This is a genomic window from Proteus sp. fly-1013 (genome assembly GCF_040140245.1).
Lineage (GTDB): Bacteria > Pseudomonadota > Gammaproteobacteria > Enterobacterales > Enterobacteriaceae > Proteus > Proteus mirabilis_B.
Genome location: NZ_JBEEWD010000001.1, coordinates 141,834 through 257,176, shown reverse-complemented (window position 1 = coordinate 257,176; position 115,343 = coordinate 141,834). Strand labels below are relative to the sequence as shown.

Sequence of the window (115,343 nt, the reverse complement as noted above, 5' to 3'; positions counted from 1 at the left end):
CTGACTTTACTGGCGAGTATTGGTCTTTTAACACTATCAGGCTGGTTTTTAGCGGGTACATCTCTTGCAGGTTTTGCTGGTATTTATAGCTTTAACTATATGCTACCCGCAGCCGGTGTTCGAGGTGCAGCAATTTTTCGTACCGCAGGTCGTTATTTTGAAAGGCTTGTCAGTCATGACGCTACGTTTCGCGTGTTGTCGCACTTACGTGTATTCACCTTTAAAAAGATCCTCCCTCTTTCACCGGGTGGAATTGCACGTTTTCGTCAAGGTGAGTTGCTTAACCGCTTAGTTGCTGATGTTGAAACGCTAGATCACCTCTATATTCGCGTTATCTCTCCTATCATTGCCGCTTTTGTTGTCATTATGGCAATTATGTTTGGCCTTGGTTTAATTGATGCTCGTTTAGCCAATACGCTAGGTGGCATTATGCTTACCTTGCTGATTGTTTTACCTTTCGTATTCTATTATGCAGGTAAACCTATTGGCCGTGATCTTACTGATTTACGAGGTCAATATCGCACCGTGTTAACTAGCATGTTACAAGGACAAGCTGAGCTAACTGTTTTTGGCGCATTACCTCGCTTTAGACAAAATTTAGCGCAACTTGAAGCTAAATGGCTACACAGACAAGCACAACAGGCAAATTTAACTGGTTTATCGCAATCATTGATGATCCTTGCATCTGGGCTAACAGCAACATTAATTTTGTGGTTAGCTGCTGGCGGTATCGACAATAGCTTTATGCCTGAAGCGTTAATTGCCTTATTTACATTTTGTGCATTGGCAGCCTTTGAGGCTTTAGCCCCTGTTACTGTCGCTTTCCAGCATTTAGGACAAGTAATGACATCAGCAACACGTATTTCTCATTTAATTGAGCAAAAACCTGATGTCACTTTTCCTGAAAAAGGGGGCGAAACAAACAATAGTGCCACGCTTACAATGCACAATATTTGCTTTACTTATCCAACCCAACCAATGCAAGTCATCAATCACGTAGATTTAACGATTGAAGCAGGACAACACATTGCCTTACTAGGAAAAACGGGTTGTGGTAAATCGACACTATTGCAGTTGATTAATCGCGCTTTTGATCCGACTCACGGCACTATCCGCTTAAATAATTTACCTATTGCTGATTATGATGAAGCAACATTACGTTCAATGATGTCCGTTGTCCCTCAACGTGTTCATGTCTTTAGCCACACATTAAGAGAAAATCTATTGATGGCAAAAGAACAGGCAACAGATGAAGAATTAAAACATGTTCTTCAGCAGGTTGGCCTTGGGCAACTACTTGAAAATGATGAAGGCTTAAATGCATGGATGGGCGATGGTGGTAGACAGCTCTCTGGTGGCGAGCAGCGACGTTTAGGACTTGCAAGAGCCCTACTCCACAATGCACCTCTTGTATTGCTTGATGAGCCAACAGAAGGCCTTGACGCCGATACAGAACAGCAGATCCTTGCACTCTTGCATCAGCATTGCCAAGGTAAAGCTGTATTAATGATAACTCACAGACTTCACGGTTTAGATAAAATGGATAAAATCTGCGTTATGGATGGCGGAAAAATCGTTGAAACAGGCACTCATGCTTCGTTGTTACAACAACAGGGGCATTATGCTAAATTTCATCAAAGACAGGCTCTATTAACACCAACTCACGAGGCATAATATGCCGTTGTTTCAATTAGATGATTGTGATTTGGATTTTCCTGAGACTCATTTAGCTTTAAAAGAGCCCAACGGCTTATTAGCGATAGGGGGAGAAATCTCCCTTTCGCGATTACGTGTTGCGTATCAATCGGGTATTTTTCCTTGGTACTTCCCTAATGAAAAACCACTATGGTGGTCACCCGATCCAAGAGCCGTTTTACCCGCTGGTGATTTGCATATTGGGCGTAGTTTGCGTAAATTTATTCGCCACCAGCCTTATAAAATCACACTCAATCATGCCTTTGCTTCAGTAATTGAAGCGTGTTCTGTACGTGAAGAAGGAACATGGATAGGTCCTGATATAAAAGCAGGTTATGAAGCTCTCCATCAACAAGGTGAAGCTCATTCTGTTGAGGTCTGGGAAGGCGATGAACTCGTAGGTGGCTTATACGGAGTCAATATCGGTGCAGTTTTTTGTGGTGAATCGATGTTTAGTCGCAGAGATAACGCTTCTAAATGTGCCTTTATTGCTTTTTATAACCATTTTCTTCGTTATGGGGGTCAACTATTTGATTGTCAGGTGCTAAACTCTCATACTGCCTCGTTAGGTGCCTCTGAGATCTCACGTGAACATTATTTAGTTGCGTTATCTCGTTGGAAAAAAGTGATTATTGATAAAAAGTGTTGGTATCAGCAATCGTTGGAATTATAATCACTGCTTGTTTTTGTAAAGCCCTTCTTATTTAAGACAGAATTAAGAATGATATTCTGTTATTTATGCAAAAAGGTTTATACAAAAATTTTATCTTACACACCCATTATGTGGTTGGGGTGCTGTTATTTTATTGCTATAAATACCACAAAATAAAGAATTACGACTTCTGTTATTACTTTTACTTTAGCAAAGTAAAACGCAAGTTGCGGTAAGGATGTTAAGTGCAATAGCAAGGTGAACACCATTGCTATCCAATAACATTCCTTTACATAGGACAATATTTTCGGCATTATCTTGCCGTTTAAAAAATATGGTTATTAAAACTTAGAGGATTAGATGGCCAAAGAAGACAACATTGAAATGCAAGGCACTGTACTGGATACTCTGCCAAACACGATGTTCCGCGTAGAATTAGAAAACGGACACGTCGTTACCGCTCATATCTCAGGAAAAATGCGTAAAAACTATATTCGTATCCTGACAGGCGACAAGGTTACCGTTGAGCTGACCCCATATGACCTGAGCAAAGGCCGTATCATCTTCCGTAGCCGTTGATCCCAATCTGTTCTCTCCCGTTATTGTCATATAACGGGTGAAAAAAAACACCACAGGCAAGGCATTTATTGATGCTCACCTGTGGTGTACGCTTTTATAGCTTAGTGAAATTAACCGCTATCTTTAGATAACGGTATCTTCATTCTTCGCCAGTTTTTCTTGGCTAACAAACTCATAATTCAATTTGCCTGCCAGTTTATCTAGTGTCACAGAAACCGAGCCACCATTGACAAGAGAACCAAATAAAATTTCGTTAGCTAATGGTTTTTTCAAGTTTTCTTGAATGACACGCGCCATTGGTCTTGCGCCCATCGCTCTGTCATAGCCTTTATCACACAACCATTGGCGTGCTTCTTGGCTAACTTCTAGCGATACCCCTTTATCATCTAACTGCACTTGTAGTTCGACAATAAATTTATCCACGACCATAGAGATAATTTCTGGTGATAATGCATTAAACCAAATAATACTATCTAAACGGTTACGGAATTCAGGTGAGAAGGCCTTTTTGATTTCAACCATCGCATCAGTGCTGTTATCTTGCTCTGTAAACCCAATTGATTTACGTTGCGTTTCACGTACACCCGCATTGGTTGTCATCACTAAAATAACATTACGGAAATCTGCTTTACGACCGTTGTTATCCGTCAATGTACCGTTATCCATTACCTGTAACAGAATATTGAACACATCAGGATGTGCTTTCTCAATTTCATCAAGTAACACTACGGAATATGGATTTTTAATAACAGCGTCTGTTAATAATCCACCTTGATCAAAACCAACATAACCAGGAGGAGCACCAATTAAACGGCTGACCGTATGTCTTTCCATATATTCAGACATATCAAAGCGTAGCAACTTCACATTCAACGCTTTCGCTAGCTGTACAGTGACTTCTGTTTTACCTACCCCAGTAGGGCCCGCAAATAAGAATGAACCTACCGGTTTATTATCTTGGCTTAATCCTGCACGACTCATCTTTATCGATTCAGACAAGGCGTGGATCGCTTGATCCTGACCGAATACCAACATTTTTAATTGGTTATCGAGGTTTTTCAGCATTGATTTATCGCTGCTAGAAACTGTTTTTTCAGGAATACGTGCAATTTTAGCCACAACAGATTCAATATCTGAGACATTAATGGTTTTTTTACGTTTGCTTGGTGCAACTAAACGTGTTTTTGCACCCGCTTCGTCAATAACATCAATAGCTTTATCAGGTAGATGCCTATCTGTGATGTACTTAACTGATAAGTCCACCGCTGCCTGAATGGCTTTATTGGTATAACGTACATCGTGGTGCGCTTCGTATTTTTGGCGCAATCCTTTGATGATCAAGACTGTTTCATCTGGGGATGGTTCAGTCACATCAATTTTTTGGAAACGACGCGCAAGTGCTCTGTCCTTTTCAAAGATATTGCTAAATTCTTGATAGGTCGTAGAGCCTATAACGCGAATTCGACCACCAGATAATAATGGCTTAATTAAGTTTGCCGCATCAACTTGTCCACCTGATGCAGCTCCCGCACCGATAATGGTGTGGATCTCATCAATAAATAAGATGCTTTTTTCATCTTTTTCCAGGGTTTTCAGTAATGCTTTAAAACGTTTTTCGAAATCACCACGGTATTTAGTTCCCGCTAAGAGCGAACCAATATCAAGTGAGTAAATGGTATAGCCTTTCATCACATCAGGCACATCATCTTGCTCAATACGCCATGCAAGCCCTTCTGCGATAGCTGTTTTACCGACTCCAGATTCACCCACTAATAATGGGTTATTTTTGCGACGACGGCATAACACTTGGATTGTTCTTTCTAATTCAGCTTGACGCCCAATTAGGGGATCAATTTTACCTTGGCGTGCTAACTGATTAAGGTTAGTGGTAAAATTATCCATATGATCGTCGCCTTGCGGCATCTCTTGTTGAGATTGCGCATTCATATCATTCATATCAGAAAGATCTTCGTTTTGTTGATCTTCTTTCGAAATGCCATGAGAAATAAAATTAACGACATCAAGGCGACTAACGTCGTGTTTACGTAATAAGTAAGCTGCGTGAGATTCTTGTTCACTAAAAATAGCCACCAGCACATTAGCGCCAGAGACTTCATTTTTGCCTGATGATTGAACGTGAAAAACAGCGCGCTGTAATACACGCTGAAAACTCAGCGTTGGCTGTGTTTCTCTGTCCACATTTTCAGGCAAAATTGGGGTTGTTTTACGAATAAAGACTTCAAGTTCTTCGCGTAAGACTGCCAGATCGACTTTACAAGCTTCCAATGCTTCGCGTGCCGATTTATTACTTAATAGCGCCAACAACAGGTGCTCTACAGTCATAAATTCGTGTCTGTTATCACGGGCTTTCGCGAATGCAACATTAAGACTCAGCTCTAATTCGTGATTAAGCATAAGCACCTCCTCCTTAAAAGACTAACCGGATCATGCCTGTTCAAGAGTACACAAAAGTGGGTATTCGTTTTCTCTCGCATACAGATTAACTTGAGCCACTTTTGTTTCGGCAATATCCGCACTATAAACCCCACAAACTCCTTTTCCTTTATGATGAACGTCCAACATAATTTGTGTTGCTTTTTCCTCGCTAAGGAAAAAATACATCGTAAGCACTTCTACAACAAAATCCATGGGGGTGTAATCATCATTATTCAAGATCACCTTATACATTGCTGGTGGCTCATTTTTCTGATGAACATCTTCCCTTAACGTGGTTTCTGTTAAAAAATCAAACTGACCCATTGTTTTGTATTACTCATAGTTTTGTTAAACGCCACTTTCAATTATGACATTTAGTTTACCATCTCACAGGAAAGTCTGCCTATCAACGCTTTTTTATTCCTACTTTTTACATTCAAAAAATTACAAAGCGTTAGCTACATCAAAATTTCACCTACTCGAAACACTTTCTATCCCCCTCACCTCTTGACGATTGAAACAATAAAATAGAGTATGTTTTATGAACAGCTCAGTAAATATACTGAAAGTGATGTTAAACAAATAAATACAAGTATATGAGAGAAGCTAAGTATGGAGACAGGTACAGTAAAGTGGTTCAATAATGCTAAGGGCTTTGGTTTTATTACCCCTGCAAAAGGTGGCGATGATATTTTTGCCCACTATTCAACAATCAGAATGGAAGGTTACCGCACACTTAAAGCGGGGCAGAAAGTTAATTATAGCACGATAAAAGGGCCTAAAGGTGATCATGCTGACCTTATCATTCCTATCATTGAATAGAAGATAATTTACAGTATAGATAAACCCGATAAAAATACCTTTTACTCTCAATAGTTGGGTATTTTTAGTTAAATAGAATGCCTAATTCATTCAAATAAAAGCCCTTTATATTCCAAGGGCTTTTATCTTATAGTTTGGATTATTCTCTCGCTAGGGCATCTATTGGATTCATTTTTGCCGCACTTCTTGCTGGTAAAAATCCAAAAATAACCCCAATGGCAGTCGAACAAATAAAAGCACTCACTAATGCGATAGGCTGGAATACAAAATGCCAATCAGGCAACATAATACTTGCTACCATAGCAATACCAAATGAAAGGCCAATTCCCAGTAATCCGCCGACTAAGCAAACTAATACAGATTCTATAAGGAATTGCTGCATCACATCACTCGCTCTGGCACCTACCGCCATTCTAATACCAATTTCTCTCGTTCTTTCTGTTACTGAAACCAGCATAATATTCATTACACCAATCCCACCTACTACTAATGAAATAACGGCCACTAAAGTGAGAAACAGTTGCATGGTTTGAGTGGTACTTTCGGCTGCCTTAATAAAGCTATCAAGGTTATAAGTAAAAATATCTTTTTTACCATGCCTAATCGTTAATAAACGGATAATTTGTTGTTCTGCAACACTGGCGTCATAACCTTCAGTTGCTCTTACTGTAATACTATCAAGATAGCTTCGATTTAAAATGCGGCTATTTAGTGTACTGTAAGGCACCCATACTTTGAGGGATTGACCATTACCAAAAGCCGATTTTTTCTCAGCAATGACACCAACAATCGTAGAGGGAATATTGCGAATAATGATTTGTTCACCAATAACCTCTTTTTTAGTAGGAAAGAACCGCTGACGCGTATTTTCATCAATAACAACAACTTGAGCTTGGCGTTGGATCATATCAGATGTAAACGAGCGACCTTGCGAAAACTTCATGGCATACACTGTGAAATAATCGTCACTAACTCCCGCAACAGATGCTGGTGAATCTTGGTTTCCACGACGTAATCGAGTACTAAATTGAACTTGTGGTGTAACAGCTTGTACATATGACTGCTGCTTTAAAGCGAAGACATCTTGCAGCGTCAATGCTTGTCTATCTTCTGGTGAATCACTCCCAAAATCTTTCCCGGGATAGATATCAATAGTATTAGAGCCAATCGCTTTTATATCCGCCAACACCATGCTTTTAGCTGCATCACCAATCACAATAATCGTAACGACAGAGGCAATACCAATAATAATGCCAAGCATCGTTAGCAAAGTGCGTACTTTGTTCACCACCATTGCACGCCAAGCCATATCTAATGCTTGTGTAAAACGCCCAAATATTTGCCCCAAATAAGAAGAAGCTAAAACGGTTGTTGTCTCTTTTTTAACTTTATTTGCCGTTGTTTGATGGCAATTATCATTAATAATTTTACCGTCTTTTATCTCTATAATTCGTTCAGCCTGTGCCGCAATTAAAGGATCATGGGTTACGATAATCACCGTATGCCCTTGCTCATTGAGTTGCTTAAGAATAGACATAACTTCTTTGCCAGAATGGCTATCCAATGCACCTGTTGGCTCATCCGCAAGAATGACTTCACCGCCATTCATTAATGCTCTAGCGATACTTACACGCTGTTGCTGACCACCAGAGAGCTGATTAGGACGATAATCAACGCGATCACCTAATCCTAAGCGTGCTAATAATTCGCGAGCCCTCTCTTTTCTTTGGGTAGCATTTTTATCTGCGTAAATCGCAGGAATTTCAACATTCTGCTCTGCAGTTAAATGCGACATTAAATGGTAGCGCTGGAAGATAAAACCAAAATGCTCACGGCGTAATGCAGCAAGTTGGTCGCTTTCCATTTTCGCAACACTTTGACCAGCAACTTTATATTCACCACTACTTGGTTTATCTAAGCAGCCTAAAATATTCATTAAAGTCGATTTACCGGAGCCTGAAGCCCCTATAATCGCCACCATTTCGCCAGCATTAATTGTTAATGAGACTTTATTGAGAACAACAGTTTCTTCTTCACCATTGGTATATAAACGGCTAACCTCATTGAGCTCTAATAATGCAGGCATCATGCGTCTCCTGAAGTTTCACCCAGAATAACCTCATCGTTTTCTTTTAATCCGCTGAGCACTTCTGCATAAACATCAGTACGCATACCTATTTTTACTGTGCGTTTTTCTGGCTGACCATTAACTAATACATCAACATAATATTCATTAATTCCTGCATCATCGCCTAATACAGAAAGCGGAACGAGAAGCACATCTTTCTTATTTTCGATAAGAATTTTAACTTGTGCTGTCATTTGTAAACGTAGTAAATGCTGTTCATTAGGTACTTCAAAACGGGCATAGTAAAAAATAGCGTCATTAATTTTTTCGGGGGTAGGTAGGATATCTTTCAACTTACCGCTGAACGCTTTATCTGGTGCACCTAAAACCGTAAAAGAGGCACTAAGCTCAGGCTTTAAATAAATAACATCAGCTTCTGATACTTCTGCTTTTACCAGCATCGTATCTAAATCAGCTAACGTTAAAATAGTCGGTGCTTCTTGCGCGGCAATTACCGTTTGGCCTTCAAGGGTTTTAATAAAAGTGACAACCCCATCCATAGGTGCGGTTATCCGCGTATATTGCAGGTTGGTTCTCGCAGTATCTAGCGTAGCTTGGTTCTTTTTAATTTGTGCTTGATAAGTGATGATGCGTGCTTTTTTTACTTCAACATCAGTTTTAGTACGATCAAGTTCATCTTGTGCAATCGCATGAGTACCAATAAGCTTTAATTGGCGTTGATAAGTTAATTGAGCTAAGCGCAATTCCGCCTGTGCTTGTTGAAGATTGGCTTTAAGCTCATTATTGGTTTCTTGCGATTCGGTGACGTCATTTTGCGCTTTTTTAGGATCGATAATGGCGAGTAAATCCCCCTTTTTAACCACATCGCCCTCTTTCACAAACAAAGTTTGTAACTGACCACTGACCTGCGCACCCACATCAACTTTACGCACAGCATCAAGCTTACCCGTTGCAGTGACTTCTTTTGACAGATCACCTCTTGTGATCTGCTGAGTTTGATATATTGGTGCTTTCTCTTTTGGCAAAAAAAAGTATGTAGCAATTGCTACAATAATTAAAATAAGGGTGAGAACTTTCCCTCGCTTTTTTAAAGATAAAAAAGCCATAAAATTTCCTTCTTAAACATAAAGATGCAATAAATCATACAAAGCATTAGCTATGAGGTTCTATTCTCATAGCTAAATAAAATAAGTGTAGGTCTCGTGGAGTTATCTTGCTTATACAAGTGTTGCGAATTAATTCGCTTTACCTCTTGCAAGCCATGCCACACGAGAAAACATACTTTTCAGTATGGAAGGGATGGAGTCTACTCCTCGTTGAGCCGCATTGTTAGCCACCGTTAGTGCTAGATCAGGCTTGGATGAACGTTGAATAGCTTTAATGATCACGCGTCGAGTTGGCCATTTTTCATTATCTGGCACACCTGCAACATCATGATATACATTGCGAAAGCCTTCTTTGTATAAAAAATGTTCCATATCTAAGGCTGGAAGTTTTGTTAATCTATCACGCTCTGCATCATTACTTTTTGATGCAAAATCTTTAACGGTTGCGGCATATTTTTTACCCGCTTCATCACCATCCACTAAGGTATGCCATTCTATGCCCATATAGGTTGCGTACTTTAATAATGGCTTAAGTCCACATTGAGCAAACTCAATGACTTTTATTCCTTCAGCTTCAAAGAAATAATTACATTGCCTTGCCAACTCGTTCATTAGCCAAATTTCCGTTTCACCTTCAACCAATAACCAGCAACGAGCAAAAAGTGCAGAGGGTCGGTTATAACGAATATGAAAAGAGATACGTCGCTCTTCATCAGAATGCAGTTGCTGATCCCCAACGCGGTAAGCAGCAACTTTATCGGTATCACGCACTAAACGGCAAACACTCTCTAATGGAGCAAGTGACAGTAACTCTCCCGAGTTTGTGGTTGTGATCCGTTGTAATGAGAAAAGATTGAGTAATCCCCAAGCCACCGAAAGCATAATAGGATGCAAACGTGTTTCTGGGTTTTCAACAATCACGATAGGTCTTGCATAAGGATCAAGCGCGACACTACCACGAGACTGCAAGATAGAAGAAAACATCCCCAAGATAATTAATCGAATACTTCTCTGATTAGGTTTTGCCAACACTTTATTAATATTTTCTAAGGCATGCCAGCCACGTACATGAGGCTCATTGACTTTTCGATGACGAGAGCGAGATTTAAACAGCAACGAACCGTGATCGGCAAAATAGTGCCCTAGCAGTTGTTGCATTGCATCAAGACCTTCACGTAAATCATCATCTGACAACTCGTCAGGATTTTTGACTAACGCTTTGGTTAGCTCGCTCATTTTATTATTAAACGCTTCTCGATGAGGATTATTATGAGAATCGATAACATCAGAGGCAAGATCACGAACAAAACGCGCATCTTGTAAGCGAAGAACCGGATAAAGCCTAACAATCTCTGCAATAATTTCTTGAGTTTGTCCATTAGGTAAGCGAATTTGCTTTCCTTCTTTATCAAGAAAATAGCGGAATGTTTTTACATTTTTCTGCTCATCTAATTCAGCGCTAATTCGGTAATAAATATGTTTAAGATCATCACCATTTTCAACCCACACAGGCGCTATTTTATGGAAACGGTAAGATCGATGACGTCCGGGACGAGATTCGGTAAACGTTAAAATAATTTGTAGGCTTTTTTTGCCATTTTCTTCCGGCTCATTCGGCAAACGATGGAAATCATCAGGTGTAAATGCATATTGGTAGGTTTCAATACCCAAACTGAGTGTTAACGCATCAAGTAATGAGCTTTTACCCCACGCATTTTCACCCACTAAGACTGTATTCATATCAAGAGGTAATGAGAGACGATTAAGTCCACGGAATCCAACTATTTCCACTCTTTCTAAATACATAAATTCCCTCGTTAGTTACGACTAAGCTATGGTTTTATTTTATTCTTCTATCTTCATTTTATGCTTAATCAGCTAATAATTTCACTTAATGGATATTTTCATTAAATCATAGTTCAAGATAGCCGTAATAAAATTTACTCAACTATTCGATATATACCCATTTTGTTCGCTTTTCAATCAATTAAAGCCTCTTACACCTAAACGTGGTAGGCTCGTTACCTTCAATAAATATTTTAGATTTATCTTAATTTCTGTATCCACAACATCATAAGTAAATGTTATAATCCGATTCACGTTATTAGTTTATTTTATAATTTGAGCACACTCAGTAAGGAATAGAAATGCTATCAGGGTTATTGATTATCCTACTTCCGCTTTTTGTAGGGTATTTGATTAAGTTAAACAATCGCCCATTACTTCATCTGGCAAACCGCCTACTTAGCGCGATGGTTTACGTTATCCTATTTCTAATGGGCGTAAGTTTAGCCATGCTAGATAATATTGGTGAAAACTTAGTCTCAATTCTTTCTTATGCCAGTGTTTTCTTTTTATGTACCTTTGGCGCTAATTTACTGTTTTTATGGCTACTGGATAAAAAAGATCCTTGGCATGTCCCTGCCCATAAACAGTCCAAGCCCCCTTCACGCATAAAAATGGTACTTGAATCACTGCAATTATGTGGTGTCGTTGTTGTAGGTTTCTTTGTCGGTTTAACAGGCTGGTCAATTTTCCACTATGCCTCTCATGCCAGCCAAGGCGCACTTATCTTCTTACTTTGGTTAGTCGGTTTACAATTACGCAATAGCGGAATGAGCCCAAAGCAAATTCTTATCAACCGTCGTGGAACAACTGTTGCCGTCGTTATGGGTGTTAGCGCACTTGCTGGAGGAGCATTAGCGGCTTACTTACTAGGATTACCGATGAAAATGGGATTAGCCATTGCATCCGGTTATGGTTGGTATTCATTATCGGGTATTGTGCTTACCGATGCATTTGGCCCCGTTATTGGTAGTACTGCATTTTTCAATGATTTAATGCGTGAATTAGCAGCAATCATGCTTATTCCTATCATTGTTAATCGTTATAGAAATACGGCATTAGGGATTTGTGGTTCAACATCCATGGACTTTACCTTACCTGTATTACAAAGAAGTGGCGGTGTATCCATCGTTCCCGCAGCTATTGTGCATGGATTCGTTTTAAGTTTAATCACACCAATCTTGATGGCGTTCTTTACTTCATAGAAAAATCAGTAACAATAGAACGATAACGTTCTCTTTTTACAATGGATTAACAATGAATCAACAGCGTGTATTAGTACTTGGTGCAAGTGGACATATTGGTCAAAATCTTATTCCAGCTCTGATAAAACAAGGTCATCAGGTCACCGCAGGTGCCCGTAGAGTTGACTGGATGATGTCTCAAGGTTGGGAAAATACACGCTGTATCTTTGTTGATTTACATGATCCAGAAACCTTAAACAAAGTAATGCATGATACGGATATCGTTTATTACCTTGTTCATAGCATGGGTGATGCACATAATTTAGTTGAACAAGAGCGTAAAGCGGCAATTAACGTTGTAGAAGCGTTAGAAGGCACCGATGTTAAACAAATTATCTTTTTAAGTGCCTTACAGCATGAAGATCAACAATATTCGCCTCATCTTATTGCCCGAAAACTTACGGGTGAAGTGTTAAGAACCAGCTCTGTTCCTGTGACTGAAATCCGCACCTCAATGATTGTAGGACCCGGCTCTGCTGCCTTTGAGATCATGCGTGATATGGTTTATAACCTTCCTATTCTTACGCCACCACGTTGGGTTCGTTCTAAATCCTCCCCTATTGCTCTCACAAATTTAATTCACTATTTAACTGAAATTATTCATCACCCCACTCATCAACATCGTATTTTTGATGCTGGTGGTCCTGAATACATTAGCTATCAAACTCTTTTTGAGCGCTTTATTAAAATCTCAGGTAAAAAGCGAGTGCTGATCCCGCTACCTATGCCGGGTAGTCTTATTTCTGCGGGCTTTATCAGTATGATAACCTCAGTACCAACCTCAATTGCTAAAGAGCTTATTCAAGGGCTTAAATACGATCTCCCTGCCAACGATGAGCCGTTACGCAAACTTATTCCTCAGACTCTCATTAAATTTGATGATGCGGTAAAAGAAACACTCGCAGATGAAGAAGCCGCTTTAGATAACCAAGACTGGGGTTACTCTCCGGCTGTTCGTAATCGCTGGAAACCCGGTTATGGCTATTACCCTAAAAATGCAGGTTGTACAGTATCTACACCGGCAAGCGCAGCATCCCTTTGGCATACAGTGCAACAAATCGGCGGAGAGCAAGGCTATTTTTATGGCAATGCGTTATGGAAAACTCGCGCCATTATGGATGATATTGCTGGAAATAAGGTCACTTACGGACGCCCTTCTAGAGAAACGTTAGAACTTGGCGATATGATTGATGGCTGGCGAGTAATCAAACTAGAGCCTGAAAAACAGCTTACTCTATTATTTGGAATGAAAGCTCCCGGTTTAGGCAGACTCTCTTTCACGATCCACGACAGTGGCAATCTTCGCTCAATAGATGTTCGCGCTTGGTGGCACCCAGCAGGTTTTAGTGGATTACTTTATTGGTTCGCCATGATGCCTGCGCACTTATTTATTTTCAAAGGTATGGCTAAAACCATAAGTACTAACGCTTACAAACTGGATAAAAATTCACCTGACGGTGAAAAAAAATAGCCAAATTACCCATTTTTACGTAAAAAAACCACTTTATTATGCAGTTTTAGTTGCATAATTATTCTTACCGTTTTATTATTTGAACCAGTTAATGACTATTCAGAAAAAACGCATGAGTATTCAATTAAAAAATATAAATTGTTTCTACGGTTCGCACCAAGCACTCTATGATATTAATCTAGAATGCTCTGCCGGTGAAACAATGGTTCTATTAGGACCAAGTGGTGCAGGTAAGAGCTCACTAATGAGAGTTCTTAATTTATTAGAAATGCCACGTTCAGGCGAATTAGAAATTGCGGGTCTACATTTTGACTTTAGCCAACAGCCTAATGCAAAGGCAATTCGTTCATTACGCCAAAATGTGGGCATGGTATTTCAACAATACAATTTATGGCCACATTTAACGGTTCTTGATAATTTAATTGAAGCGCCTTGTCGTGTATTAGGTTTATCAAAACCGCAAGCCAAAGAAAAAGCGATGAAATTGCTTGAGCGTTTACGTTTAAGTGATTACGCAGGACGTTTTCCTCTGCATTTATCTGGAGGACAACAACAACGTGTTGCTATTGCAAGAGCATTAATGATGGAGCCTCAAGTTCTCTTATTTGATGAACCTACAGCAGCATTAGATCCTGAAATTACAGCTCAAGTTGTTGATATTATTAAAGAGCTATCTGAAACGGGTATTACACAAGTCATTGTGACCCATGAAGTTGAAATTGCACGCAAAGCCGCGAGCAAAGTTGTATATATGGAAAACGGCCGTATTATAGAGCAAGGTGATAACTATCATTTCACTGCTCCACAAACGGAAGCTTTTGCTAATTACTTGTCACACTAAATCAGGATCAGACAATGAAAAAAATATTATTTGCAGCACTTCTGACCAGTATTACACTTTCTGCAACTGCGGCTGAGAAAGAGACAATTCGTTTTGCAACTGAAGCAACGTATCCTCCATTTGAAATGATCGATGCGAATAATCAAATTGTGGGATTTGATGTTGATTTAGCCAATGCAATGTGTGCAAAAATTAATGCTGATTGTACCTTTACCAATCAGTCATTTGATAGTTTAATTCCTAGTCTGAAATTCCGTCGTTTTGAAGCGTTAATGGCGGGTATTGATATTACGCCAGAACGTCAAAAACAAGTTGATTTCACCGATTCTTACTATGATAACTCAGCAGTATTTATCACAGTAACGGGTAAAATCTCTGATGTAGCAAGCCTAAAAGGCAAACAAATTGGTGTACAAAATGGGACAACCCATCAGAAATTCATCAATGAACAACACAAAGAGATGAAAACTGTTCCTTATGACAGTTACCAAAATGCGGTATTAGATCTTAAAAATGGTCGTATCGAAGCTATCTTTGGTGATACTGCTGTTGTTAATGAATGGCTGAAAAAGAATCCTGAATTAGGTATTGTAGGCGACAAAGTTGCAGATCCTAACTACTTTGGTACAGGTCTTGCGATCGCGGTAAGAAAAGGTAATGCTGATTTACAAGATAAATTAAACAAAGCATTAGCTGAAGTAAAAGCTGATGGCACCTATGATGTCATTTATAAAAAATGGTTTGAATAACAATAATAGCTTAATAAATGAATGAAATAACAACTCTAGCAGGTGCGGCCGTTACAACGGTCTCACTTGCTATTTCTGCTCTTATCATCGGATTAGTTCTAGCTATGCTGTTTACAGCTTGGGAATCCGCGAGATGGAAAGCCTTTGCTTTCTTAGGAACATGCTGGGTAACACTAATTAGAGGACTACCAGAAATGCTGGTGGTTCTTTTTGTCTATTATGGCACCCTACAAGGTGTCATGATGCTAATGGATGGAATTGATCTCGGTGCTTTCACCTTACAAGTTGATTTTGGTGATACTGAATCATTACCTTTCTATTGCGGTGTTATCGCCCTTTCACTTCTTTATGCATCTTATGCTTCACAAACTTTACGTGGTGCATTAAAAGCAGTACCAACAGGACAATGGGAAGCCGGCCAAGCATTAGGTATGGGTCGTATTACTATTTTCTTCCGCTTTATCATGCCTCAAATGTGGCGTCATGCTTTACCGGGGTTAGGTAATCAATGGTTAGTTCTATTAAAAGATACCGCTTTAGTCTCATTAATCAGTGTTAATGATTTAATGTTACAAACACAAAGTATCGCTAACCGAACTCAAGAGCCTTTTACTTGGTATAGTATTGTTGCATTGATTTATTTGGCAATTACTTTGGTCAGTCAATATATCCTGAAATGGTTAGAAATGAGAACGACTCGATTTGAACGGAGTGCCTCATAATGTGGGATTATATTGTTGATATTTTACCGGGATTACCAACAAGCCTGTCTTTAACAGTCGTGGCTCTATTGGTTGCATTTACACTTTCGGTTTTAATGACTTTTGTTTTGGCACTCAAAACACCTGTCATTAGCCAAATAGTCAAAGCCTATATTACCTTATTTACGGGTACGCCTTTATTGGTGCAGTTCTTCTTAATCTATTATGGTCCAGGGCAATTTCCTGTGTTGAAAAATTTCCCAACAATGTGGGAGTTATTATCAACGCCGTGGTTCTGTGCAATGGTCACATTAGCATTAAATAGTGCAGCTTATTCAACCTTACTTTTCTATGGTGCTGTAAGGGCGATCCCATCTGGACAATGGCAATCTTGCCAAGCATTAGGAATGTCACCAGTACAAACAGCAAGAGTGATATTACCTTACGCATTTAAGCGTGCACTTTCATCATATTCCAACGAAGTAGTTTTGATATTCAAAAGTACCTCACTTGCCAGTACTATCACCTTACTTGAATTAACAGGTTATAGCCGACAAGTCTTTGGTCAAAGCTATGATGTGATGGTTTTTGTTGCAGCAGGTATTATTTATCTGTGTATCAACGGAATACTGACACTCTTAATGCGATTAATTGAGAAGAAAGCCTTAGAGTTTGAGCATCGTAATTAAAAACAAGCAAGCAAAACGAGCAAGCCAAGCTATCAATAAAAAAACACCCCAGTAGTTTTCGCTCTGGGGTGTTTTTTTTATATTTGAATAAACAACAAATACATGTTCTATTCTTGCGTAGCCTGTTTTTCTATTAACGACTCTTTATGGCTTACTCGGTAAGCGTTCAGTGCTAATAAACTACCCAGTAACATCACAATAGCTAACGCTAATTTAGGTTGTACTGGTGAAGCCAGTGCCGTTAAACCAAAGGCTGCACCACCCGCCATTTGAATAAAACCCACTAATGCAGAGGCAATACCTGCTGTTTGTGAATAAGGCTCAAGAGCATAACTTGTCGCTGGTCCCATAATAAAAGCAAGACCCGCGCAAGCACTTGCTACGGGCAGCATATAAATCAGCCAATGATTTTGTATTTCAGCAGGGATAAATATCAAGCTACCTAACAAACTCACACAGCCCAATCCCATTAATCCGCTTCCTAAGATCAAACAAATAGGTCTACCAACACGGTGAATAACACGGTTTGCATAAAAACTGACAAACATTATCCAAAAACCATTTACACCGAAAACAATAGAAAAAATTAGCGCTGATAATTTTGCATCATTCATTAATACAATTGGGGCAAATGACACATAGGTTAATGCCATTCCCATAGTGCCCGCATTCACTAATGCAAAAGTTAAAAAACGTTTACTACATAAAATCTCAAGGTATGTTTTACCTAATTTTTGTTTTGATTGAGCTGTATTTTCAGGCTTTGTCTCTGGTAAAAAACGAGTGATCAAAATTAATACAAGCACTGAATAGAAAATCAAGAACCCAAAAGGTGCACGCCATCCCCAATATTCAGCCAATAATCCACCTAATAGTGGCGCCAATGCAGGAATAATATTTAACGTGCCATTTAAAAAACCGAAAACGCGGGCGGCTTCATTACCATTAAAACAGTCACGAACGCAGGTAAAAGCCACAACAGAAGTACAGCACACCGCTGAAGCTTGTAATAATCGTGAAATAATAAAAAGCGTTGAATCTGTCGAAATGGTTGCAATGACAGAACCCACAATATAGATAAGTATCCCAGCGATAGCGATTGGTTTACGACCGAACTTATCCACCAAAGGCCCCGATATAAGTTGCCCTACACCTAGGACTAGAATAAATAAAGCGATAGTAGATTGAATAAGGGATACGCTACTTCCTAAATCTTGAGCAATTGTAGGTATCGTCGGTAAATAGAGATCGATTCCCAAAGGCCCCAATAACACCATCACTAATAACAACGCTTTTAAATTCTGCATAAAATAGAATGCCCATCTAATAAAAAAGAAAACGCCCGATGTTATCCATCGAGCGTTAAATGCTGATTTATACTAACACTCAATCACTATTTTGTAATAAATATCTTAGCTGTCTTGTAATACCAATAACGTAAGGACTTCATAGTGAGAAGTATGAGGAAACATATCAAACAACTGCACTCTATCTATTCGATAATGAGAAAGTTGCTGAATATCTTTTGCCATCGTTTGAGCATTACAGCTTGAGTAAAGGATAAAGCGAGGTTTCATTTTATTGAGATAACCGCACAATGCTTCACCAATACCTCGCCTTGGTGGATTAACAAGCACTAATTCAGGAACAGACTCTTTAGCTAATGCATAACCTGTTGAATCTAATGCTTGAAACTCGACATGCTCTAACCCTAATTCCTGAGCTGATAATCGTGCACATTCAATAGCTTCAGGGCTAATTTCAATACCTGTTAATTGGGTTAGTTTGTCTGCACAATGCAACCCAAAACCCCCTGATCCACAAAACATATCCCACAAATGCGTAATATTTAATTCTCTTACCCAACGACCTGCTGTGGCATAAAGTGATGAAGCCACCGCTGGATTAGTTTGAAAAAAACCTCTAGGGCGAATATGTAATGGAATTTGGTTAAATGATTCATCCAAGAACGTTTTTTCTGTCAGAATAATTTCTTGGTCACCTTCCAAAATAGCCATATGCACAGGTTGAATATTAACGGAGATAACCGCTAATTGAGGCAACTGTTCTTGTAACCAAGGAAGTGCTTTACGAAGTTGTTCTAGTTTTTTTTCTGAACGCAAAACAAAGCGCAACATCATGGTGTTATTACTTCGGCTCTCAGTTAATAAGATAAACTTGAGTTCACCACGACGGCGTTCGATGTCATAAGGTACTAGCCCTGCTTTTGCAATAAATGTTTTCAAAATAGAAAACACGGGTGCAAAAGAAACTGGATACAGTGGACATTCGCATAAATCGACAGCAACACCGTCTTTGGTTTTTAAGCCCAAGACGGGTCTTTCAACACTCCCGCTGACTACCATTTTTGCTTTATTGCGAAACTGCGCTTGTTCGCTTTCAACAGGCGCTAATTTATCAAAAGCATAATCTTCTGGAAGTAATGCTAATAAGCTGTGCTGTTTTTTCTTGATTTGTTCAGGATAAGCAAGAGAAAGCCATTCACAAGAATGACATTCACCCGCACTAAATCGTGCGCATTGCATAAGATTTTGTGACCGTTATGGAGATTAATATTAATGTACAGTATAGGAGGAGTCGGTTGATGCGCTATTTATCTCAACATCTTCGTCTTCATCTTCTTCTTCATTTTCACTTTCTTGTTTTTCACCATACAAGAAACCGTTATTAAAAATTTCGCTAACGACTTCAGCAGATTGCTCTTCTGCTTTTTGTAAGAACAGGTCGAATTGATTCAGTGAAATACCAGCTGCAACCGGGAATGATTGGCAGAAAACTAATTTTGGTAAGTTCTCATCACTAATTTCTAGAAATGTTTTAATAAATAAAGAGCTTGCATTAATTTGGCTTAGATTTGCCATTAATGGCACTATTGCTGACGGCTTTAGCTCAGCGATAGCGGTAAATACAAGTACGTCTTCAAGAATATCAATTTTGGCATCAAAAATACCACTGATATATTGAAGATGCGGTAAATGTAACGCCTGACAAGAGTCACATTCATAGTAAGCAATCTGTAGTTCATCAAGCCAAGACTTTAGCTGATCCAGATCGGTAGTCACAACAGCGTTCATTCAAATAACCTTTACGCGCAAAAAAAAGAGTGCCTGTTGGCATTGATGCTATTTTGCCACTTTTTCTATCTTGAAGGCACTAATAAATAGAAAAACTAAGAAAATTAAGCCAATTTACATATTGGTTTTTCTTAGTTTCTAATGCATTTTTGAGAAAAAACAGTCAACTATTCTTCGTTATTCTCGTTTTTCTTTTTACTCTTTGTGGATTTATGATCAATCCCTAAAAAAGTTAATCGATAAATAGCACGCCATACAATATGGATAGCAGGCGGGATCATGCAGATAACGCCCAAAATAACTAGCGTTAATTGTCCTGTATATGTTCCTAGCCACTGCGGAGAGGTCATATATTGATTGATATAAAGATAAGCAACCACTAATAAAATAATACCGATTATCTCAATGATGATAATGGGTTTTGGCATATCCGACAGTGATTTCATATCTCGATTTGAAGGCTTTTCCATTATTTCTCCGCTAAATGCTGTGTCACAGTCCTATCTCATTATTCGGCAAATTGGTATAATTTATCACACTAAAAGGCAATAACTGTTTTTGTTTAGCCTAATAAAAGGGCATAGTAACAACCAATAGAAACTATTATGCCTGAATTTTATTTCCTCAATAAGGAGTGTCGTATGTTTGTTGTCATTTTTGGTCGCCCAGGTTGCCCATATTGTGTTCGTGCGAAACAACTGGCTGAAACTTTATCTGAAAAACGAGACGATTTCGATTTCCGCTATGTAGATATTCAAGCTGAAGGAATTACAAAAGCTGATTTATCTAAAACTGTCGGAAAAGAAGTTGAAACTGTGCCACAAATTTTTATTGATGAAAAACACATTGGTGGTTGCACAGATTTTGAAGCTTATGCTAAAGAAAACTTAGGCATCTACAACTAATTCAAAAGCGCTAAAACAGTTTATTTATCAATATGTTTTAGCGCTTTCTCTTTTTTTATCCCTCATATTTTCTTTATCTTTCCTTTCTTTTTTAAAAAAAATTCTATTTATTTTCATTAGTCAGCGAACTTTCTTTCTAACTCGGAGTCTGAATTAGTGCCACTGCTTTTCTTTGATGTCCCCAAATATTGAGGAGCCCGATAGTTTCAACCCTTTTGGTGAAATAACTGTCGGGTTTTTTATTGCCTGAAATTTAGTAACACTCACCTTGCAAGGTCACGATAATACGACGACTACCGCCATGATTTCGATGTTCACCAAGATAAATTCCCTGCCAAATCCCTAAATTCAACTCACCTTGACTAATAGGAACAGTAACACTTTGTCCAAGTAAGCTACTTTTAATATGCGCTGGCATATCATCGCTGCCTTCATAGGTGTGAAGATAGTAATCTTCATCTTCTTTTACGCTTTGATTAAAGAAGCTTTCAAAATCACTTCGAACTGTCGGGTCCGCATTTTCATTAATCGTTAATGATGCCGATGTATGTTGAATAAAAAAATGAGCAATTCCGATTTTATATTGTCTTAGCTCTGGTAATTCTTGAATCAATGCTTGTGTAATTAAGTGAAATCCTCTTGGCCTTTCATTAAGGACAATATTTTTCTGGAACCACATAAAGTTATACCTCGTTGAAGATAAGAAAAAGAACGATGTGAGAGCAATAACATAAGCGCAATACTCTTTTTAAGAGTGCTTTAGCTCAGTTTGATATGAAACTGACAAATCTTTTAAAAAAAGCACAATTAAATAAGAAAAAAACACTTTACCCCTATTACTCACTCATTTACCCTTAAAAACTTGCGTATTATGTATCATAAACATCGCTTATCAGTACGACATGTATGGAGCCTACTTTGCTGGAACAATTCAATTTAGCCGTATTTTCAATGATGAATGCAACACCTGCGGCATCTCCTTTAGAAATCGGTACGGCGATAATTATTGCTAAGTACCTTGTCTATCTTTTTCCGTTATCTTTAGTGTTCTATTGGTTATGGGGTAATGAAAAACATCTTAGTCAGCAAAGAACATTAGTGTGCAAAGCTGCCGTCTCTTTAGGTATTGCACTTTCTATCTCTTGGATGATTGGAGCAATTGCGCCTCATGAACGCCCTTTTGCAGCTAACATTGGCTACAACTTTCTCGACCATGATGCGACACCTTCATTCCCAAGTAACCATGGTACGTTTGTTTTCACCATTGCTTTAGCTTATCTCTTTTGGCATAACAGCAAACGTATTGGCTATATTATGCTTGGTTTAGGACTTGCGATTGCTTGGGCGCGTATCTATCTTGGCGTGCATTGGCCAATCGATATGATTGGTGCCTTTATCGTTGCTCTACTTTCTTGTGGCCTTTGCCAGATCTTCTGGTCTAAAGGTGGCGATATACTCCAAAAATGGGTACAAAGGCTCTATCAGCTCTGTTTTGCCTATCCTATTCGTAAAGGTTGGACAAAGGCCTAACCTTTCTAATACCAAAAAAGACCACATTTATTGTGGTCTTTTTTTATATTTAGCTTAAGTAACATTGCCCTTCAATATATTAATATATAAATAAAAATATTCTCTATTATTATATTATTTGTCCAAAAATAAATATGTTGTTATTTTAATCAAAATAAAACTTTTATATTCGTTATATAACAACCTACCAAACTCATTTATTAACAAATTCACTGTCGTATTTATAAACAATATTCTACTTATAAAAGAAATATAGCTATATTCATTTCATAAAACAAAAGAAATTCATTAATAAATAATCATATTGCATCGTTTCTATATTCTTTTGTCTAGTTTTAAACATTAATTAAAGAAATTTATTTATTGTTTTATTTCAACAAGATACACGGTTAACACAATGTTTTAATTGTAAACAAAAATAACCTAATTGATTTTAATCATTTATTTTCTAAATAATAAAAACACCTAAAAATAATCATTAACATATGAACATTTAAGTATTTAGCTTTATTTTATACTTACTTTAAAACTGGAAAGTTATTTCAAAATGTTTTAAAAACCCCCTCTAAAAACACAAAATATAAAAAATGTTACATTTTCAGGTTTTTCAGTTATATTTAGCATTTGAGATGGTGATCACGGTAGTTTATCCTGAAAAACACTATATTCTGCACCTCTTAAGTCTGGATATAAACTTATTGAATATTTTTTCAAATTTTGAAAGAGCTTAATTCTTTTGAAATTTAAAGATTTTTATCTGTGGTAATTGAAGATATTGAGATAACACCAGGTACTCAATGCACTCATTTATTCATAATTAAATTTATGCCGTGATTATTTCTAAAAAGAAATACAATCACGCTCTTATTTTTTATTCATTATTTTTTTTACCGCGTTATTTCGGAGAGTATTATGGATACAACCAAAGTTGGTTCTATCGCGTCGGGTAACACCCAAGGTGATTACAAAGCATGGCGTAAGTCAGATACAGTATGGATGTTAGGTTTATACGGTACAGCTATCGGTGCTGGCGTCCTATTTTTACCTATCAACGCAGGGATTGGTGGTTTAATTCCTCTGTTGATCATGTTAGTACTTGCATTTCCAATGACCTTCTTTGCACACCGTGGTATGTGCCGCTTTGTGTTATCAGGTAAAAACCCAGGTGAAGATATCACTGAAGTTGTTGAAGAACACTTTGGTAAAACAGCAGGTAAATTAATCACCCTGCTCTATTTCTTCGCAATTTATCCTATTCTATTGGTTTATAGTGTTGCTATCACCAATACAGTAGAAAGCTTTATTGTGAACCAAATGCACATGGCTGCACCACCTCGCGCAATTTTATCGCTGATACTGATTGTCGGTATCATGTCGATTATTCGCTTTGGTGAACAAGCTATCGTTAAAGCAATGAGCGTATTAGTATTCCCATTTGTTGCAGTTCTAATGGTCTTAGCTCTGTATCTTATCCCTGAGTGGAATGGTGCGATTCTTGATACTCTCTCTTTTGATCACGCAACAACATCAGGCATGGGTCAAGGCCTATTAGTAACCTTATGGTTAGCTATCCCTGTAATGGTGTTCTCTTTTAACCACTCTCCAATCATCTCTGCGTTTGCTGTTGCAAAACGTGAAGAATACGGCGAAAACGCTGAGAAAAAATGTTCACGCATTTTAGCTTATGCACACATCATGATGGTTATCACTGTAATGTTCTTCGTGTTTAGCTGTGTATTTAGCTTAACACCAGAAAACTTAGCTGAAGCAAAAGCACAGAACATCAGTATCCTGTCTTACCTTGCTAACCATTTTGAAGCACCTGTTATCGCTTATATCGCTCCATTTATTGCTTTCGTTGCAATTACTAAATCTTTCTTAGGTCACTACTTAGGTGCTCGTGAAGGTTTCAACGGTTTAATCATCAAATCACTGCGTGAAAAAGGTAAAACAATCGAGAAAGATCGTTTAAACAAAATCACTGCACTGTTTATGCTGGTTACAACTTGGATTGTTGCAACATTAAACCCAAGCATTTTAGGTATGATTGAAACATTAGGTGGCCCAGTTATCGCAATGTTACTGTTCCTGATGCCAATGTATGCAATCCGTAAAGTACCAGCGATGAAGAAATATGAAGGCCATATCAGCAACGTATTTGTTGTAATTATGGGTCTTATCGCAATCTCAGCTGTTTTCTATAGCTTAGCTAACTCTTTCATGAGCTAATAAGACATCTCGTGGCTACTTTCTTAACCGGAAGTAGCCACTGCAGCTTTAGGTTTCAAAACTGACACTTAACACTCTAATAATCACACAGTTGCGCCTTTAAATTAATTAGGGAGGCGAATATTATGGTTAGCGTCTTTGATATTTTTAAAATTGGTATCGGTCCTTCTAGCTCACACACTGTAGGTCCAATGAAAGCAGGTAAAGAATTTGTTGATTTACTTGCTGAAAAAAATCTCCTTTCTTCTGTTTCCCGCGTTATCGTTGATGTTTATGGCTCTTTATCTTTAACAGGTAAAGGTCACGCAACTGATATTGCTATTATTATGGGACTCGCAGGAAATTTACCTGATACTGTCGATATTGATTCTATCGCCCCGTTTATCAAACAAGTAGAAACAACCGGTCGCTTAATGCTGGCAAATGGCATAAAAGAAGTCGATTTTCCGGTTGAAGGCGGTATGAATTTTCATAAAACCAATCTACCTCTCCATGAAAATGGCATGACCATTACCGCTTATAACGGTGAACAGGTTTTATTGAAGAAAACCTATTATTCAATTGGTGGCGGTTTTATTGTTGATGAAGAGCATTTTGGTCAACCTGAAGAAAATGCGGTTCAAGTTCCTTATCCTTATCAATATGCGGCTGATTTACGTCGCCATTGCAAAGGAACTGGGCTTTCTTTATCTGCATTAGTGATGCAAAACGAATTAGCATTACGCAGTAAAGAAGAGATTTCAGCTCATTTTGCGGCTGTTTGGGAAGTGATGAAGTCAGGTATTGAGCGCGGTGTAAATACTGAAGGCTTATTACCGGGGCCTTTACGTGTACCTCGCCGTGCCTCTGCATTACGCCGTATGTTAGTAACCGAAGATAAAACCACAACCGATCCAATGACAGTTGTTGATTGGATTAACATGTTTGCCCTTGCCGTAAATGAAGAAAATGCGGCTGGTGGACGTGTTGTAACAGCACCAACAAACGGTGCCTGTGGCATTATTCCAGCCGTATTGTCTTACTATGATAAATTTATTCGTCCTGTAAATGAAAACTCTTACACTCGCTTTTTCTTAGTTGCTGGTGTTATTGGTTCACTTTACAAAATGAATGCATCTATCTCGGGTGCTGAAGTGGGTTGCCAAGGCGAGGTCGGTGTTGCTTGTTCAATGGCAGCTGGCGCATTAACTGAACTTTTAGGCGGTAGCCCAGAACAAGTTTGTATTGCGGCAGAAATTGCGATGGAGCATAACTTAGGACTTACCTGCGACCCTGTGGCAGGACAAGTACAAGTTCCTTGTATTGAACGTAATGCTATCGCAGCCGTACAGGCCGTAAACTCATCTCGTATGGCTTTACGTCGTGTCAGTGATCCTCGTATTTGTTTAGATAAAGTCATTGAAACAATGTACGAAACAGGTAAAGACATTAACGCTAAATATCGTGAAACCTCTCAAGGCGGATTAGCCATTAAAATTTCTTGTGACTAAACCAGAGAGTCTCAATACAGATATTTATGATAGATAAGGCGCTGATATCAGCGCCTTTTTTATTTATTAACATCAATCTCAATGCCCTTCTTTTTTTAATATCATCTTTTTTGTATGAGATTAAATTATCATCCTTAGTTAAAATACGTTTTTCAAAAGAGCAAAGCATCACTCAATAGTGATAATTTAAAGAAAAAGTAGGAGCTAACAACAAAAATTATTTAAATGGCGTGACGATGAACATGTTATCTAAAGTAAATAACTATAAATTAATCAATCTATTGGCGATATTTAGATTATTGTCTAAAGTTGATAAGTAAAGATCACTAGAGACATCATAAGCGGGATAAAAAGAGAACTAAAATGAAATCAGATATTCAAATCTCCCAAGAAGCACACCTCTTACCTATTCAGGACATTGCTAAAAATTTAAATATTGATCAAGACGATATCGAGTTTTATGGCAAATACAAAGCCAAATTTAGCCACAGCATTTGGTCAAAAATTGCGACAAAAAAGCCCGGAAAGTTAGTTTTAGTTACAGCAATTAATCCAACACCTGCTGGTGAAGGTAAAACAACGGTCACTGTTGGATTAGGGCAAGCACTTAATCATCTTGGAAAAAATGCCATTATTGCATTGCGAGAACCCTCTTTAGGCCCTTGCTTTGGTATTAAAGGTGGAGCCACAGGTGGTGGTTATTCGCAAGTCGTTCCAATGGAAGATCTCAATCTTCATTTTACTGGCGATTTTCATGCTATTACTTCTGCCAATAACTTGCTTGCAGCCATGCTTGATAATTCAATTTATCAGGGTAATCCTTTAAATATCGATCCTAAAAAAATCGTGTTTAAACGTTGTATGGATATGAACGATCGCGCTTTACGTAATATTGTTGTGGGATTAGGTGGCGAAAAAGACGGTATTACAAGAGAAGATAACTTTGTTATTACTGTTGCTTCTGAAATTATGTCTATCCTTTGTTTGGCAATGGATATTGATGATTTAAAACAGCGACTTTCTCGTATCATTGTTGCCTATTCTTATAATGGTGATCCTATTACAGCTAGCGATCTGCAAGCTGTTGGAGCAATGGCAAGTTTATTAAAAGATGCAATTAATCCTAATTTAGTACAAACACTCGAAAATACGCCAGCCATTATTCATGGAGGCCCTTTCGCTAATATTGCTCATGGATGCAATAGTGTAAGAGCAACAAAATTGGCACTTCAACTTGCAGATATTACCGTGACAGAAGCCGGTTTTGGTGCTGACTTAGGTGCTGAGAAATTCTTTGATATAAAATGTCGGATCAGTGGATTACGCCCAGATTGTGCTGTCATTGTTGTAACCACTAAAGCGCTAAAATATAACGGTGGTTTAGGCAAAGGTGAATGGAACAATGAAGATTTAGTTGCCCTTGAAAAAGGGATTGTAAATCTTGAAAAGCACATTGAAAACCTTAAAAAATATGGCTTACCGGTGATTGTTTCTCTTAATGCTTATGTCACTGATAGTATTGCAGAGCACCAGTTTATCGAACAATTTTGCCAAGATAGAGATTGCCGATTTGCAATTACCAAAGTGTGGGAGAAAGGAGGCGAAGGCGGTATTGAATTAGCGAATCAAGTGATTGATACACTTGAAAATGAACAGAGCCAATTTCAATTAATTTATCCTGATAATGCCTCACTTAGTGAAAAAATTAATACTGTCGCAAAAGAGATCTATGGAGCAAATGGTGTGACCTACAGCCAACATGCTCGCAAAATGTTGGAAAAGATAGAAAGTATGGGTTTTGCTCATTTCCCTGTCTGTATGGCAAAAACTCAATATTCACTCTCCGATGATCCCACCTTATTAGGCCGCCCTACTGATTTTACAATCAACGTGCGTGAAGTATATGTTTCTGCGGGTGCTGGTTTTGTTGTCGCTTTAACGGGTTCTATCACAACAATGCCTGGATTACCGAAAACCCCTGCCGCTATCGCAGTGAATGTTGATAATCAAGGTAAAATCGATGGGCTTATTTAAGTTCTAAACTAGAGATATTCCCTTACTTTATTGAATATAAAAAATCCGTAATCATTAAATAATTACGGATTTTCTCTATAAAAATAATAGCTAGTCTTTCTTTTTGGGTGAAAAACTCAGTAACGCTTTGATAGAACCATTATTAGTGTATTAACCAAAAATAGCATTAAACCAACCAGATACTGTTTTAACAACAAAATCCCAGATACGACTAAAGATCCCACCTTCTTCAACCGCTTCTTTTACAACCAATGGGCGCTGTTCAATCACTTCATCATTTAATAAAAAGTTAACTGTACCCACAACCTGATTTTGAGTTAACGGCGCTTCTAATACAGGATTGGTTAAAGTAAAAGAGGCTTTCAGGTTTTTCAATTCACCTTTAGGAATAGTAATTGAGGCATCATTAGCAACCCCTAACGCCACTTCACCTTTATCGCCGTACCACACTTTTTGAGTTGTCAGTGGTGTACCTGCTTTTACTGGTGTTACCGTTTCAAAAAAGCGGAAACCCCAACCTAATAATTTTTCACTTTCAGCAAAACGCACTTTATCTGATGGTGTTCCTAAAACAACAGCAATTAAGCGCATATCACCTTCAGTTGCCGAAGAAACAAGATTGTATCCTGCTCCATTGGTGTGACCTGTTTTCACACCATCGACATTCATATTTTTATTCCACAATAAACGGTTGCGGTTTGGCTGACGAATATTGTTGAAGGTAAATTCTTTTTCTTTATGAATTTCATACTCTGAAGGTACATCGCGGATCATGGCAGCCGTAAGTAATGCCATATCTTGTGCAGTGGTATATTGTCCATCAGAATCTAACCCATGAACGGTTTTAAAGTGTGTGTTTTTTAAACCGAGATTCTTAGCATAGGAATTCATTAAATCAACGAAGGTTTCTTGACTGCCCGCAACATGTTCTGCTAATGCAATACTGGCATCATTACCAGATTGAATAACCATACCGCGATTTAAATCAATCACTTTGACCTGATCACCCGGTTTCAAGAACATCAATGATGATCCCTTCAATACCGGATTTCCCGTTGCCCATGCATTACGCCCAACAATAACCATATCGTCAGGTGACATACGACCTTCTTTGATAGCTTGTCCAACAACATAGCTACTCATGATTTTTGTAAGACTGGCGGGATCTAAACGCTCATCAAGTTTTTCTGATGCCAGAATTTTTCCGCTGTTGTAATCCATTAATACATAAGATTTTGCCTCTATTTGAGGAGGTACCGGATTATTTACCGCAAATGAAGGACTAGAAATAATTAGCAGTAAACCCATTCCCGCGGTAACCTTACCCAGAACAGATGGAATATTTTTTTTCATTACCGATCACCCTTTTATATCAATTTGTTAAAGCTTTCCTACTATATGGCTTTCTGGAATAAGACGCCAACATTGATATATAGAGATTTATCTTATATTCATATTTAGCGCCCTATAGAGGGAAATTTTATTACTTATCGTGGTTTAGGAGACCTTTATGTTAAAAGTCTGGGGTAGAAAAAACTCATCTAACGTTAAAAAAGTTCTTTGGTGCTTAAAGGAATTAAATGTTCCTTATGAACAAATCGATGTTGGAGGCCCTTTTGGTGGACTCAATGAAGCAAATTATTTAACTATGAATCCCAACGCTTCAATTCCAACCTTACAAGATGATGACTTTGCTTTATGGGAGTCTAATACCATTATTCGTTATTTATGTGCAAAATATGAAAATAACACACTCTATCCCATTGATCCTAAACAACGAGCAAATGTAGAAAAATGGATGGATTGGTCAAATGGCAGCCTATTTGCGCCCATTCAACAAATGATGATCATGATTGTTCGCACACCTAAAGAGCAGCAAAACCCTGAGATTGTTAACACATTGAAAGAGAAGCTTAATAAATTAATTAAAATTGCTGACGACCAACTTGCAAAAACAACTTATTTTGCAGGAGATGAATTCTCTCTTGCTGATATAGCGATCGCACCATTGGTCTATCCATGGCTAGAAGTTTGCAAAGATAGACCAGACTTCCCTCACATTGAGCGTTGGTTTGCACAATTAAGTGAAAGACCTATTTTCCGTGATATCGTGTTACTGCCTGTAAATTAAGTTAATTCATTGGCATTTTGTCGGGATCTGGATAATGGTAATGAAATCCAAGATCTCGACAGATCTCCTGACCATCAATCTCTCGTATTAAAGGTTTCTCTTCCTCAGCAAATTCTGGCGGAATAAGTTCGAGTTGATTTGACACTCTTGAGTAAAAATCTTTCTTTTTAGGATGAATTGGGGCACATAAATTATATAAATGGCCACCTTCATTCTGCGCAAGAAGTTGTTCGACAGCAAAAATTACATCATCCAGGTGGACTAAATTAACGCATTGATGAGCGCCTTTGACCTGTTTTTTACCTGATAAAAAACGTCCTGCATGACGACCCGGCCCGACTAATCCAGCTAATCGAAGAATATCAACCGTGGTTAATGGTAAACGATGTAGCCAGTTCTCAACTTCTGCTAACATTTTCGCTGATTGTGTTTCTGGTCGAATATCCATTTCTTCCGTGATATTACCTGTTTGATTGCCATATACAGAAGTAGAGCTAATGTAAATGACTCTCGTAACATGGCGAGACATTGCGCTATCCACCAGCGTTTGAATGGCTTCAACATAATCATAACCGCCACCAGCCGCACTTGGCGGTAACGTGATAATGAGGACGTCCGTTTCCATTAAGTAATCAAAATCATCTCTATCACATTCAATTGCGGGTGTTAAATTCACTAAACAGCAGTCAACGCCACTCATTCTTGCTGCTTCTACGCCATCTTCGGTGGTTTTAGTCCCTTTAACTTGATAGCCTGCATCACGCAACGCAGCGGCAAGTGGTAAACCTAACCAACCTAATCCTACGATGGTTATTCGTTTCATTTTGCTCCCCTACTTAAATGGCTTAGTCAAAGTATGCTATAAAATTTTCGTTTCGCCATTACTTATAAATACTACTTATATTTCGTGAACGTTTAGCATATCCCTATATACTCGCCTACTTGTCCCATTAAGTAAATAAGAGAAATATTAAAATTACATTAAAAACAAAAGGTTACAAAATAATTAAATTATTATTAAAAAATAGGTTGCTTTCTGCTTTGTAAATCATGTAGGTTGAAAGGCAGACAAATTCTAAATGCAGGTTACTAAATACAGATTAACAGTAACGGGCATTATTAAATAACAAATAGTGTTATTAGCTAGGAAAATAATTATGTATAGCATTCAACTAAACCACCATCATCACCATCACCCTGACTAGTCTTTCAGGCGATGAGTGCTGGAAGACGTTTAAGAAACGCTTCCGGTGGTCTGAATGCAGATAACAACTAAAACCCCGGAAGGCAACTTCCGGGGTTTTTTTATAGCTAATTTTCATCACAAAAATATGGACAATGATAGGGTAATATTATGTTAGATAAAGCAAGATTAAGAATTGCGATGCAAAAATCAGGACGTTTAAGTGATGAGTCTCGCGCCCTTTTAGCGCGTTGTGGCATCAAAATTAACTTAAATCAACAGCGCCTGATTGCTTACGCTGAAAATATGCCAATCGATATTTTGCGTGTTAGAGATGACGATATTCCGGGATTAGTAATGGATGGCGTTGTTGATTTAGGGATCATCGGTGAAAACGTTTTAGAAGAAGAGTTATTAAAACGTCGTTCTCAAGGTGAAAACCCAAGTTATCTGACGCTACGTCGTCTTGATTTCGGTGGCTGTCGTTTATCTCTCGCAACACCTGTCGATTTCGATTATCAAGGTGCGGAATGCTTAAATAATACTCGTATCGCAACCTCCTATCCAAACCTGCTCAAACGTTATTTAGACCAAAAAGGTATCAAATTTAAATCGTGTTTATTAAATGGCTCTGTTGAAGTCGCCCCTCGTGCGGGTCTTGCTGACTCCATCTGTGACTTAGTTTCTACTGGCGCAACATTAGAAGCGAATGGATTAAAAGAAGTTGAAGTGATTTATCGCTCAAAAGCATGCTTGATCCAACGTGACGGTGAAATGGAAGCCGATAAACAAGCACTTATCGACCGCTTACTGACACGTATCCAAGGTGTTATTCAAGCTCGAGAATCAAAATATATTATGTTACACGCGCCAAGTGATTGCCTTGAAGATGTAATTGCATTACTTCCGGGAGCTGAACGACCGACTATTTTACCTCTGGCAGGTGACCAAAATCGCGTCGCAATGCACATGGTAAGTAGCGAGACTCTATTCTGGGAAACAATGGAAAAGCTTAAAGCATTAGGTGCAAGTTCAATTCTTGTTTTACCAATTGAAAAAATGATGGAATAAGGTGAAATGATGAAAACGGGTTTTAATACATTAACTTACTGGAATAAATGCACTAAAGAACAGCAACAAGTGCTATTAACTCGCCCTGCTATTTCTGCATCAGGTTCAATTACAGAACAAGTTGCTAGCATCATTTCACAGGTACGCAATGATGGGGATAAAGCGCTTAAAGCACTTAGCCAAAAATTCGATAAGGCAGCGCCGGAAAGTGTTTTGGTGTCAAAATCGCAAATCGATGAAGCCTCATCAAGACTTGATAGCAAAATAAAACAGGCAATAGCACAAGCGATGAATAATATTCGTCGCTTTCATGAAGCGCAAATTCCTAACACTATCAACGTGGAAACACAGCCCGGTGTATTTTGTCAGCAAGTCAGCAGACCCATTGATGCAGTAGGCCTTTATATTCCCGGAGGTTCGGCACCATTACTATCAACGGTAATGATGTTAGGTATTCCAGCCCGTATTGCTGGCTGTCGCAAAGTGATTCTTTGCTCACCGCCCCCTATTGCTGATGAAATTTTATATATTGCTCAACAAATTGGTATTGATGAAGTCTTTCAAGTCGGTGGCGCGCAGGCAATTGCAGCTATGGCGTTTGGTACTGAATCTATACCTAAAGTTGATAAAATTTTTGGACCCGGTAATGCTTATGTGACTGAAGCAAAACGCCAAGCAAGTCAATCGCTACAAGGTGCCGCAATTGACATGCCAGCAGGTCCCTCTGAAGTACTAGTGATTGCTGATGCGGACGCAAATCCTGCATTTATTGCTGCTGACTTACTTTCTCAAGCTGAACACGGCCCTGATTCACAGGTTGTATTATTAACACCGGATGAAACACTTGCTAAAGCTGTTATTGCTGAAACTGAAACACAACTGGCACTATTAAGCCGTGCTGAAATCGCGAAACAAGCACTTGCAGAAAGCCGAGTCATTATTACTCGTGATCTCGACCAGTGTATTGAAATTAGTAACAGCTATGGTCCAGAACACTTAATTATTCAAACCAATGATGCTGATACCCGTGTTGATAGCATTACCAGCGCTGGCTCTGTTTTTCTTGGTGCTTGGTCGCCTGAATCTGCGGGGGATTATGCTTCTGGTACGAATCACGTTCTACCGACTTATGGCTATACAGCAACCTACTCAAGCTTAGGCTTAGCTGATTTTATGAAACGTATGACAGTGCAGAAACTCACCGCACAGGGTTTATCTGATTTAGCACAGACCATTGAAATATTAGCGCAAGCAGAACAACTCACTGCACACAAAAATGCTGTCACACTTCGCGTTAACGCTTTAGCTCAGGGGAAAAAAGAGTGATGAAAACTGAATTTGATATCAATACACTTGCAAGAAAAAATGTACGTGAATTAACACCTTATCAGTCTGCTCGGCGCTTAGGAGGAAATGGTTCTGTTTGGTTAAATGCCAATGAATACCCTATCGCACCTGACTTTACTTTTAATGAAAAAAACTTAAACCGTTACCCTGAATGTCAACCTGTTAACGTCATTAACCGTTACGCAAAATATGCCGGTGTAGAGACTAATCAAGTCTTAGTGAGCCGTGGCGCAGATGAGGCGATTGAGCTTCTTATTCGTGCGTTTTGCGAGCCGGGTAAAGACGCCGTACTTTATTGCCCACCGACATATGGAATGTATAGCGTTAGTGCTGAAACTTTCGGTATAGAACAGCGTGTTGTTCCTGCACTTGCTGATTGGAGTCCAGATGTCAAAGCCATCGCATCACAGCTTGATAATGTAAAACTTATCTATCTGTGCAGCCCTAACAACCCGACAGGAAATCTTGTTGATCCTTCGCTTATTCGTGATGTATTAGCGTTGGCTAAAGATAAAGCCATTGTTGCAGTAGATGAAGCCTATATTGAATTTTGCCCACAAGCATCAATTGCTTCATGGCTTGAAGATTATCCGAATTTGGTTATTTTGCGAACCTTATCGAAAGCTTTTGCTTTAGCAGGGCTTCGTTGTGGATTTACGCTTGCCAACCCACCTGTCATTGAATTATTACTAAAAGTGATCGCTCCGTACCCGCTTTCAACACCAGTTGCAGATATTGCTGCGCAAGCGTTAACAGAAGCAGGTATTGAGATAATGAAAAAACGAGTAGCAGAAATTTCTCGCAACAGAGCCATTTTATCTGATTCGTTAAAAAAACTGCCTAATGTTGAACAGGTTTATAACAGTGAAACCAACTATATTTTAGTGAAATTCACTGATGCGACTCTAGTTTTCCGTACATTATGGGAACAAGGGATTATTTTACGCGATCAACAGCGTCAATATGGGCTTAATGGCTGTTTGCGTATTTCTATCGGTACCGCAGAAGAATGTGATAGCGTGATTAATGCCATAAAAAATATTCAAACTGCAAACGTATAAAACATTAAAAACGATAACAACAAAAAATCGCAACTGAGGGATCTCAACCATGAGCCAAAAAATTCTTTTTATTGACCGTGATGGTACTTTAATCACTGAGCCACCAACAGATTACCAAGTTGATAGACTTGATAAACTAGCCTTTGAAAATGGCGTGATCCCCGCACTTACTGCTCTGCAAAAAGCGGGTTATAAACTCATTATGATCACAAATCAGGACGGATTAGGCACAGAAAGTTTTCCTCAAGCAGATTTCGATCCGCCTCATAATTTAATGATGCAAGTTTTCTCATCTCAAGGGATCTCATTTGATGATGTGTTAATTTGTCCTCATAAACCTGAAGACAACTGCCCTTGTCGCAAACCAGAAACAGGGCTTGTCACCCAGTATTTAGTTGATGGTGCACTAGATAAAGATAACAGCTATGTCATTGGTGATAGACAAACTGATATTCAGTTAGCTGAAAATATGGGTATCAAAGGCCTGCTTTATAATACCGATAAGCTCAATTGGGCGATTATCACAGAGCAACTAACGAAAAAAGATCGCTATGCCCACGTTGAGCGAAAAACCAAAGAAACACAAATTGCGATCGATGTTTGGCTTGATCGTGAAGGCAATAGCCAGATCAGCACAGGTGTCGGTTTTTTTGATCACATGCTTGATCAAATTGCCACACACGGCGGCTTTCGTATGAACATCAATGTTAAAGGTGACTTAGTTATTGATGATCACCACACGGTGGAAGATACCGGTCTTGCTTTGGGTGAAGCATTACGTGAAGCATTAGGCGATAAACGAGGTATTGCTCGTTTCGGCTTTACATTACCAATGGATGAATGCCTTGCAAGTTGTGCGTTAGATATTTCTGGCCGTCCACACCTTGAATACAAAGCCGAATTTAAATACCAGCGTGTCGGTGATTTAAGTACAGAGATGATTGAACACTTTTTCCGTTCACTCTCTTATACGATGGGTTGCACATTGCACCTGAAATCGAAAGGCAAAAACGATCACCACAAAGCTGAAAGCTTATTTAAAGTCTTTGGTCGTACATTACGCCAAGCCATTCGTGTCGAAGGCAATACTTTACCCAGCTCAAAAGGTGTTTTGTGATGAAAGTGGTTATTCTTGATACAGGTTGTGCCAATTTAGCCTCTGTCGCTTACGCCGTTAAGCGACTTGGTTATGATCCCATTGTTTCCTATGAAAAAAACGTTGTGTTATCTGCGGATAAGCTCTTTTTGCCCGGAGTAGGAACAGCTAGAGCAGCAATGGAACAACTCAAAGCACGTGAGCTAATTCCTTTAATTAAAGCATTAACACAACCTGTTTTAGGTATTTGTTTAGGCATGCAAATATTGGCTTCACTAAGCGAAGAAGGCAAAGATATTCCTTTATTAGGTTTAGTTGATGGCACCATAGATAAGCTTGATACGGCAGGATTACCACTACCTCACATGGGTTGGAACCAAGTATTAGCAAAACCAGGACATCCTCTTTTTCGTGATCTTGGTGATGATGCTTGGTTCTATTTTGTTCATAGTTACGCTTTAGCGCTCAATGAATCGACGATTGCTGAAACTGAATACGGCTCGCGTTTTAGTAGCGCAATTCAAAAAGATAATTTTTATGGTGTGCAATTTCACCCAGAGCGTTCCGGGAAAGCAGGTGCTCAACTTATCAAGAACTTTTTGGAGATGTAACCCATTATGATTATTCCAGCATTAGATTTAATTGATGGAAAAGTAGTTCGTTTACATCAGGGTGATTATGCAAAACAGCGTGATTATGATGATAATCCGCTGACTCGCTACCAACAATATGAAAAAGATGGCGCAAAATTACTTCACTTAGTGGATTTAACAGGTGCAAAAGATCCTTCTGCTCGCCAAATTTCACTACTAAAAGAGCTTGTTGCTTGTGTCAATGTACCAGTACAAGTGGGTGGAGGCATTCGCACAGAAGATGATGTGAAATCGCTACTCGATGCAGGAGCAAGCCGAGTTGTTATTGGCTCAACCGCAGTCAGCCAACCTGAAATGGTAAAAACATGGTTTGAGCGCTATGGCGCAGATGCCATTGTGTTAGCCCTCGATGTTCGTATTGATAAACAAGGTAAAAAATGGGTAGCTGTCAGCGGTTGGCAAGAAAACTCATCCTATACACTTGAAGATATCATCGAGCTTTATCAAAGTGTGGGTTTAAAGCATGTGCTGTGTACTGATATTTCTCGTGACGGCACATTAGCGGGTTCTAACGTCGAACTGTATAAAGAAATTAGCCAGCGTTTCCCCGATATTTTATTCCAAGCGTCGGGCGGTATTGGTGATTTACAAGATATCGCAGATCTTCCAGCATCAGGTGTTGCCGGTATTATTGTTGGTAGAGCATTATTAGAAGGCAAATTTACATTAAAAGAGGCGATATCATGTTGGCAAAACGCATAATTCCTTGTCTTGATGTTCGAGATGGACAAGTTGTTAAAGGTGTTCAATTTCGTAATCATGAAATCATTGGTGATATTGTTCCTCTCGCTGAGCGCTATGCCAAAGAAGGCGCTGATGAACTGGTATTTTATGATATTACAGCATCTTCTGATGGTCGTGTTGTTGATAAAAGCTGGGTATCGCGTGTCGCTGAAGTGATTGATATTCCTTTTTGTGTTGCGGGTGGTATTCGCTCTGTTGAAGATGCGGGGAAAATTCTCTCATTTGGTGCAGATAAAATTTCGATTAACTCCCCTGCACTTTCCGATCCTTCACTGATATCTCGTTTAGCAGATCGCTACGGTGTACAGTGTGTTGTTGTGGGTATTGACACTTGGTTCGATGAAAAAACAGGAGAATATTTAGTTTATCAATTCACAGGCGATGAAAAACGTACACAACAAACGCACTGGAAAACCCTTGATTGGGTACGCGAAGTTCAGCAACTTGGTGCCGGTGAAATTGTTTTAAATATGATGAACCAAGACGGCGTGAGACAAGGCTATGACCTAAAACAACTTGCTCTAGTACGTCAAGTTGCAGATGTTCCTATTATCGCATCAGGAGGAGCAGGCGAAATGTCACACTTTCTTGATGCATTTAAATTAGCCAATGTTGATGGCGCTCTTGCAGCCTCTGTTTTTCATAAACAAATAATTAATATCAACGAACTAAAACAGTATCTTGCAAAGAATGACGTTAAGGTAAGAATATAATGAATAGTGCAAAAGTCGCGCAATTAGATTGGGAAAAAGTCGATAATCTCATGCCTGTGGTTATCCAAAATGCCATTTCAGGTGATGTATTAATGCTAGGCTATATGAACAAAGAAGCATTAAATGTCACTCTAGAAAGTGGGAATGTTACCTTCTATTCACGCACTAAACAGCGTTTATGGACAAAAGGTGAAACTTCAGGCAACTTCCTAAAATTAGTCAATATTTATCCTGACTGTGATAACGATACTTTACTTATTTTAGCTAATCCTATTGGCCCAACTTGCCATAACGGCACTGAAAGTTGTTTTGCTCCAGCACAGAGCCAATGGGGATTTCTCTATGAGCTTGAGAATTTATTACGTGAACGCAAAAATGCCTCACCAGATAGCTCTTATACTGCCCGCCTTTATGCCAGTGGTACAAAGCGTATAGCCCAAAAAGTGGGAGAAGAAGGTGTAGAAACCGCGTTGGCTGCCACTGTTAATGACAGAGAAGAGCTAAAAAATGAAGCCTCTGATTTGCTCTATCACTTAATGGTGCTATTACAAGATCAATCATTATCACTCTCTGATGTAATAGGTTGCCTTCAAGAGCGCCATAAAAAAGCAGAGTGATTTCTAGGTAATTAACACACTCTAAAGACTGAGTTTTATTCTTAAACTTAGTCTTTTTTTATACATTAAATTTAGTACATAGTACTAATATAAGTTTGTTTTTAGTACTGAGTACTATTATGATAGGATCAATGGATGGAACCTAGATGAACTATTTAGAGTTTATTGAAACAATGGTTTTCAGCAGAGACAGAAAAAAGCTCATGGATGATGATGAATTTAGATCACTTCAAACTTATATGTTAGAAAATTATGAAAATGGAGACACCATTGCCCATACTGGTGGTTGCAAAAAGATACGCTGGTATCGAGCGGGGAGCGGGAAAAGTGGTGGAGTTAGGATTATTTATTATACAAGAACGATCACAGGAAGATTATATTTGCTTCTTATCTATCCTAAAAATAGTAAAGACAACCTAAGTGCTCAAGAAAAAAACATTCTAAAATCTTTAAGTGATAAATTAAAATAATAATTAAATAATTTATTACCTTTAATGGAAACATATAATGGATAAAAAACTATTTGATGATCTCGTTAGCAGCATGGAAGAGATGGTTGCCATTGAAAATGGTGAAATATCCCCTGCCAATGAAAATGTCCATCGCATAGAACTACCAGATGTGAAAGCGATACGTAAACATAGTGGAATGAAACAACAAGAATTTGCGGATGCTATTGGATTAAGTGTTGACCTAATTCGTAGTTGGGAACAAAAACGCAGAACGCCCTCAGGCATTGCACTAAAAATACTTTACCTTATTGAAAAACAACCCAGCATAATCAATGTACTACAAACAATACATATATAAAAAACATATACGTAAAAATAAATATATAGATAAAAATAAATATATAGATAAAAAAGCACCTCAATCATAAATTTTGAGGTGCTTTTTTATTACTTTATTAAGAGATAAAATAACAAGTATTAGTTGTCATTTATTCCTTACACATTACATTGCTTGGCGGAATAACTCGATAACATCACTTTCAGAACCCTGGACTGGGTTAGTGATCGCACAAGCATCTTTCAGCGCATTTTCAGCTAATGTTTTGAAGTCTTCTTCTTTCACGCCTAATTCTTTCAGACCTGCTGGAATACCAACATCTTTAGCCATTTTACGAATTTCTTCGATACATGCTTTAGCACCTTGCTCATCGCTCATTGCAGAAACATCAACACCCATTGCTTGTGCGATATCTTTTAAACGACCCGCAGCTGCTTGAATGTTATAAGCTTGAACATGTGGTAATAAAACCGCATTACACACACCATGAGGTAAGTTATAGAAACCACCTAATTGGTGAGCCATAGCATGCACATAACCTAAAGAAGCATTATTAAATGCCATACCTGCTAAGAACTGAGCGTAAGCCATATTTTCACGAGCTTGTGCATCACCACCATTATCAACAACTTTACGTAAAGACTCGCTGATCATAGTAACTGCTTTTAATGCACACGCATCAGTAATTGGATTTGCAGCAATTGAAACATACGCTTCAACAGCATGAGTTAATGCATCCATACCTGTTGCAGCGGTTAAACCTTTTGGCATACCAATCATTAATTCTGAGTCATTTACAGATAAGATTGGGGTGACGTTTTTATCAACGATAGCCATTTTGATATGACGCGCAGTATCTGTGATGATACAAAAACGTGTCATTTCTGAAGCTGTACCTGCTGTGGTATTAATTGAAATTAGTGGTAATTGAGGTTTGGCTGAACGATCAACACCTTCATAATCTGCAATTTTTCCACCATTCGAAGCTACTAACGCGATGCCTTTCGCGCAGTCATGTGGAGAACCACCACCTAAAGAAATTACACAGTCACATTGATTTTCTTTCAGCAGAGCTAAACCCGCTTCTACGTTTTCAACTGTAGGGTTAGGTGCAGTACCATCATAAGTTACGCTAGAAATACCAGCTTCTGTCAGTAACTTACTGACTTTATCAACAACACCCAGTTGATTTAAAATGCTATCAGTGACGATCAACGCTTTATGAAAACCGAAGTCTTTCATTGAACTTACAGCATCAGCAAGGCAACCAGCACCAATTTTATTTACAGAAGGGATATAGAATGTTGAAACTGCCATTATTGACTTCCTTTTTAGTAATTAAATCTACGTTTTAATATGTTCTATTCTTTTTGTTCTTAAATTGATCATCATCAAAATAATGAATAAATATCAATTTGTTTATCATGTTATTACAGGTAATTAAATAAAGAAGCCCAATTACCCTATTAATTCAATAGGATAATACTATTAACATATTATCATTTGTAACAAAATAATTTGAAAAGCTTATCAAAATAATCAAAACCAGCCGTAAACATCACAGCAGAATATTTTTTTTAAAGTCGTATAATGACCTCAAAGAAATAACTTATTAAATCAGGAGTCATTGATGTCTTTGACTATTTTTGAGCAACTTACTGCTTTATTAGATAATAACCACGCTACTTACCGTGTTATGGAACACCCTACCGCAGGTCGTTCTGAAGAAGTTGCAAAAATCAGAGGAACACAATTAGGACAGGGAGCAAAAGGACTTGTTTGTCATATAAAAGGTAACGGCATTAAACAACATGTTCTTGCAATACTACCCGCCGATAAACAAGCTGATCTATCAAAACTCGCTCACCAAATTGGTGGAACAAGAGCTTCTCTAGCAAGCCCTAAAGAAGTAGATGATCTTACTCAATGCGTATTTGGTGCAATCCCACCTTTTAGTTTTCATCCTGCACTGAAGCTTGTCGCTGACCCACTACTTTTTGAACGTTTTGATGAATTAGCTTTTAATGCAGGTACATTAGAGCGTTCAATTATTCTTAATACGCAAGATTACAAACGTATTGCACAACCTGAATTAATCTCTTTTATTCGAGATGAAGAAAGCGAGTAATAAAAATAACTGATTTATTTTTAACAATTACCCTAGCCATAATTCAGCTAAGGGTAATTGTTATCATGACCGTTATTATTGTGTCTTTTTTCATTGATTGTCCTTTACTTACTTCTATGATTTATCCAATTCATCGATAAGAGATACTTCCGAGTTTCCCGCAATACTCGCCTTTATTATTGTTCTTTCTGAATGCTTATTTGTTTGTTGGTTAGAGTTTATTTATATTGAAGGGTTTATCAGTGATTCATTTTTCCCTTAATAATAAATACAATAAAAACAAATAATTGAAAGTCAATTCCCCCTCTACTTCTCCTTATCCATATTTTTTACATTTAAATCATTTTATTTACCAAAAAGAAAAACTAAATACACATGATTTTAAAGAAATACAATAAATTAAAACAAATTATAATTTCATTAACTTATTGATTTAAGAAAAATAAATCTCACAAATGGCGATAAATTGAAATTAAATCTAATTTTTTAGATGAAGAGCACAATATTTGATAAAATCAACTTTATTTTATTGACCTGATTTACGCATACCTTTAAGTTACCTGTCACAACAAAATAAATGTAAATAATAATTTACATCATAACTTCTCTTTTATTTAGTCAATATCTTTCAGTTACAGGGAATTTTTATGCAGACTTCATCCCGCAAGCTCCCCTTTTATCGTGTGTTATATATCCAAGTTATTATTGCTATCATTTTCGGTATTCTATTAGGGCATTTTTACCCTGATATTGGTGAGTCATTCAAACCTTTGGGTGATGGATTTATCAAAATAGTAAAAATGATCATCGCACCTGTTATCTTTCTAACCGTAGTAACAGGCATTGCTGGTATGAGCAACATGAAGGCCGTCGGAAAAGTAGCCGGTAAATCAATGATTTACTTTCTCACATTTTCTACAATTGCATTGGTTATTGGATTAATCACTGCCAATATTATTCGCCCTGGTGATGGTTTAAATATCTCTCCTGAATCATTAGACAGTAGCCGAGTAGAAATGTATGTCACTCAGGCGCACAGCTCTTCTCTTGTTGATTTTTTTATGAATATCATCCCTGATACTATCGTTAGCCCATTAGTTAACGGTAATATCTTACAAGTGCTGTTTGTTTCTGTCGTTTTTGGTCTGGCGTTAGCATCAATAGGTTCACGAGGCGAGCCTGTATTAAAATTCTTACAGCATCTTTGTGAACCTGTCTTTAAGATGGTTGGTATGCTAATGAAGTTAGCGCCTATTGGTGCCTTTGGTGCAATGGCTTTTACGATAGGTAAATATGGTATTTCTTCCATTGGAAATTTAATGTTGTTGGTAATTACTTTTTATTTAACAGCATTACTTTTCGTATTAGTCGTTTTGGGCGCGGTTGCTAAATATAATGGTTTTTCTATTCTCTCTTTAATTAAATACATAAAAGATGAACTTTGGTTAGTGTTAGGTACTTCTTCATCTGAAGCCGCACTACCTACATTAATGAGTAAAATGGAGAAACTAGGATGTAAAAAATCCGTCGTCGGTTTAGTTATTCCAACTGGTTACTCCTTTAATTTAGACGGTACTAATATTTATATGACCATGGCAGCCCTGTTTATTGCACAAGCAACGGGCGTTGATTTGTCATTAACAGAACAAATTACATTACTCTTTGTTGCCATGATTAGCTCAAAAGGCGCAGCAGGTGTCACTGGTGCTGGTTTTATTACTCTAGCGGCAACATTATCGGTTGTGCCTAGCGTTCCTGTCGCAGGTATGGCGCTAATCCTAGGTATCGACCGTTTTATGTCAGAGTGTCGCGCATTAACCAATCTTGTCGGTAATGCTTGCGCCTGTATTGTTGTCGCTCGCTGGGAAAATGCATTAGATAAACAAAGAATGAATGATGTTTTTAGTGGAAAAATATCCGAAGAGGCTCACTTAGATATTGATTTTACATCAGATAAAATAAATGAAAAAACACATTATATAAAAGCATCTGAACAATAGTTTTTATATTTCTTAATTAAAATATCAATAAAAAGAGAGTATTTAAATGCTCTCTTCTTCTTAAGCAATAACGATAAAAATAACAGTATTTATTCCCTACTGACAAATACTGTCATTAAGATAAGCTAGAATAAGTGTTATAGAAGATATAAGGACTTCAACTATGACACATTTCGATCATCAACAAGGTAAATCCCTTCTTATTGATAATGCTGAAATTTATATTGAAACACTTGGTGATCCTAAAAATTACCCTGTGATTTTATTGCATGGAGGAATGGGAAATTTAACTTCGTTTAACCCTTTAGTTGATTATTTAAAGAGTTACTACCTTATTGCTATAGATTCTAGAGGACACGGCAAATCCACATTAGGTGATATTTCATTAACCTATCAGCAATTACAGTCTGATGTAGAAACCGTGATTAAAACTTTTGAACTCAAAAAATGTGCCCTGATTGGACATAGTGATGGTGGGATTGTTGCTTTACGTTTAGCGGCTAAAAACATCTCCACAATTGATAAAGTCATCACGATTGGTGCCAGTTGGCAATTAACGGATGATGATCCTGCTAAAGAGATCTATCAAGAAATTACGCCTGAATATTGGCGACACAATTTTCCTCAAGAATGTGAATATTACCAAGATATTAATTCCAAGCCTGATTTTGAACGCCTATTTAATCAAGTTAAAGCAATGTGGTTAGATCAAAGTACAACTGGCTATCCTAATGAAACAATTAAGAATATTCATTGCCCAGTGTTAGTTTGCCGTGGTAATAATGATATGCTGGTTTCTTTATCTCACTCACAAGAAATCGTCGATAATATTGAATCAGCCTCATTACTGAATGTGCCCTTTACTTCACATGTTGTGCATGAAGAAAAACCTCAATGGCTAGCTAATATTTTTAATGATTTTTTAAATAATCTAAATAGTTAAAATAGATATTACTGAGCTTATTAAACGACGATAATCATTAAATAAAATAAAAACCATAATGAAAAAACCTCACTTAATTAAGTGAGGTTTAAATTAAAAACTTAAAATCTAAATATCTGTGATAATTTCACTTTGTGGCAATCTTGATTTTGGTAAGTTATAGTTAAAATCATCTTCTTCTCTATAACCTAATGCAACAATTGTCACGGCATGAAGACCTTTATCATTTAAAGAAAATGTTGAATCTATTTTGGATAAATCAAAACCTTCCATTGGAAGAGCATCTATTCCTAACGTTGCTGCTCCAAGTAATAATGATCCCATATTTAAATAAACCTGCTTCTCTATCCAATGAGATAAATCACCAAGTTGTTTTTCATGTAGATTAACAAAAAATGATCTTGCAAGATTATTTTGCTCTTTAAATTCGGCTGCTGGATATCGTCCTGCTTTATCTTCTAATTCAAGCAAATGAGAGAGATATTCTTCAGACAATGTATTTCTTGCACACATAACCACAACATGTGAAGCACTTAATATTTTCTCTTTATTGAACTCATATCCACCCTCTGTTGAGCCAGCAATTTTCTGCTTAGCATCATCAGTTTTTGCGATGATAAAATGCCATGGTTGAGTGTTCACACTTGATGGGCTTAGTTGTAATAATGCTTTAATTTGTTCTAATTCTTGCTCAGGGATCACTTTGTTTTTATCAAAATGTTTTGTCGCATAACGTGTTTTCAATATCTTTAATAAATTCATTTATTACACCTATTCCAAATAAGACACTTGTATCGGGATCATTTTAATTATAATTTACCATCTAGCAAGTACGTACAATTTATGTATATAGGATACAAATGGATACTGTCAAAAAGAATAGATATAACGACTATACCTATGATGGATGCCCTGTTGAAGCGTCTTTAGAACTAATGGGAGGTAAAGGAAAAGGTATGATCCTTTACCATTTACAGGGAAAAATACTGCGATTTAATGAGTTAAAAAGAAAACTTATTTCAATAACGCCTCGAATGCTGACTAAACAGTTGCGTGAACTTGAATCTGACGGACTTATTGAGCGCAAAGTGTATGCTGAAATTCCGCCTAAAGTTGAATATAAACTAAGTGAAGATGGTGAATCACTTTCTCACGTTTTAGCGGCACTACAAAGCTGGGGAGAAGAAAGAGCAATCCCTATATTAGAAAGATCTGCCAATAGAAAATAACATTAAAGAGTGATGCTACTACTTTTTCAACAACTACTCTGCAATATAAGTAATTGAATATTTGTTTTTATTAAATAAAAAAAGGTGCTGTATTACCAGCACCTCAAAAGATTTTAACTTATTGTTTTAAAAACTTATTCCATCCACTCTGTATGGAATACGCCATCTTTATCAGTACGTTTATAAGTATGCGCACCAAAATAGTCACGTTGAGCTTGGATTAAGTTTGCTGGTAACACTTCTGCACGATAGCTATCGTAATAAGAAATAGCCGCAGAGAATGTTGGAGTTGGAATACCTGCTTGTACGCCATAACAAACAACATCACGCAGAGCTTGTTGGTAATCATCAGCGATTTGTTTGAAGTATGGTGCTAACAGCAGATTTGCAATGCTTGCATCTTCGTTATAAGCATCTGTAATTTTTTGCAGGAATTGAGCGCGAATAATACAACCCGCACGGAAAATCTTCGCGATTTCACCGTAGTTTAAATCCCAGTCATATTCGTCTGATGCAGCTTTCAGTTGTTGGAAACCTTGAGCATAAGAGACAATTTTACCTAAATACAGTGCGCGACGTACATTTTCAATAAAGGCTTTTTTATCACCAGAGAATGCTTTAGGTGTTGGGCCTGATAACACTTTAGAAGCAGCAACACGTTGATCTTTTAATGAAGAGATATAACGTGCAAATACAGACTCAGTGATAAGAGTAACGGGTACACCTAAGTCTAAAGAGCTTTGGCTAGTCCATTTACCTGTACCTTTATTTGCTGCTTCATCAAGAATAACATCAACAAGGTATTTACCTTCGTCATCTTTTTTACGGAAAATATCAGCGGTAATTTCAATCAGGTAGCTACTTAATTCGCCTTTATTCCACTCGGTAAAGGTTTCTGCTAATTCTTCATTAGTTAGACCTAAAGAGTGTTTTAATACTGAATACGCTTCTGCAATCAGTTGCATATCGCCATATTCGATACCGTTGTGAACCATTTTTACATAGTGACCCGCACCATCAGCACCGATATAAGTCACACAAGGTTCACCTTCAGCAACAGCTGCAATTTTCTCAAGGATTGGAGCAACTAATTCGTAAGCTTCTTTTTGTCCACCTGGCATGATTGAAGGACCTTTTAACGCACCTTCTTCACCACCAGAAACACCCGTACCAATAAAGTTAAAACCTTGAGCCGATAATTCACGGTTACGACGAATAGTATCTTTAAAGAAAGTATTTCCGCCATCGATAAGGATATCGCCTTTATCTAAATGCGGTGTCAATGCAGCAATTGTTTTATCCGTTGCTTCACCCGCTTTTACCATTAATAAAATACGGCGCGGTTTTTCTAACGAATCAACAAACTCTTCAATAGAATAATTCGGAACCAGTTTTTTACCTGGATTTTCAGCGATAACTTCGTTGGTTTTATCGCTTGAGCGGTTGTAGATGGATACAGAATAACCACGGCTTTCAATATTTAGCGCAAGGTTACGTCCCATAACTGCCATACCAACCACGCCGATTTGCTGTTTTGACATGAAAATAACTCCCGTCTGAAAATAAACCTGCCAGTATCAATGTACTGACAATTTGTTAACCTGATCACATAGTAACTCACTCTCTCACTTGGTGGTAGTTATTGATGTAATTGGTATCACAATCTTTTAGACAAAATGAAATTATTCCTCTGCGATCGATAATAAATTATTGAAAATTTCCTTCAAATTGCTCATTATTCCCAAGTCGGCATATGCCGTCTTTATAGAAGGTAAAACAAACTGTATGGAATGGATCTTGGATCCGACGATCTGGGTAGGACTTTCCACCCTAATTGTTCTCGAAATCGTACTTGGTATTGATAACCTTGTTTTCATTGCTATTCTGGCAGACAAACTCCCAGCGAAACTAAGAGATAAAGCACGTATAACTGGCTTATTGTGTGCCCTTGTTATGCGAGTTGTGTTGTTATTTAGCCTCTCTTGGCTTATCACTCTGACAAAACCTCTTATTACACTGTTTGATCATCCTTTCAGTGCAAGAGACTTAATTATGCTGCTCGGAGGGATATTCTTGCTGTTCAAAGCCACTATGGAGCTTAATGAACGGCTAGAAGGTAAAGATCACAACGAAGGGAAACAACGTAAAACGACCAGCTTTTGGTCTGTCGTTGCACAAATTATCGTACTGGATGCGGTATTCTCGCTTGACTCAGTGATAACCGCTGTGGGTATGGTTGATCATTTAGGCGTTATGATTGCGGCTGTCACTATTGCAATGTTCTTGATGATCCTTGCAAGTAAGCCTTTAACAAACTTCGTCAATAACCACCCAACCATTGTTATCTTGTGTTTAAGCTTCTTGCTGATGATTGGTTTTGCATTAGTTGCCGAAGGCTTTGGTTACGCCATTCCAAAAGGTTACCTGTATGCAGCGATTGGCTTCTCTATCATGATAGAAGTCTTTAATCAGTTAGCACAATTTAACCGTCGCCGATTCTTATCAGCTTCTCGTTCTTTACGTGAACGAACAGCTGAAGCGGTATTACGTATTATTAATGGTAAGCCTGAATCATCCGAATTAGATCATCACACATCTGATTTAGTCTCTAATGCTGAAGAGGTATTTGATCCACAAGAACGCCAAATGATTGTGCGTGTGCTTGGTTTAAGCCAACGTAATGTGAACAGTATCATGACGTCTCGCCATGATGTTGAATATGTAGACTTAAATTCAACACAAGATGATATCCGCCAATTATTGGAAAAGGACCCCCACTCTCGCTTAGTGATTACTGATGAACAACACAGTGATGAACCTGTTGGTGTGGTTAATATTATTCAATTGTTGAATCAACAATTGCGTAATGAACCTCTAAACTTACGTTTACTGGTCACACAACCGTTGATCTTCCCTGAAGGTTTATCTTTACTACAAGCGTTAGAACAGTTCCGTAGTGCTCACACTCACTTCGCCTTTGTTGTAGATGAATTTGGTTCAGTAGAAGGCGTCGTGACACTGACTGACGTTATGGAAACCATCGCAGGTAACTTACCAGTCAGTTCTGAAGAAAACGATTCTCGTCACGACTTGGTTCAAAATGAAGATGGTTCATGGACAGTTAACGGCTTTACACCACTTGAAGACTTAGTGCTTTATATTCCAATCAAATTGGATGAAAAACGTGAGTATGAAACCTTAGCGGGCTTATTAATGGAACACTTACAACGCGTACCAACCGTTGGTGAAAAAATCTTGATTGATGGTATTGAGTTTGAGCCATTAGAAGTGAATAACCATCGAATTAATAAAGTACGTATTGTAGAACCGACACCTGAAGACGAAGAAAACGTTGACGAAGCGTAATCTCTGTCAAATAGCAAAATATCCGCCTTTATGGCGGATATTTTTTATCTGAAGATTGTGTCTACTGGAAAATAATATGCATACCAATGTCAGCGTTAAAATCGTTTGGTTAACCTCTATTGAAGGAGGAAGGCAATCACCACCCCCTTTGAGTGGTTTTTATTATCCAACCATTCAACTACCTTATGAACCAAATAGTTGGAGCCTTGCAATTGAAATCACTCACACACAGAAAGAGTCAGAGCATTGGGTAAGTAAGGGTAATATGCAGTTTTTAGTTGAACATGCCCCTCATCATTTATTAGAAGAATTAGAAAAATTTGAAATTTATGAAGGCCCTAAAAAAGTCGCAGATGTTTTTATTCAGTTTAACTAATTATTTTTTATACGATTTTTCTTAAACAAATAAAAAAACGGGCTTTGTTTTATCACAAAGCCCGCCAATAAAATTTAAAACAATAATTCTAGATTAATTCAGTACAATAAAAATTAACCCAATGTACTTGGTACAAGAATTTCAGTAGCAACAATAACAATAACAAGACCAACTAATACAGGGACAGAAACACGTTTCATCACTTCAAATGGTGAAATTTTTGCCATACCTGATACCGCAACCACAACACCAGAAACCGGTGATAATGTACGGCCTAAGTTTGAAGCTTGTAACATTGGAATAGTTAAATAAGCTGGGTTAACCCCCATATTGCTTGCTAAACGAGGAATTAATTCAACGAATGCATAGAATGGTGCGTTACCAGAGCCTGTGGTCATTGCCGCTAACATGGTAATTAATACCAGTGCAATCATCATCACAATCGCACCTGAACCTAATGACTGAGCACCTTCGATTAATGCATTAATAAAGCCAACCGTTGTTAAACCTTGAGCAAATACCCCTGCTGCGACTAATAACATAACAACTTGAGCAAATGCATCTGCCATACCGCGGTAAGCAACTTCTAAACCTTCAAAAACTTGTTTTGCACTAAAGCTACGAATAAATTCGATCACAGCCGCTAAAATCATACAGATAATAATAATGGCAACAATATGGAGCTCTGGTAACCATTTACCATCAAAAACGAGAACACCAATGATTGGCGTAAAAGGTAAAATCGCATAGAAACTTGGTGCGTGAGTTTTGATCTCATTCACGTCTAACATTTCAGTTTCAATGTGCTCTTTACGGTCAAGATAACGTTGCCAGAAGAAGTGAGCAATACACATACCAATAATTGCAGCAATAGAGATAGGTAATGTGGTTTTAAATGCGAAATCAATCAGCGGCATTTGAGACGCTTCAGCGGCTAAAATAACATCACCTGATGTTGGCGCTAAAATAATTGAGGCTGGAGACGCACAAATTGCAGCAGCGGCACCGCGACTAATTCCCATATTCACCATGACAGGGAACAGCGTTGCCATTAATAACACACCTAAACCTGTTGCGGATGAAACAGCCAGTGACATCAAACATGCAACAATGTAAGCCGCAACCATCAGAAGATAGGGTGAGTTAATCATTTTTAGTGGGCGTGATGCTAATTTAACAACAACATCATTAGCACCGATGTGTGTCATATAAGAAGCAAAACCACAAAGTATCATGATCATCATACCTAAATCGCCACCACGGCTCATTAGTAGATTTTTCACATACTCAACAATATCAATTAAACCATAACCTGTCGCAGTTGCGCTTGCAGGTAAAACAGCTCTTCCCATAATAACGCTGATGATCAGTAATAACAGACCACCCGTCATTAAGACACCTGTTGGTGAATAGCCTTTTACAATATAACGTCCAACACCTACAGCAACGAAGGCGCCGATAAGAATTTCAATCATTTATTTATCCTGTCTAAAGTAGTCATTTATAAAATGAAGTTTTTTATTTTTATCATCATTTTTGCGTTTAGTGCGATTGACACACTCTGCCCAAAGGCAACGTTGCAGTGTATGACATATATCAAAAAAAACGACTATTTTTTTACATATACATAGCACGAATGCTTACTTTTCATTCAAAACATAAATTAAATGATAGATATAAAGCAAAAAGCACACAATTATCAAAATAGTGTGCTTTTATTAAGAATGTGATGAAGTTAAAAATCGTGAAATTAGATTTTCTTCAATAGCTGATTAAGTGCTTTTACTTCTGGGCTTTCAGCATCTTGTTTATTTAACCAATTATCGATAGCTTGCTTGGCTTTTTGCTGTAATTGATCACGCAGTAATTTTTCAATATTAAGTTCATATTGAATCGCATTCCAATCACCATAAAGCCTTAATGGAATTTCAATTTTAGCTAATTGACGGATAAATTCGTTTTCTTTACCCCAACCTTTTTTGATATTAACAAGTAACATCACATCAAGATCATGGCGTTGAAGATCCACTTTGCCCTGCCCTTTAATTTGATAGGCATCTGCTTGAGCATCAAGTGAATTAACGGTGACTTTCCCTTTTGGCGCTAACTTAAATTGGGCAATCACATAATCTGCTTGGGTATAGCTTTCGATATCTTCAGGATAAATGACTTTATCAGTAGCTTGAGCAACTGATTGCTGAATAACCTGCGGTACATTTAATCCCTGCATTTTAAATTGGCTAACAGATGTATTGAGCGTACCTTGCCAATAATTATAAAAGGCTTTTCGGTTATATCCTGCACCTTCTAAATTCCCTTTTGCCGAAATTAATCCACTGAAATTTTCAGGTTGATTAAACACACGCAATAGTGGCTGTAATGGAATATTGTTCATTGTGACATCCATGCTGATATGTGCTGGCACAATGCTTGTAGAGATAACTGTTGGAAGTGAGAAATCACCTTGAAGGACTCGTCCTGTCAAGGTTTGAATATTTAGCGAATTAGGATTATTTAGAGCATCAAGTTTAAAATTATTAATCTCTAACTCTTTATAAAGCAGCTTATTCAATGCCAATTTCAGCGTAAATTCAATATCACCCCAATGCGTTAAATCATATTCTTTATTTTCAATAGTCACTGAAGTAATAACTGGCTTTGCCATAATTGTGGCATTTGGCGCTGGTGCTGCATGTGCAGTATTAAATAATGAAAACGATGATGGCGTCTTATTATCTTTAGGGGTCAATAATGTGGTTTCCGTTGTTTTAGCCTCAGCTAACTCTGGTAACAACGTATTTAAATTTAATTGTTCACCTTTTAAGTCAACTTGATAACGTGTTTTACCTGAAAATTCTGCACTGATATTACCTTGCAGTTGGCTATCATTAGCAGTGAGATTTAAGTTATCAAGTGAAACTTTTCTCACGCCCTCATTTTGGATAGTAAAATCTGAAGTTAAACTTCCTGCTATGCCATTTTCAGGGATACCTATTCCTGATAAAGCATAATCTAACTGTGTGATATTACCTGCAATTCGGTAAGGATAGCTGTTCATATCCGCATTAGCGGCAACATTTAGTGTGATCTCACGACGGTCACGATTCACTTTCGTGCTCATCTCAAGACTAACTTGTTTTTTCTCGTCTGTTTTCAACGATAAATTAATATCGCGTAAATTAAGCTGCTCGCCGTCTTTCATTTGCCAAATAATTAAGCTGTCTGAAATTTTTACTTTGGCGATATTCAATTGCCAATTATTGGCTCTAGGCTCGATGACTGGTCGAGAAATATCTCGAGGCGTAGAAGGTGGTGATATTTTAGGAATAGCTTTGCTTTCAGGTGTTTGGCGAACTACGGCACCTTTAAGCATGACTTCTTTTACTTCAAGTTGATGAGAAAGTAGCGGTAATAACTCAACATCAAGACGCATATTATCGGCTGTAATTAAAGGCATTTCAGCACCGGGAGCTGTCAATGACATTTTACCACTAATAATGCTTAACTTTGGCCATACATGCCAACGCATATCATCTTGTAATGTGAGTTTATAACCGCTTTGTTTTTCTACTCTTTCAACAAGGTATCCACGGAAATCATTTGGGTTAATGAGTAAAACTAGTGCTGTTAAACCTGCCAAAATAACCACAAGCAAAATAGCCAGTGTTGTCAAAAACCTTTTCATATAATTACCCGCTTAGTGAACATGATAATGATGATTATAAAGATAGTTAATCTTCACTAATCCGACTACCAACCGCACCTTGTTGATTTTTATATTTTGCATCTTGACGACGGTTATAAGGTCTATCAGCAGAACCAGACATCGGTTCAAAGCTTAATGCGCCAATAACCATACCCGGTCTTAATGCAAGAGGGAGTTTACCTGAATTAAAAAATTCTAATACGATTTGTCCATGCCAGCCGGGATCAATACGATGAGCGGTAACATGCACCATTAAACCTAAACGAGCTAATGATGAGCGTCCATCTAACCATCCAACAACATTATCAGGCAAGGTGACTGATTCAAGTGTTACAGCCAACGCTAATTCACCAGGATGTAAGAAAAATGCCTCACCTTCAGGTAAAACAATTTCATCACTCATTACACGCTCTAGCGCAGCGTTCACTTCAGCCTTAGGACCACTTAAATCAATATAAGCTGCAGTATGGCCTTGGAAAACACGAAATTGGTTTCCTAAGCAAACATCTGCTGTTGCGCCGTTAATTCGCTCGACGGGCGGGCGGGGTTCAATGACTAATTTACCTTCATCCAGCCACTGAATAATATCACGGTCGCATAATCGCATTTTATTTCCTTCTTCAAATTAAACAGGCAGTTTCATCATGCATGAAAGCTGCCCACAAATGAACCTATTATTCGCAGAACTGACCAATTTTTGCTTTCAGAATATCAATCGCAACGCGGTTTTTACCCCCTCTAGGGACAATAATATCGGCATATTGTTTAGAAGGTTCAATAAACTGGAAGAACATAGGACGAACGGTTTTATTATATTGTTCAATGACTGAGTCTAAGCTACGTCCACGTTCATTCACATCACGCTTAATTCTACGCATTAAGCAAATATCTAACGGCGTATCAACAAAGATAGAGAAATCCATCTCTTCACGCAGGCGTTTATCTGTTAATAATAAGATGCCTTCAATGATAATAACTTTTTTGGGTTGAAAAGGAATGGATTCTGCTTTGCGAGTGTGAGCAACGTAGTCATATTGAGGGAGTTCGATGGTTTTTCCTGCTTTAAGTTCACACAAATGCTGATATAAAAGTGCGTGATCCATCGAATTTGGGTGGTCATAATTGACCTTATATCGTTCTTCCATCGTTAAATCACTTTGGTCACGATAATAACAATCTTCTGGTATCACCCCGATATTATGATCACCTACTTGCGCTCTTAATTCGCGGTAAAGTGTACTTGCAATAAGACTTTTACCCGAAGCAGAGGCTCCAGCGATACCTACAATTGTGCACTGATGTGCTGTGTCAGCCATAATCAAAAACCTGGTTTGAAATAAAAAGAGGGATAACGTAATAATATGTAAATATTACGCTAGCGCAGATTATAGTTTTGAAATCACTCTGGTTCCAGCGTAAAACCAGAAATCTATTTGTTTTTTATCAAAAACAGTCGGAAATCGCATGTAAAAAATGGAAAGCCAAATGACTCTCCATTTAAATCAGCAAATAATTCAACGTATTATTTCACTGCAATTACACTGCGCGGAAAGAAATTTCCGTTGGGATTGCATCGCCATCCCAATACATTTGAGCTGAAACTGTTGACGCGATTTCGCGATAAATATCAGCAAACTCGCCTTCAGGATCACGCATCACTGTTGGTTGTCCGCGGTCTAAGTCTTCACGTAAAGAGATATGAAGAGGAACTTGACCTAATAGTTCGCAATGATACTTCTCAGCCAATTTCGCCGCACCACCTGTACCAAAGATAGGTTCAAGGTGACCACAGTTGCTACAAATATGTGCGCTCATGTTTTCAATAATACCTAATACAGGCACATTGACTTTCTTAAACATGACGATCCCTTTCATCGCATCCACCAGAGCAATATCTTGTGGTGTTGTTACTACAACAGCAGCGGTTACTGGGATGTTTTGAGATAAGGTTAATTGAATATCACCTGTTCCCGGCGGCATATCGATAACCAGATAATCCAAGTCAGGCCACAGCGTATCTTGGAGCATTTGCATTAATGCTTTGCTCGCCATAGGACCACGCCATACCATCGCATTATCATCAGTGACTAAATAACCGATAGAGTTAGACGCTAAACCATAAGCCATAATTGGTGCCATATGTTGTCCATCAGGAGACGTTGGACGCTCCATTGTGGTACCCAACATATTAGGAATAGACGGACCATAAATATCAGCATCAAGAATACCTACTTTAGCGCCTTCTTGTGCGAGTGCTAATGCAAGGTTAACTGCTGTACTTGATTTACCTACGCCACCTTTACCAGAGCTCACTGCAAGAATATTACGAACACCATTAACACCAGGCAGATCATTTGCGCGACGTAAGGTTGAAATATTGTGCTTGAGTTTCCATTCAATGGCTTTCGCGCCAGTAATGTTGCGAAGTTCAGCTGTTTTTTCTTCGATTAGGACTTGGAAAGGTTTTTTCCAAACAAATGGCATCACTAATTCGATATGAAGAACATCATCAATCATCGCACATTGATGTAATGCTTTTAGAGAAAGCAGATTACGTTTCAATGTCGGGTGTTCAAAAGTAGACAAGACACCTGAAACTTTTTCGTTCAGAATCTCAGGGGTGGTCTGCTCGGGGGATTTATCACTCATCCCGGCTCCTCTCGTTTTCATTATTTATTAAATATATGAGTGCATCTATCATATCAGATAGTAGATGACTACGATAATGCCTTACCTCAATTTGCCAACTGAAATTTCTCTTGCAAAAACTCGATTATTGCCCTAGCGACATCATGACGGATCGGTTAACATCAAAGTCCCTTTTATTAATTTTATGGAAGTAAGATCCTTACTATGTCTCACGTCGCGAATAAATTACTGGTAACCTGCGCGTTACCTTATGCTAACGGTTCAATTCATCTCGGTCATATCCTTGAGCACATTCAGGCAGATATCTGGGTCCGTTATCAACGAATGCGCGGCAAAGAAGTTCATTTCATCTGCGCTGACGATGCTCACGGCACCCCAATTATGCTGAAAGCTCAACAACTGGGTATTACGCCAGAAGCAATGATTGAAGAAATGAGCAAAGAGCATCAGCAGGATTTTGCTGGCTTCAATATCAGTTATGACAATTATCACTCTACACACAGTGAAGAAAGTCGCCAATTATCGACTAAAATTTATCTTGCACTGAAAAAGAATGGTCACATCAAAAGCAAAACTATTTCTCAGCTTTATGATGAAGAAAAAGGCATGTTTTTGCCTGACCGCTTTGTAAAAGGCACTTGCCCTAAATGTAAAGCGCAAGACCAATATGGTGATAACTGTGAAGTTTGTGGCTCAACTTACAGCCCAACAGAATTAATTAATCCACGCTCTGTCGTATCAGGTTCAACGCCTGTTATGCGTGAAACTGAACACTATTTCTTCGACTTACCTGCTTTTAGCAACATGTTGCAAGAGTGGATACGCTCTGGTGCACTGCAAGAGCAAGTTGCGAATAAAATGCAAGAGTGGTTCGACAGCGGTTTACAACAGTGGGATATCACTCGTGACGCACCTTATTTCGGTTTCGAAATTCCAGATGCACCGGGTAAATATTTCTATGTATGGTTAGATGCACCAATTGGCTACATGAGCTCTTTCTTAAACTTATGTGAAAAACGTGGTGATTTAAGTTTTGATGAGTTCTGGAATAAAGACAGCAAAACTGAGCTGTATCACTTTATTGGTAAAGATATCGTCTATTTCCACAGCTTATTCTGGCCAGCAATGTTAGAAGGCAGCGAATATCGCAAACCAACAAACTTATTTGTTCATGGTTATGTCACAGTAAATGGTGCGAAGATGTCAAAATCTCGTGGCACCTTTATTACTGCTCGCGCTTATCTTGACCATTTTGATGCGGATTGCCTGCGTTATTACTATGCAGCAAAACTTTCATCACGCATTGATGATATTGACCTAAACTTAGAAGACTTTGTTCAACGTGTAAACAGCGACATTGTTAATAAAGTGGTTAACCTTGCATCACGTACAGCTGGTTTTATCAGCAAGCGTTTTGATGGCAAATTAGCTGATTCTTTAGATGATGCTAAACTTTATCAACACTTTGTTGATATGAAAGAAACCATCGCCCAGTCATTTGAAAATCGTGAGTTTGGTAAAGCTGTTCGTGAAATTATGGCATTAGCAGACGAAGCTAACCGCTATATCGACGAAAAAGCGCCTTGGGTAGTGGCAAAACAAGAAGGTCAAGATGCTCAGTTACAAGCAATCTGTACTATGGGGATCAACTTATTCCGCGTACTGATGACTTATCTGAAACCTGTATTACCTTCACTGACAGAGCGCTCAGAAGCATTTTTACAAACCCAATTAACATGGGATGCACTTGAGCAACCGCTGTTAGGCCAAGAGATCACTAAATTCAAAGCGTTGTTTAACCGTATTGAGATGGATAAAGCCAATGCAATGGTTGAAGCCTCAAAAAGCACCATTGCACCGGTAAAAGAAGTGACGGGTCCATTAGCAGATTCACCGATCCAAGAAACCATCAACTTTGATGATTTTGCGAAAATCGATATGCGTATCGCTGAAATTAAACAAGCCGATTTTGTTGAAGGTTCAGACAAACTGCTGAAATTAATTTTGGACTTAGGTGGCGAAACTCGCCAAGTATTCTCAGGTATTCGTACTGCATACCCAGATCCTAAAGTGTTAGAAGGTCGCTTAACGGTAATGGTGGCAAACTTAGCACCTCGTAAAATGCGTTTTGGTATTTCAGAAGGCATGGTAATGGCAGCAGGCCCTGGCGATAAAGATATCTTCTTACTCAGCCCAGATTCTGGTGCAAAACCGGGTCAGCAAGTGAAATAACAACCAAGATTCATTTGCCAAGTAAATAAATGGCGGGGTTCTATTAGAACCCCGCTCTTTTTTTATTGTGATCCATAGCACACTTTCAAAATCGGTGTATGATAATTCTGTTAGTTGATTTGGGACACTTACTTATGAAATCTAAACGGGCACGATTGCAGATTACACTTTGGCATTATCTACGATCTTTTTTGGTACTTTATCTTTGTCTCTTTGCTGGTAATCTTATTTCAGCCCTTCTACCCTTTGCGGTTCCAGGCAGTATTGTTGGCTTACTGATCCTTTTTGGTTTACTTGCTTTCCAGCTTATCCCTTTGCGTTGGGTTAAACCCGGTGCCAATATCCTCTTAAAAAACATGTCATTACTCTTTATCCCTATCGGTGTTGGTGTAATGAACTATTATGATTTGTTAAGTCAGCAACTTTTCCCCATCGTTTTAGCCTGCGTAGTGAGTACCTTTGGTGTTATGGCACTCGTTGCATATTGCTCACACTACGTTCATCGTGAGCGCGTTATCGTGGGTTCGAAACCAGACCAAGTTGAAGATATTGTGGAAACAAAAGAGAAAGACGACGATAAAGCGTTAAGTGAGAAGAAAAAATGTTAGCCATGTTGATGAATATTTGGTGGTCACTTCCTTTAAGTATTTTTATTTTTTACTTAGCTCGTAAACTTGCAGCTCGATTTAAATTACCTATTTTAAATCCGCTTTTAATTGCGATTGTGGTAATTATCCCTATTTTATTGATAGCCAAGATACCTTACGAAAATTATTTTGCAGGTAGTCGTATTTTAAATGACTTATTACAACCTGCCGTTGTCGCTTTAGCTATACCGCTTTATCAGCAATTACACCAAATTCGCGCACAGTGGAAATCATTAATCAGTATTTGCTTTATTGGTAGTATTGCTGCGATGGTTAGTGGCACTGCCATTGCATTATGGGCAGGAGCAACACCTGAGATTGCTGCATCAATCTTACCTAAATCAGTGACAACACCTATTGCGATGGCTGTGGCAGACTCTATTGGGGGCATTCCTGCTATCAGTGCGGCATGTGTTATTGCCGTGGGTATTTTAGGGGCTATTTTTGGTCACTCGTTATTTAAAATACTACGTATTCCTACTCACGCCTCTCGTGGTTTAGCAATGGGTACGGTTTCTCACGCAGTCGGCACAGCAAGAGCTGCAGAAGTTGATTATATAGAAGGTGCTTACAGTTCATTGGCATTAATGACATGCGGGATTATTACATCCCTTACCGCACCATTTATCTTCCCTATTATTTTGCATCTTTATAGTTAATATTTTTTATACTCTACCTTTCAAATCCCCGATTTAATTAATTTTACTTCGGGGATTTTTGCTATAAATTTGAGATACATCTCTCAATTAATGAATTTGTTGCAATTGTTTCATTGAAAATATGATTTTCATCACATATAAGAATGGGTAAAGATGCCTAGAATCTTATAATACAGAAAGATTAATGGGAGACTCATGTATGCATACTCGTTTTCAGGCAGTTTGGTCAGATTTATCCCCTCAGTTACAACAAGCACTTGCTCCTTATCTTGAGCAGGATGAATTCCCTGCAATGTTTACGGCAGAGCAGGTCAATGCCATAAAAACACAGTTACAATGTAATGATGATGCCTTAGCCCTAGCACTTTTACCCGTTGCTGCCGCTTGTGCTGTTGCTCCAATCTCTAATTTTAAAGTTGGTGCAGTTGCGCGTGGTGAAAGTGGTAATCTCTACTTCGGTGCCAATATGGAATTTGCTGGCGCTCCACTACAACAAACTGTTCACGCTGAACAAAGTGCAGTGACTCATGCATGGTTACGTGGTGAATCTCGCTTGATCTCCGTCACCGTTAACTATACACCTTGTGGTCATTGTCGCCAGTTTATGAACGAATTGAACAGTGGCACCCATATTCAAATTCAGTTACCGGGTAGAAAAATGGCAACATTAGGTGATTATTTACCTGATAGCTTTGGCCCGAAAGATCTCAATATCACCTCTTTATTAATGGACAAAGTTAATCACGGTTACAAAATTGATAACCCTAGTGAATTAGCACAACAGGCGTTACAAGCCGCTAACCGTAGCCATGCTCCTTATAGTGAGTCACACAGTGGTATTGCTGTTCAAATGAAAGATGGCAAAATTTTCCAAGGTAGTTACGCAGAAAACGCCGCATTCAATCCAAGTTTACCGCCATTACAAGCCGCATTAATTTTATTAAATATGGCAGGTGAGAGTGTGATGGATATTGAATCTGCTGTCTTAATTGAAAAAGCAGAGACAATTTTAACGCAATGGGATGCAACACAAGCAACATTAACTGCTTTAGGTTGTCGCCAAATGCAACGCATCACTTTGTAAAAAGTTTTAACTTATTCCTCTAAAAATCTCTCCTAAAAAAGCATCAGCATGTAAATTTTGCTGATGCTTACCAGAAAAAGTTGTAACAACCGTATCTATCTCTCATTTCTAAGCATAAAAATCATAAAAAAATAACATAAGCTGTACATATTTTTATTATTTTGTAGGATCTACAATTGTCATGTGACTAACTGCCTTACAAGAGTATTTTTCATGGAACTGGAACACGAAAGTAAACGCCCTCTCTACATCCCGTATGCAGGTCCAATCCTGCTTGAATTTCCCCTGTTAAATAAAGGTAGTGCTTTCAGCGAAGAAGAACGCAGCACCTTTAACTTACATGGTTTACTGCCTGAAGCAGTTGAAACCATCGAAGAGCAGGTTGAACGCGCTTATCGCCAATATCTTGATTTCAAAAACGATAACGATAAACATATTTACCTACGAAATATCCAAGATACCAATGAAACCCTGTTTTACCGTCTATTGGAATCTCACCTAACTGAAATGATGCCAATCATTTACACACCAACAGTGGGTGAAGCTTGTGAACATTTCTCTGATATTTATCGTCGTGCTCGTGGTTTATTTATCTCTTACCCTAACCGCGCCAATATCGACGATATGCTACAAAACGCCACTAAACAGAACGTAAAAGTTATTGTTGTAACAGATGGCGAGCGTATTCTTGGTCTAGGTGACCAAGGTATCGGTGGTATGGGTATTCCTATCGGTAAACTCTCTTTATATACCGCGTGTGGTGGTATTAGCCCAGCGTACACACTGCCTGTTGTACTTGATGTTGGTACTAACAACCCACAACGTTTAAACGATCCTCTGTATATGGGATGGCGTCATCCTCGTATTACAGGTGATGAATATAACGAGTTTGTTGATGAGTTTATTCAAGCTGTTAAGCGTCGCTGGCCAAATGTTTTACTGCAATTTGAAGATTTCGCACAAAAAAATGCGATGCCTTTATTAAACCGTTATCGTGATGAGCTATGTTGCTTTAACGATGATATTCAAGGTACAGCGTCTGTTACTTTAGGTAGCCTAATTGCAGCAAGTCGTGCTGCTGGTCGCCAATTAAAAGACCAAACTGTCACTTTCTTAGGTGCAGGCTCTGCAGGTTGTGGTATTGCTGAGCAAATCATTGCCCAGATGAAATCTGAAGGTTTAAGTGATGAGCAAGCGCGTGAACGTATCTTTATGGTTGACCGTTTTGGCTTATTAACAGATAAACTGCCAAATCTACTTGATTTCCAAAGCAAACTTATCCAAAAAAGTGAAACCATTGCTGATTGGGAAACTGAAAGCGATGCAATTTCACTGTTAGAAGTGGTTAAGAATGCAAAACCAACAATTTTGATTGGTGTTTCAGGACAAGCAGGTTTATTCACTGAAGAAATTATTCGTGAAATGCACAAACACTGTGAACGCCCTATCGTAATGCCATTATCTAACCCAACTTCTCGTGTAGAAGCGCGTCCTGAAGATATTATCAACTGGACTGATGGACAAGCTTTAGTCGCAACGGGTAGCCCATTTGCACCAGTTAAATACAAAGATAAAGAGTATCCAATTGCACAATGCAACAACTCTTATATCTTCCCAGGTATTGGACTAGGTGTTATCGCATGTGGTGCAAAACGTGTTACTGATGCCATGTTAATGGTTGCAAGTCGCGCATTAGCAGATTGCTCACCAATGGCAAAAGATGGTGATGGTTCTCTGTTACCTTTACTGGCTGATATTCAGCAAGTTTCGCGTTATATCGCAAAACAAGTTGCAAAAGAAGCTCAAGTACAAGGTGTTGCTACCGTAACTTCTGATTCAGCATTAGAAGAAGCAATTGAACGTAACTATTGGTCACCAGAGTACCGTATTTACAAAAGAACCTCGTTCTAAGTAGCTTGAAACACTAAGTACCATTCTGAAAAGCGCGTCATTACTTAATATGAGGCGCTTTTTTCTTGCTTCCCTATCTCTGCTCAAGTAGCCTTAAGCATTATGAAAGTCATTCGTTATTTGCGTCATTAAGGCAAGGAAATGCTAAAACGCCTCATTTATCTCTTTCTCACACTTTTTATTCTGCTTGCTGTCACTTTGATTGCCTGCGATCGCTGGATCGGCTGGAAAACCAATCCTTATATCTTTGAAGATGTGGATACGTTGCCTGCTAAAAAAGTGGGCATGGTGTTAGGCACATCGAAGTACTATACCAGCGGTTATATAAATCAGTTTTATCAATACCGCATTCAAGGCGCTGTTAATGCTTATAATAGTGGCAAAATTCAGTATTTATTACTCAGCGGTGATAATGCAAAACATAGCTACAATGAGCCCAATACCATGCGTAAAGATCTCATTAAAGCAGGTATTCCAGCATCTCGAATTGTGATGGATTTTGCAGGCTTCAGAACACTTGATTCAGTAGTACGGACAAAAGAGGTCTTTGGTACAGACGGATTTACCATTATCACTCAGCGTTTTCACTGTGAACGTGCCGTTTTTATCGCATTAGAAAAAGGAATTGACGCACAATGCTTTGCGGTTGCATCCCCTAAAAGCATGTTTAAAGTACGTGTACGCGAAGTATTTGCCAGAGCAGGTGCAATGATTGATGTATATATTCTAAACCGTGAACCACGCTTTTTAGGGCCGCCAGAAACTATTCCTGCAATGCAATCTATTCCTGAAGGCATTAAAGGTTATCCTGCGGTTTCACCAGAGGAAGTCGAATCGCTTCCTCTGAATGAAAATAATCATGAAAAAACCTAAAAGAATTGTGCTAATTTTGAGGCTGATTTACGCCAAATCCATTCTATTGGCCCTTGTGGAAAATAACGTAACCAAATCATAGCAAAAGCAATATTGATTGCCCAAATAGCGACAACAAAAGGCATCAATTCAGGTAGAGTAAATTGATTAAATAGCCCCATACGCTGAAATAAATAAATACCGATAAGGCTTTGCATTAAATAGGTTGTTAACGCCATTTTGCCAACACAGCGTAAAGCATAAGCAAGATAAGAGTGTTGGATAATATCCCAACTCCAATAAAACAGCGCAATATACCCCAAACTTTGCATTACTTGGATCAACATGGTTAAAGGTTGTGCCCAAATAGCCGCCCAGCGATAATCCCAATCAAGGTAATAATCCACCAGCACAATAACTGTTTGTAAGCTTAAACTGATTAAAAGAAAATAAAGCGCCACATAGCCATAATGAGTACGGCTAAATTTTTGCTGCAACCAACCTGACGCCATTAACGCAGAGCCCATCAACATCGCACCGAACAAAAACCAACTGTATTGACGTACTAAATTAAAAACAAAAAGACTTAGCTCATTCAAACGATAATAAACACTATTTAAATAAGGTCCTGTTTTCCAATCTGATTCAGCCAATTGAGAGTATGGCGTGCTGTACCAAACGGTATCAATAAAGTCACGATAATAGTAAAACAACGCACCTAAAATAAATGCGCCACAAAAATAGAGTATTGCTCCCAATATAAACTGGTGTTTTGTCGCTATTGATTTAATAAACGCAAAAACAAATAAACCACATATACTATATGGAAATAAAATATCACCTTCCCAAATAAATAATGTGTGAATAAGGCCAATCAATGCCAGCACAACTAACCGCGATATATTAAAACGCGTTCCTTTATATAAAAGGAGATAAAGCGTGCCACCAAATAGCAACGCAAAAATAAAGAGGAATTTTCCTTGAGCAAACAGATTTAATGCCATCCATGTTATACGATCACCAAAAGAGGCTTCTCCCGAATGTAATGGGTTAAATGAAGCCACTCTTAATAATGCAAAACCTGAAATATTGAGCAATAAAATGCCAAGGATCGCCATTCCTCTCAACGCATCGAGAGCTTCGATACGTTGACGAGACGATTCATTCATTTTTATTTAAAAATCTCAAAGATGACGAACAGCGCGCAAAAATTCCTGACGCGTATTTTGACTAGATTTAAATAACCCACCTAATGAAGTGGTGGTGGTTGCACTAGTTGCATCACGAATACCACGAGCTTTAACACAATAGTGAACCGCATCAATAGAAACAGCCACATTTTTTGTGCCTAGTAACGTTTGTAATGCGATAAGAATTTGCTGTGTTAAGCGTTCTTGAACTTGAGGGCGTTGAGCGAAGAATTGCACAATACGATTGATTTTAGATAACCCAATCACTTTATCTTTCGGGATATAAGCCACAATCGCTTTACCATCAATAGTGACAAAGTGATGTTCGCAAGTACTTGTTAATGTGATATCTCGCACTGTCACCATTTCATCAACTTGCATTTTATTTTCAATTAGCGTGATTTTTGGGAAGTTGTGGTAATCCAGCCCTGAGAAAATTTCATCAACATACATTTTTGCGATACGACGAGGTGTTTCAGCTAAACTATCGTCACTTAAATCCAGATTTAACAGCTTCATCACTTCTGTCATATGATGTTCAATTTGCTGTTTACTCTCACTTGGAGAGAGTTTTGGTTCACGAAGAGGCGTTTCCAAACCGCGTTCAACTAACGCAGCATGCACCCATTGCGCCTCTTTACTTAATGATGACATTGGACTCTCCGATAAACACATTAATTAAGTAGCTGTTATCGCACTTAGCAACAACAACCTACACTTTAGATGACCTCAATCACATTATCCAGCGATACCGCATTTTTCGTTATGAAATTATTGCATTTTTGTATGAGCTATTTTTAGTTTACTGATGTTCTTTTTCTTTTAAGCACACTAGAAAACCACCGATTATCAACACAATAAAAGCAACATAAAGTGCAGGTTCTAATTTCCCTGTTAATGCGGTTGAAAGTGAAGAAATTACAGGACCAACTAATTGTCCGATGGCATAAAAAGTGGTAAGTAAACCCGCCATATAACGCCCATGATCCGGAGCTAGTTCTCTGCCTCGTAAAAAAGCAAGTTGTACAGCGCACATAAGACCACCACCAATTAAGAAAGCGCCAATCGCAAGCCCTGTTATCGTTGGGACCCATTCTGCAATCAAAATACCTAATGCTTGTAACCAAAGCGTAATGGCTAGGCGTAACTGCGTGTTTAGTATGTTACGCGTTAAAATAGCGATCCCAATACACAATGCAGCTGAAGCACCAAAAACAGGCCAAACAAATTGCGCGATCAAGCTACCCGGAAAGCGTTCTGCCGCCATTTGAGAAAGAAATGTGGCAGGTAAAATATAGCCAAATCCGGCGAAGGTATAACCCCAAATCAACTTTTTCATCGCTGGTGTGAGCGTTAAAGGTGCAACTTTTACTTCTTCTCTGCTCATTTTCCACGGTTTTGGAAGATGGTAGCTCACATATATGGCACAAATAAAAGCAAGAGAACCATAAATTAACCATCCCGTCGTCGCACTCATTTGCCATTTCATAATTAACACGGCAAGAATACCGCTAATAAATATACCGGCACCCGTTCCTGCATAAACAGCCACACTTAATGCAGGTCGATTAAGACGAGCCAGTAACTCATTAGCCCATGAAGCCACCAGCACTAACGTCCAACCACTTGCCCAGCCAATAAAAAAGCGCGCAATACTATGTGTAAAAGCATCATTTAAAAAAGCAGACAACAGAGTGATTATCACCGCACCCCAAAGACCCGCCCATAAACGATATCCCACACCTTTAACGGCTTTCATCGCATCATAAGATCCCGCGAGATAACCAAGGTAATTAAATGCAGCAACAATACCCGCGCTTGTTAGCGTTAATTGATATTCTGCAATCATCAACGGCACTTGAGGTGTAAATGTAAAGCGCCCTATCCCCATTGCAACCACTAAAGCAAGAAACCCACTAAAAGCAATATGAAAAGCTTGTGCTGAATGACTTTGGTGATTTGAAGTATTCATGGATATCCATTATTTTGTTTTATCATTTTAATGTGCTGTCCATTAATAACAGAACAAGTAACACATTAACCTCAGACAGTTAACATTTTTGCAATAAGAAGTTTCATTTCTTTCTATTCACAAGATGATCTCTGACATGATGATGTTCATCGTGATAGATTAGTATCATGAAATAAAACAGAACATTTCGATAGATCTTGGAGTATATGATGAGTCAATGTCACGTTAGCGGTTTATTATCTCTTGATGAAGCGCTAGAAAAACTACTTGAAAAACCGCTGGCAATTACCAATACCCTTAACATTCCATTAAATAACGCCGCAGATTATATTCTAAGTGAAGACATTACATCTCCACTGAATGTTCCGCCTTTTGATAATTCGGCAATGGATGGTTATGGACTTCGTTACGCTGACTTAGAAGCTCAAACTCCACTTCCTGTTGCAGGTAAATCGTTCGCTGGTATTCCTTTTGAGGGAGAACTTCCTGCTGGGCAATGTGTACGCATTATGACAGGGGCAATGGTTCCTGCTGGTGTTGATACTGTCATAATGCAAGAAGAAGCTGAAGTGACTGAAAATGGTGTTCGTTTTCCACACCCAGCTAAGAAAGGCCAGAACATTCGCCGTATTGGTGAAGATATTAAAGAAAACGACATTGTATTACCTGCTGGTACTAAACTTTCAACAGCGCAATTACCTTTAATCGCCTCTTTAGGTGTGGCAACGGTACAAGTTTATCGTCGTTTAAAAGTAGCTGTTTTCTCTACGGGTGATGAATTACAAACCATTGGACAGCCATTAAAAGCGGGTCAAATTTATGATACCAACCGCTTTGCGGTACGCTTAATGCTTGAAAAACTAGGATGTGAAGTCTTAGATTTAGGCGTTATTCCTGATTCACCAGAAAAACTACGTGAAACCTTTAAAAAGGCGGATCAAGAAGCAGATTTAGTGATCAGCAGTGGTGGTGTTTCTGTGGGTGAAGCCGATTACACCAAACAAATTCTTGATGAAATTGGTGAAATTGGTTTTTGGAAACTTGCCATTAAACCGGGAAAACCTTTTGCCTTTGGTCGATTACATAATGCATGGTTCTGCGGTTTGCCAGGTAACCCAGTGTCAGCAACCGTGACATTCTATCAATTGGTTCAGCCTTTAATTGCTCGTCTATCAGGTTTTAGTCATTGGAAAGCACCGCAACGTTTTCAAGCCATTGCTCAATCATCATTGAAAAAATCAGCAGGTCGCCTTGATTTTCAACGTGGTATTGCAAGTATTAATGCCGAAGGTGTGTGGCAAGTAGACACAAGTGGTCATCAAGGCTCACACGTTTATAGCTCCTTTAGTATCGCTAATTGCTTTATCGTTTTAGAGCGTGAACGCGGTAAAGTTGCAGCTGGCGAAACTGTGACTATTGAGCTATTTAATTCTCTATTAAAAAGTGAATAGCCTTTATGAGTATTGAATTAACTGATGAAGAAATGCTGCGCTACAATCGCCAGATTGTATTAAGAGGTTTTGATTTTGATGGTCAAGAGGCACTGAAAAGTGCTTCTGTATTGATTGTTGGCGCAGGTGGGTTAGGATGTAGTGCCTCGCAATATCTTACAGCCGCAGGTGTGGGAAAACTCACGTTATTAGATTTTGATACAGTTTCTCTTTCTAATCTTCAGCGCCAAATTCTTCATCGTGACGCCACGATTGGTCAACCTAAAGTGCTATCTGCAAAAGCGACATTAGAAGCAATTAATCCTCATGTCACGATAGAAACCGTCGATGCATTACTTGAAGATGAGGCTTTAGCAGAGCTTATTAGCCAACATAATATTGTTATGGATTGTACTGATAATGTGACAGTACGTGAGCAACTTAATCGTCTCTGCTTTCATCAGAAAAAGCCTCTCGTTTCTGGTGCCGCTATTCGGATGGAAGGTCAAATCAGTGTATTCACCTACCAAGATGATGAGCCTTGCTATCGCTGTTTAAGCCATCTTTTTGGTGATAATGCGTTAAGTTGTGTTGAAGCGGGTATAATGGCACCTGTAGTCGGTACAATTGGCACATTACAAGCAGTTGAAGCTATTAAATTACTCACCGGCTATGGTGAAAATTTACATGGTAAGGTATTGATGTTTGATGCAATGCGTATGCAATTTCGCGAATTCAAATTACCTAAAAATCCACATTGTGAAGTGTGTTCTGCCAATTCACCCGATAACTAACCGCTTTCTATCCTAGATAAGGTAAGTCTAACTTCTTTAAACTTACCTTATCACCTTTCGAAGAGAGAGGTATTAATCTGTTTTTTAAGCATTTTAATTACCCTCTAAGTCGTATTTTTCGTTAAGTTGATGTAACAAGCTTGTAGTATTCACTCTCATTTAATTCTACTATGACCGCCCGCGTCAAAACGCAACAGGATGCCCTATAAGCAGAATAATCATTTAAGCACGCGTTTTATGTGCTAAAAAAGCAATACAAGGTAGAAGAATGACATTTCAAATTGCAGACACTCTCTATTACAACGGACTTATTTATACCGCTGATCATAATAACAATATTGTTGATGCTATCGCGATCAGCCAAGGTGTAATTATTGCTTCAGGTAAAAAAGAGGTGTTACTTTCTTACTGTAATGAAAATACTGAACAAATTGATTTACAGGGAAGAATGGTCATGCCGGGCATTATTGATGCACATATGCATCCATTTTGGGGAGGTGCAACATTAGCGGGTTGCCATCTTGATTATCAATCGCTCTCTATCGATGACATTTTATTGCGTATTCAGAAATACCTTGATGAAAACTTTATTGATAGTGATACCGAATGGCTAAAAGTCTCCGCATGGTATCGTGAAGGTATGCAACCTGAAGGCGTGCAAATGACACGTTATCACCTTGATACCTTAAATACGACTCGCCCTATTTTGCTCTTTTCTAGCGATTGCCATAGTGTTCTTGCCAATTCTCGTGCTTTAGAATTGTTAAATATCACCGCTGAAACACCCGATCCGCCGGATGGAAACATTGAACGTGATGGTGATAGAACCCCTATTGGTATTCTTGAAGATGCACCAGCAATGCAAGCCATTGACAGCTTGCCGCCATTGACTGAAGCACAAAACCTGCAAATAGCCCGTCATGTTCAAAAATTATTAAATGAACAAGGCGTAACCACCATAATGGATGCGCGTGTAGGCGAGCCTCAATTACGCGCCTTTAATACGTTAAGAAGAGCTGGAGAACTGACTCTTCGCGTAGAGAATGCCGTTGAAATCACGCCGGATGATGTACCTTATATTGAAGATATTCCAAACGCTGTACATCATGCTGCCACTCGTTTTTCACAGTGGCATCAAATCAGCGATGGAGCTCAACCTAGTGTTGCGATCCGCCATATCAAACTTTTCCTTGATGGTGTATTACAAGCGCCGATTATGACAGCCCGTTTACACTCACCTTATCGTATCAATGTTGGCACCGATGACACGCCACACTGGCAAGACTCTGAACATATTGGCGATCTCTATTTCTCACCTGAAATTTTAACGCCGTTAGTCACAGAAATTGCCCGTGCGGGTTATCATCCTCATATTCATACTGTTGCTGAAGGTGCAATTAGCACGGCACTTGATGCCATTAGTGCGATGCGTGAAACCCTACCTGAAAAAGACATAAGACCGGGGCTTGCACATAATGAATTGATGTGTAAAAAAGATTATGTGCGTTTTGCACAACTAAAAACCTACCCTTTTCTCTCCTTCCAATGGGCGGCAGCAGAACTGAGCAATATCGAAAAAGATATTGAAATGCTGGGTAAATCTCGCTGTGATTATTTAGAAACTGCTGGCAAGTTTATTGATGCGGGCGTTACTGTTGCTTTTGGTAGCGATTGGCCGATTGATCCACTTAATGAATGGTACGATTTTAAAGTCGCAATGACTCGTCAAAAAGATACAAAAAGCCCTCGTCTTGATAATGATCGTAACCTAACGTTAATTGAAGTCCTACGCGCAGCCACTATTAATGCTGCTCAAGCATTGGATATGGATAGACAAATTGGATCATTAGAAGTCGGAAAATTTGCCGATTTTATTGTATTAGATAGAAACCTGTTTGAAATATCGGCAGAAGATGTTGAAAATGTCAGGGTATTGTGTACGATCATTGCGGGGAAACCCACAATTTAGCTGAATAATATAATTAATAAACCCGCATTAAGCGGGTTTATTTTTATCTATGCACTTAATCCTATGAGAATTAACGTAAATTCAGCATGCTATAAAGCAATCGCCATTACTGTGCTCACTTCTTTTAATCCTTCACGCTCGTAAAAACGTTTAGCAGCACCATTTTCAGCTAATACAGATAACTCAAGATGCGTCATTTTCTCTGATTTAGCCCATTCTTTCATTGCTATTAATAATAAACTTCCTACGCCTTGGCTACGTACAGAAGGGTCAACAACAATATCATAAATATAAGCATATTTACGCTGAACTAAGCAGTTAAACATTGGTGTTTCTTGGATTTGCGCCATGCTAAATCCAACTACTTTACCGTCTAAATCTGCCACTAAAAGATGAAACTTATTATTTTTTATTCCATTAATAATAAAAGCTTCATCTTGCTTACCCGGCTTTAATCGATCGGGTTGTAAATTCGCCATTTCATTAAATAAATAAGTGTAAAGCGTATTAATTTCTTCTACATCAGACAAAATTGCTTTTCTTATTATTATCATTTTTTACCTTTATTTGTTGTAGGTTTTTACAGGAGGTGCGGTGTACGTTTCAAATTTATCTAAAAGTTGAATAGGACATTGTTCCACAATCGCCATATTCCGGTATTTTTCATGTAAGAATTGTTCATCAGCCATTTTATCAATCATCATTAATAATGGAGAATAGAACTGATTGATATTAAGTAAGCCTAGTGGTTTTTGATGTAACCCAATTTGGCTCCATGTAAAGACTTCACTAAACTCCTCTAATGTACCAAAGCCACCGGGTAAAGCGACAAAACCTTCAGCTAATTCAATCATTTTACTTTTACGCTGATGCATTGTTTCAACAACATGCAGTTCAGTCAGATTTTTATGTGAAATTTCACGCCCTTCTAACAACGTAGGAATAACACCAATTACCTTTCCGCCTTCAGCTAATACAGTATCAGCGAGTGTTCCCATAATACCGACACTTGCACCACCATAAATCAAGGTAATATTACGTTTAACCAGCTCTTTGGCAAAAATAATTGCTTGTTCTTTATAAATAGGTGAAGCCCCTAAACTAGAACCACAATACACTGCGATAGATTTTATTTTACTCATTTTTTATTCTCTTTTAGCTAGTTAAAACGAGCTTGGAATTATACTGAAGGTACTTTTAATAAAAAAGGTTAAAAAAAGTGTTTTTACGCTTTTTATCGCACATATATATTTAATCATTATTAACCCTTATATTTATAAGAGGCTATTTTTTATTTTATTAAAAATAAACTAATTTATATTTAAGCTAATTTAGCTCAATCAAATTAAAATAAAAATATTTATTAAGGAATAACTATATTAAAGCAGGTGATTTTATTTTATATTATGCGATCCTTTGTTATCTGCTAACAGAGAACACATACGATTGATTATTGACGAGGTTTTATAGGATGTTGTCAGCCAGACACTCAGCTAAATTACAGGTGTTTTACCCTGTGCTTCTTTTGCTTCTCTCCATGCTTTCAATTCAAAGCGGCGCATCCCTTGCTAAAAGCCTATTTCCTGTTATTGGTGCCCCCGCTGTAACGGCGTTACGCCTGTTATTGGGTACTTTGATCCTCTTTTTTATTTTTAAACCGTGGCGACTTAAGTTTACTCGAGAATCGATTATGCCACTGTTTTTGTATGGTTTATCTTTAGGGATGATGAATTACCTTTTCTACCTCGCCCTTGAAACCATTCCTTTAGGCATTGCTGTTGCCCTTGAATTTACTGGCCCTTTAGCTGTTGCTATGTTTTCATCGCGCAGAGCCATCGACTTCTTATGGATAATTTTAGTCATTGCTGGTTTAGGATTATTGCTACCTATTGGCGATAATATTCATGGATTAGATCCTCTAGGTATCCTTTATGCACTGGGTGCTGGTGTAGGTTGGGCATTATATATTGTATTCGGACAACGTGCAGGTAAAGGCTACGGCGCGGCAACGGTTTCTATTGGCTCATTAGTTGCTGCCTTTATTTTCGTTCCTATTGGTATGTTACAGAGTAGCCCAGATATTATGTTTAGCTGGTCAATTTTACCTGTTGCATTAGCTATTGCGATTCTATCAACCGCTTTCCCCTATACTTTAGAAATGATTGCTCTCACACGTTTACCGGCTAAAACCTTCGGGACTTTAATGAGCTTAGAGCCTTGTATGGGTGCTTTTATTGGTATTATTTTCTTGCATGAACATTTGACTTTAATTCAATGGGTTGCCTTAGCCTTTATTGTTTTAGCCTCTATTGGTTCAACGGCAACCATAAAAAGCAAAACCAAAATTGAAGAGGTTAAATAATTATTTAACCGTATTTATTCATAAGAAATAAATATTTATTTAAAAAGGATCTTATGATCCTTTTTACTTATTAAATAATAACTTTACTGGCCTATCATTGCTATTTTGCACACTTTGTCTTACCCTAAATAGGTTATTTCGATAGATTAGATTTTTTTAATAGATGACCTATCAATTTAATAGTATCAATCGATAAGACTAACCATTAATAATTTACTATCATAATTAACAGAAATTAAGATATTGAGTTATTAATTATTTAGGGAGAACGATTATGAGTACTGCTAAATTAGTCAAATCCACACCTTCAACTCTGCTTTATACCCGTAATAACCTTGATGACAGCGTAAAACTGCATGCTATCGAATTATTGCAACAGATGGTGACGCAGTTTATCGACTTATCTCTCATCACAAAACAAGCGCACTGGAATATGCGTGGCAGAAACTTTATTTCTGTCCATGAGATGGTTGACGGCTTCCGCGATACCATTAATCAGCATACCGATGAGTTTGCAGAGCGTGTTGTTCAATTAGGTGGCACTGTATTAGGTACTGCACAAGTGGTGAGTAAGAAAACACCATTAAAAGCTTATCCTCTGGATATTCATGATGTGCAAGATCACTTAAAAGCACTGGCTGATCGTTATGCGGTTGTTGCCAATGATATTCGTAAAGCCATTGACGAAGTTGAAGACGAAGATACCGCAGATATGTTTACTGCCGCATCGCGTGATCTTGATAAATTCTTATGGTTTATTGAAGCCAATATTGAGAATTAATTCTTATAAAAAATTACAATTATGATGCTAAAAGGCTACCTTTCTTTCTCTAGGTAGTCTTTTTTATTTATCTTTTTCTTTAGGCATCTCAGGTTGATAAATAGGAAAAATAGGTAACGCGGTTAATAAACGCGAACCATAATTTTTTGTTAGCAAGCGTCTGTCATAAATCACTATTTCACCGTGACAATGATGACTACGAATAAGACGTCCAACTTGCTGAATTAAATTAAATGATGCGCTTGGCAAGCTTTGTACTTCAAAAGGATAGCGCTTTAGCGATTTAAGCCACTCGCCCTCTGTCACAATCACCGGATCTGTCACAGGTGGAAAAGCAATTTTATGAATATGTACCTGCGTTAAATAATCGCCTTTTAAATCGAGCCCTTCAGCAAAAGATTGCAAACCTATCAACACACTATTATCACCAGCATCAATACGCTTACAATGTGTTTCGACTAATCGATAGCGTGGCTGATCGCCCTGCACTAATAAACACAAACGCAAATCTTTCACTTCTTCTAAAAAACCTTCCATTGCCCGTTGGCTACTAAATAAAACCAATTGACCTCTGTGGTTATTCTCTTCCATGCAGTGTCGAAAATAACGCGCCATCTCTTTCAAATGTTCACGTTCATGACTCATGGTCGGTTCATAACGCATTTTAGGAATAACTAATCTACCCTGCTCTTTATGTTCAAAAGGCGAAGACAACGTAATAAAGCGATCATCAAAATGCTCACTTAACCCCGTTAATTCTTGAATACGAGAATAGCTATTTAATGATCGTAATGTCGCTGATGTGATAACCACATGCGGGATATTTTTCCATAACAATTGCGTCAGCTGTTCGCTAACACGAATACCCGCGCAATGAAAATAGAGATGAGATTGCTTTTTATCGTAACGACGCGTTAGCCATTTGGATACAGGCGCTTTTGAGGTTTGCTCTAATGTTGCCAAGCGCCACAATTTCGCCATATTTTCTAAATACCCCACCATTCTACTGGTCGTTAAAATAGCACGATGTAAACGCACAACATCTTCTTTTGCCGTACGCTCTGTTAAATCATTTAAAATAGCTTCGCCCAACATTTTTAAACCATCTGTTAGCTTAAATAATGTCTGGCAACTTAATAGAAGTTGTTCAGGCAGTTCACCTAATGGGAAGAGATATTCATCTTGTTCACTACGTTCTGGTAATAGTGCGCGCGTGAATGTATCAACTTCTTGATAAGCTTCACGTAACTTAGCGATATGTGCATCAAAACGAATAGGATCAGCCAATTTAGGCGGTCTTACGGGAATAAATTGCGCTAAATACTGGCTAACATGACGAGTGATATTATCAAGCTGATTATTGAGGGCAACTAAGGTTATTTCACCTTCAACTTCAAGGGCATCTCGCGCAACATCAGGAATATGGTGCCCTTCATCAAGTACCAAAAGTAGATTTTTAGCATCTGGCAACACAGATTCACTTTCCATTGCCGCCATTACTAAAGCGTGATTGGTAATAACCACATCCACTTCATCAATTTCACGACGAGCAATAAAGAAAGGACAGCGATGATAATATTGGCAATTTCGCCCTAAACAGTTCATTTTATCTGTGCTGATTTTTCGCCATAAACTATCGGTTAGTGCACGTTTATGGTGATCACGCAAACCATCCCAGCCGAAACTAGTGAAATCATTTTTAAGCTCTTGGCAAATTTCTCTTTCTGCACTCGTCGCCACATCAACTTTATCTTCAAGCAAAAACATTAAGTCAATCTGCTCGCCTTCTGTTGCACAAATCGCATCTAAATTGCGAGGGCATAAATAACGTCCACGACCAAAAGCGCCTGTAAACGTGAGATCAGGAATGATTTTTTTAAGTAATGGAAGATCTTTGCTATAAATTTGATCTTGCAGTGCCACATTGGCTGTACTGATTATCAGTGGTTTTTTCTCATCGCGGCTAATAGCAATACCCGGAATAAGATAAGAGAGTGTTTTACCCACGCCAGTCGGGGCTTCTATCACTAAATGACGTCCCATTTCATCAGAAAAAGTCTTAGCCACCTCAGCTATCATTTCACGCTGTGGTGCACGCGGAATAAACCCTTCGATATGCTCTGGTAGGGCTTTATACCACTGACTTATTTGATTTTTAACTGATTGAGAAAGGGACATAACCACTCTGTAACTGATTTTAAGAAAGGCGCTATTGTCTCATAACACTGTATAAAAATCAGTAGTTACCTTCATTTGCTCTTCTTTTTCATCAAAGAATGGATAACACCTCGAAATTATTGAGCTTTGTTATAGATTATTAATTCAACTCTTCATAGTATGAGTATTCATTACGTAACATCTAAAATAGTCTTATAAAAAATATGATTTATTGGTTTTATTAAACACAACACCAGTTAAGAGATATCTATAATGACCTCCGCAAAACGCCCTATTTTTAACTTAGAACTTGATTTGCTCCGAACCTTTGTTGCTGTTGTCGATGGAAATACCTTTGCAGCGGCGGCTGAATCTGTTTGTCGTACACAATCTGCCGTAAGCCAACAAATGCAACGACTTGAATCGTTGATAGGCAAAGAGCTGTTTGCTCGCCAAGGGCGAAACAAAACACTGACAGAAGCGGGTACACAACTGCTTAATTATGCTCGCCGTATTTTGCGTCTGAATGATGAAGCCTGTCTTTCATTGATGCATGAAGAAATTGATGGGATCTTAAAAATTGGCTCTCCAGATGATACGGCAAACACGATTTTACCTGATCTTCTCGCGCGTTTTTCTGGAGCCTATCCTCGCCTTATCATGGAAATTATTGTTAAACGTAGTCCGTTTTTAATGTCTATGTTAGAGAATAACGAGCTTGATTTAGCCATTTCCACTGAAGAACATGTGGGTTATCCCAAAATTGTATTACGTGTTTCTCCCTCTTTATGGTATTGCGGAAAACACTTCAGATTTGATCTTGATGAACCCTTACCATTAGTTGTATTAGATGAACCCAGCACATACCGCGATATGATGATAAATCACCTTGATCAACAAGGTATTCGTTGGCGAATCGCTTATGTTGCTACAACACTTTCAGGCGCCAGAGCCGCAGTACGAGCAGGCTTAGGCATTATGGCGCGTTCAATTGAGCTTTCAGGTGATGATTTGCGTATTTTAGGCGAAAAAGAAGGCTTACCGGCTTTACCTGCTATTAGTTATAACCTGTATCTGAATGCCAACAGCCCTGGAAAAGCAGCCCAAATACTGTTTGATTCATTAAAAAATGAACAAAATGAAGTGATTAATCATGCCGACATAACACTTCAACAAGAGTAGAGATTTTAAAACCCTTAAATCGTGTAGATAACCAAAGTAATAAAAGATTAAAACCATAAAACAGGACACCGATTATGACCCAATTTCATGGCATTTTTCCTTACCTTGTTTCACCTGTTGATCAAACTAAAGGTACTATCCTTGAAGCTTCATTACGTCGATTAGTCGAACATTTAATTTCGTGTGGAGTTCATGGTTTAAGTCCATTAGGTAGCACAGGTGAATACGCTTATCTCTCTCAAGCGCAACGCAATGAAATTGTGCGTATTACCGTTGATCAAACCGCAGGTCGGGTTCCCGTTATTGCGGGTGTTGCAGGGTTTTCAACCGCAGATGCCTGTCATCAAGCTGAACAATATGCTCAATTAGGCGTCGATGGCATGGTCTTAATTTCACAAAAAATGTACCCATTAAGCGAAACCGCACAAGCTGGTTATTTCCAAACTATCGCCGAAGCGTTTCCTGAAAAGTCCATGACAATTTATACCAATCCGGGGCTTTTGGGCGATGTTCTTCCTATCTCTTTATTCAATGAACTTAGCTATATCCCGAATATTGAATATATTAAAGATGCCTCAAGCAATACAGGTCGCCTACTCACCATGATCAATACGTTTGGTGAGCGCGTTAAAATCTTTAGTGCTTCAGCTCATATTCCATTGTTAGTGCTAAAACTTGGTGGTGTAGGTTGGATGGCAGGTCCTGCATGTGTGTTGCCAAAGCAATGTGTTGAACTGTATGAGCTAGCAACAAAAGGCGATTTTGATACAGCTTTAGCAAAACAAAAAGAGATGTGGCAAATCAATGAAGCGTTTACAAAGTACTCGCTCGCATCATGTATTAAAGCATCCCTAAATATTCAAGGCTTCGAAGTGGGCTCTCCTATTTTACCGCAAGAGCCTCTAAATGAAGCAGCAATGAACGATCTACGCCAAATTATTGCTCGCCTTGATTAATAAACGATTCTTATTTAGAAATAACAACGGCTAGATTTTTCCTATTCTGGTCTTTGTTATCTGTTTAACTCAATTTTCTCATCTAAAATACAGGTCAATGCTGTACGATCTTGAATAAGAATGAAATAATAACCACCGTTGTTGTAAAATGAGTCTGCCCTATCACCATAACGAGGAGAAAATAGATGCCCATTTCCGTCAGTGAAATAATGGAAATATTGCCTCATCGTTATCCATTCTTATTAATTGATCGCGTTATTTCTGAGCCAGATGAACTTGCCAGTGGCAAATTAACCGCTATTAAAAATGTCACAACCAATGATACGGTTGTTTTTGGTGAGTTCTATCCACCTTTATTACTACTTGAAAGCATGGCTCAAGCTTCAGGCGTTCTTGCACATTATTATCTTTCACCAATGGGTGAAGATCAGCAATGTTATTTTGCCAGTATAAAAAATGCGCGTTTTTATGATGTGGTAAAAGCGGGCGATCAGCTACATATTGAGATCCAATTTCGCCGACAGCGACGCACCATTGTTAGCTTTTCAGGTACGGTGAGAATTGGTGAGAAGATAGTTTGTACATCTGAATTTATGTGTGCGAGACAATAAGTAAAGGATTGGTAGCTAAAACCAATCCTTTACACTCATCTTTTACACTGCCCTTTCACATCAAGCTTTTACATAATCATCTTGTTTGTATTATTTCAACCTAATCTTCGATTTCTTTAATACGTAATAATTGTGTTATTTCTGCAATAGTGACATTGTCGAAATGCAGTATTTTTTCAACTAATTGTGCTGCTTGTTCTGCTTCTATCGCCAAAGATGCATTATCGTAAAACTTACTGATCACATCTTTATCTGTCATTGGATTTTTCGGATTACCATATTGAATATCTAATCTCTCTGTGATCTTCTCGCCATTTTTTAATGTCACGAAAATTAATCCGGGGAAATAGGTAGGAAATGGGATCTCCCCTTTTTCGGGATAACGATAACTTACACGTTTCGCTAATGACTGGATATCTTCCCGTTGTAGGTTTTCAGGTAATAATGAAGAGAGCGTTAAAGCATTATCTAAAAAACCTGCAGCAAATAACCATGGCAAACTAAATTTAGCGCCGTAGGCTGTTTGAGGTGCCCATTTTGTTTCAGGAGGCTCACAAATCAAAGCAGCCGCTACTGGATCGACAACGCACTCAACACTATCGATATCATCAGCCGTGATCCCTTTTTTCAGCAAATTACGCCCACAATCCACAGTCGCATGAGCAAAATGGCACACCGGATAAGGCTTAATGGAAACATTTAAAAATTCCCATACATCACCTAATCCTGATGCCACTTGTTCTGGTTGTGCTTGCTCTTTAATACCATGTGTTTGATAAAGGCTATAACGACCTTCAAATATTGTTTCAGGGCCTGTCATTCCGCCTTTTGCTAATGATGCTGCGATGATACCTGATTGTGCAGCCCATCCCGCATGAAAGCATTTAGAAGATGAACTGTTAGTAAGATATTCTGCCACGCCTCCTGCTTGGCTTCCTGTTAGGCCAATTGCATTCACAGTTTGTTCTGGCGTTAGCTTTAATAGTGAAGCGGCACAAGCCGTAGCGCCAAAAATTCCTGCAATTGCTGTGGCATGAAAACCTCGCTGATGAAATCCACTATGGCTTGCTAAGCCGACTCTAGCAGCAACTTCCCAGCCAATCACCCACGCCGTTAGAATATCTTTTGATGACGCACCAATTGACTCACCCAATGCAAAAGCAATCGGCGTTAATACCGCGCTACCATGTGCAATTGAATCAGTGTGTGTATCATCAAAATCTAAGGCATGTGATGCAATACCATTTGTAAGTGCAGCCACCGTAGTACTTACTGTGAGCGAACTTCCCCAAATCGGAATGTTGCCTTGGCTATCAGGTAAAAAAGCCACACCTTGACGGCTTTGAATAGCACTTTGTTGCACACTTCCAGCAAGCGCGACACCTAATGTATCTAATAAATGAATTTTGGCTCGGCTAACAACTTGAGCAGGTAAATCAGAGAAAGTGGTTGTCGTAATAAATTGGGCTAACTGCTGACTCAATGTCATAAACACCTCGAAATAGATAAGAAAAAGCCAGTAATATCACCGGCTTTTAGATAATAAGAAGGTTGGATGTAATTAAGTCACTTAGTCATTTAACCAGCCAGAGGCTTTGGTTTGTGCGACAACACGATCAACTTGGGCAGGTGCATTACCGACATATGTCGTTGGATCTAAAAGTGCATCAAGCTCTTCTTGAGTAATGTGATCACGAATACGGGTATCACGGTTAATCGCTTCAACGAAGGTTATGCCTTCTTCTTGTCCAGACATTGATGCTTCATACACAATTTCATGCGCAGTTTGTTTACCTGCTTTATCAGATAATGCAAACATCACACGCTCTGCCAGCATAAAGCCACCCAGAATATCCATATTTTTGCGCATTTTCTCAACATGCACATTTAGCCCGCCTATTACTGTTTTCATATTGTCGAAGATAACAGACAACATCAGGCACATTTCTGGCATGATCTTCCATTCCATTTTCCAGATTGCACCATCGCGCTCATGTTGGTGTTTCATCATATCCGTTAAAACAGAAAGATTCGCTTTTAGGGTATTACTCACACAGGCCGCATTTTCAACAATGGCAGGGTTACGCTTATGTGGCATAGTCGAAGAACCCACTTGTCCTTTGCTGAAAGGCTCAGATAGCTCATCAATTTCGTTATGCGCTAACAATAGGATTTCATTGGCAATTTTACCTAAAGTTCCGCTGATTAAGCCCATTAGCATGCCATACTCACTGAATCTATCACGCGCAGGTTGCCATGAAATTTCAGGTACACCTAAGCCTAAGCGTTTTAATACGCGGGCTTCTAATTCATCAGCTTTATCACTTAAAGAGGCTTTTGTCCCCACAGCACCAACAACACTACCCACAAATAAGCGAGGTTCGATCTCTTTAAGACGTTGATAATGGCGCGCTAACTCAGTTAGCCAAATTGCGGTTTTATGACCAAATGTAATTGGCAGAGCTTGTAAGGCTAATGTACGTCCAACCATTGGTGTGTTACGATGTTGTTCACTTAATGAAAGCAATGCACGACCTAATACTTTGATATCACGTAAAAAAGTATGATGAGCATCTTTTAGTTGCAGTACGAGGCCTGTATCAATAACATCTTGTGTTGTTGGACCAAAGTGAACATATTCCCCATAGTGTTCTGGGCAAGCATGTTCTAAGCCACGAATTGTTGGCACTAATGGATGGCGAGTAAGACGCACTTGTTCTAATACATAATCCATATCGAGCTTTTCAAGTTTCGCAGTATCTGCAATCACTTTTGCAGCCTCTTTTGGGATCAAACCTAATTCAGCTTGTTCAATCGCTAATGCCGCTTCATAATCAAGCCAATTTTGCATTCTGGTTTTATCAGAAAAAATAGTTCTCATTTCTTCTGTTGACCATAAATTCTTTAATAAAACCGAATCAAAAACGCTGGTTCCCATAATTATTTCCCCTGTTAAAAAAAATAATAAAAAAATCGTTTTCTTAATCAAACGACTTGTTAGATTGTTATTTTATTTATGCAATATAATCTCAAAAAAAACACTTTGATAATTTTAATCTAATTTCAAATATTTCTAATCAATTAAAAAATAACATTAATTCAATATGTTATAAATAACTCTTTATTTATTAGTTATAACTTTTGAATCTTAAATAACATTTAAGATTTAATTAGAATAATTAATGCTAAAAAGTTAGAGGAAGATCATCATTTTTAGAAAATAGCTATTTTAAAAATAAATAAGTTTGTTATAAATAATAGAAACAAAATAAGCGCAAACAGTAATTAATCCTTTTATTTAATTACCGGGGAACTCTATTTCTATATTTGGAGATATTAATAATGAAACAAAATAAACAAACAAAACTGATACACAGTGGACGCCAAGAAATCAAAACGTCAGGTCCCATTAATCCACCCGTAATGAGAGCCAGCACCATCGTTTTTGATTCTATTAAAAGTTGGCGTGATGTTCGTGATCGTCGTGCAACAGAGCGTGTTTTAAGCTACGGCGCACGTGGTACAGAAACCGCATTTGCCCTTGAAGCTTTAGTAACCGAATTAGAAGGCGGTCATCGTGCGCAGTTATTCCCTACCGGATTAGCGGCTATTGCGGTCACTATTATGGGATATGCCCGCAGTGGTGGACATGTTTTATTTGCTGATTCTGTTTATGAGCCTGTTCGTAAAATTGCATCGGCTTTTCTTGAGCCTAATAACATTGCTTATAGTTTCTTTAAAACCGATGGTTCTGATTTTGAACAAAAAATTCAAGAAAATACACAGCTTATTTTTGTCGAATCGCCGGGCTCATTACTTTATGAAATGCTCGATTTACCTGAAATTTGCCGTATTGCTCATGAGAGAGATATTCCTGTTGGTGTTGATAATACTTGGGGCTCTGCATGGCTTTATAACCCGCTGGAATTAGGCGCAGATGTCTCTGTTATCGCGGCAACTAAATATTTATGCGGTCACTCTGATGTGATGATGGGCATTATGGTTGCAAATGAAAAAGCATGGAAAAAAATTGGTGCTTTACCTGAAGCATTAGGTCAAGCCAGTAGCCCAGATGATGCAGCATTAGTTCTTCGTGGTATGAGAACCTTAGGCCAACGCATCGCAGCACATGGTAAATCAGCACTCGCCATTGCACAGTGGTTAGAGACTCGCCCTGAAGTTGAAAAAGTCTGGTTCCCTGAATTACCTAATCACCCTCGTCATGATTTATGGAAACGTGACTGCAAAGGCAGTAACGGTCTATTAACCATTGAATTTAAACAAGAATACACCACTAAACAATCAGAGCAATTTATTGATGCGCTTGAACTTTTTGGTATCGGTGCTTCTTGGGGTGGATTTGAAAGCCTCGCTTTACCTGCCAATGTTGTCGGTGCGAGAACAGCATCTGATTGGCGTGAAGGTCATGGTCCTTTTGTCCGTTTACATGTTGGTCTTGAAGCAACGGATGATCTTATTGCAGATATTACACAAGCTTTTTCAGCATTAAACCAATAACAAAAAATATTGCATCATTACCGGGGAATTCACTATGACAGGTTTAATCATTGCCGCGCTGGTAACAGCGTTGGTGGTTTATTTACTGGCGCGAGGTTATAAACCTCAGCCAGTATTATTACTCGGCGGATTATTGCTATTGCTCTTAACAGCATCTCTCGACCTTAATCCGTTATTGCCAGAAAATAAATCTACTCAATTTAAATATTTTGATATTTTCCAAATCTTTACGGATATTATGAGTTCTCGCCTAGCGGGTCTTGGTTTAACATTAATGGCAATTGCGGGTTTCTCTCGTTATATGGAACACGTTGGCGCAAGCCGTGCTTTATTCGCTATTTTTGAAAGACCATTAAAAGCGATAAAATCGCCTTACTTATTATTAGTGATCTCATTTCTAGTTACTCAAATCTTGGTTATCTTTATTCCTAGCCATGCAGGTTTAGGTATGCTGTTAATGGTCACCATGTATCCGATATTAATTCGTTCTGGTATTAGCCCACTTTCTGCTTTAGCCGTTATTGGATGCTGCCAATTTATCGACCATGGTCCCGGCTCTGGTAACGTGATTATGGCGGCAAAAACAGCAGATATTGAACCGGCAGTCTATTTTGTTCAGCACCAGCTACCGATCACAATTCCTATTATTATTGCTGTTGCGATCACTCATTTCTTTATTCAACGCTGGTGGGATAAACGTGAAGGATTTGTTTTTGACCCAACAACCATCGATGCAGTAAAAGAAGAAGGCAATAAAATTCCACTGTCTTATGCCTTATTACCGGTGATCCCTTTAATTCTGATTATTGGCTTCAGCCCTTTGCTACACCCGTATATTAAATTAGAAGTCACCACAGCAATGATTATTAGTACCGTGATTGCACTTCTTTTTGAATATGTTCGCTTACGCGATGCAAAAGCCGTAATGAATAGCTTTATGTTGTTCTTTGAAGGAATGGGTAAGCAATTTGTCTTAGTGGTATCGTTAATTGTGTCTGGTGAGTTCTTTGCCAATGGTTTACTTAAAAGTGGTGCCGTCGATACGCTAATTAGCTCCGCTCAAGACGCAGGTTTTGGTATTGCAGCGATGATCATTGTAATGAGTGCCATTCTTGCATTAGCGGCATTTTTAATGGGTTCAGGTAATGCGGCGTTCTTCTCATTTGCCGCCTTAACACCCAAAATTGCCGCTTTCTTAAAAGTCGATGTCATTACTTTGATTTTACCAATGCAAATTATGACCAGCTTTGGCCGTACTGTTTCACCCATTACCGCAGCCATTGTCGCCATTGCAGGTATTGCGAATGTCTCACCTTTCCAAATAGTTAAACGTACCGCCATTCCTATGGCTGTCGCGGCTATTGTGAACTTAGCAATGACATTCTGGTTTTTATATTCCTAATTAAGTTGCGTTACCCTTACCCTTAAACTCATTTACTCCTGAGTTTAAGGGATTTTTTCTTATCATTGACTGTAACCTTTGATTGAAATAATTAACGTCAACATTAACTCTACTCAGGCTATTTATAAAAAGTAAATAGCCTGTTTATTTATCTATCTACCCTTTTTTTGCCTAAAAATAAGACGTTCTAGCTACTATCATTTGCTGATTAAACTGACTTAGTACTTGTTTCAACTTCATATCTCGATATACTTTTGCGCAACATTCATCTGCAAATGAACATTATGAAAAAAATAATTATTGTGATTATCGCGCTACTTGCCTTTGGTTCTATCGGTGGTGTTTTCCTTGCGGGCTTAAATATCTATACACGCTCCACGACACCAATAGAAACAGAGCAGACTCAACCTGAAACATCACCTACACAGCAATTTCCAGCTATCCCAGACAGCTCACCTTCTGCTAAATAAATGAGGTCGCACCGTGGAATACGATTACTTTGTTACTCCCCAATGGTTATTTGAACATCAAAATGATGCTGATCTTGTGATCCTTGATGTAAGCGCACCAATGCCAACTCAACAGATTGACTATCAAGCGCTTTACCTTGAACGTCATATTCCACATGCCCATTTTTTTGATCTTGATGAAGTCGCAGATAAAACCACGCCACTACCACATATGCTCCCTTCTGATGCACTGTTTTCAGAAACACTGACGCAATTAGGGATCTCTAATACCACAACCGTAATTATTTACGATCAAGGTAACTTATTTTCGGCACCAAGAGGTTGGTGGACATTAACAACACTAGGTTGCCGTAATGTGCGTATTCTTGCTGGTGGTTTACAAGCATGGGTTGATGCTGGATTTACAACAGAACAAGGTGAGGCAATAAAAGTACCTGCTCAGCCTCCTTTTGTGGTTGAACGTCACGCACAACGTTATGCCAATAAACAGCAACTTCTTGATAATTTAGAGACTAAGCAAAAACAGATGATCGATGCTCGCTCTGCTGATCGTTTTTATGGTAGAGCGCCGGAGCCTCGCCCGGGCTTGCGCAGTGGACATATTCCCGGCAGTAAAAACGTTCCGTGGAATGAGTTAGTTATTAATGGGCAATTAAAACAAAAAATTGAATTAAAGCAGATATTTGAACAAGCTGGTGTTGATTTATCACAGCCTATTATTGTTACCTGTGGCTCAGGTATGACTGCGGCAATTTTATTTTTAGCGTTAACTGTATTGGGTTGCCAATCTATTGCACTCTATGACGGCTCTTGGGCGCAATGGGGTGCTGAAAGTGCCCTTCCTTGTGAATGCTAATTAATCTGTTGATGCTTTAAAAAAGTAAACCCGCATTATGCGGGTTTATTATCAATATCTATTGGGTGTGAAGGTATTAACTTGCGAAGATTTTTGCAAGATAGAGCACGACAATGGCACCGATGATAGCAACCACAAAGCTACCAAAGTTAAACCCATCAACTTTACCTTTGCCAAAAAAGTTACTAATCGCACCACCAACAACAGCACCCACAATACCCAGAATACAAGTCCATATCAGACCAATATCATAAGAGCCTGGCATTAAGAATTTCGCCAAAATACCTGCGATCAGACCAAAGATGATCCAAGCAATAATTCCCATATTTCCCCCTAAAAATAGTCATGATATAAACAACATATCCAAAAATGTCACTTATTGAGTGTAAGTCGAAAGAGTGATTTTTTCCAATTATTAGGAATGAATTGCATAATATTTAGGATAAATAGATGGATTATTTCTTAATAAATAAAAATAGCGCTGATTAATTAGCGCTATTTTTTATCGGATAAGATTATTTTTAAACTATAACGCTTCTATTGCCACAGCAATTTCTGGCGAGGTTTTTAATGTTCTAATTTGCCTAAATAACTCATCTGCCTCTGGATATTCTTTTCGTAAATAGCTAAACCACTGCTTAATACGTGATGCATGATAAATCGTCGTATCTCCACGCTTTTCTAATCGAACATAACGCTTTAATAATTCAATAACCTCTTGCCAAGGCATTCTAGCTTCTATGCCTTTTACAACACGGCTTAAATTAGGGGTATTCATTGCACCGCGACCAATCATTATCGCATCACAACCTGTTGTGGCTAAGCAGGCTAATGCATCTTCGCGATCCCAAATTTCGCCATTAGCAATCACTGGTATTGAAAGTCTTTGGCGAATATCTCCAATCGCCTGCCAATTAATTTTTTCAGCATTGTAGCCATCTTCTTTTGTTCTGCCATGTACGGTGATTTCCGTAGCACCACCTTGTACCACAGCATCTGCAATCTCATGGCTATACGCAGAAGAATCCCAGCCAAGTCTCACTTTAACAGATACAGGCAACTCTAAAGGCACGGCATCACGCATTGCTTTTGTTGCTTGATAAATCGTTTCAGGCTGTTTTAAAAGAGAAGCACCACCACCACTACCATTGACTGTTTTTGAAGGACAACCGCAGTTTAAATCAACACCCCAAGAGCCTAAAGATACGGCTCTAAAAGCATTTTCAGCCAACCATTGTGGATGTTGTCCTAATAATTGCACTCGCACCAGTGTTCCACTTTTAGTGCGGCTTTCTGTCTGCAATTCAGGACATAAGCGGTAAAAGGCTTTCGTGGGCAGCAATGAATCTACAACTCGTACAAACTCTGTAATACAGAGATCGTAATCGTTAATCGAGGTGAGTAATTCTCTCACTAGGGGGTCTAAAACCCCCTCCATTGGCGCTAATAGAACTCGCACTTTTTAACCTCAAAACTCTTTTCTAGCTTTCGACCAAGGGCTTTGATTATCACTACTTTCATCACTTTTACGTGAACGACGAGGCCCTAATTTTCCGGTACGAGAACCATCTTTATTACGGTAGTTTTCTTTGCTTTTATTACGTCCAGACTCTTTACCTTCGCTATCGCCGTCTTTACGACTGTTGTTGCGATTGTCTTTACCACGAATATCTGCACGACCACCACTTCTACGTGGTGCATTATTCTTTGGTTTTTTATGCAAAGGTGCTGCTTTAATTGAAGGATCAGGATCGTAACCTTCTAATGCTAAACGTGGGATCTCGCGTTTTAATAAACGTTCAATATCAGCTAATAAACCATGTTCATCAACACAAACAAGTGAAATAGCCTTACCCGTTGCGGCAGCACGACCCGTTCTACCAATACGGTGAACATAATCTTCTGCGACTTGCGGTAATTCAAAATTGACGACATATGGCAGTTGGTCGATATCAAGACCACGAGCAGCAATATCTGTTGCAACCAATGCTTTTAATTTGCCATCTTTAAAATCAGCTAATGCGCGAGTTCTCGCACCTTGGCTTTTATTGCCGTGAATAGCGGCTGATTTAATACCATCGGCATTTAAATGTTCAGCAAGTTTATTCGCACCATGTTTAGTACGGGTGAAAATCAGTACTTGGGACCAATTTTCTAAACCAATTAAATGTGATAACAGCTCGGTTTTACGCTTTTTATCAACTAAATGCACATGTTGATCAACAGATTCAGCAGCTGAGTTTCTTGGTGCAACAGAAATACTCACCGGATCATTTAATAGCGAATTGGCAAGACCAGTGATCTCTTTAGAGAATGTCGCTGAAAATAGTAAATTTTGACGTTTTTTCGGTAATTTATTAATTACACGGCGAATATCGTGGATAAAGCCCATATCTAACATGCGGTCAGCTTCATCAAGCACTAAAACTTCAACGCGAGAAAGATCAACCGCATTTTGGTGTTCAAGGTCGAGTAAACGTCCCGGTGTTGCAATCAGTACATCAACACCGCCGCGCAATTTCATCATTTGTGGATTAATACTTACTCCACCAAAAACGACTAACGAACGAATTGGAATATAACGGCTATACGCTTTTACGTTTTCAGCAATTTGAGCCGCTAACTCACGTGTTGGTGTCAAAATCAGCGCTTTAACCGGTTGACGGCCTTTTGTTTTTTCTGCTGATTGAGACAACTTTTCCAATATTGGTAATGTAAAAGCTGCTGTTTTACCTGTGCCCGTTTGTGCACTCGCTAATACGTCTTTACCCGCCAAAATCGGCTCAATCGCCTGCTGTTGAATAGGGGTTGGGGTTTTATACCCTTGTTCATCAATAGCGCGGAGAAGCGCCTCACTTAAACCAAGCGATGTAAAATCGGTCAAAACAGTAGTCTCCTACAACCAGAACGTATAACACGGTGATTGAAATTAAAATGACGGGCTTTCATACTGTCAATCTATAGGTAATATTACTCTATAGGTACTATCATTTCTCGATATAGACAGTGATGAAAGAGAATGAACCTTGTTAGGTTAACTTAATAACCCCTATTCTAACAGTTTTTGCTGTATTCAGAATACAAAAATAATTTTCAATAATAGATTGCACTTTTTTTATTACACATCACCTTTATTCGATTATTTATCACAAATTTTCCCTATTGTTCAATATCATCTAATATAATACGCCTTGTTATCGCTGTTTTTAATATCATTGGTTTTGTTACATTTTACTTAAGTAAGGTATCTTCTATTATGTCAGACACCCAACAGAAGACGACGCGCGGTGAACTAGCAAAACGACAATTATTGGAAGCGGCATGTGAGATCTTTGGTAAAAATGGGCCAGATGCCGCCACAACACGCCAAATTGCACAAGCTGCTCAACAAAATATTGCCGCTATCGCTTATTATTTTGGTTCCAAAGAAGGGTTGTATCTCGCCGTTGCACAACATATTGCTGATCTTATTCGCCTTGATTTTGAGCCTACCGTTGCCATTCTTGACGAATTTCTTGAGCGACCCAATCCCACAGAGCATCTACCATTGCTACAAACGCTGATCACAGATAGCTTTTTACAATATGCTCAACTGGTACTTGATAAAGCCAATATTCATCTTAGCCGCATTATGGCAAGAGAACAGCTTGTTCCAACCGAAGCATATTCCTTGATCCACCAGCAAGCGTTATCACCTCTTTTAACGCGTGTAAACAAACTATTAGCTATCTATATTGGCTTAGATGCCACACTACCTACAACAATGTTACATACTCACGCTATATTGGGAGAAGTGTTATCATTTCGTTTAGTTAGGGAAACTATCCTAAGACAAACTGGATGGGATAGGATTGGTAAAAATGAGTATCAGATTATCTCCAACACCTTAAAAACTCATATTACTTTATTACTCAATGGATTAAGAGAGATTTACACTAACACTCATCACGCATAAATAGAGTTATTATGAAAACTAAAAAAGTCAGTTTCTTTATTATCTTAATGATTATTATCGGTATTGTTGCAGGTATCTATTATTACGAAGAAAACAAAGAGTCTGAATTAGTACTCTATGGCAATGTCGATATACGTACAGTCAACCTTAGTTTTCGTGTTGCTGGAAGATTAGACACATTACAAGTTGATGAAGGTGCTCCTGTCCAAAAAGGGCAATTATTAGGCAAGCTTGATGATGCTCCCTATCGCAATGCACTAAATAAAGCTTATGGTGAGCGTGATAGTGCCATTGCCTCGTTATCTTTAATGGAAGCGGGATACCGCGCTGAGGAAATCGCGCAAGCGCAATCTGATGTGTCATTAAAGCAAGCCGCTTGGCAATACGCAGATAGCTTTTATAAACGCCAGCAAGATCTTGCTAACCGAAAAGTCATTTCAGCCAATGAGTTAGATAGCGCAAGAAATAATCGCAATCAAGCGGCAGCGGCATTGAAAGCGGCGCAAGATAAGCTAAATCAGTATCAAAATGGTTATCGGAAAGAAGACATTGATGCGGCGAGAGGACAAGTTATGCAAGCTAAAGCCGCTGTTGCTCAAGCTGAATTAAACCTCCAAGACACGCAATTAATCTCTCCATCACAAGGTACTGTATTAACTCGAGCAGTGGAGCCCGGGACGATATTATCCGCTGGAAGCCCTGTATTTACGGTGTCATTAACTAACCCTGTTTGGGTCAGAGCTTATATCAGCGAAACTCATTTAAGCGAAGCCGTTCCTAATCGAGAAGTTTATCTATACACCGATGGGCGTAAAGATAAGCCTTATCACGGTACAATTGGATTTGTTTCACCAACAGCTGAATTTACCCCAAAAAGTGTTGAAACACCGGAGTTAAGAACGGATTTAGTTTATCGTCTCAGAGTAGTTGTAACGGATGCTGATGACGCTCTGCGCCAAGGTATGCCTGTCACCTTAAAATTTGCCTCCTCTCATTAAGTGTGGGGGAAAAATGGAACACACTGATTACACTATTGAGCTTCAAGGCGTTGAGAAATGCTTTGCAGGACTGGAAAGCCCCGCAGTTTCGTCATTAACAGCCACCATTACCGGTGGCTCTGTGACGGGGTTAGTTGGCCCTGATGGTGCAGGAAAAACAACCCTAATCCGTATGCTTGCAGGTTTATTAAAGCCTGATGCGGGTGATATTCATATTTTAGGAATGGACCCGCAAAAGCAGAGTATTGATGTCAGGGCTATTCTTGGCTATATGCCACAAAAATTTGGTCTTTATGAAGATTTAACGGTATTAGAAAACCTCAATCTTTATGCCGACTTAAAAAATGTCATCGGTGATGAGCGCAAAAAAGTTTATCACCAACTGCTCACCTTTACCGATCTCACTCGCTTTACCTCTCGCCTTGCAGGAAACCTTTCCGGAGGGATGAAACAAAAGCTGGGTCTTGCTTGTACTTTATTAGGTAGCCCTAAAGTTCTGCTTCTTGACGAACCCGGCGTAGGAGTCGATCCCATTGCACGCCGTGAACTTTGGCAAATGGTACATGCTTTAGCCAGCGATGGTATGTTGATACTGTGGAGCACCTCTTATCTTGATGAAGCAGAACAATGTAAAAACATTCTCTTACTTAACAAAGGAGAGCTGCTTTACAGTGGTATTCCTCAAGATTTAACAGCAAAAATGGCAGGTCGTTCTTTTTTGCTTAATGTTGAAGGTCATCAACGTAGAAAGGTATTGCAACAAGCAATTATTCAACCTCAAGTTACTGATGGCGTTATTCAAGGGCAATCCGTTCGTTTGATCTTGAAAAAGCAGAGTAATCAAACTGAATTACTGAACGCTTTGGGTAAACCTGATGCGGAGCTTATTCCCGCAACACCACGCTTTGAAGATGCTTTTATAGATTTATTAGGAGGCGGTCCTTCTCATAAATCTGAATTAGCTGAAATTATGCCGCAGATCCCTCCGGCACCTAATGAAACGGTAATTGAAGCACAACAATTAACCAAAATGTTTGGTCAATTTGCAGCAACCGATCATGTTAATTTCCAAGTTAAACGAGGTGAAATTTTCGGTTTGCTGGGCCCTAATGGTGCGGGTAAATCAACAACCTTTAAAATGATGTGTGGTTTATTAGTTCCCACTAGCGGTAAAGCACTTGTGTTAGGTATGGATTTAAAAGAGAGCTCAGGTAAAGCACGTCAACATTTAGGTTATATGGCACAAAAGTTCTCACTTTATGGCAATTTAAAAGTGGGACAAAACTTGAAATTCTTCTCTGGTGTCTATGGCTTACATGGCAAACAACAACGAGATAAAATCAACGATATGATAACTGCCTTTGGCTTAGAGCCGATGGTAAATCAAATCACTGAAACCTTGCCTTTAGGTTATAAACAGCGCCTTGCCCTTGCGTGCTCATTAATGCACGAGCCTGATATTCTCTTTTTAGATGAACCCACATCAGGCGTTGACCCACTAACGCGACGAGAGTTTTGGCTACATATTAATGGCATGGTTGATAAAGGTGTGACCGTGATGGTTACCACTCACTTTATGGATGAAGCAGAATATTGTGATCGTATTGGTTTGGTTTATCGCGGAAAAATCATTGCGGCTGGCGAACCTGATTCTCTCAAAAAAATGGTCGCCAGTGACGATAATCCAACCCCTTCAATGGAAGATGCCTTTATTGGTTTAGTGCTGGATTACGATAAAAAACTTGAAAGTGAAAATGATAAAGGGAGCGAAAAACATGCGTAATTCAGCTCAATCATCTCATGCCCGCTTTTCTTGGCGACGTTTATATGCCCTGTGCTTAAAAGAAACAAAGCAAATTACTCGTGATCCCAGTAGTGCCTTAATTGCTATTGTTATCCCACTTACTTTGCTGTTTATCTTTGGTTATGGCATTAATTTAGACTCAAGCAAATTAAATATTGGTATTTTAACTAATCAACAAAGCCAACCTGCGCAAGAGCTGGTTTATACTTTCACTAATTCACCGTATATCAATGCAACTATTAGTGATAATCGACAATTACTCATTGATAAAATGCAGGCAGGACAAATTCGAGGCATTGTGGTTATTCCTGTTAATTTTGCCGAATTACTCGCTCGACAAGATACTAAAGCCCCCATTCAAGTGATCACTGATGGCAGCGAGCCCAATACCGCAAACTTTGTTCAAGCTTATACTAAAGGAGTTTGGCAAATTTGGTTGCAACAGCAAGCTATCAGTAAAGGGATTGATACTACGCCATTAATTGAAATAGAGCCTCGCTATTGGTTTAACCCAGCAGCAATTAGCCAGCATTATATTATTCCGGGTGCTGTCACTATTATTATTACGGTAGTGGGCGCTATTCTTACCTCGTTAGTGATTGCTCGCGAATGGGAAAGAGGCACTATGGAAGCCCTACTTTCCACCCAAATAACACGCACGGAACTCTTACTTTCAAAGCTTATTCCTTACCAAGTGTTAGGCAGTTTTGTCATGGTGTTATGTATGGTCGTCACCGTGTTTGTGCTTGGCGTGCCTTATCGAGGTTCATTGTGGATTTTAGGCGGGATCACATCGCTCTTTTTGGCTACTGCTTTAGGGATGGGATTACTTATTTCCACACTAACGCGTAATCAATTTAATGCCGCGATGATTTCGTTAAATGCCGCGTTTTTACCCGCAATTATGTTATCAGGCTTTGTTTTTGAAATTGATAGTATGCCCTTCTTTATTCAAGTGGTGACCTATTTTATTCCTGCGCGTTATTTTGTGAGTAGTTTGCAAACGCTATTTTTAGCTGGCGATATTCCGTTGATATTGATGCTAGATATGTGGCTATTAATTGTATCGGCAATATTTTTTATTGGATTAACGGCGTTAGCAACACGTCGTCGATTAGATTAAAGGGAGAGCTTTTATGTTTTATCGCCTTCTCACCCTGATAATGAAAGAGTTACAGTCATTATTACAAGAGCCTCAAACGCGTATTATTTTAATAATGCCAGTTATCTTTCAGATGATCTTATTCCCTTTTGCCGCAACGTTAGATGTTACCAATGCCTCTATTGCCATTTTTGATGAAGACAATGGTAAACAATCTATTGAGTTAACCCAACGTATCGCCAAAGCGAGTGCATTCTCTCAAACTCTTTTACTTAAAAATGAACATGAAATAAAAGAGACGATTGATAACCGCAAAGCGCTTTTATTAGTTCGTTTTCCGCAGAATTTTAGTGCTGATCTAGAAAGCCATGTTCCTGTTAAATTGCAAATAATCCTAGATGGTCGAAATTCTAATAGTGCTCAAATTGCCGCTAATTATGTGCAACAAATCGTACAAAACTATCAAACTGAATTAGTAGGTAATACACCTTCTTTACTGAATAAAACAGAACTTGTTGTTCGTAATTGGTATAACCCGAATTTAAATTACAAATGGTTTATTGTGCCTTCTTTAGTGGCGTTGATTATTACCATTGGCGTGATGATAGTCACTTCACTTTCTGTTGCTAGAGAGCGCGAACAAGGCACATTAGATCAACTGTTAGTTTCGCCACTATCAACATGGCAAATCTTTGTTGGTAAGGCGGTTCCAGCAATGGTTGTTGCCGCTGTTCAAGGTACCATCGTATTAATTATTGGGATATTTGGTTATCAAATTCCATTTTCAGGTTCATTAGTCCTATTTTACTTTACCATGCTTATTTATGGCTTATCGCTGGTGGGTTTTGGCTTATTAATATCGGCATTAAGTTCGACCCAACAGCAGGCTTTTATTGGTGTCTTTGTATTTATGATGCCAGCAGTTTTATTATCGGGTTATATTTCACCGGTAGAAAATATGCCCGTTTGGCTACAACATGCCACATGGATAAACCCAATTCGTCATTTCACTGATATCACAAAACAGATTTACCTTAAAAATGCCGATATCACCGTTATATGGCACAGTTTATGGCCTTTATTGGTGATTGCCGCAGGTACTGGTACTTTTGCATATTATCTTTTTCAAAGGAAGATTGCTTAAAATCTGTACTTTGATAACTAACTCTAATAGACTGATCCCAAAGAAAAAATCAATAGGCACGCAATATGCAAATCAGCAAACTACGACTTGAAAATTATGGTGTTTTTACTGATGCTGAATTCACGTTAGCCACAAAGGATGGTAGCGAGGATGGTTCTAATATTACAGTGTTTATTGGTAATAATGGTTCAGGTAAAACCAGTATTTTAGATGCGATCGCAACAGGTTTGAGTTGGTTTGTAGCAAAGTTGGAAGATAAAGAAGCTAAAGGTAATTTTGCAAACAAATCTAAAATAAATTTATCAGCAAATTACTGTTCTATTTCTTTTGAAAAAAGAAACCTCGAACCTATTATGATGAATACATCTTTTATATCGATGTATCCAGATGATTTATCTTTAGAACTAAAAACTATACGTAATGCTATTAAAGATGATAAGAATCATAATAAATGCGAAGACTCAGATATAATCTCTTTTACCATACCTTTTCGTGGCGCTATAACGCCAATATCAAAATCTAAAAAAAATTTTCCTATTGCCGCCTACTATGGTGCAACTCGCCATACTTATGACTCAACAATCAATAGTGCAATTCAGCCTAATAATAGCCATCAATTTGACATTTTATCCGCCTATAAAGGGGCTTTAGAGGCTAAAACAGATTATGCTGATTTCTTTGCTTGGTTTCGTTATCGGGAAGATGTAGAGAATGAAACGGCTCCTCACACTAGCATTATGAAGTTGCTAGAAAAACACACCGATGTAAACAGTGAAATCTATCAAAGTATGTTGGCTGAGCAGAAAAAACTGCAAGATAAAGCACTAACTGCTGTACGTGAAGCCATTAAAATTTTCTTATCTGATGATAGTTCTGCGATTGAAAATATCTATATTGAGCGTACACCCGATCTTTCCATGAAAGTGGTAAAAGACGGTATACATTTCTCTATTGATCAACTCTCTTATGGTGAAAAGTCGTTGCTAGCAATGATTGGAGATATAGCGCGCCGTTTAACGCTTTTAAATCCAACGTTGAATAATCCTTTAGAAGGCAAAGGTATTATCTTAATTGATGAACCTGATGTGCATTTACATCCCCAATGGCAACGTCGATTAATTACCTTATTGGATAAAACTTTTCCAAATTGCCAATTTGTATTAACCACACACTCACCATTATTAATCAGTGATCATAAAGATATTTTGGTCTATAGCATTGAAAAAGGTCAGGTTGAAGAAGTCTCTTCACTTTATGGGCAAGATATCAATAGCGTACTGTCAGAAATTATGGATACTGACTTTATCAATCAAAAAGTGCAAAGCCAAATCGGCGATATTCTTGATGCGATTCAAAATGCCGATATTGCAACAGCAAAAAATTTATTAGCTGAATTAGAACAAGATGTTTCAACAAATAATATTGAGCTAGTTAAAGCACGATTATTACTAAAGAAAAAGGAAGTTCAGCTTGAGAAGGATCAGCAAAAGAAATGATTATGAACCCGCAAGTTTAACTCAATGGAAAAGGCAAAATAAACATAAAAAATACGCTGATTTAACCTCAGAAATTCGAACAGAAATAAGAGAAGAGTTGCTAGAAGAGCAGTTCTATTTATGTGGTCATTGTTGCCAGCAAATAAAATCAGTTCATGACTGTCACAATGAACATATTGAACCACAACAATTGGCACAAAAAAGAACGCTTGATTTTACTAATCTTATCGCCAGTTGTAATGCTAAGAAACAGTGCGGTGATTCTCATAAACATCACTCTCTTCCACTCACTCCACTTATGGATGAATGTGAGACTGAATTAAAGTTTTCAATTAGTGGTAGAGTTAATGGTGTAACTTCCCGTGCTGAAAAGGCAATTGAAATATTAAATTTAGGCTCTAGCACTCATCCCAATAACTTATTAATCAATAAAAGAAAAAACGCTATTGAGCAAATCCTCTTTATTAATGGAATTAATCCTAGTGAAGGGTTAGAAGATGACGATTTACTTAATGATTTAATTGTAGAGCTAGCAAAGCCTAATGATGATGGAAAACTAGAAAGTTTTTCACCCATTATTATCAATATATTGAAACAGTGGTTAGATTAACGATAAGAATTCTATTAATAAAAACAAAAAAATCCCACAACTTATAAAGTTATGGGATTTATTTTTTATGCTGTTTTTAAACTACGTTTATCCGCAAATATCGTTAAAATTAACGACGGTCGCCTAAAATACGCAGTAACATTAAGAACAGGTTGATGAAATCTAAATAAAGCGTTAATGCACCCATAATTGAGTAACGGCGCATATTTTCTTTATCTTCTTGGTTAATCTCATTACCCATATCTTTTAATTTTTGTGTGTCATAAGCAGTTAAACCTGCAAAAATTAACACACCTGCATAAGAGATAACCATGCTCATCATTGAGCTTTGCATAAAGATATTAACGATAGAAGCGATAATGATACCGATAAGCCCCATAAACAGGAAGCTACCCATACCCGTTAAGCTACGCTTAGTCGTATAACCGTAAATGCTTAATGCGCCGAACATTGCCGCACAAATAAAGAATGTGCTCGCAATTGAAGATGCGGTATAAAGCAGTAATACGCTTGAGATAGTCACGCCCGTTAACACGGAATAGAGCATAAATAATGAGGTTGCCATTGCACCACTCATTTTATGAACCATACCTGATAACACGAAAACTAACCCTAATTGAGCAATGATCAGACCAAAAAAGACGATCTTGCTTGAGAAAATCATTGATAATAATGCTTCGCTTGATGCAACGTAGAGTGCAACAAACGCAGTTAATAACAGACCTACAGTCATCCAACCATAAACCTGAGCCATAAAGGTTTGTAGGCCAGAACCTGTGCGCTGTACGATTGAATCATTTGAACGTGAAAATCGATCCATGATGATTACCCTTTAATCATAGTGATAACGTTAGGTTTAACGATAACGTTTATTTCAGTAAAGAGCCCATTATGGGCTCATTAGAATTTAATTTTATCACACTGATTTTACATTTCCATGAAATAAACTGTATGAAATGTCACCATAAAATAAATTTAGGTAAAGTAATGTAGTGTTTAATTGAGTCTAGTGATTTATTCCCAGCGCTCAGCCGAGTCATAATCACTTTGACGTGCATCAACCCATCTATCTTTATTTTCAGAAAGCCCTTCTTTTTTCCAAAATGGCGCACGTGTTTTTAAGAAATCCATAATAAATTCGGCGGATTCAAAGGCGCTATTACGATGAGAACTGGTTACACCGACAAACACTATCTCTTCACCAATATGCAAAGTTCCTACGCGGTGAATAACACTGACACGCTGTAGAGGCCAGCGAGAGCGGGCTTCGTTTACAATATCTGTCAGTGCTTTTTCAGTCATTCCCGGATAGTGTTCAAGTGTGAGCGTACTCACTTCATCACCGAGATTATGATTGCGAACTTTACCGGTGAAGGTCACAACAGCGCCATCGCTGTCGCACTCTGAAAGCCATTGGTATTCATCACCAACGCTAAAATTTTCGGTTTGTACTGAAATACGAGTTGATGCGCTCATCTTATCCTCCTGTAACAGGTGGGAAAAAGGCGATTTCATCACCATCATTAATAACGTGAGAGCCTTGAACAAAGGATTGGTTTACCGCAGAGAGTAATTTGCCATCTTCTAATGCGAGTGACCAACGCTCACCTTTGGTGATTAATGCTTTACGTAAATCGTCTACTGTGTGGTATTCACAATCTAATTCAAGAGAATCAACGCCAACTAATTCACGGACTTGAGCAAAAAAGAGAACTTTAATCATGCTTCCACCTTAAAGTGACCAGATTTGCCACCTGTTTTTTCTAATAAACGTACAGGCCCAATCACCATATCTTTTTGAACAGCTTTGCACATATCATAAATGGTCAATGCTGCTACTGATGCCGCAGTTAATGCTTCCATTTCAACGCCTGTTTTACCCGTTAAACGACAAACAGATTCAATGCGTACACGGTTAGATTCAGTGAGTGCTTCTAAACGTACTTCAACTTTAGTTAATAACAGCGGATGGCATAACGGGATTAATTCCCATGTTCTTTTTGCTGCTTGAATACCTGCGATTCTTGCCGTCGCAAATACATCACCTTTATGATGTTTGCCTTCGGTGATCATGCTTAATGTTTCTGCTGACATTTCAACAAAGGCTTCAGCACGCGCTTCTCGCACTGTTTCAGCTTTAGCGCTAACATCCACCATGTGAGCTTCACCGGCAGCATTAATATGAGTTAGTTGAGACATGCACAACTCCTGAAATTAACGAAATAACAGAGCGAAAAACTACCCACCAATAACAGATAAGTTCGGTGTAATACCGCTATCGCCTTGATGAAGAAAATGGGTTTCTCGTTTATGAAGAAGACCACCCTGAATACGCTGTTGTAATGCTTCTTGTTGACTATCATCAGCAAGTAAGTCGCGTAGAGGAATACCATTTTCACCAAATAGGCAAAGATGGAGATTACCAATAGCGGAAACGCGTAAACGGTTACAAGTTAAACAAAAGTCTTTTTCATAAGGCATGATAAGACCAATTTCACCTTGATAATCAGGATGGGTAAATACTTGAGCTGGCCCGTCACTACGAGCGCGAGGAATTTGTAACCAACCTTCATTGAGTAAGCGTTGGCGAATAACTTCACCAGATAAATGAAAGCGGTTGAAAATATCACTACCGTCACCAGTTTCCATTAATTCGATAAAGCGCAGTTGGATAGGTCTGTCTTTGATCCAATTAAGAAAATCAGGGAGGTTTTTATCATTCACATTGCGCATTAGCACAACGTTAACTTTTACTTTTTCGAAACCCGCAGTAAATGCAGCATCAATCCCTTCCATCACTTGGCTAAATTTATCTTGCCCAGTAATAGCATGGAATTGACGAGGATCGAGGCTATCAACACTCACATTAATTGCACTTAAACCGGCATCACGCCATTGGGCAACATCTCGAGATAAACGATAGCCATTGGTTGTTACTGCGATTTTTTTGATAGCCGCATTGTCTTTAATGGTTGCGATAATATCAGTAAAGTCACGACGCATTGTAGGCTCGCCACCTGTTAGGCGAATTTTTTCTGTCCCTAATGCGGCAAAAGATTGTGTCAGTCTGCTGATTTCATCTAACGAAAGAAATGATTTATGACCGTTAGGCTTATAACCATTAGGTAGGCAATAAGTACAACGGAAATTACACACGTCTGTAATTGAAAGACGTAAATAGAAAAATTTGCGGGAAAACGCATCAACGAGTTGTTGCATAGTAACACCTTTCCAAATCGGGAGATGCTGGCATTTCTACCTTGCACCCTGGTGACTTGTTTCGTCACGGCCAGAACATCATATCTTGTAAACACACGACTTAGACGTTAAGGCTAGGAGTTAATCTTTACCTGTTTTTCACAGGTTTCTAATACCTATATATTTATTGTGGATTCTACCTGCTAATTTTTCAAAAAGCGAATAATGTTTTCGCTATATAATTTATAATACAACGACTTACGACACTTTAGTCACTCTAATAACATAAGTAAAAACACTTTCATTGATTAAATATTAGGCTATCAAAAGTAAAATTAAACTAGGAATGTGATGAAATCACGTCGTGATCATAGGCTTAAAATTTAATTGTGATAAATTAGCGGCAAATTTTTAAAGATGAGTAGAACAAATATGCGAAATCGCACGCTAAGTGATTTAGATCGTGTTGTTGCCCTTGGTGGTGGTCATGGCCTTGGACGTGTGCTTTCAGCACTCTCCTACTTAGGCTCTCGTCTTACTGGTATTGTTACAACAACAGACAATGGCGGTTCTACTGGCCGTATTCGCCAAGAAGAAGGCGGTATTGCGTGGGGAGATATGCGCAATTGTATTAATCAGTTAATTACTGAGCCTTCTGTTGCTTCTGCGATGTTCGAATACCGTTTTTCTGGTACAGGTGAGCTGGCTGGACATAATTTAGGTAATCTAATGCTTAAAGCCCTAGATAACTTAAGTGTTCGCCCTTTGGAAGCCATTAATCTTATTCGTGGATTATTAAGAGTGAATGCTCACCTTATTCCCATGTCTGAACAAGCCGTTGACCTTATGGCGATAGACGACCAAGGAAATGAGATTTATGGTGAGGTCAATGTTGATATTTTACCTAAGATCCCCCAAAAGCTTGATCTCTACCCTAAAGTACCGACTACTCGAGAAGCCATTGAAGCAATCGAACAAGCAGACTTGATCTTAATTGGTCCGGGTAGCTTTTTTACCAGCTTAATGCCTCTGTTATTACTGCCAGAACTGGCACAAGCATTGCGCCGTAGCAGTGCAACAACGATTTACATTGGTAATTTAGGCAAAGAGCTAAGCCCTGCCGCTGCCAGTATGACGATGTCTGATAAAATCGCCATGATGGAGAACTATATTGGTTTACAAACAATAGATGCAGTGATTATTAGCCCTGAAACTCAATATGAATCGATGAAAGGTCGATTAATTGTACAAGCGCAATTGGAAGCCAAAGATATTCCTTATCGTCACGACCGCCATCTATTAGGTAAAGCTATTGAGTTAACGTTGCAACAGTTAGGGCAACGTAATGCATCAGCTCAAGCCGTTAAATAGAATTTAACTACCTATTTCCATTAAAAAAACCGCATCTGCAATAAACAGCAAGTGCGGTTTTTTTGTTGGTAAAAAGCAATATCGCTATTGGTTTTCAGCGCGTTATTAGCTATTAAGCTGTTTTAATGTAATACGCTGGCTAATCGCTTCTTCAATTTCATCAAGTGTCATTGGTACATCATTTTTCATCAGACCAAGACCCGCCACAGTACGAGAAAACGACATTAAATCTAATGGCGGTAACTCCATGATCCAATTCTCTTCTGTTGCCAGTGTATCTTCAGCATTTAGAATATTTTGTATAACATCCGTAAACGCTTGATGAGAAGATACCCAATCTTGATCACCACTTGCCCAAAACCAACGAGCTGCAATAAAGTTTCTCCACATATCTTCCCAACCATCATAAATTCGACGCAACATTGATGCGCTCATTAATGACCATGTTTGGGCTTCTTGTTGAGTAATATAACCTTGCTGGCAACCTTCTAAACAGAGCTTGTTAAAACGGCAGAGATCCCAAATAAGATATTTCACATTTTGGATATTCATGCGATTTGTGCTCATCATATCGATTTGCCATAAACGCTCATTTTTATCATGTTCAGTTAACTCAGAAAGCAAAATGTCATTTTTTAATGACTGAACATCGTCTTCTTTGCCATCCAAAATTTGGTCACGTAGCTGATAAAAATCATTAGTGTGACCTTGAGTGAGCAACCAAAATAGTTGATAGACTAAATCCCAACGGTCGTTAATTCCCCAACCTGCTGATAATCCACCATCATCTTTACCTTGATCGTATTCGTTATATGCCCACTCATTCATTGCGGCATAAGGTGCTGCAACATATAAACCCCATTCATTGGGCAACAACTGACCTGACGTATTTTCTGCTTCAGATAAAATGGGCTCCTGCCCTGCTGTTGATGGTTTTTGCAACTCACTATCTTGTACAGCAAATCTGCGTAGCCATTTAAAAAGCATAATAAGAAGAATAATACCAAGAATTACCCCTGCAGAGCTGGGAAACCCTGCATAAACATAACCACTCATTCACTGTCCTTAATGTCTTTTTTATCTTTGTAAATAATTGACGCTTTGTTTGTTGTGGTATTTAAACAGTTGAACGCCATTAAGGGAATATCAAACAAGGCAAAAAATGGAAGATAGAAGATAAAAAGGGATAATCCCTGTAAAAATACGGATATCCCTTTATCAATTTGTGAACTTAATTTCTCTGATTAAGAGTTAGCAATAAACTGAGCCCGTAATGCCTGCAACTTATCACGAGTACTCGCCGCTTTCTCAAATTCAAGATCTTTTGCATATTGATACATTTCGGCTTCTAAGCGTTGGATCTCTTTCTCCAATTCAGCCGTTGACAACAACGGATAATTTTCATGAATATCCGCTGCCTTATGCCCTTTCTTATTACGTCCTTGAGAAGGCTGACCAATCTTAAGGATATCGCCCACTTTCTTATTTAACCCTTTAGGCACAATGCCATGCTCAAGGTTAAATTGTTGCTGTTTCTCACGACGGCGTTCTGTTTCACTTATGGCTCTCGCCATTGAATCAGTAATTTTATCGCCATATAAAATCGCTTTACCTTCAAGGTTACGTGCTGCACGACCAATTGTCTGAATCAATGAGCGCTCTGAACGTAAGAAGCCCTCTTTATCAGCGTCTAAAATCGCCACTAAAGAGACTTCAGGCATATCCAAACCTTCTCGAAGTAAGTTGATACCCACTAAGACATCAAACTCACCTAGGCGCAAATCACGAATAATTTCGACACGTTCAACAGTATCAATATCAGAGTGTAAGTAGCGAACACGCTCGCCATGCTCTTCAAGATATTCTGTTAAGTCTTCAGCCATTCGTTTTGTCAGTGTTGTGACCAGTACACGTTCATTTTTTGCCGCACGAATACGAATTTCAGAAAGTAAATCATCAACTTGCGTTCCAACTGGTCGCACTTCGACAATGGGGTCAAGTAAACCTGTCGGTCTTACAACTTGCTCGACAATTTCATCACCTGATTTTTCAAGCTCATATTTACCCGGCGTTGCCGAAACATAAATAGTTTGTGGTGCTAACGCCTCAAACTCTTCAAAACGTAATGGGCGGTTATCAAGTGCAGAAGGTAAACGGAAGCCATATTCAACTAGGGTTTCTTTACGTGAGCGGTCGCCTTTATACATTCCACCAATTTGAGGAATAGTAACGTGTGATTCATCAATCACTAATAAACCGTTAGCAGGAAGATAATCAAACAGGGTTGGTGGTGGCTCACCAGGACCTCTACCTGATAAATAGCGGGAATAGTTTTCGATACCGGAGCAATATCCCAATTCGTTCATCATTTCGAGATCAAATTGAGTACGTTGTGTCACACGTTGCTCTTCTACAAGTTTATCGTTAGCTAAAAGCACTTTGCGTCTATCTGCGAGTTCTTTTTTAATTTCTTCCATCGCTTCAAGAATACGCTCACGCGGGGTGACATAGTGCGTTTTGGGGTAAACAGTAAAACGAGGCACATTGTAGTGAATTTGCCCAGTTAAAGGATCAAACAGTGAAAGACGTTCGACTTCTTCATCAAAGAGCTCAACACGTAATGCATAATCATCAGATTCAGCAGGAAAGATATCAATCACTTCACCACGAACTCGAAATGTACCGCGCTGGAAGGCTTGATCATTGCGTGTATATTGTAAATCAGCGAGGCGACGTAAAATGGCACGTTGGTCGATTATCATGCCGTTAGTCAAATGAAGCATCATTTTTAAATAGCTATCAGGATCACCCAAACCGTAGATAGCAGAAACTGATGACACAACAATAACGTCTTTACGTTCTAGCAAGGCTTTAGTGGCTGATAGACGCATTTGTTCGATATGTTCGTTAACAGAAGCATCTTTTTCAATAAAGGTATCAGAGCTTGGAACATACGCTTCAGGCTGATAATAATCATAATAAGAAACAAAGTATTCCACTGCATTTTCAGGGAAGAATTCTTTCATTTCACTATAAAGCTGTGCTGCCAATGTTTTATTTGGCGCAAGCACCATAGTCGGACGATTTAGATTGGCAATCACATTGGCAATCGTAAAGGTTTTACCTGAACCAGTTACCCCTAAAAGAGTTTGATGAGCAAGACCATCATCTAATCCTTCACAAAGTGAGGTAATAGCGGCAGGTTGGTCGCCACCCGGTTTAAATTCAGAATGCAGTTTAAAATCTTTGCTCATATTTTCTTCTCCTCGCTGACACTCCTTATGATACTGGATAAAAATCCAGCTTCAATCTCTATCTCATAAAATTTGTATGAATAATTAGCATAAGTTATCCCCAGTTTTGGAACTGGGATTTTTTTCAAAAAGCAACCCCCTTTTTTGTGAATTATTCAAAGAGACACACTGACATCATTCGCTCTATTGATTTTATTTAATTAATTGATATATAAGAATTAAAAATAAAAGTTGAGAATAACGCCAATCTTTAGCAATGCCTTGTATTCTCTCTATTCAGAGTATTTTTATAATGGTAATTCACAAGGTTATCCACAGGAATAGTGGATAACTACACAAAGTTGTTATCTCTCGGTAGGTTACGTCTTTTTTTCTACCTTAAAATATCCCTCAAAATTGGCGAAATTTATTTTTTTTATTTTTTTATTGGTATAAAAAATAGACTTTTATAATTTACTTAATAACGACCTATCAACTTAGTTTTAAACAGGAAAGATCGAGGTAAGGAGTAAAATCATGCTCTTTTACTTCATTTAAATAGGGTATTTTGCCTAAGAATGGCGCTTTAATATGCTGTTTTAATGTTGCCAGATACTCTTTCTGATATCGCCCTGCTGGCTCAACCTCATTCGCAACCCAACCCGCCAATGTTAAACCAGACTGAATAATTGCTTGTTGCGTTAATAACGCATGATTAATGCAACCCAATTTAACACCTACAGTCAAAATAACAGGTAGCTTTTCATTGATAACCCAGTCAGAGAAAAATTGGTTTTCTGATAATGGTGTAAACCAGCCACCAGCCCCTTCGACTAAAACCCAATCAGCTTGCTGCTTTAAGTAAGACAACCCTTCTGACATCACATCAAAATCAATAGGCTGATTCATTTCTTGGCTAACAATATGGGGCGATGTAGGCGTTTCAAAACAGTAAGGGTTAACACGCTGATAATCTAATTTTACCGAACTGAATTTTTGCAGTGTCAATGCATCTGAATTACGTAAACCTTCATTTAGCCACTCACTTCCCGAAGCAACAGGTTTATAGCCCGCAGTTTGATATCCTTGATGCGCCGCACATTGTAATAGAGCGCTACTTACCACGGTTTTCCCTACTTCTGTATCTGTACCTGTTAAAAACCATGTCTTAGCCATGTGATATTTTCCCTATAACAATTTGATAGGTAAGTAAATATTTACCTGATTCTGTTTTCCACACATTTTCTAGTGCACGAAATTTCTGTCGTGTCATTAACCCTTTTTGTCGATCACCCTGCACAAAATTAGCACCAACCCCCTTCAAAGAAGCAAAGAGCGCATGTAATGAGTCGTATTGTTCTGTGACAGTTTCAGTAGAAAATTGACAATGAAAACCACGACACGCTTTCTCAATATCGTGAAGCGATAAAAAAGGATTTACATGAGGGTGTTTATCAAGAGATTGCCAAGCATCTCTGACTTCTTGCAGTGTCAATGTAGTGAGTGTTGAGAAATAAAGTGCACCTTTTACATTGACTGTATTCATTAATGTTTTAATAGCACCAGATAAATCCTCACACCATTGCATCGCTAAATTACTAAATACAATGTCCACACTTTGTGGTGCAATCGCGCAATGTTCGATATCACTTTGTAAGTAACCATCAGCTCGCTGTTGTTGTTTTGCCACCTGTAGCATGGAGTGTGACAAATCCAGTGCAATAACAAACTTGCCTTGCTGTTTCCATTTTTGACTGAAATATCCTGTTCCACATCCAGCATCTAACACAATATTGCCACTATCATGACGTGCTAAATCCATTAATTTATTACCACTGTAGCGCTGAATATTAGCGTGATTATCGTAATGAACAGCGGCTTTACCAAAGGTTTGAGCTATACGTTGTTTATCTGTTTTGACTGAAGAAAGCATGAAGCGTCTCGATTAACAGCTTAATATCTGAAAGATGATGGCGAGTGGTTAACGTTATTCGTAAACGTGCACTTTGAGGAGGTACGGTAGGCGGGAAAATTGCTTTTACCCAAAGTCCTTTAGATTGCAGATAATCTGAAAGTGTTTGGCACAATTGTTCATCACCAATAACTAATGGCTGAATAGCGGTTTTTGAAGGTAATAATTTAACCGGAAGTGAAATTACACCTTGGCGGAAGGTATCAATTAATTGTTGAAGATATTCTCGCTCATTATCCGCTTGCTTAATAACATTCAGAGCAGAGTTTAAGGCTATGGCTTGTGCCGGTGGCATTGATGTACTGTAAATAAGATGACGAGCATATTGTTCAAAAAACTCTGCGGTTGGCTTATTACAAAGCACGGCAGCCCCACTAACACCAAACGCTTTACCAAAAGTGACTACCAATATTTCAGGTTTAATTCCTGCATCATCGCAACTGCCTCGCCCTTCTTTACCTAAAACACCAATACCATGTGCATCATCGACCATTAACCATGCATGATGTTTTTTGCTTATTGTTGCTATTTCTCTTAATGGTGCTTTATCTCCATCCATACTAAATACCCCTTCTGTTACCACAAAGGTTTTATTAGCTGATGTTTTATTAAGTCGTTGAGATAAAGAATCAGGAGAGTTATGTAAAAATCGCCATAATGTAGCAGGTGATAATACTGCGGCTTCCATTAGCGAAGCATGACAAAGTTTATCTGCAATAATTGCATCGTCTTTTTCAAGTAATGCCGAAATGACACCTTGATTAGCACTGTAACCGGATGAAAATAACAGTGCATTATCGTAACCTAACCAATCTGCAAGGTGCTGTTCTAATTGCTTATGAGCTTGTGTAAATCCTGTGATATGCCCTGATCCACCGCTACCTACACCATACTCATCAGCACCTTGTTGCCATGCTTTAATAACGTCCGCATGCTGGCTGATGCCTAAATAATCATTGCCTGAAAAATTAAGGTATTTTTCACCTGAAATAGTGATCAAAAAACGCCCATCCGCTTGTTTGATCACTTTGCGTTTTCGCCATAATGGCGTATTTCTACGCGCATTAAGTTGTTCATCTAAATAGGTTTGCCAGCTCATTACAGTGCCGCGTTATAAAATTGTTCTGTGTCTTTATTGGCAACAGCTTGCATCAAAGCTTCTTCTTGCTGATTGTCACCCATAGATACTGCTAGTCGTTCAGGGTTTAAGCCTAATTTACGGAATAACTGGTGATCTTTATCTTCGGTTGGATTCGTTGTCGTTAATAATTTACAACCATAAAAAATAGAATTAGCCCCAGCCATAAAGCAAAATGCTTGCGTTTGCTCACTCATTTGCTCACGCCCTGCCGAAAGACGCACGTAAGAGCGAGGCATCATGATACGGGCAACGGCGATAGTGCGAATAAAATCAAAAGGATCGACATCTTCGTTATCTGCAAGTGGTGTTCCTTTTATCTTGGCAAGCATATTGATCGGCACACTTTCAGGAGGCTGTGGCAAATTCGCTAATTGCACCAACATTGCAGCTCTGTCTTTAACTTCCTCGCCTAACCCTAAAATTCCGCCAGAACACACTTTAATACCGGCATTACGTACTTTATCAAGCGTATCTAAGCGATCTTGATAGGTACGTGTTGTCACAATACTGCCGTAAAATTCAGGTGAGGTATCAAGGTTATGGTTATAAAAATCCAACCCAGCATCTGCTAAGCGGTTGGCTTGTGAATCATCTAATTTGCCAAGTGTCATGCAGGTTTCCATACCCAGCGCTTTAACTTCTTTTACCATTTGCTCAAGGTAAGGCATATCGCGTTCATGAGGATTTTTCCATGCGGCTCCCATACAAAAACGCGTTGAACCTGCTGCTTTAGCTTTTTTCGCAGATTCAATCACTTGCTGCACTTCCATTAAGCGCTCTTTTTCTAATCCCGTTTTATACCGCGCGCTTTGAGCACAATATTTACAATCTTCAGGACAAGCCCCTGTTTTAATGGAAAGCAACGTACTCACTTGGATTTGTGAAGGGTCAAAATGTTGACGATGAACTTGTTGTGCCTGAAAAACCAAATCTAAAAATGGCATATCAAACAGTGCTCTGGCTTCTTTTAGTGTCCAACGTTTTAGTGCGCTCACAATACAATCTCCTTTTTAAAAGTGATTGCCAGTTTAAATAATAGGGTTATCATGTCAACTAAAATTGATCACCATTGGTTTACATGATTAAGTGAAAAATATAATGACACCTGAAGATATCGCTTTCGATTTACGCCACATTTGGCATCCATACACTTCGATGAGTAATCCGTTGCCTGCTTACCCTATCGTCAGTGCAAAAGGCGTTGAATTAGTCTTGGCTGATGGTAGAAAATTGATTGATGGAATGTCTTCATGGTGGGCTGCAATTCATGGATATAATCACCCAGAACTCAATAATGCCGTCACCACACAGCTAAGCAATATGTCTCATGTGATGTTTGGCGGCATTACTCATCCACCAGCAGTATCACTTTGTCGAAAATTATTAGCGATAACACCAGAACCTCTCGAATGCATATTTCTGGCGGATTCTGGTTCAGTTGCCGTTGAAGTCGCGCTGAAAATGGCATTGCAATATTGGCAGGCTAAAGGCGAAAAACGTCAACGTATTGTGGCGTTAAAACAGGGTTATCATGGCGATACCTTTGGTGCTATGTCAGTGTGTGATCCTGATAACTCCATGCACAGTCTGTACAAAGGTTACTTGCCTAATCATCTCTTTGTGGATGCACCAAAAACAGGTTTTTATGAAGAATGGGAGCCGGCTGATATCAACTCATTACGCTCAACGTTAGAGCAACATCGTCAAGAAATTGCTGCCGTTATGCTTGAACCTATTGTTCAAGGTGCGGGCGGAATGCGAATTTATCATCCTGAATATTTAAAACACGCAAGAGCCCTGTGTAATGAATTTGATGTGTTATTAATTGCAGATGAAATAGCCACTGGTTTTGGTCGAACAGGTAAGCTGTTTGCCTGTGAACATGCTGAAATATCGCCAGATATAATGTGTGTAGGTAAAGCATTAACAGGTGGATATATGACTTTATCAGCCACTTTAACTACACGCCATATTGCAGAAACTATCAGCCAAGGTGATGCGGGATGCTTTATGCATGGCCCTACTTATATGGGAAATCCTTTAGCTTGCGCTGTTGCTGATGCCAGTTTATCTCTATTAGCAAAAGGCGATTGGATAAACCAAGTTGCAGAAATTGAAAAACAACTAAAACGTGAGCTATTGCCGTTAAAACAGGCTAAAAGTGTCAAAGATGTACGCGTTTTAGGTGCGATTGGTGTGGTCGAAATGAACGAGCCCGTCAATATGGCAAAATTACAAAAAATCTTTGTGGATGAAGGAGTTTGGATCAGACCTTTTGGCAAACTGATTTATATTATGCCACCATTTATTATGCCACTGGCAAGCCTCACTAAACTCACTCAAGCTATTGAAAAAGTGGTTAATCTCTCATAAACCTTTCATAAAAAATAAACCTCTAGCAAGGCAATATTCTGCTAGAGGTTTACAGTAATTTTTATACTGTGACAGTTATTTCGTCACAACGGTAACCCACATTGCGCCTTTACCTACTGGGTAACAGGCTAATTCAGTTAATGCGCCAGTGTGTTTATCAATACGAGAAACAGAAGCAAAATCTGATTTTTGACCACAAGAAATCAGGTAATTACCTGTGTTATCAAGATTAAAACCACGAGGCTGTGTTTGCGTTGGGTAATAACCCACAGGTTGTAGATAATCGCCCGCCTCTGAAATTGCCATTGCACAAATAAAGCTTTCTGAGCGCTCGCTCGCATAAAGAAAACGGCCATCAGGTGTGATATGAATATCTGACGCCCAACGGGTACTGTTAAATGTTTCAGGGACAATATCAACAGTTTGCATTAAACGATATAAATCCCCCATACGACGATATACATTGATTGTCGCATCTAATTCATTAAGGCAATAAAACACATCCCCATTAGGATGAAATGCCATATGACGAGGGCCTGCGTTTTGTACGGTTGTCAGCTCTTCAGTTCCCGCCTCTGTTAAACGACCGTCTTCTGATAAATTAAATAAACGAATATGATCTTCACCTAAGCAAGGAACAATCAGTTGCTTATTATTCCAATCGATATTAGATGAGTGAGGCTTATTTAATCCTTCAATAATTTGAATAGGCGATTGAGGGACCCCTATCTCATTAATAGGTAAAACAGCCAAATTGCCTTGATGATAGGAAGGAACAAATAAGAAACGCCCTGTTTTATCTAAACACAAATGAACAGGAGTACTTGGAATGGAAGTGATAGCCTTTTGTTCTAATTGACCATCGACAGCAATCGCAAATGTCACCACACTAAAATGAGGACGAATACCTACATAAAGGTATTTTCCATCTGCACTCGCAATCATCGGTTGTACTTGCCCTGCAACCTCAACAACCTGCAATAAATCCATTTCACCTTCGGTGTTTAATGCATAAACATGGATTTGCTGACTCTCTGGACTTGCTACGTAGACTACCTGTTTCATCCCTTCTCCTTAAAACAGATTACCCATTGATTTATAAAGAATAATAGAACAACTAACGATAACCTGTCACGATTAAGCTAGTTTATCTTTTATTGGTTAACGTGTACCATCAACGACATTGCATCTTAATACTATCAAGGGGCTTATTTATGTCATATCGCGTTATTGCTTTGGATCTTGATGGCACACTGCTTGATGACCAAAAACGTATCCTGCCAGAATCTTTAGAAGCACTCAATCTTGCAAGAAAAGCAGGTGTTAAAGTCTTAATTGTAACAGGTCGTCATCATGTTGCTATTCATCCATTCTATCAAGCACTCGATCTTGATACCCCTGCGATTTGCTGTAATGGGACTTACCTTTATGACTATATTGGTAAAAAGGTACTGGAATCCGATCCATTAACTACCCAAGAAACCAGCGCAGTATTAGATCTCGTTAAACAAACAGATGTACATCACTTAGTTTATGCTGATGATGCAATGATGTATGACCAACTATCAGCCCCAGTACAACGTACTTTAAAATGGTCAGAAACATTGCCTACCGCACAGCGTCCAAATTTAATCAAAGTCGATGATTTTTATAAAGCTATGCATGATGTTAATGCCATTTGGAAAATTGCGACAACAACGCCTGATCATGATGAATTACGCGCTTTAGTTGAAAAAATTGAGCTGCAAGTCGGTTTAGAATGCGAATGGTCTTGGGTTGATCAAGTCGATATCGCTAAAAAAGGCAACAGTAAAGGCCGCCGTTTACAACGCTGGGTTGAAGCGAATGGCATGAATATGAGTGATGTTATTGCTTTTGGTGATAACTTTAATGACCTTAGCATGTTAGAACATGTGGGCTTAGGTGTTGCAATGGGTAATGCTTCAGATGAAGTGAAAGCTCGCGCTAAAATGGTCACAAAGGTGAATTCACAGCCGGGTATTGCTGAGACTATTCATAAATATATTCTGTCTTAGTCCTATTTTCACCTTTCCCAAAAGACAAAACCTCATCAAAGATGAGGTTTTTTTATCAACAAAGGCAACTAATAAATCAAAGATGACGACTTAGCGAAATACTCTTTATTTGCGCATAAAGCCACTGCCCTTCTTGAATATTCAATTCATCTTTTGCCCAAGGCGTGATCCTCGCCCATAAATAATTACCATCATTGACAAGTTTCACATCAACTTGGCCATCATTTTTAATGGTTTCAACCACTTTCATATGCAAAATATTACGAATACTGCTATTTGATGGACGAGTCGTTGTTAATGACACATCAGAAGCATCAATACGGACACGCACATCACGACCAATTTTAGTCTCGATTTGAGGCAACCACAGTACTTGGTTACCAAAAGCTGTTGCTGTCATATCGTAATGGCTATGATGTTCTACCACCATCACATTCGCGATACTGCTGAGTGTCTCTTTTTGTAACCACGGGCGTAGTGCACTACTTGCCCATACATCTTCCAGCTTGCCTGTCGCCTTAATTTTTCCTGCATCCATCACAATGACGTTATCTGCAAGTCGAATAATTTCATCAAGACTATGGCTCACATACAAAATAGGAATTTGTACATCTTGTGAGAGCTTTTCTAAATACGGCAGTAATTCACGTTTGCGCGGTAAATCAAGCGATGCTAAAGGCTCATCCATTAGCATAATATCAGGTGCGGTTAACAACGCTCGCCCTATGGCAACACGCTGTTTTTCACCGCCCGATAAGGTGATCGGAAAACGAGAGAGTAAATGACCAATCCCTAACAAATGAATAATGCGATCAAACTGTACTTTCATTGTCGGCGACATACCGTAAAGCAGATTTCCTTTTACGGTGTAATGCGGAAACAGTCGCGCATCTTGGAATACATAACCCACTTTACGTTTTTCAGGTGGTAGATAAATTTTCTTTTCAGTATCAACCAGTGTGTGATTATTTAATACAATCCGTCCTGAATCTGGCTTGGTTAAACCGCCAATCACATTAATCAGTGAAGTTTTGCCCGCTCCGGATAAACCAAAGACGGCGGTAATACTTTCTGTTGGTAGTTCAGTATTGACTTCCAGACGCAGTGATCCTAGCGTCTGTTTAAAATTCATCTCTAGCATACGCCCCCCAATCTTTTACGACCCCAACGAGTTAGCCACTCTGAAGCCATTAAAGAGACGAGCGCCAAAATAATTGCAATAACACATAAACGGGCGGCATCCATTTCCGCTCCCGGTGTTTCTATTAAGGTATACATTGCCAGAGGAATAGTTCTTGTTTCCCCCGGAATATTGGAGACGAAAGTGATTGTTGCGCCAAATTCTCCCAATGAGCGCGCAAATGCCAACACAATTCCTGCGATGATCCCTGGCATAGACAAAGGTAACGTTATGGTAAAAAAGACGCGTATCGGTGAAGCCCCTAAGGTTCTCGCCGCTTGTTCCATACGTTGATCGACAGCTTCTAATGCTAATCTGATAGCTCTTACCATCAGTGGAAATGCAACGACTGCGGATGCAAGTGCTGCGCCTCGCCAACTAAAGGTAAAGCTAAAACCAAACCAGTCATATAACCATTCACCAATAAATCCACGTCTTCCCATACTGATCAGTAAAAGATAACCGACCACAACAGGAGGTAGAACTAAAGGTAAATGAATAATGCTATCAAGCAATGATTTACCGGGAAAACGTACCCTAACTAAAAGCCAAGCCATAAAAATACCAAAAGGTAGACTGATAATAACTGCAACAGTCGATACCTTAAGGCTTAGTATGATGGCTTGCCATTCGTATTCACTTAACATCTCCAAAAGTATAATTCCTACAGTGGGCTAAAGCCGTATTTCTTAAAGATTTCTGCGGCTTGAGGTGTTTTCAGATAGTCATAAAAATCACGAACTGCTTTATTGTCCTGACCTTTTACAACTGCCATTGGATACTCAACAGGTTTGTGGCTATCAGCTGGGAATACGCCGACCACTTTCACTTTATCACTCGCAACCGCGTCAGAACCGTATACGATACCTAATGGTGCTTCATCACGTTCAACCAGCGCCATACCGCTACGCACGTTATTAGTACGCGCCATATCTGGGCTTACTGTATCCCATGCACCTAAATATTCTAATGATTCTTTTGCATAGATACCAACAGGCACATGGTCAGGATCGCCAACGGCTAGTTTTCCGCCATTAAGTAAGGATTTCCATTTGGTTTCCTTATTAATAACAACGTCATTTAATTTACTATCTTTAGGGGCAATGAGTACTAAATCATTACCTAATAGTGTATGACGTGAATCTGCAACCATTAAATTTTTATCGATTGCGTAGTCCATCCACTGCTGATCTGCTGAAATAAACAGATTTGCAGGTGCGCCTTGTTCAATTTGGCGAGCCAGCGTTGAAGAAGATGCATAAGATGCAACAACTTCAGTTTGCTTTTCTTGCTTATATTGTGCCGAAATTTCATTAAGAGCATTGGTAAGAGAAGCGGCAGCAAATACCGTTACTTTTTCCGATGCAAAACTTTGGCTTACTAAAGCAAAAGAGATAACTGCGCCAGCAAGTAACTTGCCTGATAATTTTTTCATGTTCTAATTCCACTTAAATTAAAGGATGACACGCTGTATATACCAAGATACAGCGTAAAATGAAAGGATTAGATGTTAGAAACTGGTTATATATCAATAAATATAACCATTAAAAAGAAACAGAAAATGAAGATAGATAAACTTATATACTCTAAATAATTCAAGTCACAGCTAGGCGACAAGTGAATGAGTTGCTAGGAGCATATAACCTGTGACCAAAAATAAAATTTATTAATCAATCCATAACAAGTCGATA

The 115,343-nt window shown here is 38.6% G+C and carries 106 protein-coding genes, 1 riboswitch and 1 other annotated feature (1 of these 108 only partly in view); of the genes, 60 read left to right on the top strand and 46 right to left on the bottom strand.

Going from position 1 to position 115,343, the window contains the following annotated elements; all coding sequences use genetic code 11:
- From cydC to infA, 3 genes are all read left to right on the top strand, one after another.
- Window positions 1-1,674: the 3' portion of a heme ABC transporter ATP-binding protein/permease CydC gene (gene cydC / locus ABN236_RS01170; protein WP_311755159.1), read on the top strand. The gene continues 78 nt to the left of window position 1, outside the view; 1,674 of the gene's 1,752 nt are visible here — the last part of the coding sequence; its start codon lies beyond the left edge, outside the window; it ends in the stop codon at window positions 1,672-1,674.
- A gap of 1 nt (window position 1,675) precedes the next feature.
- Window positions 1,676-2,368 (top strand): leucyl/phenylalanyl-tRNA--protein transferase, encoded by a 693-nt coding sequence (gene aat / locus ABN236_RS01165; RefSeq protein ID WP_349473186.1) that lies wholly within the window; start codon window positions 1,676-1,678, stop codon window positions 2,366-2,368.
- 339 nt (window positions 2,369-2,707) lie between these two features.
- Window positions 2,708-2,926, top strand: a complete 219-nt coding sequence (gene infA, locus ABN236_RS01160; protein ID WP_004244560.1) for a translation initiation factor IF-1 — start codon at window positions 2,708-2,710, stop codon at window positions 2,924-2,926.
- Window positions 2,927-3,049: 123 nt separating this feature from the next.
- Here infA and clpA read toward each other — a convergent pair whose 3' ends face one another.
- Window positions 3,050-5,341: an ATP-dependent Clp protease ATP-binding subunit ClpA gene (gene clpA, locus ABN236_RS01155; protein ID WP_102949390.1), complete on the bottom strand. Its 2,292-nt coding sequence runs from the start codon at window positions 5,339-5,341 to the stop codon at window positions 3,050-3,052.
- Window positions 5,342-5,371: 30 nt separating this feature from the next.
- Window positions 5,372-5,686, bottom strand: coding sequence for an ATP-dependent Clp protease adapter ClpS (clpS, locus tag ABN236_RS01150; RefSeq protein WP_075672467.1), 315 nt, complete (start codon window positions 5,684-5,686; stop codon window positions 5,372-5,374).
- Window positions 5,687-5,974: 288 nt separating this feature from the next.
- Between clpS and cspD the strand changes: the two genes are divergently transcribed.
- Complete coding sequence (gene cspD / locus ABN236_RS01145) at window positions 5,975-6,184, top strand: cold shock domain-containing protein CspD (RefSeq protein ID WP_023581298.1); 210 nt, start codon at window positions 5,975-5,977, stop codon at window positions 6,182-6,184.
- A 139-nt stretch (window positions 6,185-6,323) separates the two neighbouring features.
- On the opposite strand, the gene macB is transcribed toward cspD, so the two are convergent.
- The 3 genes from macB to ABN236_RS01130 all read right to left on the bottom strand — a co-directional run bounded on the left by macB (window position 6,324) and on the right by ABN236_RS01130 (window position 11,185).
- Window positions 6,324-8,270, bottom strand: a complete 1,947-nt coding sequence (gene macB, locus ABN236_RS01140; protein WP_088493312.1) for a macrolide ABC transporter ATP-binding protein/permease MacB — start codon at window positions 8,268-8,270, stop codon at window positions 6,324-6,326.
- Window positions 8,270-9,379 carry a macrolide transporter subunit MacA gene (gene macA, locus ABN236_RS01135; RefSeq protein WP_349473185.1) on the bottom strand — a complete coding sequence of 370 codons (1,110 nt, stop codon included), beginning with the start codon at window positions 9,377-9,379 and terminating at the stop codon, window positions 8,270-8,272. Before macA ends, macB begins: the two co-directional genes overlap by 1 nt.
- Window positions 9,380-9,508: 129 nt before the next feature.
- Window positions 9,509-11,185, bottom strand: coding sequence for an ATP-dependent nuclease (locus ABN236_RS01130; protein WP_088493313.1), 1,677 nt, complete (start codon window positions 11,183-11,185; stop codon window positions 9,509-9,511).
- Between the two features lie 341 nt (window positions 11,186-11,526).
- Between ABN236_RS01130 and ABN236_RS01125 the strand changes: the two genes are divergently transcribed.
- The 6 genes from ABN236_RS01125 to artM all read left to right on the top strand — a co-directional run bounded on the left by ABN236_RS01125 (window position 11,527) and on the right by artM (window position 16,919).
- Window positions 11,527-12,429 (top strand): LysO family transporter, encoded by a 903-nt coding sequence (locus ABN236_RS01125; RefSeq protein ID WP_075672475.1) that lies wholly within the window; start codon window positions 11,527-11,529, stop codon window positions 12,427-12,429.
- Window positions 12,430-12,481: 52 nt separating this feature from the next.
- Window positions 12,482-13,939, top strand: a complete 1,458-nt coding sequence (locus ABN236_RS01120) for a DUF2867 domain-containing protein (protein WP_349473184.1) — start codon at window positions 12,482-12,484, stop codon at window positions 13,937-13,939.
- 112 nt (window positions 13,940-14,051) lie between these two features.
- On the top strand, window positions 14,052-14,780 hold the full coding sequence (gene artP, locus ABN236_RS01115) for an arginine ABC transporter ATP-binding protein ArtP (RefSeq protein WP_088493315.1): 729 nt from the start codon (window positions 14,052-14,054) through the stop codon (window positions 14,778-14,780).
- 14 nt (window positions 14,781-14,794) lie between these two features.
- Complete coding sequence (gene artJ / locus ABN236_RS01110) at window positions 14,795-15,529, top strand: arginine ABC transporter substrate-binding protein (protein WP_023581291.1); 735 nt, start codon at window positions 14,795-14,797, stop codon at window positions 15,527-15,529.
- 17 nt (window positions 15,530-15,546) lie between these two features.
- Window positions 15,547-16,251, top strand: a complete 705-nt coding sequence (gene artQ / locus ABN236_RS01105; RefSeq protein WP_088493316.1) for an arginine ABC transporter permease ArtQ — start codon at window positions 15,547-15,549, stop codon at window positions 16,249-16,251.
- Complete coding sequence (gene artM, locus ABN236_RS01100) at window positions 16,251-16,919, top strand: arginine ABC transporter permease ArtM (RefSeq protein WP_075672481.1); 669 nt, start codon at window positions 16,251-16,253, stop codon at window positions 16,917-16,919. The genes artQ and artM overlap by 1 nt, the downstream gene beginning before the upstream one ends.
- Before the next feature lie 107 nt (window positions 16,920-17,026).
- On the opposite strand, the gene ABN236_RS01095 is transcribed toward artM, so the two are convergent.
- From ABN236_RS01095 to ABN236_RS01080, 4 genes are all read right to left on the bottom strand, one after another.
- A complete protein-coding gene (locus ABN236_RS01095; RefSeq protein WP_349473183.1) occupies window positions 17,027-18,226 on the bottom strand; it encodes a multidrug effflux MFS transporter in 1,200 nt (399 codons plus the stop codon).
- A gap of 105 nt (window positions 18,227-18,331) precedes the next feature.
- Window positions 18,332-19,465, bottom strand: a complete 1,134-nt coding sequence (gene rlmC, locus ABN236_RS01090) for a 23S rRNA (uracil(747)-C(5))-methyltransferase RlmC (protein WP_349473182.1) — start codon at window positions 19,463-19,465, stop codon at window positions 18,332-18,334.
- A gap of 30 nt (window positions 19,466-19,495) precedes the next feature.
- Window positions 19,496-20,014: a type III secretion system chaperone family protein gene (locus ABN236_RS01085; protein WP_088493319.1), complete on the bottom strand. Its 519-nt coding sequence runs from the start codon at window positions 20,012-20,014 to the stop codon at window positions 19,496-19,498.
- A gap of 167 nt (window positions 20,015-20,181) precedes the next feature.
- Entirely contained in the window at window positions 20,182-20,484 is a 303-nt protein-coding gene (locus ABN236_RS01080) for a YbjC family protein (RefSeq protein ID WP_349473181.1), read from the bottom strand.
- A gap of 171 nt (window positions 20,485-20,655) precedes the next feature.
- On the opposite strand from ABN236_RS01080, the gene ABN236_RS01075 reads away from it, so the two are divergent.
- Window positions 20,656-20,919, top strand: coding sequence for a GrxA family glutaredoxin (locus ABN236_RS01075; protein WP_088493321.1), 264 nt, complete (start codon window positions 20,656-20,658; stop codon window positions 20,917-20,919).
- Window positions 20,920-21,172: 253 nt separating this feature from the next.
- Here ABN236_RS01075 and ABN236_RS01070 read toward each other — a convergent pair whose 3' ends face one another.
- Complete coding sequence (locus tag ABN236_RS01070) at window positions 21,173-21,598, bottom strand: secondary thiamine-phosphate synthase enzyme YjbQ (protein ID WP_088493322.1); 426 nt, start codon at window positions 21,596-21,598, stop codon at window positions 21,173-21,175.
- Between the two features lie 239 nt (window positions 21,599-21,837).
- Between ABN236_RS01070 and ybjG the strand changes: the two genes are divergently transcribed.
- The 4 genes from ybjG to ABN236_RS01050 all read left to right on the top strand — a co-directional run bounded on the left by ybjG (window position 21,838) and on the right by ABN236_RS01050 (window position 28,202).
- Window positions 21,838-22,449, top strand: a complete 612-nt coding sequence (gene ybjG, locus ABN236_RS01065; protein ID WP_194952129.1) for an undecaprenyl-diphosphate phosphatase — start codon at window positions 21,838-21,840, stop codon at window positions 22,447-22,449.
- Between the two features lie 912 nt (window positions 22,450-23,361).
- Window positions 23,362-24,678, top strand: a complete 1,317-nt coding sequence (locus ABN236_RS01060; protein ID WP_349473180.1) for an HAAAP family serine/threonine permease — start codon at window positions 23,362-23,364, stop codon at window positions 24,676-24,678.
- A 125-nt stretch (window positions 24,679-24,803) separates the two neighbouring features.
- Complete coding sequence (locus tag ABN236_RS01055) at window positions 24,804-26,168, top strand: L-serine ammonia-lyase (RefSeq protein ID WP_349473179.1); 1,365 nt, start codon at window positions 24,804-24,806, stop codon at window positions 26,166-26,168.
- Between the two features lie 363 nt (window positions 26,169-26,531).
- Window positions 26,532-28,202, top strand: coding sequence for a formate--tetrahydrofolate ligase (locus tag ABN236_RS01050; protein ID WP_349473178.1), 1,671 nt, complete (start codon window positions 26,532-26,534; stop codon window positions 28,200-28,202).
- A 150-nt stretch (window positions 28,203-28,352) separates the two neighbouring features.
- On the opposite strand, the gene ABN236_RS01045 is transcribed toward ABN236_RS01050, so the two are convergent.
- Window positions 28,353-29,555 carry a serine hydrolase gene (locus ABN236_RS01045; protein WP_194952125.1) on the bottom strand — a complete coding sequence of 401 codons (1,203 nt, stop codon included), beginning with the start codon at window positions 29,553-29,555 and terminating at the stop codon, window positions 28,353-28,355.
- Window positions 29,556-29,712: 157 nt separating this feature from the next.
- On the opposite strand from ABN236_RS01045, the gene ABN236_RS01040 reads away from it, so the two are divergent.
- A complete protein-coding gene (locus tag ABN236_RS01040; RefSeq protein WP_349473177.1) occupies window positions 29,713-30,333 on the top strand; it encodes a glutathione S-transferase family protein in 621 nt (206 codons plus the stop codon).
- 1 nt (window position 30,334) lies between these two features.
- Here the strand turns inward: ABN236_RS01040 and ABN236_RS01035 are convergent, their stop codons facing one another.
- On the bottom strand, window positions 30,335-31,156 hold the full coding sequence (locus tag ABN236_RS01035) for an SDR family oxidoreductase (protein WP_088493329.1): 822 nt from the start codon (window positions 31,154-31,156) through the stop codon (window positions 30,335-30,337).
- A 357-nt stretch (window positions 31,157-31,513) separates the two neighbouring features.
- Window positions 31,514-31,643, top strand: a sequence feature (His leader region).
- Window positions 31,644-31,687: 44 nt separating this feature from the next.
- Here ABN236_RS01035 and hisG point away from each other — a divergent pair.
- The 10 genes from hisG to nadS all read left to right on the top strand — a co-directional run bounded on the left by hisG (window position 31,688) and on the right by nadS (window position 39,628).
- Complete coding sequence (hisG, locus tag ABN236_RS01030; RefSeq protein ID WP_194952123.1) at window positions 31,688-32,587, top strand: ATP phosphoribosyltransferase; 900 nt, start codon at window positions 31,688-31,690, stop codon at window positions 32,585-32,587.
- Window positions 32,588-32,593: 6 nt separating this feature from the next.
- Window positions 32,594-33,913, top strand: a complete 1,320-nt coding sequence (gene hisD, locus ABN236_RS01025; protein WP_088493331.1) for a histidinol dehydrogenase — start codon at window positions 32,594-32,596, stop codon at window positions 33,911-33,913.
- Complete coding sequence (gene hisC / locus ABN236_RS01020) at window positions 33,913-34,995, top strand: histidinol-phosphate transaminase (protein WP_349473411.1); 1,083 nt, start codon at window positions 33,913-33,915, stop codon at window positions 34,993-34,995. Before hisD ends, hisC begins: the two co-directional genes overlap by 1 nt.
- 49 nt (window positions 34,996-35,044) lie before the next feature.
- Entirely contained in the window at window positions 35,045-36,112 is a 1,068-nt protein-coding gene (gene hisB, locus ABN236_RS01015) for a bifunctional histidinol-phosphatase/imidazoleglycerol-phosphate dehydratase HisB (RefSeq protein ID WP_088493333.1), read from the top strand.
- Window positions 36,112-36,702 carry an imidazole glycerol phosphate synthase subunit HisH gene (gene hisH / locus ABN236_RS01010; protein WP_088493334.1) on the top strand — a complete coding sequence of 197 codons (591 nt, stop codon included), beginning with the start codon at window positions 36,112-36,114 and terminating at the stop codon, window positions 36,700-36,702. The genes hisB and hisH overlap by 1 nt, the downstream gene beginning before the upstream one ends.
- Before the next feature lie 6 nt (window positions 36,703-36,708).
- Complete coding sequence (gene hisA / locus ABN236_RS01005; protein ID WP_088493335.1) at window positions 36,709-37,446, top strand: 1-(5-phosphoribosyl)-5-[(5-phosphoribosylamino)methylideneamino]imidazole-4-carboxamide isomerase; 738 nt, start codon at window positions 36,709-36,711, stop codon at window positions 37,444-37,446.
- Window positions 37,428-38,201, top strand: a complete 774-nt coding sequence (gene hisF, locus ABN236_RS01000) for an imidazole glycerol phosphate synthase subunit HisF (RefSeq protein WP_023581269.1) — start codon at window positions 37,428-37,430, stop codon at window positions 38,199-38,201. The genes hisA and hisF overlap by 19 nt, the downstream gene beginning before the upstream one ends.
- On the top strand, window positions 38,201-38,818 hold the full coding sequence (hisIE, locus tag ABN236_RS00995; protein ID WP_193775117.1) for a bifunctional phosphoribosyl-AMP cyclohydrolase/phosphoribosyl-ATP diphosphatase HisIE: 618 nt from the start codon (window positions 38,201-38,203) through the stop codon (window positions 38,816-38,818). Before hisF ends, hisIE begins: the two co-directional genes overlap by 1 nt.
- Window positions 38,819-38,964: 146 nt before the next feature.
- Complete coding sequence (locus tag ABN236_RS00990; RefSeq protein WP_088493337.1) at window positions 38,965-39,288, top strand: type II toxin-antitoxin system RelE/ParE family toxin; 324 nt, start codon at window positions 38,965-38,967, stop codon at window positions 39,286-39,288.
- Between the two features lie 37 nt (window positions 39,289-39,325).
- Window positions 39,326-39,628, top strand: coding sequence for a NadS family protein (gene nadS / locus ABN236_RS00985; protein ID WP_088493338.1), 303 nt, complete (start codon window positions 39,326-39,328; stop codon window positions 39,626-39,628).
- Window positions 39,629-39,772: 144 nt separating this feature from the next.
- On the opposite strand, the gene yiaY is transcribed toward nadS, so the two are convergent.
- On the bottom strand, window positions 39,773-40,924 hold the full coding sequence (yiaY, locus tag ABN236_RS00980) for an L-threonine dehydrogenase (RefSeq protein ID WP_088493339.1): 1,152 nt from the start codon (window positions 40,922-40,924) through the stop codon (window positions 39,773-39,775).
- Between the two features lie 313 nt (window positions 40,925-41,237).
- Between yiaY and ABN236_RS00975 the strand changes: the two genes are divergently transcribed.
- From ABN236_RS00975 to ABN236_RS00965, 3 genes are all read left to right on the top strand, one after another.
- Entirely contained in the window at window positions 41,238-41,735 is a 498-nt protein-coding gene (locus tag ABN236_RS00975; RefSeq protein ID WP_088493340.1) for a YbaK/prolyl-tRNA synthetase associated domain-containing protein, read from the top strand.
- Between the two features lie 647 nt (window positions 41,736-42,382).
- Window positions 42,383-43,735 carry a dicarboxylate/amino acid:cation symporter gene (locus ABN236_RS00970; protein ID WP_193775118.1) on the top strand — a complete coding sequence of 451 codons (1,353 nt, stop codon included), beginning with the start codon at window positions 42,383-42,385 and terminating at the stop codon, window positions 43,733-43,735.
- 163 nt (window positions 43,736-43,898) lie between these two features.
- Complete coding sequence (locus ABN236_RS00965; protein ID WP_349473176.1) at window positions 43,899-44,678, top strand: alpha/beta fold hydrolase; 780 nt, start codon at window positions 43,899-43,901, stop codon at window positions 44,676-44,678.
- A gap of 108 nt (window positions 44,679-44,786) precedes the next feature.
- Here the strand turns inward: ABN236_RS00965 and nfsB are convergent, their stop codons facing one another.
- Complete coding sequence (gene nfsB, locus ABN236_RS00960) at window positions 44,787-45,440, bottom strand: oxygen-insensitive NAD(P)H nitroreductase (protein WP_088493341.1); 654 nt, start codon at window positions 45,438-45,440, stop codon at window positions 44,787-44,789.
- Between the two features lie 98 nt (window positions 45,441-45,538).
- Between nfsB and ABN236_RS00955 the strand changes: the two genes are divergently transcribed.
- A complete protein-coding gene (locus ABN236_RS00955; RefSeq protein ID WP_349473175.1) occupies window positions 45,539-45,907 on the top strand; it encodes a winged helix-turn-helix transcriptional regulator in 369 nt (122 codons plus the stop codon).
- Window positions 45,908-46,041: 134 nt separating this feature from the next.
- Here ABN236_RS00955 and gnd read toward each other — a convergent pair whose 3' ends face one another.
- Entirely contained in the window at window positions 46,042-47,448 is a 1,407-nt protein-coding gene (gnd, locus tag ABN236_RS00950) for an NADP-dependent phosphogluconate dehydrogenase (RefSeq protein ID WP_349473174.1), read from the bottom strand.
- A 244-nt stretch (window positions 47,449-47,692) separates the two neighbouring features.
- Here gnd and ABN236_RS00945 point away from each other — a divergent pair, with 244 nt between their 5' ends.
- On the top strand, window positions 47,693-49,273 hold the full coding sequence (locus tag ABN236_RS00945) for a TerC family protein (RefSeq protein WP_088493342.1): 1,581 nt from the start codon (window positions 47,693-47,695) through the stop codon (window positions 49,271-49,273).
- 76 nt (window positions 49,274-49,349) lie between these two features.
- Entirely contained in the window at window positions 49,350-49,649 is a 300-nt protein-coding gene (locus tag ABN236_RS00940) for a hypothetical protein (protein WP_349473173.1), read from the top strand.
- Between the two features lie 113 nt (window positions 49,650-49,762).
- Here ABN236_RS00940 and dcuC (ABN236_RS00935) read toward each other — a convergent pair whose 3' ends face one another.
- The 5 genes from dcuC (ABN236_RS00935) to apbC all read right to left on the bottom strand — a co-directional run bounded on the left by dcuC (ABN236_RS00935) (window position 49,763) and on the right by apbC (window position 56,004).
- Window positions 49,763-51,124: an anaerobic C4-dicarboxylate transporter DcuC gene (gene dcuC, locus ABN236_RS00935; protein WP_036912153.1), complete on the bottom strand. Its 1,362-nt coding sequence runs from the start codon at window positions 51,122-51,124 to the stop codon at window positions 49,763-49,765.
- A gap of 275 nt (window positions 51,125-51,399) precedes the next feature.
- On the bottom strand, window positions 51,400-53,334 hold the full coding sequence (gene asmA, locus ABN236_RS00930) for an outer membrane assembly protein AsmA (protein ID WP_349473172.1): 1,935 nt from the start codon (window positions 53,332-53,334) through the stop codon (window positions 51,400-51,402).
- A 46-nt stretch (window positions 53,335-53,380) separates the two neighbouring features.
- Window positions 53,381-53,962, bottom strand: coding sequence for a dCTP deaminase (gene dcd / locus ABN236_RS00925; protein ID WP_006537532.1), 582 nt, complete (start codon window positions 53,960-53,962; stop codon window positions 53,381-53,383).
- A 67-nt stretch (window positions 53,963-54,029) separates the two neighbouring features.
- Window positions 54,030-54,671 (bottom strand): uridine kinase, encoded by a 642-nt coding sequence (gene udk, locus ABN236_RS00920; protein WP_023581260.1) that lies wholly within the window; start codon window positions 54,669-54,671, stop codon window positions 54,030-54,032.
- 220 nt (window positions 54,672-54,891) lie between these two features.
- Window positions 54,892-56,004 carry an iron-sulfur cluster carrier protein ApbC gene (apbC, locus tag ABN236_RS00915; RefSeq protein ID WP_075672537.1) on the bottom strand — a complete coding sequence of 371 codons (1,113 nt, stop codon included), beginning with the start codon at window positions 56,002-56,004 and terminating at the stop codon, window positions 54,892-54,894.
- 204 nt (window positions 56,005-56,208) lie between these two features.
- Between apbC and metG the strand changes: the two genes are divergently transcribed.
- The 6 genes from metG (at window position 56,209) to sanA (ending at window position 63,410) form a co-directional block, all read left to right on the top strand.
- On the top strand, window positions 56,209-58,236 hold the full coding sequence (gene metG / locus ABN236_RS00910; protein WP_088493346.1) for a methionine--tRNA ligase: 2,028 nt from the start codon (window positions 56,209-56,211) through the stop codon (window positions 58,234-58,236).
- 134 nt (window positions 58,237-58,370) lie between these two features.
- A complete protein-coding gene (locus ABN236_RS00905) occupies window positions 58,371-58,844 on the top strand; it encodes a CidA/LrgA family protein (RefSeq protein WP_088493347.1) in 474 nt (157 codons plus the stop codon).
- 2 nt (window positions 58,845-58,846) lie between these two features.
- Window positions 58,847-59,542: a CidB/LrgB family autolysis modulator gene (locus ABN236_RS00900; RefSeq protein WP_102949522.1), complete on the top strand. Its 696-nt coding sequence runs from the start codon at window positions 58,847-58,849 to the stop codon at window positions 59,540-59,542.
- Window positions 59,543-59,741: 199 nt separating this feature from the next.
- Complete coding sequence (cdd, locus tag ABN236_RS00895; protein WP_088493348.1) at window positions 59,742-60,626, top strand: cytidine deaminase; 885 nt, start codon at window positions 59,742-59,744, stop codon at window positions 60,624-60,626.
- 213 nt (window positions 60,627-60,839) lie between these two features.
- Window positions 60,840-62,537 carry an NAD-dependent malic enzyme gene (locus ABN236_RS00890; protein ID WP_088493349.1) on the top strand — a complete coding sequence of 566 codons (1,698 nt, stop codon included), beginning with the start codon at window positions 60,840-60,842 and terminating at the stop codon, window positions 62,535-62,537.
- A gap of 141 nt (window positions 62,538-62,678) precedes the next feature.
- Window positions 62,679-63,410 (top strand): outer membrane permeability protein SanA, encoded by a 732-nt coding sequence (sanA, locus tag ABN236_RS00885; protein WP_088493350.1) that lies wholly within the window; start codon window positions 62,679-62,681, stop codon window positions 63,408-63,410.
- On the opposite strand, the gene yeiB is transcribed toward sanA, so the two are convergent.
- From yeiB to ABN236_RS00870, 3 genes are all read right to left on the bottom strand, one after another.
- Window positions 63,407-64,558 (bottom strand): DUF418 domain-containing protein YeiB, encoded by a 1,152-nt coding sequence (gene yeiB / locus ABN236_RS00880; protein WP_349473171.1) that lies wholly within the window; start codon window positions 64,556-64,558, stop codon window positions 63,407-63,409. The two genes, sanA and yeiB, sit on opposite strands and share 4 nt — an antisense overlap.
- Before the next feature lie 15 nt (window positions 64,559-64,573).
- The gene (gene folE / locus ABN236_RS00875) at window positions 64,574-65,233 is read right to left on the bottom strand and encodes a GTP cyclohydrolase I FolE (RefSeq protein ID WP_023581251.1); all 660 of its coding nucleotides are present in this window, start codon (window positions 65,231-65,233) and stop codon (window positions 64,574-64,576) included.
- A 148-nt stretch (window positions 65,234-65,381) separates the two neighbouring features.
- Window positions 65,382-66,551 (bottom strand): YbfB/YjiJ family MFS transporter, encoded by a 1,170-nt coding sequence (locus tag ABN236_RS00870; protein WP_088493352.1) that lies wholly within the window; start codon window positions 66,549-66,551, stop codon window positions 65,382-65,384.
- A 209-nt stretch (window positions 66,552-66,760) separates the two neighbouring features.
- Here ABN236_RS00870 and moeA point away from each other — a divergent pair, with 209 nt between their 5' ends.
- From moeA to ABN236_RS00855, 3 genes are all read left to right on the top strand, one after another.
- A complete protein-coding gene (gene moeA, locus ABN236_RS00865; RefSeq protein ID WP_349473170.1) occupies window positions 66,761-68,002 on the top strand; it encodes a molybdopterin molybdotransferase MoeA in 1,242 nt (413 codons plus the stop codon).
- Between the two features lie 5 nt (window positions 68,003-68,007).
- Window positions 68,008-68,775, top strand: a complete 768-nt coding sequence (moeB, locus tag ABN236_RS00860; protein WP_099659795.1) for a molybdopterin-synthase adenylyltransferase MoeB — start codon at window positions 68,008-68,010, stop codon at window positions 68,773-68,775.
- Window positions 68,776-69,043: 268 nt separating this feature from the next.
- Window positions 69,044-70,744 (top strand): amidohydrolase, encoded by a 1,701-nt coding sequence (locus tag ABN236_RS00855; RefSeq protein WP_349473169.1) that lies wholly within the window; start codon window positions 69,044-69,046, stop codon window positions 70,742-70,744.
- An 89-nt stretch (window positions 70,745-70,833) separates the two neighbouring features.
- Here ABN236_RS00855 and ABN236_RS00850 read toward each other — a convergent pair whose 3' ends face one another.
- Window positions 70,834-71,298: a GNAT family N-acetyltransferase gene (locus tag ABN236_RS00850; protein WP_349473168.1), complete on the bottom strand. Its 465-nt coding sequence runs from the start codon at window positions 71,296-71,298 to the stop codon at window positions 70,834-70,836.
- 9 nt (window positions 71,299-71,307) lie between these two features.
- The gene (locus ABN236_RS00845; protein WP_088493357.1) at window positions 71,308-71,886 is read right to left on the bottom strand and encodes an LOG family protein; all 579 of its coding nucleotides are present in this window, start codon (window positions 71,884-71,886) and stop codon (window positions 71,308-71,310) included.
- A 329-nt stretch (window positions 71,887-72,215) separates the two neighbouring features.
- On the opposite strand from ABN236_RS00845, the gene rhtA reads away from it, so the two are divergent.
- On the top strand, window positions 72,216-73,106 hold the full coding sequence (gene rhtA / locus ABN236_RS00840; RefSeq protein ID WP_088493358.1) for a threonine/homoserine exporter RhtA: 891 nt from the start codon (window positions 72,216-72,218) through the stop codon (window positions 73,104-73,106).
- Window positions 73,107-73,380: 274 nt separating this feature from the next.
- Complete coding sequence (gene dps / locus ABN236_RS00835) at window positions 73,381-73,887, top strand: DNA starvation/stationary phase protection protein Dps (RefSeq protein ID WP_023581243.1); 507 nt, start codon at window positions 73,381-73,383, stop codon at window positions 73,885-73,887.
- Window positions 73,888-73,950: 63 nt separating this feature from the next.
- Here dps and dinG read toward each other — a convergent pair whose 3' ends face one another.
- Window positions 73,951-76,065 carry an ATP-dependent DNA helicase DinG gene (gene dinG / locus ABN236_RS00830; protein WP_102949392.1) on the bottom strand — a complete coding sequence of 705 codons (2,115 nt, stop codon included), beginning with the start codon at window positions 76,063-76,065 and terminating at the stop codon, window positions 73,951-73,953.
- A 252-nt stretch (window positions 76,066-76,317) separates the two neighbouring features.
- On the opposite strand from dinG, the gene ABN236_RS00825 reads away from it, so the two are divergent.
- The 3 genes from ABN236_RS00825 to fabZ all read left to right on the top strand — a co-directional run bounded on the left by ABN236_RS00825 (window position 76,318) and on the right by fabZ (window position 78,793).
- Window positions 76,318-77,226: a LysR family transcriptional regulator gene (locus ABN236_RS00825; protein ID WP_088493359.1), complete on the top strand. Its 909-nt coding sequence runs from the start codon at window positions 76,318-76,320 to the stop codon at window positions 77,224-77,226.
- A 74-nt stretch (window positions 77,227-77,300) separates the two neighbouring features.
- Window positions 77,301-78,182 carry a dihydrodipicolinate synthase family protein gene (locus ABN236_RS00820; RefSeq protein ID WP_088493360.1) on the top strand — a complete coding sequence of 294 codons (882 nt, stop codon included), beginning with the start codon at window positions 77,301-77,303 and terminating at the stop codon, window positions 78,180-78,182.
- A 185-nt stretch (window positions 78,183-78,367) separates the two neighbouring features.
- Window positions 78,368-78,793 (top strand): 3-hydroxyacyl-ACP dehydratase FabZ, encoded by a 426-nt coding sequence (gene fabZ, locus ABN236_RS00815; RefSeq protein WP_349473167.1) that lies wholly within the window; start codon window positions 78,368-78,370, stop codon window positions 78,791-78,793.
- A gap of 100 nt (window positions 78,794-78,893) precedes the next feature.
- Here the strand turns inward: fabZ and ABN236_RS00810 are convergent, their stop codons facing one another.
- On the bottom strand, window positions 78,894-80,282 hold the full coding sequence (locus ABN236_RS00810) for an MmgE/PrpD family protein (RefSeq protein ID WP_349473166.1): 1,389 nt from the start codon (window positions 80,280-80,282) through the stop codon (window positions 78,894-78,896).
- Between the two features lie 81 nt (window positions 80,283-80,363).
- The gene (gene purB / locus ABN236_RS00805; protein ID WP_088493363.1) at window positions 80,364-81,731 is read right to left on the bottom strand and encodes an adenylosuccinate lyase; all 1,368 of its coding nucleotides are present in this window, start codon (window positions 81,729-81,731) and stop codon (window positions 80,364-80,366) included.
- Window positions 81,732-82,135: 404 nt separating this feature from the next.
- On the opposite strand from purB, the gene metC reads away from it, so the two are divergent.
- From metC to sseA, 4 genes are all read left to right on the top strand, one after another.
- Window positions 82,136-83,311, top strand: a complete 1,176-nt coding sequence (gene metC, locus ABN236_RS00800) for a cystathionine beta-lyase (protein ID WP_088493364.1) — start codon at window positions 82,136-82,138, stop codon at window positions 83,309-83,311.
- Between the two features lie 34 nt (window positions 83,312-83,345).
- Complete coding sequence (gene dcuC, locus ABN236_RS00795; protein ID WP_098943813.1) at window positions 83,346-84,713, top strand: C4-dicarboxylate transporter DcuC; 1,368 nt, start codon at window positions 83,346-83,348, stop codon at window positions 84,711-84,713.
- A gap of 284 nt (window positions 84,714-84,997) precedes the next feature.
- On the top strand, window positions 84,998-85,183 hold the full coding sequence (locus tag ABN236_RS00790) for a YohO family small membrane protein (protein WP_036912140.1): 186 nt from the start codon (window positions 84,998-85,000) through the stop codon (window positions 85,181-85,183).
- Window positions 85,184-85,196: 13 nt separating this feature from the next.
- Window positions 85,197-86,039 (top strand): 3-mercaptopyruvate sulfurtransferase, encoded by an 843-nt coding sequence (gene sseA, locus ABN236_RS00785; protein ID WP_349473165.1) that lies wholly within the window; start codon window positions 85,197-85,199, stop codon window positions 86,037-86,039.
- 76 nt (window positions 86,040-86,115) lie between these two features.
- Here the strand turns inward: sseA and ABN236_RS00780 are convergent, their stop codons facing one another.
- The 3 genes from ABN236_RS00780 to rhlE all read right to left on the bottom strand — a co-directional run bounded on the left by ABN236_RS00780 (window position 86,116) and on the right by rhlE (window position 88,923).
- A complete protein-coding gene (locus ABN236_RS00780; RefSeq protein WP_088493367.1) occupies window positions 86,116-86,364 on the bottom strand; it encodes a GlsB/YeaQ/YmgE family stress response membrane protein in 249 nt (82 codons plus the stop codon).
- 201 nt (window positions 86,365-86,565) lie between these two features.
- Window positions 86,566-87,498 carry a tRNA dihydrouridine(16) synthase DusC gene (gene dusC / locus ABN236_RS00775; protein WP_088493368.1) on the bottom strand — a complete coding sequence of 311 codons (933 nt, stop codon included), beginning with the start codon at window positions 87,496-87,498 and terminating at the stop codon, window positions 86,566-86,568.
- A 9-nt stretch (window positions 87,499-87,507) separates the two neighbouring features.
- Window positions 87,508-88,923, bottom strand: a complete 1,416-nt coding sequence (gene rhlE / locus ABN236_RS00770) for an ATP-dependent RNA helicase RhlE (protein ID WP_194952089.1) — start codon at window positions 88,921-88,923, stop codon at window positions 87,508-87,510.
- Between the two features lie 372 nt (window positions 88,924-89,295).
- Here rhlE and ABN236_RS00765 point away from each other — a divergent pair, with 372 nt between their 5' ends.
- The 7 genes from ABN236_RS00765 to ABN236_RS00735 all read left to right on the top strand — a co-directional run bounded on the left by ABN236_RS00765 (window position 89,296) and on the right by ABN236_RS00735 (window position 97,148).
- Entirely contained in the window at window positions 89,296-89,994 is a 699-nt protein-coding gene (locus tag ABN236_RS00765; RefSeq protein ID WP_088493370.1) for a CerR family C-terminal domain-containing protein, read from the top strand.
- A gap of 11 nt (window positions 89,995-90,005) precedes the next feature.
- Window positions 90,006-90,992, top strand: coding sequence for a secretion protein HlyD (hlyD, locus tag ABN236_RS00760; RefSeq protein WP_088493371.1), 987 nt, complete (start codon window positions 90,006-90,008; stop codon window positions 90,990-90,992).
- 13 nt (window positions 90,993-91,005) lie between these two features.
- Entirely contained in the window at window positions 91,006-92,775 is a 1,770-nt protein-coding gene (locus ABN236_RS00755; protein WP_349473164.1) for an ATP-binding cassette domain-containing protein, read from the top strand.
- Complete coding sequence (locus ABN236_RS00750) at window positions 92,768-93,919, top strand: ABC transporter permease (protein WP_349473163.1); 1,152 nt, start codon at window positions 92,768-92,770, stop codon at window positions 93,917-93,919. Before ABN236_RS00755 ends, ABN236_RS00750 begins: the two co-directional genes overlap by 8 nt.
- 13 nt (window positions 93,920-93,932) lie before the next feature.
- A complete protein-coding gene (locus tag ABN236_RS00745) occupies window positions 93,933-95,042 on the top strand; it encodes an ABC transporter permease (protein ID WP_349473162.1) in 1,110 nt (369 codons plus the stop codon).
- A 65-nt stretch (window positions 95,043-95,107) separates the two neighbouring features.
- Complete coding sequence (locus ABN236_RS00740; RefSeq protein WP_088493375.1) at window positions 95,108-96,538, top strand: AAA family ATPase; 1,431 nt, start codon at window positions 95,108-95,110, stop codon at window positions 96,536-96,538.
- Complete coding sequence (locus ABN236_RS00735; protein ID WP_349473161.1) at window positions 96,513-97,148, top strand: retron system putative HNH endonuclease; 636 nt, start codon at window positions 96,513-96,515, stop codon at window positions 97,146-97,148. Before ABN236_RS00740 ends, ABN236_RS00735 begins: the two co-directional genes overlap by 26 nt.
- A 109-nt stretch (window positions 97,149-97,257) precedes the next feature.
- On the opposite strand, the gene ABN236_RS00730 is transcribed toward ABN236_RS00735, so the two are convergent.
- The 5 genes from ABN236_RS00730 to moaA form a co-directional block, all read right to left on the bottom strand.
- Entirely contained in the window at window positions 97,258-97,968 is a 711-nt protein-coding gene (locus tag ABN236_RS00730) for a Bax inhibitor-1/YccA family protein (protein ID WP_109398111.1), read from the bottom strand.
- A gap of 194 nt (window positions 97,969-98,162) precedes the next feature.
- Window positions 98,163-98,624 (bottom strand): molybdopterin synthase catalytic subunit MoaE, encoded by a 462-nt coding sequence (gene moaE, locus ABN236_RS00725; RefSeq protein WP_349473160.1) that lies wholly within the window; start codon window positions 98,622-98,624, stop codon window positions 98,163-98,165.
- A 1-nt stretch (window position 98,625) separates the two neighbouring features.
- Window positions 98,626-98,871 (bottom strand): molybdopterin synthase sulfur carrier subunit, encoded by a 246-nt coding sequence (moaD, locus tag ABN236_RS00720; RefSeq protein ID WP_023581222.1) that lies wholly within the window; start codon window positions 98,869-98,871, stop codon window positions 98,626-98,628.
- Window positions 98,868-99,347 carry a cyclic pyranopterin monophosphate synthase MoaC gene (moaC, locus tag ABN236_RS00715; RefSeq protein WP_072062889.1) on the bottom strand — a complete coding sequence of 160 codons (480 nt, stop codon included), beginning with the start codon at window positions 99,345-99,347 and terminating at the stop codon, window positions 98,868-98,870. The genes moaD and moaC overlap by 4 nt, the downstream gene beginning before the upstream one ends.
- Window positions 99,348-99,386: 39 nt before the next feature.
- Window positions 99,387-100,367 carry a GTP 3',8-cyclase MoaA gene (gene moaA, locus ABN236_RS00710; RefSeq protein WP_088493379.1) on the bottom strand — a complete coding sequence of 327 codons (981 nt, stop codon included), beginning with the start codon at window positions 100,365-100,367 and terminating at the stop codon, window positions 99,387-99,389.
- A riboswitch (molybdenum cofactor riboswitch) is annotated at window positions 100,357-100,499 on the bottom strand. It overlaps the preceding gene by 11 nt.
- Window positions 100,500-100,778: 279 nt before the next feature.
- Here moaA and yvcK point away from each other — a divergent pair.
- A complete protein-coding gene (gene yvcK / locus ABN236_RS00705) occupies window positions 100,779-101,717 on the top strand; it encodes a uridine diphosphate-N-acetylglucosamine-binding protein YvcK (protein ID WP_088493380.1) in 939 nt (312 codons plus the stop codon).
- A gap of 105 nt (window positions 101,718-101,822) precedes the next feature.
- Here yvcK and ABN236_RS00700 read toward each other — a convergent pair whose 3' ends face one another.
- The 6 genes from ABN236_RS00700 to bioB all read right to left on the bottom strand — a co-directional run bounded on the left by ABN236_RS00700 (window position 101,823) and on the right by bioB (window position 109,058).
- Window positions 101,823-102,773: a DUF1266 domain-containing protein gene (locus ABN236_RS00700; RefSeq protein ID WP_349473159.1), complete on the bottom strand. Its 951-nt coding sequence runs from the start codon at window positions 102,771-102,773 to the stop codon at window positions 101,823-101,825.
- Window positions 102,774-102,961: 188 nt separating this feature from the next.
- On the bottom strand, window positions 102,962-104,971 hold the full coding sequence (uvrB, locus tag ABN236_RS00695; RefSeq protein WP_088493382.1) for an excinuclease ABC subunit UvrB: 2,010 nt from the start codon (window positions 104,969-104,971) through the stop codon (window positions 102,962-102,964).
- A gap of 471 nt (window positions 104,972-105,442) precedes the next feature.
- Window positions 105,443-106,126, bottom strand: a complete 684-nt coding sequence (bioD, locus tag ABN236_RS00690; protein ID WP_088493383.1) for a dethiobiotin synthase — start codon at window positions 106,124-106,126, stop codon at window positions 105,443-105,445.
- Window positions 106,119-106,883 (bottom strand): malonyl-ACP O-methyltransferase BioC, encoded by a 765-nt coding sequence (gene bioC, locus ABN236_RS00685; RefSeq protein WP_318619603.1) that lies wholly within the window; start codon window positions 106,881-106,883, stop codon window positions 106,119-106,121. Before bioC ends, bioD begins: the two co-directional genes overlap by 8 nt.
- A complete protein-coding gene (gene bioF / locus ABN236_RS00680; protein ID WP_349473158.1) occupies window positions 106,858-108,021 on the bottom strand; it encodes an 8-amino-7-oxononanoate synthase in 1,164 nt (387 codons plus the stop codon). Before bioF ends, bioC begins: the two co-directional genes overlap by 26 nt.
- Window positions 108,021-109,058 carry a biotin synthase BioB gene (gene bioB, locus ABN236_RS00675; RefSeq protein ID WP_036912109.1) on the bottom strand — a complete coding sequence of 346 codons (1,038 nt, stop codon included), beginning with the start codon at window positions 109,056-109,058 and terminating at the stop codon, window positions 108,021-108,023. Before bioB ends, bioF begins: the two co-directional genes overlap by 1 nt.
- Before the next feature lie 103 nt (window positions 109,059-109,161).
- Between bioB and bioA the strand changes: the two genes are divergently transcribed.
- The gene (bioA, locus tag ABN236_RS00670; RefSeq protein WP_349473157.1) at window positions 109,162-110,436 is read left to right on the top strand and encodes an adenosylmethionine--8-amino-7-oxononanoate transaminase; all 1,275 of its coding nucleotides are present in this window, start codon (window positions 109,162-109,164) and stop codon (window positions 110,434-110,436) included.
- Window positions 110,437-110,511: 75 nt separating this feature from the next.
- On the opposite strand, the gene pgl is transcribed toward bioA, so the two are convergent.
- A complete protein-coding gene (gene pgl / locus ABN236_RS00665; RefSeq protein ID WP_349473156.1) occupies window positions 110,512-111,501 on the bottom strand; it encodes a 6-phosphogluconolactonase in 990 nt (329 codons plus the stop codon).
- Between the two features lie 149 nt (window positions 111,502-111,650).
- Between pgl and ABN236_RS00660 the strand changes: the two genes are divergently transcribed.
- Window positions 111,651-112,472, top strand: a complete 822-nt coding sequence (locus ABN236_RS00660; protein ID WP_349473155.1) for a pyridoxal phosphatase — start codon at window positions 111,651-111,653, stop codon at window positions 112,470-112,472.
- Window positions 112,473-112,548: 76 nt separating this feature from the next.
- Here ABN236_RS00660 and modC read toward each other — a convergent pair whose 3' ends face one another.
- The 3 genes from modC to modA are packed head-to-tail and all read right to left on the bottom strand — an operon-like array spanning window position 112,549 to window position 115,087.
- The gene (modC, locus tag ABN236_RS00655) at window positions 112,549-113,613 is read right to left on the bottom strand and encodes a molybdenum ABC transporter ATP-binding protein ModC (protein WP_088493389.1); all 1,065 of its coding nucleotides are present in this window, start codon (window positions 113,611-113,613) and stop codon (window positions 112,549-112,551) included.
- Window positions 113,607-114,299, bottom strand: coding sequence for a molybdate ABC transporter permease subunit (modB, locus tag ABN236_RS00650; protein WP_036938363.1), 693 nt, complete (start codon window positions 114,297-114,299; stop codon window positions 113,607-113,609). Before modB ends, modC begins: the two co-directional genes overlap by 7 nt.
- Before the next feature lie 17 nt (window positions 114,300-114,316).
- Window positions 114,317-115,087, bottom strand: a complete 771-nt coding sequence (gene modA / locus ABN236_RS00645; protein ID WP_075672737.1) for a molybdate ABC transporter substrate-binding protein — start codon at window positions 115,085-115,087, stop codon at window positions 114,317-114,319.
- Between the last annotated feature and the right edge of the window lie 256 nt (window positions 115,088-115,343).

Coding starts and splice junctions, on each gene's coding strand:
- aat (WP_349473186.1), top strand. CDS start 1,676: ATGCCGTTGTTTCAATTAGATGATTGTGATTTGGATTTTCCTGAGACT.
- infA (WP_004244560.1), top strand. CDS start 2,708: ATGGCCAAAGAAGACAACATTGAAATGCAAGGCACTGTACTGGATACT.
- clpA (WP_102949390.1), bottom strand. CDS start 5,341: ATGCTTAATCACGAATTAGAGCTGAGTCTTAATGTTGCATTCGCGAAA.
- clpS (WP_075672467.1), bottom strand. CDS start 5,686: ATGGGTCAGTTTGATTTTTTAACAGAAACCACGTTAAGGGAAGATGTT.
- cspD (WP_023581298.1), top strand. CDS start 5,975: ATGGAGACAGGTACAGTAAAGTGGTTCAATAATGCTAAGGGCTTTGGT.
- macB (WP_088493312.1), bottom strand. CDS start 8,270: ATGCCTGCATTATTAGAGCTCAATGAGGTTAGCCGTTTATATACCAAT.
- macA (WP_349473185.1), bottom strand. CDS start 9,379: ATGGCTTTTTTATCTTTAAAAAAGCGAGGGAAAGTTCTCACCCTTATT.
- ABN236_RS01130 (WP_088493313.1), bottom strand. CDS start 11,185: ATGTATTTAGAAAGAGTGGAAATAGTTGGATTCCGTGGACTTAATCGT.
- ABN236_RS01125 (WP_075672475.1), top strand. CDS start 11,527: ATGCTATCAGGGTTATTGATTATCCTACTTCCGCTTTTTGTAGGGTAT.
- ABN236_RS01120 (WP_349473184.1), top strand. CDS start 12,482: ATGAATCAACAGCGTGTATTAGTACTTGGTGCAAGTGGACATATTGGT.
- artP (WP_088493315.1), top strand. CDS start 14,052: ATGAGTATTCAATTAAAAAATATAAATTGTTTCTACGGTTCGCACCAA.
- artJ (WP_023581291.1), top strand. CDS start 14,795: ATGAAAAAAATATTATTTGCAGCACTTCTGACCAGTATTACACTTTCT.
- artQ (WP_088493316.1), top strand. CDS start 15,547: ATGAATGAAATAACAACTCTAGCAGGTGCGGCCGTTACAACGGTCTCA.
- artM (WP_075672481.1), top strand. CDS start 16,251: ATGTGGGATTATATTGTTGATATTTTACCGGGATTACCAACAAGCCTG.
- ABN236_RS01095 (WP_349473183.1), bottom strand. CDS start 18,226: ATGCAGAATTTAAAAGCGTTGTTATTAGTGATGGTGTTATTGGGGCCT.
- rlmC (WP_349473182.1), bottom strand. CDS start 19,465: ATGCAATGCGCACGATTTAGTGCGGGTGAATGTCATTCTTGTGAATGG.
- ABN236_RS01085 (WP_088493319.1), bottom strand. CDS start 20,014: ATGAACGCTGTTGTGACTACCGATCTGGATCAGCTAAAGTCTTGGCTT.
- ABN236_RS01080 (WP_349473181.1), bottom strand. CDS start 20,484: ATGGAAAAGCCTTCAAATCGAGATATGAAATCACTGTCGGATATGCCA.
- ABN236_RS01075 (WP_088493321.1), top strand. CDS start 20,656: ATGTTTGTTGTCATTTTTGGTCGCCCAGGTTGCCCATATTGTGTTCGT.
- ABN236_RS01070 (WP_088493322.1), bottom strand. CDS start 21,598: ATGTGGTTCCAGAAAAATATTGTCCTTAATGAAAGGCCAAGAGGATTT.
- ABN236_RS01060 (WP_349473180.1), top strand. CDS start 23,362: ATGGATACAACCAAAGTTGGTTCTATCGCGTCGGGTAACACCCAAGGT.
- ABN236_RS01055 (WP_349473179.1), top strand. CDS start 24,804: ATGGTTAGCGTCTTTGATATTTTTAAAATTGGTATCGGTCCTTCTAGC.
- ABN236_RS01050 (WP_349473178.1), top strand. CDS start 26,532: ATGAAATCAGATATTCAAATCTCCCAAGAAGCACACCTCTTACCTATT.
- ABN236_RS01045 (WP_194952125.1), bottom strand. CDS start 29,555: ATGAAAAAAAATATTCCATCTGTTCTGGGTAAGGTTACCGCGGGAATG.
- ABN236_RS01040 (WP_349473177.1), top strand. CDS start 29,713: ATGTTAAAAGTCTGGGGTAGAAAAAACTCATCTAACGTTAAAAAAGTT.
- ABN236_RS01035 (WP_088493329.1), bottom strand. CDS start 31,156: ATGAAACGAATAACCATCGTAGGATTAGGTTGGTTAGGTTTACCACTT.
- hisG (WP_194952123.1), top strand. CDS start 31,688: ATGTTAGATAAAGCAAGATTAAGAATTGCGATGCAAAAATCAGGACGT.
- hisD (WP_088493331.1), top strand. CDS start 32,594: ATGATGAAAACGGGTTTTAATACATTAACTTACTGGAATAAATGCACT.
- hisC (WP_349473411.1), top strand. CDS start 33,913: ATGAAAACTGAATTTGATATCAATACACTTGCAAGAAAAAATGTACGT.
- hisB (WP_088493333.1), top strand. CDS start 35,045: ATGAGCCAAAAAATTCTTTTTATTGACCGTGATGGTACTTTAATCACT.
- hisH (WP_088493334.1), top strand. CDS start 36,112: ATGAAAGTGGTTATTCTTGATACAGGTTGTGCCAATTTAGCCTCTGTC.
- hisA (WP_088493335.1), top strand. CDS start 36,709: ATGATTATTCCAGCATTAGATTTAATTGATGGAAAAGTAGTTCGTTTA.
- hisF (WP_023581269.1), top strand. CDS start 37,428: ATGTTGGCAAAACGCATAATTCCTTGTCTTGATGTTCGAGATGGACAA.
- hisIE (WP_193775117.1), top strand. CDS start 38,201: ATGAATAGTGCAAAAGTCGCGCAATTAGATTGGGAAAAAGTCGATAAT.
- ABN236_RS00990 (WP_088493337.1), top strand. CDS start 38,965: ATGAACTATTTAGAGTTTATTGAAACAATGGTTTTCAGCAGAGACAGA.
- nadS (WP_088493338.1), top strand. CDS start 39,326: ATGGATAAAAAACTATTTGATGATCTCGTTAGCAGCATGGAAGAGATG.
- yiaY (WP_088493339.1), bottom strand. CDS start 40,924: ATGGCAGTTTCAACATTCTATATCCCTTCTGTAAATAAAATTGGTGCT.
- ABN236_RS00975 (WP_088493340.1), top strand. CDS start 41,238: ATGTCTTTGACTATTTTTGAGCAACTTACTGCTTTATTAGATAATAAC.
- ABN236_RS00970 (WP_193775118.1), top strand. CDS start 42,383: ATGCAGACTTCATCCCGCAAGCTCCCCTTTTATCGTGTGTTATATATC.
- ABN236_RS00965 (WP_349473176.1), top strand. CDS start 43,899: ATGACACATTTCGATCATCAACAAGGTAAATCCCTTCTTATTGATAAT.
- nfsB (WP_088493341.1), bottom strand. CDS start 45,440: ATGAATTTATTAAAGATATTGAAAACACGTTATGCGACAAAACATTTT.
- ABN236_RS00955 (WP_349473175.1), top strand. CDS start 45,539: ATGGATACTGTCAAAAAGAATAGATATAACGACTATACCTATGATGGA.
- gnd (WP_349473174.1), bottom strand. CDS start 47,448: ATGTCAAAACAGCAAATCGGCGTGGTTGGTATGGCAGTTATGGGACGT.
- ABN236_RS00945 (WP_088493342.1), top strand. CDS start 47,693: ATGGAATGGATCTTGGATCCGACGATCTGGGTAGGACTTTCCACCCTA.
- ABN236_RS00940 (WP_349473173.1), top strand. CDS start 49,350: ATGCATACCAATGTCAGCGTTAAAATCGTTTGGTTAACCTCTATTGAA.
- dcuC (WP_036912153.1), bottom strand. CDS start 51,124: ATGATTGAAATTCTTATCGGCGCCTTCGTTGCTGTAGGTGTTGGACGT.
- asmA (WP_349473172.1), bottom strand. CDS start 53,334: ATGAAAAGGTTTTTGACAACACTGGCTATTTTGCTTGTGGTTATTTTG.
- dcd (WP_006537532.1), bottom strand. CDS start 53,962: ATGCGATTATGCGACCGTGATATTATTCAGTGGCTGGATGAAGGTAAA.
- udk (WP_023581260.1), bottom strand. CDS start 54,671: ATGGCTGACACAGCACATCAGTGCACAATTGTAGGTATCGCTGGAGCC.
- apbC (WP_075672537.1), bottom strand. CDS start 56,004: ATGAGTGATAAATCCCCCGAGCAGACCACCCCTGAGATTCTGAACGAA.
- metG (WP_088493346.1), top strand. CDS start 56,209: ATGTCTCACGTCGCGAATAAATTACTGGTAACCTGCGCGTTACCTTAT.
- ABN236_RS00905 (WP_088493347.1), top strand. CDS start 58,371: ATGAAATCTAAACGGGCACGATTGCAGATTACACTTTGGCATTATCTA.
- ABN236_RS00900 (WP_102949522.1), top strand. CDS start 58,847: ATGTTGATGAATATTTGGTGGTCACTTCCTTTAAGTATTTTTATTTTT.
- cdd (WP_088493348.1), top strand. CDS start 59,742: ATGCATACTCGTTTTCAGGCAGTTTGGTCAGATTTATCCCCTCAGTTA.
- ABN236_RS00890 (WP_088493349.1), top strand. CDS start 60,840: ATGGAACTGGAACACGAAAGTAAACGCCCTCTCTACATCCCGTATGCA.
- sanA (WP_088493350.1), top strand. CDS start 62,679: ATGCTAAAACGCCTCATTTATCTCTTTCTCACACTTTTTATTCTGCTT.
- yeiB (WP_349473171.1), bottom strand. CDS start 64,558: ATGAATGAATCGTCTCGTCAACGTATCGAAGCTCTCGATGCGTTGAGA.
- folE (WP_023581251.1), bottom strand. CDS start 65,233: ATGTCATCATTAAGTAAAGAGGCGCAATGGGTGCATGCTGCGTTAGTT.
- ABN236_RS00870 (WP_088493352.1), bottom strand. CDS start 66,551: ATGAATACTTCAAATCACCAAAGTCATTCAGCACAAGCTTTTCATATT.
- moeA (WP_349473170.1), top strand. CDS start 66,761: ATGAGTCAATGTCACGTTAGCGGTTTATTATCTCTTGATGAAGCGCTA.
- moeB (WP_099659795.1), top strand. CDS start 68,008: ATGAGTATTGAATTAACTGATGAAGAAATGCTGCGCTACAATCGCCAG.
- ABN236_RS00855 (WP_349473169.1), top strand. CDS start 69,044: ATGACATTTCAAATTGCAGACACTCTCTATTACAACGGACTTATTTAT.
- ABN236_RS00850 (WP_349473168.1), bottom strand. CDS start 71,298: ATGATAATAATAAGAAAAGCAATTTTGTCTGATGTAGAAGAAATTAAT.
- ABN236_RS00845 (WP_088493357.1), bottom strand. CDS start 71,886: ATGAGTAAAATAAAATCTATCGCAGTGTATTGTGGTTCTAGTTTAGGG.
- rhtA (WP_088493358.1), top strand. CDS start 72,216: ATGTTGTCAGCCAGACACTCAGCTAAATTACAGGTGTTTTACCCTGTG.
- dps (WP_023581243.1), top strand. CDS start 73,381: ATGAGTACTGCTAAATTAGTCAAATCCACACCTTCAACTCTGCTTTAT.
- dinG (WP_102949392.1), bottom strand. CDS start 76,065: ATGTCCCTTTCTCAATCAGTTAAAAATCAAATAAGTCAGTGGTATAAA.
- ABN236_RS00825 (WP_088493359.1), top strand. CDS start 76,318: ATGACCTCCGCAAAACGCCCTATTTTTAACTTAGAACTTGATTTGCTC.
- ABN236_RS00820 (WP_088493360.1), top strand. CDS start 77,301: ATGACCCAATTTCATGGCATTTTTCCTTACCTTGTTTCACCTGTTGAT.
- fabZ (WP_349473167.1), top strand. CDS start 78,368: ATGCCCATTTCCGTCAGTGAAATAATGGAAATATTGCCTCATCGTTAT.
- ABN236_RS00810 (WP_349473166.1), bottom strand. CDS start 80,282: ATGACATTGAGTCAGCAGTTAGCCCAATTTATTACGACAACCACTTTC.
- purB (WP_088493363.1), bottom strand. CDS start 81,731: ATGGGAACCAGCGTTTTTGATTCGGTTTTATTAAAGAATTTATGGTCA.
- metC (WP_088493364.1), top strand. CDS start 82,136: ATGAAACAAAATAAACAAACAAAACTGATACACAGTGGACGCCAAGAA.
- dcuC (WP_098943813.1), top strand. CDS start 83,346: ATGACAGGTTTAATCATTGCCGCGCTGGTAACAGCGTTGGTGGTTTAT.
- ABN236_RS00790 (WP_036912140.1), top strand. CDS start 84,998: ATGAAAAAAATAATTATTGTGATTATCGCGCTACTTGCCTTTGGTTCT.
- ABN236_RS00780 (WP_088493367.1), bottom strand. CDS start 86,364: ATGGGAATTATTGCTTGGATCATCTTTGGTCTGATCGCAGGTATTTTG.
- ABN236_RS00765 (WP_088493370.1), top strand. CDS start 89,296: ATGTCAGACACCCAACAGAAGACGACGCGCGGTGAACTAGCAAAACGA.
- hlyD (WP_088493371.1), top strand. CDS start 90,006: ATGAAAACTAAAAAAGTCAGTTTCTTTATTATCTTAATGATTATTATC.
- ABN236_RS00755 (WP_349473164.1), top strand. CDS start 91,006: ATGGAACACACTGATTACACTATTGAGCTTCAAGGCGTTGAGAAATGC.
- ABN236_RS00750 (WP_349473163.1), top strand. CDS start 92,768: ATGCGTAATTCAGCTCAATCATCTCATGCCCGCTTTTCTTGGCGACGT.
- ABN236_RS00745 (WP_349473162.1), top strand. CDS start 93,933: ATGTTTTATCGCCTTCTCACCCTGATAATGAAAGAGTTACAGTCATTA.
- ABN236_RS00740 (WP_088493375.1), top strand. CDS start 95,108: ATGCAAATCAGCAAACTACGACTTGAAAATTATGGTGTTTTTACTGAT.
- ABN236_RS00730 (WP_109398111.1), bottom strand. CDS start 97,968: ATGGATCGATTTTCACGTTCAAATGATTCAATCGTACAGCGCACAGGT.
- moaE (WP_349473160.1), bottom strand. CDS start 98,624: ATGAGCGCATCAACTCGTATTTCAGTACAAACCGAAAATTTTAGCGTT.
- moaD (WP_023581222.1), bottom strand. CDS start 98,871: ATGATTAAAGTTCTCTTTTTTGCTCAAGTCCGTGAATTAGTTGGCGTT.
- moaC (WP_072062889.1), bottom strand. CDS start 99,347: ATGTCTCAACTAACTCATATTAATGCTGCCGGTGAAGCTCACATGGTG.
- moaA (WP_088493379.1), bottom strand. CDS start 100,367: ATGCAACAACTCGTTGATGCGTTTTCCCGCAAATTTTTCTATTTACGT.
- yvcK (WP_088493380.1), top strand. CDS start 100,779: ATGCGAAATCGCACGCTAAGTGATTTAGATCGTGTTGTTGCCCTTGGT.
- ABN236_RS00700 (WP_349473159.1), bottom strand. CDS start 102,773: ATGAGTGGTTATGTTTATGCAGGGTTTCCCAGCTCTGCAGGGGTAATT.
- uvrB (WP_088493382.1), bottom strand. CDS start 104,971: ATGAGCAAAGATTTTAAACTGCATTCTGAATTTAAACCGGGTGGCGAC.
- bioD (WP_088493383.1), bottom strand. CDS start 106,126: ATGGCTAAGACATGGTTTTTAACAGGTACAGATACAGAAGTAGGGAAA.
- bioC (WP_318619603.1), bottom strand. CDS start 106,883: ATGCTTTCTTCAGTCAAAACAGATAAACAACGTATAGCTCAAACCTTT.
- bioF (WP_349473158.1), bottom strand. CDS start 108,021: ATGAGCTGGCAAACCTATTTAGATGAACAACTTAATGCGCGTAGAAAT.
- bioA (WP_349473157.1), top strand. CDS start 109,162: ATGACACCTGAAGATATCGCTTTCGATTTACGCCACATTTGGCATCCA.
- pgl (WP_349473156.1), bottom strand. CDS start 111,501: ATGAAACAGGTAGTCTACGTAGCAAGTCCAGAGAGTCAGCAAATCCAT.
- ABN236_RS00660 (WP_349473155.1), top strand. CDS start 111,651: ATGTCATATCGCGTTATTGCTTTGGATCTTGATGGCACACTGCTTGAT.
- modC (WP_088493389.1), bottom strand. CDS start 113,613: ATGCTAGAGATGAATTTTAAACAGACGCTAGGATCACTGCGTCTGGAA.
- modB (WP_036938363.1), bottom strand. CDS start 114,299: ATGTTAAGTGAATACGAATGGCAAGCCATCATACTAAGCCTTAAGGTA.
- modA (WP_075672737.1), bottom strand. CDS start 115,087: ATGAAAAAATTATCAGGCAAGTTACTTGCTGGCGCAGTTATCTCTTTT.